87 protein-coding genes, 1 tRNA gene and 2 pseudogenes are annotated in these 103,352 nt (G+C 68.6%); 29 read left to right on the top strand and 61 right to left on the bottom strand.

Features of this window, described 5'->3' with window-relative positions:
• Positions 1–198 precede the first annotated feature (198 nt).
• Genes TFC3_RS01845 through TFC3_RS01835 form a run of 3 tightly spaced genes read left to right on the top strand, consistent with a single transcriptional unit; the run spans position 199 to position 2,777 of the window.
• Entirely contained in the window at positions 199–1,353 is a 1,155-nt protein-coding gene (locus tag TFC3_RS01845) for a TRM11 family methyltransferase (protein WP_067505743.1), read from the top strand.
• Complete coding sequence (locus tag TFC3_RS01840) at positions 1,350–1,556, top strand: AlpA family transcriptional regulator (protein ID WP_067494701.1); 207 nt, start codon at positions 1,350–1,352, stop codon at positions 1,554–1,556. Before TFC3_RS01845 ends, TFC3_RS01840 begins: the two co-directional genes overlap by 4 nt.
• A 3-nt stretch (positions 1,557–1,559) precedes the next feature.
• Entirely contained in the window at positions 1,560–2,777 is a 1,218-nt protein-coding gene (locus TFC3_RS01835; protein ID WP_067494698.1) for a site-specific integrase, read from the top strand.
• A 155-nt stretch (positions 2,778–2,932) separates the two neighbouring features.
• Here TFC3_RS01835 and TFC3_RS01830 read toward each other — a convergent pair.
• Positions 2,933–3,006, bottom strand: a tRNA-Thr gene (locus tag TFC3_RS01830).
• Between the two features lie 189 nt (positions 3,007–3,195).
• On the opposite strand from TFC3_RS01830, the gene TFC3_RS01825 reads away from it, so the two are divergent.
• Complete coding sequence (locus TFC3_RS01825) at positions 3,196–4,851, top strand: metallophosphoesterase (RefSeq protein ID WP_153040397.1); 1,656 nt, start codon at positions 3,196–3,198, stop codon at positions 4,849–4,851.
• Here the strand turns inward: TFC3_RS01825 and TFC3_RS01820 are convergent.
• Positions 4,848–5,684, bottom strand: a complete 837-nt coding sequence (locus TFC3_RS01820) for a regulatory iron-sulfur-containing complex subunit RicT (protein WP_067494696.1) — start codon at positions 5,682–5,684, stop codon at positions 4,848–4,850. The genes TFC3_RS01825 and TFC3_RS01820 overlap by 4 nt on opposite strands.
• Positions 5,685–7,395: 1,711 nt before the next feature.
• Between TFC3_RS01820 and TFC3_RS01815 the strand changes: the two genes are divergently transcribed.
• Positions 7,396–7,746 carry a hypothetical protein gene (locus TFC3_RS01815; protein WP_067494694.1) on the top strand — a complete coding sequence of 117 codons (351 nt, stop codon included), beginning with the start codon at positions 7,396–7,398 and terminating at the stop codon, positions 7,744–7,746.
• A gap of 501 nt (positions 7,747–8,247) precedes the next feature.
• On the opposite strand, the gene TFC3_RS01810 is transcribed toward TFC3_RS01815, so the two are convergent.
• The 5 genes from TFC3_RS01810 to tmk all read right to left on the bottom strand — a co-directional run bounded on the left by TFC3_RS01810 (position 8,248) and on the right by tmk (position 13,155).
• On the bottom strand, positions 8,248–8,850 hold the full coding sequence (locus TFC3_RS01810; RefSeq protein ID WP_067494691.1) for a hypothetical protein: 603 nt from the start codon (positions 8,848–8,850) through the stop codon (positions 8,248–8,250).
• Complete coding sequence (locus tag TFC3_RS01805) at positions 8,850–9,158, bottom strand: type VII secretion target (protein ID WP_067494689.1); 309 nt, start codon at positions 9,156–9,158, stop codon at positions 8,850–8,852. Before TFC3_RS01805 ends, TFC3_RS01810 begins: the two co-directional genes overlap by 1 nt.
• A complete protein-coding gene (locus TFC3_RS01800; RefSeq protein WP_067494686.1) occupies positions 9,158–9,484 on the bottom strand; it encodes a YbaB/EbfC family nucleoid-associated protein in 327 nt (108 codons plus the stop codon). The genes TFC3_RS01805 and TFC3_RS01800 overlap by 1 nt, the downstream gene beginning before the upstream one ends.
• Positions 9,485–9,605: 121 nt before the next feature.
• The gene (locus TFC3_RS01795) at positions 9,606–10,799 is read right to left on the bottom strand and encodes a DNA polymerase III subunit delta' (RefSeq protein WP_067494683.1); all 1,194 of its coding nucleotides are present in this window, start codon (positions 10,797–10,799) and stop codon (positions 9,606–9,608) included.
• A 4-nt stretch (positions 10,800–10,803) separates the two neighbouring features.
• The gene (gene tmk / locus TFC3_RS01790; protein ID WP_369819662.1) at positions 10,804–13,155 is read right to left on the bottom strand and encodes a dTMP kinase; all 2,352 of its coding nucleotides are present in this window, start codon (positions 13,153–13,155) and stop codon (positions 10,804–10,806) included.
• Positions 13,156–13,394: 239 nt separating this feature from the next.
• On the opposite strand from tmk, the gene TFC3_RS01785 reads away from it, so the two are divergent.
• Positions 13,395–14,600 (top strand): amino acid deaminase/aldolase, encoded by a 1,206-nt coding sequence (locus TFC3_RS01785; protein ID WP_067494680.1) that lies wholly within the window; start codon positions 13,395–13,397, stop codon positions 14,598–14,600.
• A gap of 10 nt (positions 14,601–14,610) precedes the next feature.
• Here the strand turns inward: TFC3_RS01785 and TFC3_RS01780 are convergent, their stop codons facing one another.
• Positions 14,611–15,240: a TetR family transcriptional regulator gene (locus TFC3_RS01780; RefSeq protein WP_067494677.1), complete on the bottom strand. Its 630-nt coding sequence runs from the start codon at positions 15,238–15,240 to the stop codon at positions 14,611–14,613.
• 155 nt (positions 15,241–15,395) lie between these two features.
• On the opposite strand from TFC3_RS01780, the gene TFC3_RS01775 reads away from it, so the two are divergent.
• Positions 15,396–16,685, top strand: coding sequence for a D-arabinono-1,4-lactone oxidase (locus TFC3_RS01775; protein ID WP_067494675.1), 1,290 nt, complete (start codon positions 15,396–15,398; stop codon positions 16,683–16,685).
• A gap of 23 nt (positions 16,686–16,708) precedes the next feature.
• On the opposite strand, the gene TFC3_RS36680 is transcribed toward TFC3_RS01775, so the two are convergent.
• From TFC3_RS36680 to TFC3_RS01740, 8 genes are all read right to left on the bottom strand, one after another.
• Positions 16,709–17,359: a hypothetical protein gene (locus TFC3_RS36680; RefSeq protein ID WP_153040061.1), complete on the bottom strand. Its 651-nt coding sequence runs from the start codon at positions 17,357–17,359 to the stop codon at positions 16,709–16,711.
• Between the two features lie 2 nt (positions 17,360–17,361).
• Complete coding sequence (locus TFC3_RS01770) at positions 17,362–18,063, bottom strand: Panacea domain-containing protein (RefSeq protein WP_082771810.1); 702 nt, start codon at positions 18,061–18,063, stop codon at positions 17,362–17,364.
• A gap of 121 nt (positions 18,064–18,184) precedes the next feature.
• Positions 18,185–21,004, bottom strand: a complete 2,820-nt coding sequence (gene topA, locus TFC3_RS01765; protein ID WP_067494669.1) for a type I DNA topoisomerase — start codon at positions 21,002–21,004, stop codon at positions 18,185–18,187.
• 199 nt (positions 21,005–21,203) lie between these two features.
• Positions 21,204–21,887, bottom strand: coding sequence for a hypothetical protein (locus TFC3_RS01760; RefSeq protein ID WP_236717936.1), 684 nt, complete (start codon positions 21,885–21,887; stop codon positions 21,204–21,206).
• Positions 21,888–21,976: 89 nt separating this feature from the next.
• Complete coding sequence (locus TFC3_RS01755; protein WP_067494666.1) at positions 21,977–22,507, bottom strand: hypothetical protein; 531 nt, start codon at positions 22,505–22,507, stop codon at positions 21,977–21,979.
• 74 nt (positions 22,508–22,581) lie between these two features.
• The gene (locus TFC3_RS01750) at positions 22,582–24,948 is read right to left on the bottom strand and encodes a sodium-translocating pyrophosphatase (protein ID WP_067494663.1); all 2,367 of its coding nucleotides are present in this window, start codon (positions 24,946–24,948) and stop codon (positions 22,582–22,584) included.
• Between the two features lie 349 nt (positions 24,949–25,297).
• Positions 25,298–25,738: an ATP-binding protein gene (locus TFC3_RS01745; protein WP_067494661.1), complete on the bottom strand. Its 441-nt coding sequence runs from the start codon at positions 25,736–25,738 to the stop codon at positions 25,298–25,300.
• Positions 25,735–26,097 carry an STAS domain-containing protein gene (locus TFC3_RS01740; protein WP_067494658.1) on the bottom strand — a complete coding sequence of 121 codons (363 nt, stop codon included), beginning with the start codon at positions 26,095–26,097 and terminating at the stop codon, positions 25,735–25,737. Before TFC3_RS01740 ends, TFC3_RS01745 begins: the two co-directional genes overlap by 4 nt.
• A gap of 129 nt (positions 26,098–26,226) precedes the next feature.
• Here TFC3_RS01740 and TFC3_RS01735 point away from each other — a divergent pair, with 129 nt between their 5' ends.
• Positions 26,227–28,560, top strand: coding sequence for a DEAD/DEAH box helicase (locus TFC3_RS01735; RefSeq protein WP_067505735.1), 2,334 nt, complete (start codon positions 26,227–26,229; stop codon positions 28,558–28,560).
• 18 nt (positions 28,561–28,578) lie between these two features.
• On the opposite strand, the gene TFC3_RS01730 is transcribed toward TFC3_RS01735, so the two are convergent.
• The 7 genes from TFC3_RS01730 to ssd all read right to left on the bottom strand — a co-directional run bounded on the left by TFC3_RS01730 (position 28,579) and on the right by ssd (position 33,287).
• A complete protein-coding gene (locus TFC3_RS01730) occupies positions 28,579–28,920 on the bottom strand; it encodes an Rv3654c family TadE-like protein (RefSeq protein WP_082771808.1) in 342 nt (113 codons plus the stop codon).
• Positions 28,917–29,285, bottom strand: a complete 369-nt coding sequence (locus TFC3_RS01725) for a TadE family type IV pilus minor pilin (protein ID WP_067494656.1) — start codon at positions 29,283–29,285, stop codon at positions 28,917–28,919. The genes TFC3_RS01730 and TFC3_RS01725 overlap by 4 nt, the downstream gene beginning before the upstream one ends.
• A complete protein-coding gene (locus TFC3_RS35230; RefSeq protein WP_236717935.1) occupies positions 29,285–29,461 on the bottom strand; it encodes a DUF4244 domain-containing protein in 177 nt (58 codons plus the stop codon). The genes TFC3_RS01725 and TFC3_RS35230 overlap by 1 nt, the downstream gene beginning before the upstream one ends.
• A 33-nt stretch (positions 29,462–29,494) precedes the next feature.
• Complete coding sequence (locus tag TFC3_RS01720; RefSeq protein WP_067494653.1) at positions 29,495–30,085, bottom strand: type II secretion system F family protein; 591 nt, start codon at positions 30,083–30,085, stop codon at positions 29,495–29,497.
• 172 nt (positions 30,086–30,257) lie between these two features.
• Positions 30,258–30,980, bottom strand: a complete 723-nt coding sequence (locus TFC3_RS01710) for a type II secretion system F family protein (protein ID WP_236717934.1) — start codon at positions 30,978–30,980, stop codon at positions 30,258–30,260.
• Positions 30,977–32,146: a TadA family conjugal transfer-associated ATPase gene (locus tag TFC3_RS01705; protein ID WP_067494644.1), complete on the bottom strand. Its 1,170-nt coding sequence runs from the start codon at positions 32,144–32,146 to the stop codon at positions 30,977–30,979. Before TFC3_RS01705 ends, TFC3_RS01710 begins: the two co-directional genes overlap by 4 nt.
• A gap of 46 nt (positions 32,147–32,192) precedes the next feature.
• Positions 32,193–33,287: a septum site-determining protein Ssd gene (gene ssd, locus TFC3_RS01700; RefSeq protein ID WP_067494641.1), complete on the bottom strand. Its 1,095-nt coding sequence runs from the start codon at positions 33,285–33,287 to the stop codon at positions 32,193–32,195.
• A 214-nt stretch (positions 33,288–33,501) separates the two neighbouring features.
• Here ssd and TFC3_RS01695 point away from each other — a divergent pair, with 214 nt between their 5' ends.
• Positions 33,502–33,867 carry an STAS domain-containing protein gene (locus TFC3_RS01695; RefSeq protein WP_067494638.1) on the top strand — a complete coding sequence of 122 codons (366 nt, stop codon included), beginning with the start codon at positions 33,502–33,504 and terminating at the stop codon, positions 33,865–33,867.
• Between the two features lie 295 nt (positions 33,868–34,162).
• The gene (locus tag TFC3_RS01690; protein WP_067494635.1) at positions 34,163–34,972 is read left to right on the top strand and encodes an HAD family phosphatase; all 810 of its coding nucleotides are present in this window, start codon (positions 34,163–34,165) and stop codon (positions 34,970–34,972) included.
• A 242-nt stretch (positions 34,973–35,214) separates the two neighbouring features.
• On the opposite strand, the gene TFC3_RS01685 is transcribed toward TFC3_RS01690, so the two are convergent.
• Positions 35,215–35,703: a PH domain-containing protein gene (locus tag TFC3_RS01685; RefSeq protein WP_067494632.1), complete on the bottom strand. Its 489-nt coding sequence runs from the start codon at positions 35,701–35,703 to the stop codon at positions 35,215–35,217.
• Between the two features lie 57 nt (positions 35,704–35,760).
• A complete protein-coding gene (locus TFC3_RS01680; RefSeq protein ID WP_067494629.1) occupies positions 35,761–36,504 on the bottom strand; it encodes an oxidoreductase in 744 nt (247 codons plus the stop codon).
• A 191-nt stretch (positions 36,505–36,695) separates the two neighbouring features.
• Between TFC3_RS01680 and acs the strand changes: the two genes are divergently transcribed.
• The 5 genes from acs to TFC3_RS01655 all read left to right on the top strand — a co-directional run bounded on the left by acs (position 36,696) and on the right by TFC3_RS01655 (position 45,342).
• A complete protein-coding gene (gene acs / locus TFC3_RS01675; protein WP_067494626.1) occupies positions 36,696–38,681 on the top strand; it encodes an acetate--CoA ligase in 1,986 nt (661 codons plus the stop codon).
• 192 nt (positions 38,682–38,873) lie between these two features.
• Positions 38,874–41,234 carry an immune inhibitor A domain-containing protein gene (locus TFC3_RS01670; RefSeq protein ID WP_173745356.1) on the top strand — a complete coding sequence of 787 codons (2,361 nt, stop codon included), beginning with the start codon at positions 38,874–38,876 and terminating at the stop codon, positions 41,232–41,234.
• Between the two features lie 212 nt (positions 41,235–41,446).
• The gene (locus TFC3_RS01665) at positions 41,447–43,813 is read left to right on the top strand and encodes an immune inhibitor A domain-containing protein (protein WP_369819661.1); all 2,367 of its coding nucleotides are present in this window, start codon (positions 41,447–41,449) and stop codon (positions 43,811–43,813) included.
• 292 nt (positions 43,814–44,105) lie between these two features.
• Positions 44,106–44,378 carry a hypothetical protein gene (locus tag TFC3_RS01660; protein WP_082771807.1) on the top strand — a complete coding sequence of 91 codons (273 nt, stop codon included), beginning with the start codon at positions 44,106–44,108 and terminating at the stop codon, positions 44,376–44,378.
• A gap of 43 nt (positions 44,379–44,421) precedes the next feature.
• Positions 44,422–45,342 (top strand): alpha/beta fold hydrolase, encoded by a 921-nt coding sequence (locus tag TFC3_RS01655; protein WP_067494617.1) that lies wholly within the window; start codon positions 44,422–44,424, stop codon positions 45,340–45,342.
• A gap of 41 nt (positions 45,343–45,383) precedes the next feature.
• Here TFC3_RS01655 and TFC3_RS01650 read toward each other — a convergent pair whose 3' ends face one another.
• The 4 genes from TFC3_RS01650 to TFC3_RS01635 form a co-directional block, all read right to left on the bottom strand.
• On the bottom strand, positions 45,384–45,746 hold the full coding sequence (locus TFC3_RS01650; RefSeq protein ID WP_067494614.1) for a hypothetical protein: 363 nt from the start codon (positions 45,744–45,746) through the stop codon (positions 45,384–45,386).
• Positions 45,739–48,618 (bottom strand): SseB family protein, encoded by a 2,880-nt coding sequence (locus TFC3_RS40300; protein WP_153040060.1) that lies wholly within the window; start codon positions 48,616–48,618, stop codon positions 45,739–45,741. Before TFC3_RS40300 ends, TFC3_RS01650 begins: the two co-directional genes overlap by 8 nt.
• Positions 48,619–48,954: 336 nt before the next feature.
• Positions 48,955–49,248, bottom strand: coding sequence for a WXG100 family type VII secretion target (locus TFC3_RS01640; protein WP_067494608.1), 294 nt, complete (start codon positions 49,246–49,248; stop codon positions 48,955–48,957).
• A 17-nt stretch (positions 49,249–49,265) separates the two neighbouring features.
• Complete coding sequence (locus tag TFC3_RS01635; protein ID WP_236717933.1) at positions 49,266–49,676, bottom strand: WXG100 family type VII secretion target; 411 nt, start codon at positions 49,674–49,676, stop codon at positions 49,266–49,268.
• Between the two features lie 244 nt (positions 49,677–49,920).
• Here TFC3_RS01635 and TFC3_RS01630 point away from each other — a divergent pair, with 244 nt between their 5' ends.
• The 3 genes from TFC3_RS01630 (at position 49,921) to rarD (ending at position 53,372) form a co-directional block, all read left to right on the top strand.
• Positions 49,921–51,783, top strand: coding sequence for a type VII secretion protein EccE (locus TFC3_RS01630; protein WP_236717932.1), 1,863 nt, complete (start codon positions 49,921–49,923; stop codon positions 51,781–51,783).
• A 166-nt stretch (positions 51,784–51,949) separates the two neighbouring features.
• Positions 51,950–52,333, top strand: a complete 384-nt coding sequence (locus TFC3_RS01625) for a phage holin family protein (protein ID WP_067494604.1) — start codon at positions 51,950–51,952, stop codon at positions 52,331–52,333.
• Between the two features lie 91 nt (positions 52,334–52,424).
• On the top strand, positions 52,425–53,372 hold the full coding sequence (gene rarD / locus TFC3_RS01620; protein ID WP_067494601.1) for an EamA family transporter RarD: 948 nt from the start codon (positions 52,425–52,427) through the stop codon (positions 53,370–53,372).
• Between the two features lie 16 nt (positions 53,373–53,388).
• On the opposite strand, the gene TFC3_RS01615 is transcribed toward rarD, so the two are convergent.
• The 3 genes from TFC3_RS01615 to TFC3_RS01605 form a co-directional block, all read right to left on the bottom strand.
• The gene (locus TFC3_RS01615) at positions 53,389–54,087 is read right to left on the bottom strand and encodes an anti-sigma factor (RefSeq protein WP_067494598.1); all 699 of its coding nucleotides are present in this window, start codon (positions 54,085–54,087) and stop codon (positions 53,389–53,391) included.
• The gene (locus TFC3_RS01610) at positions 54,084–54,599 is read right to left on the bottom strand and encodes a sigma-70 family RNA polymerase sigma factor (protein ID WP_067494595.1); all 516 of its coding nucleotides are present in this window, start codon (positions 54,597–54,599) and stop codon (positions 54,084–54,086) included. The genes TFC3_RS01615 and TFC3_RS01610 overlap by 4 nt, the downstream gene beginning before the upstream one ends.
• 86 nt (positions 54,600–54,685) lie before the next feature.
• Positions 54,686–55,480, bottom strand: a complete 795-nt coding sequence (locus TFC3_RS01605) for an IclR family transcriptional regulator (RefSeq protein ID WP_067494593.1) — start codon at positions 55,478–55,480, stop codon at positions 54,686–54,688.
• Between the two features lie 153 nt (positions 55,481–55,633).
• Between TFC3_RS01605 and TFC3_RS01600 the strand changes: the two genes are divergently transcribed.
• On the top strand, positions 55,634–56,815 hold the full coding sequence (locus TFC3_RS01600; RefSeq protein WP_067494590.1) for an MFS transporter: 1,182 nt from the start codon (positions 55,634–55,636) through the stop codon (positions 56,813–56,815).
• Here TFC3_RS01600 and TFC3_RS01595 read toward each other — a convergent pair.
• The 19 genes from TFC3_RS01595 to mqnC all read right to left on the bottom strand — a co-directional run bounded on the left by TFC3_RS01595 (position 56,808) and on the right by mqnC (position 78,254).
• Entirely contained in the window at positions 56,808–57,800 is a 993-nt protein-coding gene (locus tag TFC3_RS01595) for a polyprenyl synthetase family protein (protein WP_236718346.1), read from the bottom strand. The genes TFC3_RS01600 and TFC3_RS01595 overlap by 8 nt on opposite strands.
• 250 nt (positions 57,801–58,050) lie before the next feature.
• Positions 58,051–59,583, bottom strand: a complete 1,533-nt coding sequence (nuoN, locus tag TFC3_RS01590) for an NADH-quinone oxidoreductase subunit NuoN (RefSeq protein WP_067494589.1) — start codon at positions 59,581–59,583, stop codon at positions 58,051–58,053.
• 3 nt (positions 59,584–59,586) lie between these two features.
• Complete coding sequence (locus TFC3_RS01585) at positions 59,587–61,125, bottom strand: NADH-quinone oxidoreductase subunit M (RefSeq protein WP_067494587.1); 1,539 nt, start codon at positions 61,123–61,125, stop codon at positions 59,587–59,589.
• Complete coding sequence (gene nuoL, locus TFC3_RS01580) at positions 61,125–63,065, bottom strand: NADH-quinone oxidoreductase subunit L (protein WP_067494584.1); 1,941 nt, start codon at positions 63,063–63,065, stop codon at positions 61,125–61,127. Before nuoL ends, TFC3_RS01585 begins: the two co-directional genes overlap by 1 nt.
• A 12-nt stretch (positions 63,066–63,077) precedes the next feature.
• Complete coding sequence (gene nuoK / locus TFC3_RS01575) at positions 63,078–63,377, bottom strand: NADH-quinone oxidoreductase subunit NuoK (RefSeq protein ID WP_015618499.1); 300 nt, start codon at positions 63,375–63,377, stop codon at positions 63,078–63,080.
• On the bottom strand, positions 63,374–64,141 hold the full coding sequence (locus tag TFC3_RS01570; RefSeq protein WP_153040059.1) for an NADH-quinone oxidoreductase subunit J: 768 nt from the start codon (positions 64,139–64,141) through the stop codon (positions 63,374–63,376). The genes nuoK and TFC3_RS01570 overlap by 4 nt, the downstream gene beginning before the upstream one ends.
• The gene (nuoI, locus tag TFC3_RS01565) at positions 64,138–64,770 is read right to left on the bottom strand and encodes an NADH-quinone oxidoreductase subunit NuoI (protein WP_067494579.1); all 633 of its coding nucleotides are present in this window, start codon (positions 64,768–64,770) and stop codon (positions 64,138–64,140) included. The genes TFC3_RS01570 and nuoI overlap by 4 nt, the downstream gene beginning before the upstream one ends.
• 1 nt (position 64,771) lies before the next feature.
• Positions 64,772–66,142, bottom strand: a complete 1,371-nt coding sequence (gene nuoH / locus TFC3_RS01560) for an NADH-quinone oxidoreductase subunit NuoH (protein ID WP_369819660.1) — start codon at positions 66,140–66,142, stop codon at positions 64,772–64,774.
• Between the two features lie 5 nt (positions 66,143–66,147).
• Positions 66,148–68,619: an NADH-quinone oxidoreductase subunit G gene (locus TFC3_RS01555; protein ID WP_067494573.1), complete on the bottom strand. Its 2,472-nt coding sequence runs from the start codon at positions 68,617–68,619 to the stop codon at positions 66,148–66,150.
• Positions 68,619–69,935, bottom strand: coding sequence for an NADH-quinone oxidoreductase subunit NuoF (gene nuoF, locus TFC3_RS01550; RefSeq protein ID WP_067494571.1), 1,317 nt, complete (start codon positions 69,933–69,935; stop codon positions 68,619–68,621). The genes TFC3_RS01555 and nuoF overlap by 1 nt, the downstream gene beginning before the upstream one ends.
• A complete protein-coding gene (nuoE, locus tag TFC3_RS01545) occupies positions 69,932–71,131 on the bottom strand; it encodes an NADH-quinone oxidoreductase subunit NuoE (protein ID WP_067494569.1) in 1,200 nt (399 codons plus the stop codon). The genes nuoF and nuoE overlap by 4 nt, the downstream gene beginning before the upstream one ends.
• On the bottom strand, positions 71,132–72,457 hold the full coding sequence (locus TFC3_RS01540; RefSeq protein WP_067494566.1) for an NADH-quinone oxidoreductase subunit D: 1,326 nt from the start codon (positions 72,455–72,457) through the stop codon (positions 71,132–71,134).
• Complete coding sequence (locus tag TFC3_RS01535) at positions 72,454–73,173, bottom strand: NADH-quinone oxidoreductase subunit C (protein ID WP_067494563.1); 720 nt, start codon at positions 73,171–73,173, stop codon at positions 72,454–72,456. Before TFC3_RS01535 ends, TFC3_RS01540 begins: the two co-directional genes overlap by 4 nt.
• On the bottom strand, positions 73,170–73,841 hold the full coding sequence (locus TFC3_RS01530) for an NADH-quinone oxidoreductase subunit B family protein (protein WP_067494560.1): 672 nt from the start codon (positions 73,839–73,841) through the stop codon (positions 73,170–73,172). Before TFC3_RS01530 ends, TFC3_RS01535 begins: the two co-directional genes overlap by 4 nt.
• A 10-nt stretch (positions 73,842–73,851) precedes the next feature.
• Positions 73,852–74,217: an NADH-quinone oxidoreductase subunit A gene (locus TFC3_RS01525; RefSeq protein WP_067494557.1), complete on the bottom strand. Its 366-nt coding sequence runs from the start codon at positions 74,215–74,217 to the stop codon at positions 73,852–73,854.
• Positions 74,218–74,295: 78 nt separating this feature from the next.
• Positions 74,296–75,576, bottom strand: a complete 1,281-nt coding sequence (locus tag TFC3_RS01520; protein ID WP_067494555.1) for a geranylgeranyl reductase family protein — start codon at positions 75,574–75,576, stop codon at positions 74,296–74,298.
• Positions 75,577–75,744: 168 nt separating this feature from the next.
• Entirely contained in the window at positions 75,745–75,987 is a 243-nt protein-coding gene (locus TFC3_RS01515; RefSeq protein WP_067494552.1) for a hypothetical protein, read from the bottom strand.
• Positions 75,988–76,026: 39 nt separating this feature from the next.
• The gene (locus tag TFC3_RS01510; protein ID WP_067494549.1) at positions 76,027–76,722 is read right to left on the bottom strand and encodes a demethylmenaquinone methyltransferase; all 696 of its coding nucleotides are present in this window, start codon (positions 76,720–76,722) and stop codon (positions 76,027–76,029) included.
• 299 nt (positions 76,723–77,021) lie between these two features.
• A complete protein-coding gene (gene mqnC / locus TFC3_RS01505) occupies positions 77,022–78,254 on the bottom strand; it encodes a cyclic dehypoxanthinyl futalosine synthase (RefSeq protein WP_067494547.1) in 1,233 nt (410 codons plus the stop codon).
• Positions 78,255–78,355: 101 nt separating this feature from the next.
• On the opposite strand from mqnC, the gene TFC3_RS01500 reads away from it, so the two are divergent.
• The 6 genes from TFC3_RS01500 (at position 78,356) to TFC3_RS01475 (ending at position 87,985) form a co-directional block, all read left to right on the top strand.
• Positions 78,356–81,337, top strand: a complete 2,982-nt coding sequence (locus TFC3_RS01500) for a DEAD/DEAH box helicase (RefSeq protein ID WP_067494543.1) — start codon at positions 78,356–78,358, stop codon at positions 81,335–81,337.
• A 1-nt stretch (position 81,338) separates the two neighbouring features.
• Positions 81,339–82,160, top strand: a complete 822-nt coding sequence (locus TFC3_RS01495) for an SWIM zinc finger family protein (protein WP_067494540.1) — start codon at positions 81,339–81,341, stop codon at positions 82,158–82,160.
• A 323-nt stretch (positions 82,161–82,483) separates the two neighbouring features.
• Entirely contained in the window at positions 82,484–84,085 is a 1,602-nt protein-coding gene (locus TFC3_RS01490) for a beta-1,3-glucanase family protein (RefSeq protein WP_067494537.1), read from the top strand.
• Between the two features lie 56 nt (positions 84,086–84,141).
• Entirely contained in the window at positions 84,142–85,098 is a 957-nt protein-coding gene (locus TFC3_RS01485) for an aldo/keto reductase (protein ID WP_173745289.1), read from the top strand.
• Positions 85,099–85,326: 228 nt separating this feature from the next.
• Entirely contained in the window at positions 85,327–86,763 is a 1,437-nt protein-coding gene (locus tag TFC3_RS01480; RefSeq protein ID WP_236717931.1) for a hypothetical protein, read from the top strand.
• The gene (locus TFC3_RS01475) at positions 86,753–87,985 is read left to right on the top strand and encodes a glycosyltransferase family 2 protein (protein ID WP_067494532.1); all 1,233 of its coding nucleotides are present in this window, start codon (positions 86,753–86,755) and stop codon (positions 87,983–87,985) included. The genes TFC3_RS01480 and TFC3_RS01475 overlap by 11 nt, the downstream gene beginning before the upstream one ends.
• 119 nt (positions 87,986–88,104) lie before the next feature.
• On the opposite strand, the gene TFC3_RS01470 is transcribed toward TFC3_RS01475, so the two are convergent.
• The 4 genes from TFC3_RS01470 to TFC3_RS01455 form a co-directional block, all read right to left on the bottom strand.
• Entirely contained in the window at positions 88,105–89,553 is a 1,449-nt protein-coding gene (locus TFC3_RS01470; RefSeq protein ID WP_067494529.1) for a hypothetical protein, read from the bottom strand.
• Between the two features lie 123 nt (positions 89,554–89,676).
• The gene (locus TFC3_RS01465) at positions 89,677–90,528 is read right to left on the bottom strand and encodes a menaquinone biosynthetic enzyme MqnA/MqnD family protein (RefSeq protein WP_067494526.1); all 852 of its coding nucleotides are present in this window, start codon (positions 90,526–90,528) and stop codon (positions 89,677–89,679) included.
• Entirely contained in the window at positions 90,525–91,739 is a 1,215-nt protein-coding gene (locus TFC3_RS01460) for an MFS transporter (protein ID WP_067494523.1), read from the bottom strand. Before TFC3_RS01460 ends, TFC3_RS01465 begins: the two co-directional genes overlap by 4 nt.
• A gap of 40 nt (positions 91,740–91,779) precedes the next feature.
• Entirely contained in the window at positions 91,780–92,409 is a 630-nt protein-coding gene (locus TFC3_RS01455; protein WP_067494520.1) for a helix-turn-helix transcriptional regulator, read from the bottom strand.
• Positions 92,410–92,660: 251 nt separating this feature from the next.
• On the opposite strand from TFC3_RS01455, the gene TFC3_RS01450 reads away from it, so the two are divergent.
• Complete coding sequence (locus tag TFC3_RS01450) at positions 92,661–94,673, top strand: AAA family ATPase (protein WP_067494517.1); 2,013 nt, start codon at positions 92,661–92,663, stop codon at positions 94,671–94,673.
• Here TFC3_RS01450 and TFC3_RS01445 read toward each other — a convergent pair.
• Positions 94,670–95,092, bottom strand: a complete 423-nt coding sequence (locus TFC3_RS01445) for a GNAT family N-acetyltransferase (protein WP_067494514.1) — start codon at positions 95,090–95,092, stop codon at positions 94,670–94,672. The two genes, TFC3_RS01450 and TFC3_RS01445, sit on opposite strands and share 4 nt — an antisense overlap.
• A gap of 111 nt (positions 95,093–95,203) precedes the next feature.
• Here TFC3_RS01445 and TFC3_RS01440 point away from each other — a divergent pair, with 111 nt between their 5' ends.
• Positions 95,204–95,959: a VOC family protein gene (locus tag TFC3_RS01440; protein ID WP_067494511.1), complete on the top strand. Its 756-nt coding sequence runs from the start codon at positions 95,204–95,206 to the stop codon at positions 95,957–95,959.
• Here the strand turns inward: TFC3_RS01440 and TFC3_RS01435 are convergent.
• From TFC3_RS01435 to mqnE, 5 genes and pseudogenes are all read right to left on the bottom strand, one after another.
• Positions 95,956–96,510 carry a TetR/AcrR family transcriptional regulator gene (locus TFC3_RS01435; RefSeq protein WP_067505714.1) on the bottom strand — a complete coding sequence of 185 codons (555 nt, stop codon included), beginning with the start codon at positions 96,508–96,510 and terminating at the stop codon, positions 95,956–95,958. The genes TFC3_RS01440 and TFC3_RS01435 overlap by 4 nt on opposite strands.
• A gap of 59 nt (positions 96,511–96,569) precedes the next feature.
• Positions 96,570–97,847, bottom strand: a pseudogene (locus TFC3_RS01430) (M14 family metallopeptidase); the annotation flags it as partial.
• A gap of 100 nt (positions 97,848–97,947) precedes the next feature.
• Positions 97,948–98,250, bottom strand: coding sequence for a DUF4229 domain-containing protein (locus TFC3_RS01425; RefSeq protein WP_067494505.1), 303 nt, complete (start codon positions 98,248–98,250; stop codon positions 97,948–97,950).
• A gap of 12 nt (positions 98,251–98,262) precedes the next feature.
• Entirely contained in the window at positions 98,263–98,691 is a 429-nt protein-coding gene (locus tag TFC3_RS01420; protein WP_067494502.1) for a hypothetical protein, read from the bottom strand.
• Between the two features lie 32 nt (positions 98,692–98,723).
• The gene (gene mqnE, locus TFC3_RS01415) at positions 98,724–99,893 is read right to left on the bottom strand and encodes an aminofutalosine synthase MqnE (RefSeq protein ID WP_067494499.1); all 1,170 of its coding nucleotides are present in this window, start codon (positions 99,891–99,893) and stop codon (positions 98,724–98,726) included.
• 236 nt (positions 99,894–100,129) lie between these two features.
• On the opposite strand from mqnE, the gene TFC3_RS01410 reads away from it, so the two are divergent.
• Together TFC3_RS01410 and TFC3_RS37705 are read left to right on the top strand one after the other, a co-directional pair.
• Positions 100,130–101,899 (top strand): C40 family peptidase, encoded by a 1,770-nt coding sequence (locus tag TFC3_RS01410; RefSeq protein WP_236717930.1) that lies wholly within the window; start codon positions 100,130–100,132, stop codon positions 101,897–101,899.
• A 1,063-nt stretch (positions 101,900–102,962) separates the two neighbouring features.
• A pseudogene (locus TFC3_RS37705) lies at positions 102,963–103,352 on the top strand (hypothetical protein); the annotation flags it as partial.

The raw sequence follows: 103,352 nt of genomic DNA, 5'->3' as shown, positions 1-103,352 counted from the left end.
GCCTCCGCCGTCCCCAACCTCGGAGCCGTCCCCGCCGGCGACGCCGTCCCCACCTCTGAGATCCCGATCGCGATCGGGGACGCCTCGGTCGCTGGGTCCGTCCCCGTCCCCGGTGTCGTCGCCGTCCCCGGCTCCGTCCCCGCCAGCGGTCCCGGCCCGGCGGCCGTCCCCGTCCCCGTCTCCGGTTCCGCCGCCGCGTTGCTCGCCCAGGGATATCCGGGCTCGGTCTGGCTGACCGGGCAGCAGCAGTCCCGGGCGTTGCGTCAGGGCCGATACACGCCCGAGTCGATCACCCACCCCGGCAAGATGCTGCCCACCATCGCCCGGTACGCCATCAACACCTACACCGACCCCGGAGACCTCGTCCTTGACCCGATGGCCGGCATCGGCACCACCATGGTCGAAGCCATGCACCTGGATCGCCACGGCGTCGGCGTCGAATACGAAGACCGGTGGGCCGCCCTGGCCGCCGTCAACGTCGCCCTCGCCGAGAAGCAAGGCGCTTCCGGCACCGGGGTCATCTACACCGGCGACTCCCGGAACCTGCCGACGCTGCTGCCGCCGCAGATGCGCGGCACGGTCGCGCTCGTGATCACCTCACCGCCGTACGGGTCGTCCACCCACGGCCACGTCCGTACCCCCGGCGCTCGGCGCGGCAAAGTCCGCAAGATCCACCACAGCTACGGCGGCAGCGACAACCTCGCCTACCGCAACCACGACACCCTCGCCGCAGGGTTCGCCGACATCCTTGCCGGATGCCGGGCGGTCCTGCGGCCCGGCGGACACGTCGTCATCACCGCCCGGCCCTACCGGCGCCACGGCGAACTCATCGACATCCCCGGCATGGTCGTCGCAGCCGGACAGGCGGCGGGGCTCGAACTGGTCGAGGAGTGTGTCGCTCTGATGGCCGGCGTCCGCGACGGCGTACTCGTACCGAGGGCGTCGTTCTTCCAGCAGAAGAACGTCAGTGATGCCATCGCCGCTGGAGACCCGCAGTGGCTCTTGCAGCACGAAGACGTCATCGTCCTCAAATTGGCCGGGTCGCCGAACACCCTGCCCGGCTCCGGGCTGCGAACCACCGCGCACACCACCGACAGGCTTGATCCCTCTACCCCGACCCACATGGATCGACATCCGAACCCGGCGCGCCCCGCGAACACCGTGACCAGCGGCAGCGCCACCGACACCCGGCCCCATGCGGACCGGGCAGCCGAAAGGACAACCGATCCGTGTCCGCCCAACGCACGCTCCACCCCTGGGTCCGTTCTCCCCAGCCCCGCCCGGCGACGGCTCCCCGACCCCGGCGGGTCACACCCGCCGACCGGCTCATCCGCCACGGCAGGCCAGCCGTGACCGAACCGACCGCCCCGTGGCGACCTGACCCGCTTCTGACTGTCGATGACGTCATGGCCTGGCTGCGCAAGCCAAAGCACACCCTTTACGCCTGGCACAGCCGAGGCAAAGGACCACGCGCCATCCGCGTCGGCAACACCCTGCGCTACCGGCGCAGCGAGGTCGAACGCTGGCTCGACGCCAACACCGACCCGGAGAGCTGAGGCATGGGCCGACCTCCACTAGAAGTTGGTACCGGTGGCGATATCCGCATCAACAAGCTCGGGCCTGACCGGTACCGCGCCCGGGGCCGTTTTCGCGACTTCGACGGCAAGACCCGTGACGTCGAGGCAACCGGCGCTACCCGTTCCGCAGCCGAACGAGCGCTGAAGGCCAAGTTCCGTGACCGCGTCGCGCCCAACGATGACGAGGTCACCCGTGAAACCTACGTCCACACGCTGGCCGACCTCTGGCTCGAAGAGATTACCGCAGAGGAGCGCATCCTGCCGCAAACCATCAGCAGGTACGAGATCAGCGTGCGAGTCTCGATCAAACCGGCCGTAGGCAGCCTTCGCATCCGCGAGGCATCGGCAGGACGCCTCGACAAGTTCCTGCGCGACGTGGCCAAAGACCGGCCGTCGGCGGCCAGGAGCGCAAAGATCGCCCTCGGTCAGATGTTCGGCCTGGCGGTCCGGCGAGGCGCCCTCACCGCCAATCCGGTCCGGGACACCTCTCGCCTGCGTAACCCGCGCCGTAAGGTGACCGCCCTCGAAACCGATCAACTCGAACTCGTCCGTGCGGCCATCCGCCAATGGCAGGAACCCACACCCGGCAAGTCCGGGCCGCGACCGACCGGGGATCTCGGCGACATTGTTGATCTGATGCTCGCCACCGGCGCCCGCATCGGTGAGATCCTCGCCCTGCGATGGGAGGACATCGATCTCGCCGCGGAACACCCCTGCCTGACGATCTGCGGCACCATCGTGTACGTCAAAGGCAGAGGCTTCTTCCGGCAGGACTGGACGAAATCGGAGGCCGGGTTCCGCACCGTCATCCTGCCCCGGTTCGCAGTCGGCATGTTGCTGGCTCGCCAAGTCTCCGCGGTCGAGAACCCGATCGATGCAATCTTCGCCACCCGGAGAGGGACCTGGCTGTCACCTCAGAACGTGCGAAGGCAATGGCGCCAGGCCCGCGCGGAAACAGGCCTTGAATGGGTCACACCCCACACCTTCCGCAAGACCGTCGCCACCCTCATCGACAAGGAGGCTGACGCCGACAGCGCCGCCGCCCAACTCGGGCACGGGAGCAAGGAGATCACCAAGAAGCACTACATCGTCAAGCCGGCCCTCGCACCAGACAGCTCAGACATCCTCGAGCAGCTCGGTTCCGGCACCGCAAACTCCAACGAGCTGACCGGCCAGCGACGACCGCCCATGGCGGCTTAGGCGGCACACCCACACCGTCCGGCCACCACCGGTCCGGCGCGATGGGCACCGCCCGAACCTGATTGCCTGAACCCGTTAACGGGGGGTTTTCGGGGGGCGATTCAAAACCGAAAGAGGCCCTGACCAGCACCTTAGCTGGTCAGGGCCTCTTTTTGAGCCGCCTGACGGAATCGAACCGTCGACCTACGCATTACGAGTGCGTCGCTCTAGCCGACTGAGCTAAGGCGGCAACGGTTAGTGAGTGTACGGCATGCTGGCGCCCGCTCGTGTCACGGGTGGGGCGGGGCGCGCCGGACGGCTGGAAAACTTGTCGGGCCCCGGGGCTAAGGTCCCTTTCGTGAACGAACGCGAGTCAGCCCGGCGACCGGCAGGGCCGTCGGCCGAAGCCGAGCCGTCCCGGGCGCGCCGGCCCACCAGCATGGATCCGCGGCAGCTCGGTTTCACACCGCAGCGCCCGGTCGGCTGGCTCGCGCCATTGCTGCTGCTCAACACGGGTCTGCGGGCGCTGATGGCGATCCTGTTCGGCGCCTATCTGGACAAGCGGGAGCTGCAGAACGCCCTGTCCGCCGAGTCCTTCGAGCAGCCGGGCGTCGACGGTGAGCTGTGGTTCGACTACGTGGCCGACCTGGGCGACGGGTTCGACGCTACCTATTCGATTGCGTACCTGCTGGCCCGGCCCGAGCTGCAGATCGGTGACCGGCGGCTGCCGCGCGGGCAGGTCCTGCTCATGGGCGGTGACCAGGTCTATCCGCTGGCCAGCGGCGACGGCTATGAGAACCGGATGAAGGGCCCGTACCGCGCCGCGCTGCCCGAGCCGCCGACCGCCGGAGCGCAGCCCACCTTGTACGCGCTGCCCGGCAACCATGACTGGTATGACGGGCTCACCGCGTTCCTGCGGCTGTTCGCCCGGCGCCAGGACGGCCACATCGGCGGGTGGCGCACCGAGCAGCGCCGCTCCTACTTCGCGATCAAGCTGCCCTCGAACTGGCACGTGTACGCCATCGACGAGCAGTTCGGGGCGTACATCGATGATCCGCAGCTGCTCTATTTCGCCGACGCCGCACGGTCGCTCGGCCCGGACGACCGCGTGATCCTGATGACCCCGTCACCGACGTGGGTGAAGGCTGCCCAGCGCCCCGAGGCGTACGACGCGGTCGACTACTTCATCCGGACCATCCTCGCCCCGACCGGCGCCCACGTCCGCCTGCTCGTCTCCGGAGACCTTCATCACTACGCCCGCTACACCGGGGCCGACCGCGACCTGATCACCTGCGGCGGAGGCGGCGCCTACCTGGTGGCCACCCACAACCTGCCGGATCAGCTCAGCGTGCCGCCCCGCGAGACGCTGACCCGCAGCGCCAGCCGCAGCCGCGACTACCAACTCGTCACGACCTTTCCCACCAAGGCCGAATCCAAGCGGCTGAGCTGGGGCGTCTTCCGCAACGTGCCCACCCGCAACCCGGGTTTCGCCACGATGATCGGCATCATTCAGACGCTGACGATGCTGGCCATGTCCGGAGCGGCCAGCCAGAGCGGCATTTTCCAGCGCCTGTTCAGCATCCCGCTGGTCATCATGATGACGCTGATCCTGACCGGCGCGGTCCTGTTCGCCCAGCCCCCAAGCTCCGGCGAACCCGGCCACGCCCGCCACTGGATCCTGGGCATGCTGCACGGTTTCGCCCAGATCGCCTTGGCAGCCGGCGGCACCTGGCTCTGGCTGCGCCTGCCGTTCCACGACTGGTCCTGGCCAGGTCCCCTGGTGGTCGCGGCCGTGCTCTACGGGCCGGTGTTCGCGATCCTGGGCACCCAATTGCTGTCGCTATACCTGCTTGTCGCCGGCACCGTCGACGTCAACACGAACGAGCTGTTCGCAGGCCAGAGCATCGAGGACGCCAAGAGCTTCCTGCGCCTGCACATCGCACCGGACGGGACCCTGACGGTGTACGCGATCGGGGTGGACCGAATCTGTCGCCAATGGACGGCCCGACCCGAGGGAGATGCGGACGAGGCCTGGCTGGAACCCGCGGAAGAGCTGGTGGGGCGCTTGATCGAACCGCCGATCGTGGTGACCTAGTTGTAGTGCTCGTCGTGCGCCTGCCGGGGGCCGCACACCGAGGCCCGGCTGCACGAGCACCGCGAACCATCGGCGTCCAGCCGCACCACGACCGAGTCCTTGGGAACGCTGTGCCCGACCACCCGGCCATCACCCTCCGGAGTTGACACCCGACTACCCACGGCCGGCGCCGAGGCCTGGAACTTCTGGTACAGCGGGTGCTCGTACTTCAGGCAGCACATGAGCCGGCCGCAGGCGCCCGAAATGCGCAGCGGGTTGAGCGGCAGGTCCTGGTCCTTGGCCATGCGGATGGTGACCGGCTCGAAGTCGGTGAGGAAGGTCGCACAGCACAGATCACGCCCGCAGGAGCCGATGCCGCCCTGCACCCGGGCCGAGTCGCGGGCCGAGAGTTGGCGCAGCTCAACGCGGCAGTGCAGGGTCGCGCCCAGGTCGCGGACCAGCGAGCGGAAGTCGACCCGGTGGGGTGCCGTGAAGTAGATCGTGGTGCGAGCACCGCCGACGCCGCCCTGTTCCAGCACGTGGTCGACCGCCACCACCTTCATGGGCAGCTCATGGGCTTTGATCAGCTTTTTGGCCGCCACCTTGGCCTCGGCCTTGCGTTTTCTGAGCAGCTCGTCACGGCGCAGGTCGCGCTCGTCGGCCAGGCCGGCCACCTTGGGGAACCCGTCGGTTTCCTCGCTGACCCATTGCGCCGCCCAGACGCACTCCGCCACCTCGGGTCCGTCGTCGGTGGGGACCAGCACCCGGTCGCCCACCTGCGGCGAGAACTCGCCCGGATCGAGGTAGTAGAGGCGGCCGTACCGGTTGAAGCTGACCGCGCACAGCATGCCCATGCACCGAGCTTACGGCGACGCACCGGACGTGCGAAACACCGCAGATCCGATATGTCTGCGCAACCCCGCGCATTGAACCTCGTTGGGCAGTCCCGTAGACGCCGCTCACTGCGGCAATCCTTGGGGGAGGACTTTCATGACGCCTGCCGAGCCCAGCCGGGCCGATGATGCGTGGACCACCCAGACGGTACGAGCAGCAGGAAATCGGACATGCGGCCCGCCCGCGATCGTGGAGTTCTCCCGAGGCCGGCACAGCGCCGAACGTACCCTCGCAAGATCGTCCCCGTCGCCCTCCAATGACCTTGCCCGGCCTTCCGATGGCCTTGCCGGGCCTGATCTTGGGCAGGAAATTCGCTGGGCCGCGCGTCGCCGACGTGGTTTCGCCACGGTCGGAGCCCTCGGCGCGCTAGGCGTGCTCGCGGTCCCGTTCCCCGCCGATGCCGCCCCCGCCTCCTGCAAGCAAGCCGAACGCTACGCAGCCCAATCCGGCAGTCAAATACTACAAATCACCTCATCCGGTACGCCCAAAGCGCTCGGTGCATCCCCAGCCCCTGGCACTTCCCAAGCCTCCGGGTCACCGCACAGCTCCGTTGCGCCGCAAGCCTCCGGCACTTCCCAAGCCGCAGTTGCGCCGCAAGACTCTGGTGTATCCCAGGCTCACGTTGGCCAAGTCGAGTCGGCGCTGGTCGGCACCACCAAGGTCAACTCAGCCGCCGCGGCCCGCATGCTCGACACCGCCGCCGATCCCGGCCTGACCGCCACCTTGCTCCAACAAGCACCGCCAACCAACAAAACGCCGGCCAAGCGATCAACTCCCAGTGGAACATCCGGCCCCATTCGGCTGGGCCCCGGCACCCTGACTTCGCACGCCCAATGGCACCCAGGCATGGCCTGTGGTGTGACAGCCGGTGAGGTGACCCGGGCTACAGCTCACTTGAGTGACGCTTCGCTGGTAGCTGAGGGTGACCTGCCGATAGTGAGAGTACCCACAGTGGAGAGTACGAGCGTTACGGAGATGAACCGGGCGGCTTCGGTTGCTACGGCTGGCTTCTCGGCTCGGCGGGTGGAGTTGCTTGACGGTGCGGTGCAGGTGAAGTTTCTGAAGGCGCCGTCTTTGCGGGCGAGCATGTCTGGTGAGGACGGTGGGGAGGTTCGGTACCTGCCGGCTGTGGTGGAGGTTTCCGGGGCCGGGGTGGAGACGGCTCGCCTTGATACCGGCGGGGATCGGGTTGAGATCTCTCTGCCGGGTGGGTTGGTTGAGGGCGACGGGCCGGGTGGGTTGGTTGAGGACGACGGGCCGGGGGCGAGTTCTGCGGGTGCTTCCAAGGCTGGAGCCGTCGCTTCCTCGGACGGCCTTGATGGACATGCCGGGCGGACCGTTGGCGGGGTTGGCTCTGCGGTGGGTGGCGCGGGATCGAGCAACGGTGGGTCAGGGGAGGCTGGGGCGAGCAGTTCGGGGTCCGGTGACGCGGCGCCGGGTGACCCAGGGGCAGGCAGCTCAGAGGTAGGCAGTTCAGGGGCAGGCAGCTCAGAGACAGGCAGCTCGGGGGCCGGCGACGCGGGAAGTTCGGAGTCGGCGGCGGGTTTGCTGGGGCGGGTGCCGGCTGTCGGGGAAGTCATGGCTGATGGAGACGAGGCGTTGCTTCCGGTCGTACCGGATGCGCCTGAGGTTGCAGAGCCCCCGACGGAGAGCGCTCCGGCGGGTGCGACCATGACGATTGCGCTTGGTGACGTTCGGCAGGCGTCGCGCGATCACGCGATTGCGGCTCGGGCGACTGCGTTGTCGGTGACCATTGCGGAGGGTGAGAGCGGAACCCGTGGCAAGCCCGGTTACTCCCCCAGCCGAGTACTCAACTTCGACCTTGGTGTCATGGAAGCGGCCGCCGTGTCCCCGGAACCAGCCGGCAGCGCAACGCCGGGGGACGTTTCGGACGCGTCGGCGGGGGCGGGCGGCGGATTGCCGATCACCGGGCCGCGGCTGGACGTTCTGGCGCTGAGCGGGCTGGCCCTGCTCGTCGCCGGGGCCGCCGCCGTGTTCCTCGGACGCCGAAGCCGCTTCTGATGACCTCCGCCCACGCGCGCAAGAACGAGCGGACGCCCACGTCCGCGACAACGGGCAGGCACCCGCGTGAGCGAGAAAGAGCGGCCCGTCCCGGTGGTTTGAAGGGCCAGGCGGGCCGGGGGGCCAGCTAAGCAGGCTGTCCTGGTTCGACCGTGTGGCCCATTCCTGGCCGAAGACGGTGACAAGGCGCGGCTATGGGCATTGAGTACTAGCTATACCTGCGGGGGGGTGCAGGAGGTGGCGGCGCCGCAACTGGGACCGAGTTCCCGCGTGCGGCGCCGCAGCCACTTCCGGCCAGGCGTCGAGTTCGGCAAGCAGCGCTCAGTAGCTAGCAGCAACGCTCAGCGAAAGCCCCAGCGCCAGCGCCAGCGCCAGCGCCAGCGCCAGCGAAGCAGGCAGGGCTTTGGAGCGAGCAGCACCGCACATCACGCAGCACCGCCCATCACGCAGTAACCAGCGCCCTCACCAACCCCTCAAGCGCCGCCCCAGCCCAGCACCACCTCACGCAGCCACCCGCAGTTCCCGCGACGCGCGTACCAAATCGTCGGCCTGGTCGTAAGCGTCCCCCACCACCTGCAAGATCTGACTAGCGAGTTTTGCCGCTGCCTCGATCTCGTCGTCTGAGGCCAGGCTCGCCGCGTTCCCGGTCAGCGCCACTGCCTCCACCGAGGCAAGCGCCGCAACCAAAGTCATGGCCAGCTTGGCCTGGGTGTCCCGCATCCACGTGATCAGCGAATCAGCCAATCGCGCCGTGGCGTGCAGGCGCGAGCCGAGGCTGTCCGGGGTTCCGCTTACCTGATCGGCAACGGTCAGGCGTGTGCGGTCGTAGGCTTCGGCCGCCTCCCCTGCCCATTCGCCGGGGCCCGGTAGTGAGCCGGCCAGCGCCGTGCATGTGTCTGCGGCAGCTTGCAGGTCCGGCGGGGCTTCAGCGAGGTCGGCCGGGCGGAGGGCGGCTACGGCGTGCACCGCATCCCCCGGGAGTAGCCGGACGCGGCGGAGTTCGGTCCATACTGCGTGGTCGGGTGGCGCTCCGGTTGTGCGCAGGATGGTGTCCACGCGGCGGATGAGGGGGGTGGCCGTACCCAGTACGTCGTCGAGGGTCATCAATCGGCCCGGTTCAGGCGACGGATCCGGTGGGCGGTTTCGTCGTCGGTTTGGTCGTAGGTTTGCGCGGTTGTTTCTATTGCCGCGGTCAGTTCGGTCAGCCGGGTGGTCAGGGTGCTGGCTTCCTGCGAACGCGCCTCGAGAACCTCGGTCCATAAGTCGTGCAGCCGTTTGCCCAGCTTGCCTGGCACGCCGCCGTGGTGGTCCGCGCCAAAAGCGTGTGGCGACACCGCGTGACCCGGCAGCGTACGTTCCACTGTGATCAGCTGATCGGTAATGGTCTCCAGCGCCCGTACGACCTCGATCATCACAGCTCTCCCAAAGCCCGGAAGGCGCCGAAGATCTCTCCGTGCAATTTCTCGCGCGCCCAGCGGGCCGCGTCAGCCGCATCCACGATCACCGCCTGCACCTCCCTGGCCAGGTCAGATGGGCTCCGATGCTGCAGGGAGCCACGAATGTGTACGTCAGTGATGTCGCCGGCGGCGGTCACCAGCACCTCGACCGTGTCGTCCGGGGAGTGCACCGTCACGACGTGGGCCTTGACCGCTTGGTCGAACTCCGCGCGCAACGCGTCCAAGCGCCGGTAGCGCTCGATGGCCTCGTCGATCCACGCCTCGTCGATCTCGCGGGGCATCCGTCGGCTCCTTACCGCGCGTACCGCATTGATTGCGTTACGGCACCGAACCGTACCCGGTGCAAGGAGCGGGACGCATCCGTCTCGGCGTCCGATGTGGATTAAATCTGACAGTTGGCGTTCAGCCGCGCCACAGGCCGAGCATCATCGCTTCCACCGCGATCTTGGGCTTGACGTTCTGCTCGATGGCTTCACGGCAGGCCAGCACCGCTTCCAGGCGTCGCAGCGTGCTCTCGGGCGACCACTTTTCCGCCGCAGCAGCCGACTGGGCAGCGGTGTCGGTGTGCACGACGCCCACCGGTGCGCGCCATGAGGTAATCAAGACATCCCGGTAGAAGCCCGCGAGGTCGACCAGCGCCCGGTCGAGCGAGTCGCGCTGCGCCCGGGTCAGCCGGGACTTTTGCCGCTTCTCAAGGTCCTTGATCTGACCTGCGGCACCACGCATGGCACCGGTGGCACCCCGGCCGGTGCCGCCCGCGCCAAGAGCCTGTTCGAGGGCGGCCCGCTCAGCTCCATCGGACTCCACGGACGCCGCGCTGGCTTCCGCCTCGGCCGCCTCGATCAGGGCCGAGGCGGCCTCGAAGCACGCTCCCACCCCGGTGAGGCGGCGCGGCACGGCGAGCACCGCCTCACGACGGGTTCGAGCATCCGCATCTCCGGCCAGCCGCTTGGCCCGGCCGACATGGCCCTGGGCTGCCGCCGCTGCCCATGCTGCGGTGTCGGGGGCGACGCCGTCACGGCGTACCAGAACCTCGGCTACGGCCTGGGCCGGCGGCTGCCGCAACGCTACGACGCGACAGCGCGACCGGATGGTCACCGAGATGTCGTCCGGGTGCGTGGACGGCGTGCAGAGCAGGAACACCGTGCGGGGCGGGGGCTCCTCGATCGCCTTGAGCAGGGCGTTGCCAGCCGCCTCGGTGAGCCGGTCGGCGTCCTCGATCACCACGGCCTGCCAGCGACCGCCAGTGGGGGCGCTGCTGGCTCGCAGGACGAGCGCGCGCATCTCGTTGACGCTGATCGACAAGCCTTCGGGTGCCACGAACCGGATGTCGGCGTGAGTGCCGCCGAGCGCGGTGTGGCAGCCGTGGCACTCGCCGCAACCGATGCCGCCGCGCTGACACTGCAGAGCTGCGGCAAACGCGCGGGCGGCGACGGAGCGGCCGGAGCCGGGCGGGCCGGTGAAGATCCACGCGTGGGTCATCGCGCCGGTGCCCGCGCCGGTGTCTCCGGTGACGATGCGGGCCGCGGCCGCGGCGGCCCGGGTCAGCGTCTCGACGGCCTCGTCCTGCCCGACCAGGTCGGCGAACACACTCATGGCGTCAATTCTCGCTCGTTCCCCGCTTGTCGCCCAGCCCGCCCGGATCCTCGCCCGCCGGAAGCACCTGAGTGGCGTCAGGCCCAGGAGGGGGAGAAGCAGGGGAGGAGGGCAGGACTTGGGTACGGTCAGAAGCTGGCGCCCCAGCGGGCAAAATTACCGACGTCTCATCCGGCGAAGCCCCCGCCCGCACCACAACAGTCGGATCAGCATCCCCCGCGCGCACCACAACGGTTGGATCAGCAGCACCCGCCTGCATCGTCACAGTTGAATCGGCGGCAGAGGGACGCAGCACCATGGTCGGGTCGGCGGCGGACGTCATGAGGTCGGGTGCGTTCAGATCCACCCCGGGCGGGGTGTCCGTGACATCGGGGGCAGCATGATGCTCCTCCCCTGCGATCAGCGCAGTGATCCGGGTCGCCACCGCACTCGCGATCTCCTCGGCCGGGCGCGCCGCGTCCAGCACCAGATAACGCTTCGGGTCTGCGGAGGCCAGGTCCAGGAAGGCGTACCGCACGCGTTCGTGGAAGGCTCGGGATTCGCTTTCGAGCCGGTCCTGACCTGCCCCGCGGGAGTCCACCCGGCCCAGGCCGACGGTGGGGTCGACGTCGAGCAGCACCACGAGGTCGGGTTTGAGGCCGCCGGTCGCCCATGAGGACAGCCAGGAGATCTCCTGCACCGGCAGTGTCCGGCCGGCGCCCTGGTACGCCAGGGACGAGTCGACGTATCGGTCACTGATCACTACGGCGCCGCGGGCGAGCGCTGGACGTACCACTGTTGCCACGTGATGGGCCCGATCCGCGGCATACAGCAGGGCTTCTGCTCGGGGTGACGGCGCGTCAGCGTCGGTGTCTTTCGTGAGCACCAGGCTGCGGATGCGTGCGCCCACGTCGGTTGCGCCCGGCTCGCGGGTCACCACGACGTCCTCGCCCGCGGCGATCAGGGTTTCGGACAACCGGGTGACCTGCGTCGACTTGCCGGCTCCTTCGCCACCTTCGAAGACCACGAAGATTCCGGTACGAGCAAAGGGTTCCACCGGCGACAGCGGCCGCCCCCGGATCGCGCCCCACAGGTCGGCCAGGACCGGTACGCCGTGCTTGTCGTCCATCTGGCGGAAGGCGGTCACCCCGGACCAGATGCCGCCCAGCCCAGCGACCAGCAGCAGGACCCGGGTGGACGAGATGTCGAACGAGACACCGCCCAGGTGAACCGTGCGCGAGCTGCCCAGGCCGACGAGCAGGCCAGCCAGCGAGATGGCCAGCAGCAGGACCAGGCGGGCACCGATCTGGACAACCGCGAACACGCGGCCGCGTACCTCGTCGTTTACCTGGCCGCCCAGCAGCGTGACGCCGGCGAGGAACGCCATGCCCGCGCCAGCGCCGACGAAAAGCGCGCCGAACAAGGCCATGGACAGGTGGAACGCCACGGACAGGAAGGCCACCGCGCCGCTGGCGAGCACCAGGCTGATGCCGAACCAGCGCCGCCGGGAGAGTTCCTTGACGATGGCCGGGCCGGCGCCGATGCCGATCGCCAGGCCGATGAACAGGGTGGCGAAGAGCAGGTAGAACGCGGCGTCGCCGGCGCCCAGGGAGGCGGTGAAGAAGCGGGCCGTGCCGACCACGATGCCGGCCCCGGCGAAGGCTCCGAAGATGCCGAGGACCAGTCCCCGTACGAACGGAGTGGTCCCGATGTAACGCCAGCCCTCGACGAACTGCCGGAACATGCTCTGCTCGGCGTTTTTCTGCTGGCGTTCCTGGCGGCCCTCGCTGATCTCCTTGATGCCGAAGAACACCACAGCGGCGGTGGCGGCTCGTGACAGCGCATTGATGTACAGCGCGATCTGCACCGGGGAGGCCCAGGTGGGCAGGCCCCCAACGGGTCCGCGGACCACGCCGTCGAGCGCCGCGAGCACCAGAGCCGCGAGGATGGGTGTGACGCCGTACGTGGTGATCAAGGAAAGTTGGTTTGATGCCTCGAGCCTGCCCTTGGGGATCAGGTTCGGCACCGCGGCTTCCTTGGCCGGGATCCACATCAGCGTGATCGTCTCGCCGATGAAGGTGGCGATGACCGTCCACGTTACGGTGAGGCCGCCGGAGGTGCTGACCAGGGCGACCACGGGGATGGACCCGTACACGATGAAGCGCAGGATGTCGCAGATCACCATCGTGTAGCGCCGGTCGAAGCGGTCGGCCATCACGCCGGCGATCGGGCCGAGGATCAGCGCCGGCAGCAGGCGGATCGCGATCGTGCTGCTGAACGCGCTGCCCTGCGCGACGCTGCCGCTGACCTGCTGTGAGGCGAACAGGGCAGTGGCGAGGATGCCGATCCAGTCGCCGAACGAGGCCACGCTGAGCACGAGCCAGAGCCGGCGGAAGGGTCGGATGCGCAGTACGGAGCGCAGCGCGGCAACCCCGGACAGGTCAACCGGCCCGGCGTCGCGTGGCGTGCTCTTGTCCGTATCGATGACCCCAACCTCCCCGTTGTCCTGCCCGAAGCACTCTAACGGGCGCTCGCAGCTCACCGTGGCTGCGCCCGTCCGGGTAGCACATAAATGAATGTCTTTCGCGTTGCTTCTCGAGCCGATAGGTTGCAAAAGTGATCGCTGAACGCCTGGCATTACAGACGCGGCTGGACCGCGCAACGGCGACCCTGGAGACGCCGCTGGCCGCGGTCGACCTGGCCGCCTTCGACGCCAACGCCGCCGCACTGGCGCTGCGGTCGGCCGGAAAGCCGATCCGGGTGGCCAGCAAGTCGGTACGGGTCCGCGCGCTGCTGGAGCGCGTCCTGCAACGGCCCGAGTGGGCCGGCGTCATGGCGTACACGTTGAAAGAGGCCATCTGGCTGGTGCGCACCGGCGTGAGCGACGACGTGCTGGTCGGCTATCCGACCGTGGACCGCACCGCGATCGCCGAGCTCACCGGCGACCCGCAACTGGCCGCCGCGATCACCCTGATGGTGGACAGCACGGCCCACCTCGACGTGGTCGATGCGGTAACGCATCCGCGCCGGCGCCCCGACGTACGGATCTGCCTCGAACTCGACGCCTCGTGGCGCCCTTCCGGGCCGATGCACATCGGGGTCCGCCGCTCCCCCGTCCACTCCGCCGCGCAGGCCGGTGAGCTGGCCCGCCGCCTGGTCGCGCGGCCCGGCTTCCGGCTCGTCGGCATGATGGCGTACGAGGCCCACATCGCCGGTGTCGGCGACAAGCCACCCGGCCAGGCCCTGCGCGCCCGGGCGATCCGGGTGATGCAGCGCCGGGCACTGCCCGAGCTGCTCCGCCGTCGCATGGCCGCCGTCCGGGCGGTCCGGCAGCACGCCGACCTGGAGTTCGTCAACGGCGGCGGCACGGGCAGCCTCGCCCTCACCGCCGCGGACCCCTCGGTCACCGAGCTCACCGCTGGCTCCGGGCTGATGGGTCCCACTTTGTTCGACGCCTACCGGGCGTGGCAGCCCACCCCGGCGACCTTCTTCGGCCTGTCGGTGGTCCGCCGCCCGGCCCCGAGGATCGCCACGGTGCTCGGCGGCGGCTGGATTGCCTCCGGTCCCACCGGCCCGTCCCGCCAGCCCACTCCGTGGCTCCCGGCCGGCCTGCGCTTCCGCGCCGACGAGGGCGCCGGCGAGGTGCAGACCCCGCTGGTCGGTCCGGCCGCCGACGAGCTGCGTCCCGGCGACCGGGTGTGGTTCCGTCACGCCAAGGCCGGCGAGCCCTGCGAGCACGTCAATGAGGTGCACCTCATCGACGGCGACACGGCGGCGCCAGCCCCGACGTACCGGGGAGAGGGGTATGCGTTCCTCGGTTGACCGGCGTGGGTCAGGCCTGCACGTGACGGTGCAGGTATTCCCTGATCAGCGCCTTGGCCTCGATCAGCACGGCCTCGTCGCCGGTCACCTCACGCCGGAACGCGAGCTTGATCAGCGCGTCCGCCGACTCGACCGCGATCAGCAGCGCGAACCGCAGCCGAGCCCGGTCGATCAGCTGGAACTGCTCGACCAGCAGCTCGGCCAGCCGGTCACCGATGACGGCGTTGTTGTCCCGCTCGGCGTCGAGCAGGTGCAGGTCCACCACGTCGCCGAAGTGCAGCGTGCGGAAGCCGGGCACGCTGCGGTGCATGTGGATGTACGCATCGATCGCCGCGTCAACGCCGTCCCACCAGTGGGCGAACGTCTCGTTGGCGAAGCGCGCGGACAGGCTCTGCAGGTAAGCGTCCATGTTACGCATGGCCAGGGCCTGCACGATGGCCCGCTTGTCGGGGAAGAACTGGTAGACCGAGCCGATGGCTACTTCGGCGCGTTCGGCCAGCAGGGTGGTGGTCAGGCCCTCGTACCCGACCTCATCGACCAGCTCGGCGCAGGCATCGAGCATGCGCTGAACCCGGGCAACGCTTCTGCCCTGCACCGGTACGCGCCGCAGCGGTCCGGTGGTGACGGTTGGTGTCGACACGCGTCGCCACTCCCTCTCAGCAGTGATAATCGGAACGTTACTCGGATCAACGAGCGAGGGGCATCGACGGGACGCCAACGTCACCCGGCATTACCGGTTTTGTGCGACTGTCCGTTCATCCCCTCTCGCCCCCTCCCCCCGACAGGACCCCTCGCGTGACTGATCTGACCTGGCGCAACTGGGGCGGCAACCAGCATTCCCACGCCGCGAACGTTCTCACCCCCGGCACCGTGGACGAGGTATCGGCCCTGGTCAAGGAGGCAATGGCCACAGGCCGAAAGGTCAAAGCGATAGGAAGCGGCCACTCCTTCACCGCAATCGCGGTGGCCGACGACCAGCGCGTGGTGCTGAGCCGGCTCAACCGTTTGGTGTCGGTGGAGGGAAATCTGGTCACCGTCGAGGCGGGCATGCCGCTGCACCAGCTCAACGAGGTGCTGGCCAAGCTGGGGCTGGCCATGCCCAACCTGGGCGACATCGACCAGCAGACCATTGCCGGAGCCATTTCGACGGGTACGCACGGCGCTGGGGCCAAGCACTCCACGCTCGCCTCCGTGGTCGAGGCGGTCACCCTGGTCACCGGCACGGGCGAGGTGCTGCACATCGACTCGGCATCACCGCTGTTCCCGGCGGCCCGGCTCAGCCTTGGTGCGCTGGGCATCCTGGTCGAGGTGACGCTGCGCTGCGTACCGGCGTTCTACCTGCTGGCCGACGAGCGCCCGATGCCGCTGGCCGAGGTGCTGAGGGGCCTGCCGTCGGAGATCGAGAGCAACGAGCACCTCGAGTTCTACTGGTATCCGTACACCGACCGTGCGCAGCTCAAGCGCAACAACAAGGTCGAGGTGGCCGACCGCCCGCTGCCCGGCCTGCGCACCTGGCTGGACGAGGAGTTCCTGTCGAACACGGTCTTCGAGGGCGCGTGCCGCCTGGGCCAGAAGATCCCCGCAATGGTCCCGGCAATCAGCGCAGTCGCGGCCAGAGCACTGACCGCCCGTACGTACACAGCCCGCTCGGACCGGGTCTTCTGCACCACCCGCCGAGTTCGCTTCGTGGAGATGGAATACGAAATCCCCCGCGAACACCTCCCCGAAGTGCTGGCCACCCTGCCCCGCATCATCGAAACCCTGCCGTTCAAAATCCAGTTCCCCGTCGAGGTCCGCTTCACCGGCCCCGACGACATCTGGCTGTCCCACGGCTACGGCCGCGACTCCGCATATGTGGCGATCCACCAGTACTCGGGCACGCCCTACGAGCCTTACTTCCGCGCCTTCGAAGCGGTGTGCGAGCCGCTGGGAGGCCGGCCGCACTGGGGCAAAATGCACTATCGGAACGCGGAGTCCCTGCGTCGCGCCTACCCCAAATTCAACGACTTCCTAGCGGTACGAGACCAGCTCGACCCAGCCCGAGTCTTCACCAACGCCTACTTGCACCAGGTCCTCGGCGACTAGCTGCACTCGTTCAGCAGAACTCGTCACGACGGTCTAGGAAATCTGCGAATGGACGCCGTTGCTGAGGCATGCCGCAGATACGCCACGAAGGTCGCCGGCGACATCACTCGGCTGTGCTTTCGCAACCTCCCTTTACTGTAGAACTGCAAAAACTCCCGGTCGCGCGTCACGCAGTAGACTCGCGCCAAGCCGTCTATGCCTGTCAGGGTCTGGCAAGCTCCATAGATCAGGCCATCCTCATGATCGAGAGGCGGTTTACCGTCCGTATCTGTGCGGCCGAGAGTGCCGCCGCACTCGTCGGCAAGACCATGGATCAGGTCATCAACCAGGGCCTGACCAGATTTTTTGCTCCAGCCCAGACCACACTCCCCTGATACCGGGTCACGATCGGCGGACTGCACCGCTTTACCTCGCACCATCCTGTCGATATGGCTGGACGTCCAGACCTCGAGCGCCCCCTGTCCGGGGAAGCAGCCCGGCATGGTGACGGCAATCGCGCGCAAAGAATCGAATGCACCATCGATTGGATGCGGCAATGGGACTGCGTTCAGCCTCGCTGACATAGCGAGGAACTTCTCCCAGGTGAATGGTTCGCCCAGGACGCGCGCCACGTCGAGATACACGTTGCAGTCGAACACCACTTGGTGGCGTTGCCCCTCGTCGCTTAATCCCACGATCAGGCACCCGTATCGGCCGGGCGGCGCTCCTCCTCAGTACCCTCGCCGTCGTATCTCGGACCCGGGTCGAGATTCGAGCTGCCCCACGGGTGGTCTCCGGGGTCCGAAAACTCCGGGCCCAGCGATTCAATAAACGCGTCAATATCAGGCGGGACCATAAACCCCGACTCCCACACGTGAATACCGACAGTCGCCAGGAAGGCTGCATTCCTGCCATCAAGGCGACGATGCGAACGGAAGAACTGTGCCATCGACTGCTCACTGATGAGCTCCGCACCGCGAGCACCCTCGGGCAAATCGGCACGTGCTTCCTGCCACGGCAATTCAGTTTTGACGAGCGCTTCCAATTGATCTGCGGAGAGTGAGCCGTAGGTCCGCAGCACCAGCGTCAGCAAATTCGACGCTTCGTCGCTCAAGGCCACCTGTGCCGACTCTCGCAAAATTTGCTGACCGGCCCATCCACCCTGGCGGGCAAGAAGGACGGACGGCAGTACGGGTCCCTCTGGCCACGCTTCGAAGCATTCAGCGAATAGCGGCTCATCGGTGATCGCTAGCTTCCACGCTTGAGCGTAGAACAAGAGCTTCTGGACGCTCATAACGTCGATCCAAGGGCCAGACCGGGCGATGATCACAGCAGCCACGTCATCGGCCCGCAGCATGTGATCACCCCGCTCGATTGGTCGCACAGCTTCAACCAGCATGGCACACACTCCTCAGCTAGCCAGGACTGCCGGGAATCGGCAGCGCCCTACTTACCGAGCACAAGACTACTAGTCGCGCAACAAGTCGTCACGCCCTTCGATGTGCCAACTTGGCAGGCGACTACTCGGCCGAGGCGGCGGCCTTTGCCGGGGCAGCCTTTTTGGCAGCCGCCTTCTTGGCTGCGGGCGCCCCGTTCACAGCCTTGGCCGCCGTGGCTTTCTTGGCCGGCGCCTTCTTAGCCGTGGCCTTGGTTGCAGCCTTCTTGGCCGGCTCGGCTGTCTTCTTCGCCGCGGCCTTCTTGGTTGCCTTCTTCTTCGGCGCCGGACCCTTGGCTCGCTTCTCCGCCAGCATCTCGGAGGCCTGTTCGAGGGTCAGTTCCTCCGGCGTCTGCCCACGCCGCAGCGATGCGTTGTACTCGCCGTCGGTTACGTACGGGCCGAAGCGGCCGTCCTTGATCACCAGCGGGTTCTGGGTCGCCGGGTCGGGGCCCATCTCGCGCAGCGGCGGGGCTGCTGCTCGGCGCTGGCGGGTCTTGGGTGCCGCCAGCAGGGCCAGGGCCTCGTCGAGGGTGACCGTGAACAGCTTTTCTTCGCTGTCCAGCGAGCGGTAGTCGGTGCCGCGTTTGACGTACGGGCCGTAGCGGCCGTTGGCGGCGCTGATCTCGGCACCCTCGGGGTCGGTGCCGAGGATGCGGGGCAGGGTGAGGAGCTTGAGGGCTTCGTCGAGGGTCAGCGTGTCCGGGGTCTGGTTGCGGAACAGCGAGGACGTGCGCTCGCCGGCTTGGACGTACGGGCCGTAGCGGCCGGACTTGACCTGGACCTCGTCGCCGTTGGCCGGGTCCTGGCCGAGGATGCGCTCGCCACCACCGCCGAGGAAGAGCTCGTCGACCTTCTCCCGGGTGAGCTCGTCGGGAGCCACGCCCTCGGGGATCGAGACGCGGTCGTCGGCTGACTCCTCGGTGGCTTCCGGGAGCTGGCGCTGCAGGTAGGGGCCGTAGCGACCGACGCGGACGACGACGTTGCGTCCTTCGTCATCGGTGTAGAGCGGGATGGAGTTGACCGAGCGCGCGTCGATGGCGCTGAGGTTCTCGGTCACCATCTTCTTCAGGCCGCCGGCTCGGGCGATGGCGTCCTCGGCGCTGGCGGTCTCGCTACCGAAGTAGAAGGACGTGAGGAAGTCCAGCGACGCGTGGTCGCCACCGGCGATGTCGTCGAGCCTGCTTTCCATGGCGGCGGTGAAGTTGTAGTCGACCAGGCGCGGGTAGTGGCCTTCGAGTAGCCCGATGACCGCGAACGCCAGGAAGGACGGGATCAGCGCCTGACCGCGCTTTTCCACGTACCCCCGGTCCTGGATTGTTCGCATGATCGACTCGTAGGTCGACGGGCGGCCGATGCCCAGCTCCTCCAGCGCCTTGACCAGCGACGCCTCGGTGTAGCGGGCGGGCGGTGAGGTGTGGTGGCCGGCCGCGGCGAGTTCCTCGGCGGTCAGCGGCTGGTCCTTGACCAGGTTGGGAAGGCGACGCTCGGCGTCCTCGGCCTCGGCGTTCTCGTCGTCGGAGGACTCGACGTAGGCGCGCAGGAAGCCGGGGTCGGTGATCGTCTTACCGGTCGCCGCGAAGTCCGCCTCCTCCCCCGCGGTGGAGGTGGCGCGGATGCGGATGGAGACCGAGTTGCCGACCGCGTCGGTCATCTGGGAGGCGATCGTGCGGCGCCAGATCAGCTCGTACAGCCGGAACTCGTCGGTGGAGAGCTCATTGGCCACCTCGCCGGGGGTGCGGAAATTCTCCCCTGCGGGTCGGATCGCCTCGTGCGCTTCCTGGGCGTTCTTGGCCTTGCCGGTGTAGCGGCGGGGCTGGGTCGGCACGTTGCGCTCGCCGTAGAGCTCGGCGATCTGCCGGCGGGCCGCGGTCAGCGCCGTCTCGGAGAGGTTCACCGAGTCGGTTCGCATGTAGGTGATGTAACCGTTCTCGTACAGCCGCTGGGCCGTGCGCATGGTCTGCGACGAGGAATACCGCAGCTTACGCGCGGCCTCCTGCTGCAGGGTCGAGGTGATGAAGGGCGGGTAGGGCTTGCGCCGGTACGGCTTCTCCTCGACCCGGGTGACCGCGAACGGCCGGTCCTCGAGCCGGGCGGCCAGCCCGCGGGCGCCGTCGCCGTCCAAGTGCACCACCGAGGCGCCGGGGCGCACTTTGCCGGTGTTGGGTTCGAAGTCCTTGCCGGTGGCGATGCGGTCGCCGTCCAGCGCGATCAGTGTGGCGCTGAAGGTGCGGGGGCCCTCGACTTGGCCCTGCACGGCGAGTTGGGCGTTGATGTCCCAGTACTCGGCCGAGCGGAACGCCATGCGCTGCCGCTCGCGTTCGACCACGATGCGAGTGGCGACCGACTGGACCCGGCCCGCGGAGAGCCGGGGCATCACCTTCTTCCAGAGGACCGGGCTGACCTCGTACCCGTAAAGACGGTCGAGGATGCGCCGGGCCTCTTGCGCGTCGACCAGGTCTCGATCGATTTCGCGCGGGTTTGCGACGGCGGCCTGGATGGCCGGGCGGGTGATCTCGTGGAAGACCATCCGCTTGACCGGGACCTTGGGCTTGATCGTTTCGACCAGGTGCCAGGCGATTGCCTCGCCCTCGCGGTCCTCATCGGTGGCCAGCAGGATCTCGTCGACTTCCTTGGCGAGTTTCTGCAGCTTGGCGATCTGCGCCTTGCGGTCGGCGGAGACCACGTAGAGCGCCTGGAAGCCGTTGTCGACGTCGACTCCGAGCCGCGCCCACGACTCGCCCTTGTACTTGGCGGGGACGTCGGCGGCGTTCTTCGGCAGGTCGCGGACGTGGCCGAAGGAGGCCTCGACGACATAGTCGGGGCCCAGGTAGCCGGCGATGGTCTTGATCTTCGACGGGGACTCGACGATGACCAGACGGGTCGTCCTGGCATTGCTCGGCACGGCACTCCCAAACTTCGACTCATGCGCCCGGCCCGTCGCGGACGACGGGCACGCGGACGTTCAACGTAACGCGCCGGACGAGCTCCCATTCCCCGGGCAGGTCAAGAAGTCGGATGGTAACGGCCCGGCCACCGCACGCGTCCGACGGCGTCACCGTACACCGGGAACGTAGCCCCTTGCCGCACACAATCGGGGAAGATCATGCAGTCGCGCCGCCGGGCCACAGCCTCGCCGGGGCCGCATCCGGGCGTTCGCCGACCAGTTCCGCCAGCCGGGCGAGACGCCTGCGACCTGCGATCTCGTACGTCCGGGCGGGCTGAACGGTGCCCGCCAGCCCGACCCGGGTCAGCGCGGCATCGACCGCCTTGTCAAGCGAGGCGTCGGGATCCAGACCGAGGGTGTACCCGTGGCGGGTAGGCGTTCCGGCGGCGGCCACCCACAAGCGCAGCCGCGAGCCGTTGAGAAACAGCTTCCCGGACGGTGGCGGCCAGGCGGTGGCAAGGGCGTTCAACCTGCTGCTGTACGCCGTCCGTACCTCGAAAGCGACGGTCCTCTCGGCTTCCCGCACGGCCGGGTCGGCAGGGGTCGATGGATCTTCGTCGGATTCCTGATCCACGGGTACTGCCGTGAGTTCCGCCACCCGTTCCTCGGGCGGGTTCTCCAGAATCGGGTGCCAGTTGACCACCAGTCCCCGGCCGACAAGCTCCTGAACCAGCACGTGCACCCGCCACGCGGCATCCACGCGTACGGAAACCCGGCCGGTTCCTCCCATTCGTCCGAGCCGGCCGGGACCGGCGAGCAGCCCGGCCAGATCGGCGAGGGAGGGGTCGACCGCTTCGACGCCAAAAACGGACAACTGCTTGCCGCCGGGAGGGGCGGGCACGGCAGTGCGGGGACGGCGTGGATGGACCGGCTCAACCGGCGCGGGCAGGACCTCGCGCGGGATGAGAGGCCATCCGAGCTCCGCCATGGTCAGCGGCACTCGGGGGCTTCGTCGAACGCCTCCTTGAGCTCCACGGACGACAGGTTACTGGTGTCCAGCTCGCTGGCCTGGTATTCGGTGTTAAGCGTCTGCACAACCATGGCGACCTTGGCGTAGAAGTCCTTCGCCGGGCTGGTGGTGAGCGCTTCGATGCCCGAGCGGGCCTTGCCGTAGGCGTCACGCATGGCGCTGAGCGAGGTGGTGAAGCCGTCCGCCACCTTCTTACCGCCGTCGACGTCGGGCACGCCCGCGTCCGCGACGCCCTTGCGCGCCTTCTCGCTGGCGTCCTGCGCCCCGCCGAACAACCGCATCAGGTTTTCCTTGGCCTGACCGGGGGTGGTCGCCACGTTCATCTGCTGCTGGGTGCGGGTGGTCAGGTTGCCGATCTCGGTGCGCCACGGCGCCAGGACCTGACACACGGTAGCGGCCCACGCGCGCGGCGCCGGGCCGCTCGCACACGCACCCAGCGTCACGACGAGCGAGCAAACGAGGAGTAAGGAAAACGTGCGGGCCGTGCGCATGATGTGCAGCGTACGGCCAACGCGCGGCGGAGGGCACCCGGCGAGCGCCGGGTGCCCTCCGCGACCGCTTCCGGTCAGGCGCTGACCCGCTCCGACGGCGAGGCCGGAGACGGTGCCTCGTCGCCCATCGAGATCGGCTTGCGCTTGCTCCACACCACAGCGGCCACGATGATCAGCGCGGCCACGACCGCGATGCTCACCCGCAGCGCGGTGTTCTTGTCGGTGCCCACGCTCCACGCCACCACGGCCGGCGCAATCAGCAGCGAGACCAGGTTCATCACCTTGAGCAGCGGGTTGATGGCCGGGCCGGCGGTGTCCTTGAACGGATCGCCGACGGTGTCACCGATGACCGTGGCGGCGTGCGCGTCGGAGCCCTTGCCGCCGAACGCGCCGTCCTCGACCAGCTTCTTGGCGTTGTCCCACGACCCACCGGAGTTGGCCAGGAACACCGCCATCAGCGTGCCCGCCCCGATCGCCCCGGCCAGGTACGACGCCAGCGCCCCGGCGCCCAGTCCGAACCCGACAGCGATGGGCGCCATGATGGCCAGCAGACCCGGAGTGAGCAGTTCGCGCTGGGCGTCACGGGTGCAGATGTCCACAACTCGCCCGTATTCGGGGCGCTGCGTGCGGTCCATGATGCCCGGGAAGTCGCGGAACTGCCGCCGTACCTCCATCACGACCGCGCCGGCCGAGCGGGAAACCGCGTTGATGGCCAGACCGGAGAAGAGGAACACGACAGCGGCACCGACCAGCAGGCCCACCAGGTTGCGCGGGTTGGAGATGTTGAGCAGCCCGAGCACCTCGGCGCCGATCCGGTCGGCGGAGATGCCGGCGTCGGCAAGCGAGGACTGCAACGTGTTGGTGTACGAACCGAACAGCGCCGTGGCCGCGAGCACCGCCGTCGCGATCGCGATGCCCTTGGTGATCGCCTTCGTGGTGTTGCCGACCGCGTCGAGCTCGGTGAGGATCTGCGCGCCCCGCTCGTCGACCTCGCCGGACATCTCCGCGATGCCCTGCGCGTTGTCGGAGATCGGGCCGAAAGTGTCCATGGCCACGATCACGCCGACGGTGGTCAGCAGGCCGGTGCCGGCGAGCGCCACGGCGAACAGCGACAGCGTGATCGACGAGCCGCCGAGCAGGAACGCACCGTATACACCGGCGCCGATCAGCAACGCGGAGTAGACGGCCGACTCGAGGCCGACGCTGATGCCGGCGAGCACGACGGTGGCCGCGCCGGTCTGCGAGGACTTGCCGATGTCCTGCACAGGGCGCCGCTCGACCTCGGTGAAGTAGCCGGTCAGGGCCTGGATGGCGGCGGCCAGCACGATGCCGATGACCACCGCGCCGATGGCAACGAGCTGCGGATTGCGGCCGCTGGCGACAACTCCGGCGTCCAGCGAGGTGTCGTTGAATCCGGCGAAGGAGTCCGGCAGGTAGATGAAGCTGACGATCGCCACAATGATCGCACTCAGCACCGCGGAGATGTAGAACGCGCGGTTGATGGCGGTCAGTCCGTTGCGGTCGGACGCGCGCAGCCGGGTGATGAACACGCCGACGATCGCGATGACCACGCCGACAGTGGAGACGATCAGCGGGAAGATGAGCCCGTCCTGGCCGAACGCCGCCTGGCCGAGGATCAGCGCCGCGACCAGCGTGACCGCATACGACTCGAACAGGTCGGCGGCCATGCCGGCGCAGTCACCGACGTTGTCGCCCACGTTGTCGGCGATGGTGGCGGCGTTGCGCGGGTCGTCCTCGGGGATGCCCTGCTCGACCTTGCCCACCAGGTCGGCGCCGACGTCGGCGGCCTTGGTGAAGATGCCGCCGCCGACCCGCATGAACATGGCGAGCAGCGCGGCCCCGAAGCCGAAGCCCTCCAGCACCGTCGGGGCGTCCCCGCGGTAGATCAACACGACCAGCGCGCCGCCGAACAGCCCCAGGCCGACGGTGAGAAAGCCGACCACGCCGCCGGTGCGGAAGGCGATGCCCATCGCCTTCTCCCGCCCGCCCGACTCGCCGGCCGCCGCGGCCACCCGCAGGTTCGCCCGGGTGGCCAGCGCCATGCCGGCCCCGCCGATGAACGAGCTGAACAGGGCGCCCACGATGAAGAACAGCGACCGGCCGATCTTCACAGCGGTCTCGTTGTCGCTGTCGCCGTGCACGGGCAGCAGGAACAGCAGGATGACGGCGATCACGACGAAGATCGCCAGCGTCCGGAACTGCCTGATGAGGTACGCCGTAGCGCCCTCCTGCACGGCTCCGGCGATCTCTTGCATGCTCGTCGTGCCCCGGCCGGCCTTGAGCACCGACTGCACGAAGATGGCGGCAAAGGCGAGCGCTACCAGCGCGAACACGATCGCCACGATGATGAACGTGACGTTCGAACTGGACAAGGACCCCCCGCCGCTCTCCGCGGCGAGGGTTGTGGAGCTTCCGGACATCAATGTCCTCCTGTACACCGACCGCGCCGGGCAGCGGACGAGTCTGCCCGGTGCATCCCCGCGGGCGGGGAGACGACGAAACCGGGTCCCGCGGGCCGCGGAACCCAGGAGCAGTAGCTGATTACCGACGTACTGTAATGGGCGAACGTGGTGATGGTCACATACGGGTAGGCCGTATCGTGGTGATGTTCTTCGCTGTGTAAGCGGTTGGCAATCGCCCGGCGAAGGCCCTAAGCTTCGGCGCTCCCGGCGACTTTTCCCATGCGCTGCGCCCAGCGGCGTGATCTTTGCGCCAAACGGCAAACAGGCCGCCGCCCGAGGGGCGACGGCCTGGTGAAGTACGGTTACGTCAGCGGCGGCCGACCGGCCAGACCATCCTGACCTCGGTGCCGGCACCCTCGTCAACCGGGCGGACCTGCAGGTCGTCGACGAAGCCGGCGAGTAGCGCGAAACCCACGCCGGTGGTCAGCGCCTCGTCGGTGAGCGACTCGTCGGCCAGCTCGTCGGGCGGCAACTTGGTCAGGCCGATGCTCGCCTCGATCGGCGCGCGATCGATGACGCGAACCATGTACGAATCCGAGTCGGACATTTCCACCATGACCAGGTCCGGGATGCGGTACTGGTTGTGCAGGGCGACCGCGCGGGTGCAAGCCTCGCCGATGGCCAGGCGAACCTCGTCCAGCAGCTCCTCGGCGACCCCCGCGCGCCGAGCGACCGCAACGCCGACCAGGCGGGCCGTGCGGACATGCACGGGAGCCGGCGAGAAGGACAGCCGTACCGTGGCCATCACGCCGTCGGGGGGTTGTCGCCGGACGACGTCGAGGTGGCCGCTTCGATCGAGGGGTAGATCGGGAACACCTGGTCCAGTGCGGTGATCCGGAAAATCTTGAGCAGCGGCTCCTTGGCGCAGACCAGCCCGAACGTGCCACTCGCGGCGCGCAATCGCTTCAGCGCCCCGACCAGCACGCCGAGACCCGTGGAATCCAGGAAGTCGACGCGAGCCAGATCCACCACGACATGACGCGAACCACCGTCGACCAGCTCGACAAGTCGTTCCCGCAGTCGTGGCGCCGTATAGACGTCGACTTCACCGCCCACGTCGAGCACCGTGTGCTCGCCGACGGTCCGAGTCGTCAGCGACAGCTCCATCGGTCCTCCTCCCAGGCATGCCTGCGATCTCCCCAGCGAATCTAACCACCGCGCGTCACTGCCCGCCGCGTCGCACCCCGCCTCCTACCCGTTTGGGGTTCGAGCCATACCGGTGTCAGAGTGCAGGACGTGACCACGACTGTTCCCGGCATTCCGGCCGCGCGCAGCGGACTGGAGGCACTCGGACCAGCGGAACTACTGCACCGGTTAAGAGCCGGGCGGTCCTCGCCGGAGGAGTCCCCGGTCACCCACATCGAACGCATTGAAGCCCGCATCGGCCGTACGGTGACCTGGCCGCCCTGGGTTCCGCAGGTCCTCCGCGACGCGTACGGATTCGAGCCCTGGGAGCATCAAGCCACCGCCGCCGGGCACGCCCACGCCGGCAACCATGTCGTCATCGCCACCGGCACGGCGTCGGGCAAGTCGCTCGCCTACCAGATGCCGGCGCTGAGCCGGCTCGTGGACGATCCGCGCGCGACAGTGCTCTATCTCTCCCCCACCAAGGCGCTTGCGGCAGATCAACTGCGGACCCTGGTACGTCTGGGCGTCGGCGGTGTGCGGCCGGCCACTTACGACGGTGACACCCCGCGCGAGGAACGCGAGTGGATCCGCCAGCACTCGCGGTTCGTGCTCACCAACCCCGACATGCTGCATCACGCCCTGCTGCCGGCCCACGCCAAGTGGGCGATATTTCTGCGACGCCTGTCGTACGTAGTGATCGACGAATGCCACACCTACCGTGGCGTCTTCGGGTCGCACGTGGCCCACGTGCTGCGACGCCTGCGCCGGCTCGCGGCCCAGTACGGCGGCAACCCCACGTTCGTCCTCGCCTCGGCCACCTCGGGGGATCCGGCCGACGCCGCGGCCCGCCTGACCGGGTTGCCGGTCACCGCGGTCACCGAGGACGCCTCGCCGCGCGGAGCGGTGACGTTCGCGTTGTGGGAGCCGCCGCTGCTGCCCGGCGAGGAACCCGAGCTGCCGCCGACCCGGCGCTCGGCGCTCACCGAGACGGCCGATCTGCTGACGGACGCGGTGGTGGCGGGCACCCGGACGCTGGCCTTCGTCCGCTCCCGCCGCGGTGCCGAGGTGGTCGCCACGATGACCCACCGCTCGCTGGACGAGGTGGTGCCCGGGCTCGGCAAACGCGTCGCGGCGTACCGAGCGGGCTACCTCAAGGAGGACCGCCGGGCGATCGAGCGTGCGCTGCTGTCCGGCGAGCTGCTCGCGCTGGCCTCCACCAACGCCCTCGAACTCGGGGTGGACCTGGTGGGCCTGGACGCGGTGCTGATCTGCGGCTACCCGGGCACCCGGGCATCGCTCTGGCAGCAGGCGGGCCGGGCGGGCCGAGCCGGTGGTGAGGCGCTGGCCGTGCTGATCGCCCGCGACGACCCGCTCGACACGTACCTGGTCCATCATCCCGAGGCGGTGTTCGGCCGGCCCGTGGAAGCCACCGTGCTCGACCCCACCAACCCGTATGTCCTCGGTCCCCAGCTGTGCAGCGCCGCCGCCGAAGCACCGTTGCGGCCGGGCGACCTGGAGTTGTTCGGCGGTGAACCGGCCCGCCAGGCGGTCGAAGCGCTGGCCGCGTCCGGAGCGCTGCGCAAACGCCCGTCGGGCTGGTACTGGACGCACACCGGCCGCCCCGAGGTTGACCTGCGCGGCACCGGCGGCGCCCCGGTCGCGGTGGTGGAATCGGCCACCGGGCGGCTGCTGGGCACGGTCGACCAGGGCTCGTCGCACGCCATGTTGCACCCAGGCGCGGTGTATCTGCACCAGGGCGTGACCTATGTGGTGGACGAGCTCGACCTGGAGGACACGGTTGCGCTGGTGCACGCGGCCAACCCGGACTGGTCAACGCACGCCCGCGACGTCACGGACCTCTCGGTGGTATCCATCCGGAACCGCGTGGACGCCGGCCCGGTGAGCCTGTTCCTGGGCGAGGTCGACGTGACGAACCAGGTGGTGTCGTACCAGCGCCGCCGCATCGGCTCCAACGAAGTGATCGACACCCGGCCGCTGGACCTCCCGCCGCGGCAGCTTCGCACGGTGGCGGTCTGGTTCACGATCACGCCCGAAGCGCTGCTGCGAGCCAAGGTCGAGGCGCCGGACGTACCGGGCGCCCTGCACGCCGCCGAGCACGCCGCCATCGGTTTGCTTCCGCTGATGGCCACCTGCGACCGCTGGGACATCGGCGGCCTCTCAACGGCCAACCACCAGGACACCGAGAGCCCAGCAGTCTTCGTGTACGACGGGCACCCCGGCGGCGCCGGCTTCGCAGAGCGCGCGTACGCCACAGCAGCGGCCTGGCTCTCGGCCACCCGCGAAGCCATCGCAACCTGCACCTGCGAAACCGGCTGCCCCTCCTGCGTCCAATCCCCGAAATGCGGAAACGGCAACAACCCCCTCGACAAACACCGCGCCGTCAACGTGCTCGACGCAGTCCTCACCCACCTCCCCACCTGAGCTGTCACCGCGCCGCGCTTACCGGGCTGGGCCGGCGCGAGCGGTCGCGGAGGTGTCGCCCAGCACGAGCGACACCTTCGCGGCCACCACCACCTCAAGCCCTTCCACCCGGCACGCCTGCATCTCGGCGTCGTTGCGCGCCACGACCTCACCCGCCCGCGCGCAGGCCACCTCGGCACCTTCCACCGCCCGCATCGCTCCCGCGAGCGCGCCCAGGTCAGCCGCCGTGCGCGCCTCGTGACGCCCGGTTCGTACCGCTCCGACCTGCGCCCCGGCCATCCCCGCCAGCACCATCACCAGCCCAAGCGCCAGGATGAGCAGCGAAGCCGCACCCCGGTCACGCGCGTCAGTGGCGATCATGGGACCGCCCCTGGTTCGCGGGCGGCGGTGGCGTCGGCGTGCACCGACAGGGCGGGCAGGCGGGCGCCGAGGACCGCCACCCGCACCGTTACGCGAACCGTCACTGTGTCGGCGGGCAGCTCCCCCGAGGTGACCTCGACGACCGCGCCCGGGGCGATCTCGGCGGCCCGTTCGACCGCCGGGCCGCCTCGGGCTGCGAGCAGGGCGCCTTCGCGGGCGGCATCCTCGCAGCGGGCCCGGGCCGTTGCCGCGGTTACTGCGGTGAGACCGGTCAAGAGAAAGATCATGAGCACCGGCAGCCCGACCGCCAGCTCCGCCGTGAACGCCCCGCGGTCCCGTCCTGCGGCGAACCACCGGCGCGCCATCAGCCGAAGGCCCGCGCGATCACATCGTTCAGTTCGGTCTGGACGATGGGGCTCTGCACGACCTTGTACAGCACAGCCGCGAGCCCCGCGGCTGCGAGCGAACCCATGGCGTACTCGATGGTGCTCATGCCGTCGTCCTTGTTGGCCTGCGCCAGGCGCGTCAGCAGTCGATTCACGAAGTTCTCCTCTGATGAAACGGAACGGACATCTCAGAACACGTCGCCGAGCGCGGCGACAACGACCGGCACCAGGCCGGCGAGCATGAAGGCGGGCAGGAAGCACAAGCCGAGCGGGAGCACGATCAGCACGCCGGCGCGACGGGCCGCGGCTTCGGCGGCGATCGCCCGGTCGGCTCGCAGATCGTCGGCCAGGCGGGTCAGGGCACCGGAGAAGGCGGCGCCGCTGACACTTGACCGGACTGCCGCGGACACCAGCCGGGTGGTGCCGGGCACATCGATGAGGTGGGACCACGCCTCGGGCGGATCGGCGCCGAGATGCAGGGCCCGGGCGACCCGGTCGAGGCTTTCCCCCAGGGGACCCCGCAGGGCATCGGCCACCGCCGCCAGCCCGCGATCGACCGGCACGCCCGTGCGCAGGGCCGCCGCCAGCAGGTCGGCGGCCAGGGGAAGATCGGCTCCCGCTCGGTCGCGCCGGGCCCGCACGGCGGCGGGAACCTGCCGTTTCAAAATTCGATCGATCCCGTACGCCACCCCGCCCGCGATCGGCACACCCCACCATTGCCCGGCGTACCAGAGCACTGCCACGGCACAGATGAGCTCGACCATGATGCGCTGCCTCATGCGGCCTCCTTCACGTCGGCCAAGACGGGGCGGGTGGCGCTGCGGACGTACGGGCAGAGCGGTCTCTGATCGTGAATGGCTCTGAGCAGGGCAGCGATGCAGCAGGGTTGCAGCGGAACCCGAACCGGACCGCCGGGGCGCAGGACGGCTTCGGCGCCGCACAGCGGGATGGTCATGGCGCCGGCTCCGGGGTAAGACGTTCGGTCCACAGCACCCCGGCTATTTGCAGAAGAGCCGCAGTCAAGGCGCAACCGGCGCCCGCCGGGGTGTGCAGCAGGACGTCGAGTGGATCGGCGCCGATGCTGTAGCCGAGCCCGATGCCACCGAGCGGGAGCAACGCGAGCAGCAACGACGTGGCCCGAGTTCCGGCGGCTTCGGCCGTTGCCTTGGCCCGGATCCGATCGGCGGTACGGGCGTCGGCCTCGATGCGGTCGAGCAGGTCGGCCACCGGCGCGCCGATGCGATCGGCCAGTTGCCCCGCCGCGTTCGCCAGCTCCCCCAGACGCCCACCGATACTCACGGATTGCCCGGCCCCGGCGCGAAGGTCGGCGGCCTGCGCGGTCAAGTCCTCCAGATCGCGTTCCCGTTGCGCCGCCCGCCGCTGAGCTGTCCACTGCTTCGCCAGCAGGTGAGCGACCAAGACGGCATAAGCAGTGCAGAGAAGCGCCCCGACAACACCGCCGCCCAGGAAGCCGGGAAGCACCGCACTCGCGGCGGCCAGCACCATGAACCGCCGATGCGATCTCGCCGCGATCGCGCGCAGGTCCGGCATCGAAAAGCCAGGTGCCGCTGCCCTGCCACCGAGGCGTTCCAGGCCCACGGACACCGGCACGAGCACCAGCAGCGCCGCGACCAGCAGCAACGCCGCGGCCATCAGGTGAGCGGGCGGCATCATCGCTGCGATCCCAGGACTGGCGGCACCGCGACACCGCGTTCGCTCAGCAGCCGGGCCAGAGTCACCGAACCCGGCCCGGTGCCGCGGCCACGATGCCAGGCCGGTACGACGGTGGTCAGCCGCTGCTCCCCGCTCGGCAGCAGCACCCCGATCGAGTCGAGCACCCGCCCCCGCGGTAACCGGCGCAGGTGCAGCACCACCTGTAACGCGGCGTTGATCTGCGCATGCAGTGCCGCCCGGGGCAGCCCACCGAGCAGGCCCAGCGCCTCAAGCCGAGCCGGTACGTCGGCCGGGGCATTCGCGTGCAGCGTCCCCGCACCGCCGTCATGCCCGGTGTTGAGGGCGGTGAGCAAATCCGCGATCTCAGCGCCCCTGCACTCGCCGACCACCAGGCGGTCCGGGCGCATCCGCAGTGCCTGGCGGACGAGTTCGGTGAGGCTGACCGACCCGGCGCCTTCCACGTTGGACGTTCGAGCTTGCAACGCCACCACGTGCGGATGCACCGGCCGCAACTCGGCCGCATCCTCAACCAGCACGATGCGTTCGGTGACCGGTACGAGCCCGAGCAGCGTCGCCAGCAACGTCGTCTTGCCCGAGCCGGTGCCGCCGGTCACCAGATACGCCAGGCGCGCGGCCACCACCGCCTCGAGCACCTCGGCGAGGGCGGGCGGCACGGTTCCCTGCTCGACCAGGTCGGCGAGGGCGAACGGGCGCTGCCGGAAGGTTCGCAACGACAGGTAAGGCCCAGTCGTGGCCACCGGCGGCAGCACCGCGTGCAGGCGGGTGCCGTCGGGCAGGCGAGCATCGGCGTACGGAAGACCGTCGTCAAGGCGCCGCCCGCAAGCACCCGCAAGCCGCTGCGCCAGCCGCCGCACCTCCCCGGGCCCGCCCAGATCGATGGCCACCCGTTGCAGACCCCGCCCACGGTCCACCCAGACCTCCTGGCTGTTCACCAGGATGTCGGTAACCGCGGGATCATCGAGCAACGGCGCTAGCGGACCGGCACCTACCAGCTCGTCGCGCATCCGCCCGGCCATGCGCAACACCGTGGTGTCGCCCAGAACCGCGGCATCCGCCTCCTGACGCACCGCACCGACCAGCGCGGACGACGTCGCCTCAATACCTTCCTCAGCCATGTACCGCCGAACCCGCTCCGCCAGAGTCATGCCGCAGCCTCACCATCCGGGCCGGAGGACGAAAGCAGTGCGTGGCTCATGCCGCAGCCTCGCCGTTATGAGGGTCCAGCCAAGTGGCCAGCAGAGCCCGGCACAGCTCGGCCAGCGGCCCCTTACCCGATTGAGCTGGCGCCTCCCCGTGCTCCAACCCCTGCAGCAGGGCCTGTTCCGGACGCAGCGTGCCCGCCAGAGGCAGCTCCAGCGCCCTGGCCACCGTGCTGGGCTTCAACCGACCCGGTGCCGGCCCGCGAACCACCGCCTGCAGGTCTTTGCAGTGCAGCCGCGCGGTAGCCGCCACCCGGGAGGCCGCAGCCACGGCGCGCACCTCGGCCGGTACGACGATCAGCGCGCGGTCCGCCGCCTCCAAGGCGAGCACCGCCGCGTCGTCGAGGCGCCGTGGCACGTCGATCACGGTCAGGTCCCGCTGGTTGCGGGCGGCCGCCAGCGTCTGTTCCATGGTCGAACTGGGCACAACCAGCAGCTCGTCGCGGGCGAAGGAGAGCAGGACCAAGTCACCGAGTCGGGGCAGGGCACCGAACAGCGCCGGGCCCTCGATGTGGCCGCCCGCCTCGGCCAGGGCGGCCCAGCGCAGGCCGTCGAACTTCTCCCAGCCGAGGACGAGGTCGAGCCCACCGCCGAGCGGGTCGGCGTCGAGCAGCAGGGTACGCAGACCGCGCTGGACGGCCGTCATCGCGAGGCCGCCCGCGAGTGTGCTGGCGCCGGCCCCGCCGCGCCCGCCGAGCACCGCGATCGAGAGCCCGAGAACCGGCGGCTGGACCGACTGGACCAGGCTCTTGAACAGCCAAGGCTCGGCTTCGGGCAGGAGGGCCAGATGCTCGGCACCCAGCTCCTTGGCACGGTCCCAGGCTTCTTCGCGCTCCGTCATGCCCGAGGAGTAGCCGGCGACCACTACCCGGGATCGCCGGGGCATCCCGGCGAGCAGACAGCCGGACACGCGATCCGTGCCGACGATGACCACCGGGGCGAACGGGTAGCGCGGCCGGGCCGCCGCGGGATCAGGGGCGAGGTCGATCTCGGTGCCGGCCGCCGCGGCCAGGCGCACCAGATCGTCGATCAGGTCGGAGTCGCCGGTGACGACCAGCGGCAGGGGGCCTTTCCGGGAAGCGGACATCTCGTTCTCCAGGGGTCACGGGGGCAGTTGAGGCACCACCGTGGCGAATCCGGAACCGTTCGCTCAACCGGGATCAGCGAAACCTGTGGATAACCCCGCACTGTGGATAAGTCCGGCGCCGCTGCGTGTTTGTGGTACGGCGATCCCGCCCCTGAGCGGAGCAGGCCTACCCGTTCTTGGGTATGTTGGTGGTGACTCGACAACTGGAGTTGGCATGGAGAACCCGACAGGGAGCGCCCTCGGCGACAACGGCACACTGGTCGTCACCGTGCTCGGCGAGATCGACTTCTCCAACTCCGACGAGGTCGCGCAGGACATCCGCGACGCGGTCGCCAAGGCGAGCCCGCAGGCCCTGCACGTCGATTTGGCCGGCACCACCTTCATCGACTCGACGGGCGTGGGGGCGCTGATCGAGGGCTACCACGCCGCGACTCAGGCCGGCTGCCCGTTCAAGGTGACCAACCCGAGCGACGAGTTCCGGCGCGTGCTGGCCATCACCGGCCTCTCCGACCTTTTCGGGACAACCCAGCAAAGCGCCGAAGGGGAAGACGCGAACCTGAGCCAGGCCAGCGGCGCCTGAAAGGGAACGACCCCCGTCGGGGGTGACGGGGGCCGTCCGGGGATTCGGCTCCGGGGGGGTCGAGCCGAATCGGACCCGGTGATCGCGGGGGGCGCAACCACCGAGAATCCATGCGCTCGGCACATCAGTCGGCCAAACGCAGAGCAGGCCAGCGAAAACTGGGACAACGTGAATCTCAGTCGCACCACAAGCATGCCTCAGTACCGCTCAACCGTCGAGTACCCAGCGTCACCAGAAATGGCACGCGTGCGGCCTCGGCAATATTTGCGGGCGGCTGCGGCTACACTTTCGGCCCGTGGGCCAGAGCGCCGCATTCTTCGACCTCGACAAGACCGTCATCGCCAAGTCCAGCGCACTGGCCTTCGGACGGCCTTTCTATCGTGACGGCCTGATCAGCCGTCGGGACGTCGTCAAATCCGCCTACGCGCAGCTGATGTTCCGCCTCGGTGGCACCGATGAGCAGACGATGGCCCGCACCCGCGACTACCTGGCCGCGCTGTGCAAGGGGTGGAAGGTCGAGCAGGTCCAGCAGATTGTCGCGGAGACACTGCAAGAGCTGATCAACCCTTATGTGTACGCCGAAGCGGCCGCCCTCATCGCCGAGCATCAGGCTGCCGGGCGCGACGTCGTGCTCGTGTCCGCGTCGGGCGACGAGATGGTCCGGCCGATCGGCGCGCTGCTCGGGGTCACCGACATCATCGCTACCCGGATGGGCATCGTCGACGGGCGGTACAGCGGTGAGGTCGAGTTCTACGCCGCGGGGCCGAGCAAGGTCACCGGCGTGCAGGAGCTGGCCGACCGGCGCGGCTACAACCTCGCGGACTGTTACGCGTACTCCGATTCCAGCAGTGATCTTCCCTTGCTGGAAGCCGTCGGCCATCCGAGCGTGGTCAACCCCGATCGGGGGCTGCGCCGGGTCGCGGTGGAAAACCGGTGGCCCGTGCTGGAGTTCCGCTATCCCATCCCGCTCGGTCGCCGCCTGCGCGAACGTCCCGCGGTTCCGGTGGCGGCCGCCGCGCTGGGAGTCGGTGTGGGGGTAGCGGTCGGGATGGCGATCTACGGCAGGCATCGCCGCACCCGCGCCGGTTTGGCATCAAGCCGGTGAATGCCAAGCGTCTGACTAATTACGGTAAGTAGCATTTGCCCTGGTGATCTAGGAAGCCGGGGCGTAGAAAGAAGTGGCGGAACCGTTAGCTCGGAAACCGTGCACGGCCACCGGGAACCCACGCGCGATCAGCCACGGCAGGCGCGTTGCGGCGGGACCCACCGGACTTCCGGCGGGACTGCCGACAACAGACCCAAGGTGCACGCTTGATAGCCCGGTCGGACGCGCAAAGCGACGGCGCCTCACGACTGAGGCGCCGTCCTTACAAACGCCAGATGGCGGTCGCGCAGGTCGTGGTAGACCTCGCGGAACAGGTGCGGGCGGCGGTGGAAGTCGATCCCCTGGGCCCACAACTCGGTGTTCACCGTCGAGCCGTCGGGGCGCTCGATCAGCACCGTCATGCCGCCCTCGATCTCCCAGCGGCCGATCTTGTTGGCGTGCCGGTGCAGGCGGACGTGGGCGATCTCTTCCCAGCGCAGCGTGCGTGAGCGCAGCAGCCCTCGCACCCGCAGCCCGGCCGGGTGCACGTAGACACCCATCTCGAGGATGCGCCAGCCCGCCACCACCCAGACCGCGGCGATGACCATGGCCAGGATGTGCACGCCGATGCCGGTCAGGTCGAACAGCCCGATGCTGGCCCAGCCGAGCAAGCCGAACGCGACGGCCTCCCACCCGATGACCAGCCACCTGCCCGTTCCGGGCGAGTAGGGGCGTACCCAATCATCGTCCATGAGCAGAGTATGACAACGACAAGGCCCAGCAAGACGGACAATTGCCGCATCGACGCGTCAGCTGGCCGAAGGGGCGAGCACCTCATCGCCGATCCGGCGGATTTCCTCTGCGCCCACAGTGATGGCGGCGGCATAGTGGCGGAGCCAGGACCGCATGCCGTCCGGGGTGCCCGTGGCATAGGCGCCGGCAGAACCCACATATTCCGGCTCGCGCGCGAGGTGTCCTTCCTCGACAGCGACCAGCCCGCGGGCGTCGAAACCCCGCGACACCAGCGTCAGCCGGGCTGCGGCGCGCGCGACGACACCGGCCGGGCCGGCGAACGGGCGCAGCGTGAGCAGCTCGGCGTGCACGATGGCGGCCAGCACCAACGGCGGTGTCGTCTCGTTGCCGGCCACCAGGGTGGCGAGGGCGTCGATGCGGTCGGCGCCGGTGGTCAGCCGGCCCAGGTCCTCGGGCGCCACCGAGCCGCGGGCGGCCAGCATGTGCAGGCGGGCCAGCACTTGCCGGGGCGCGCGGGGCCACAGGTCGACCAGCCCACCAAGCGCTTCGGAGACCCGCAGGGCACCCTGGACGACCGGATCGGTGATCGTGCCTGCCCTGACCTCGGCGACGTCGTAGCGGTGCTCCTCCAGCGCGGCGCTGGCCACGGCGGCCCGCAGACCGACCTCTGCGGCCACCTCGCCACCCTTGCGCCGCAGCGCCCGGTGCCGCAAAGCGTCGTCAACATGCTCCCGGGCCTCGGTGAACGCGGCTTGCACACCGGTCAGGGCCAGCAGGGGCGCCAGGGGATCCAGAGTCACCGGACTACGGTAGCGGTGAAAAAAGCCCGTAACACGTGATGCGCGAAGTGGCTCGGAAGTGGCAAGATTCGCGCAGTACCGATCAGGATCTGCCCGGTCGGCGCGCACTGTCCGCCACTCAGCGCGCGGGACGAGCACGGGTGGCCGGGGCACAACTAGTGTGCACACAACAGAGCAGAGGAGCCGCCCTCATGAGTGAGACGCTGGAGAACCTGTATTCAGAGACGCGGCAGTTCCCGCCGCCTGCCGATCTCGCCGCGAACGCCAACGTCAAGGCCGAGGCCTATGACGTGGCCTCGCAGGACCGCCCGGCGTACTGGGAGCACCAGGCCAAGCGGCTCAGCTGGACCAAGCCGTGGGACACCGTGCTCGACTGGTCCAACCCGCCGTTCGCCAAGTGGTTCGTCGGTGGCGAGCTCAACGTCGCCTACAACTGCGTCGACCGCCACGTCGAGGCCGGGCTCGGTGACAAGGTCGCCATCCACTGGGAGGGCGAGCCCGGCGACACCCGCACGATCACGTACGCCGACCTGCTCAAGCTGGTCAGCCAGGCGGCCAACACGCTGACCGAGCTCGGCGTGGGCGCCGGTGACCGGGTCGCGATCTACCTGCCGATGATCCCCGAGGCTGCCGTCGCGATGCTGGCTTGCGCGCGGATCGGGGCCACGCACAGCGTTGTCTTCGGCGGGTTCTCGGTCGACGCGCTGAGCACGCGCATCCAGGACGCCGACGCGAAGCTGGTGATCACCGCCGACGGTGGCTACCGCCGCGGCAAGCCGTCCGCGCTCAAGCCGACCGTGGACGACGCCGTAGCCCAGTGCCCGAGCATCGAGCATGTGCTGGTTGTGCGCCGTACCGGGGAAGATGTCACCTGGGGTGAGAAGGACCTGTGGTGGCACGAGACCGTCGAACAGGCCAGCGACCAGCACCAGCCGCAGTCCTTCGACGCCGAGCACCCGCTGTTCATCCTGTACACCTCGGGGACGACCGGTAAACCCAAGGGCATCCTGCACACCACCGGCGGCTACCTGACCCAGACCTCCTACACGTACGACGCGGTGTTCGATCACAAGCCGGAGACCGACGTCTACTGGTGCACCGCCGACATCGGCTGGGTCACCGGGCACTCGTACATCGTCTACGGCCCGCTCTCCAACGGCGCCACCCAGGTCATGTACGAGGGCACCCCGGACACCCCGCACCGCGGCCGCTTCTGGGAGGTCGTCGACAAGTACAAGGTCACGATCCTTTACACCGCTCCCACGCTCATCCGCACGATGATGAAGTGGGGCGACGACATCCCGGCCAAATACGACCTGTCGTCGCTACGCATCCTGGGCAGCGTCGGCGAGCCGATCAACCCCGAGGCCTGGATGTGGTACCGCGCCAACGTGGGCCACGAGAACGCCCCGGTGGTCGACACTTGGTGGCAGACCGAGACCGGTTCCATCATGATTTCCCCCCTGCCCGGCGTGACCAGCACCAAGCCCGGTTCGGCGATGACCCCGCTGCCAGGCATCTCGGCGGACGTCGTGGACGACACAGCCACTTCGGTGCCCAACGGTGGCGGCGGCTTCCTGGTGTTGCGCGAGCCGTGGCCCTCGATGCTGCGCACGATCTGGGGTGACGACCAGCGCTTCATCGACACCTACTGGTCGCGCTTCGGCAAGGGTGCCGGCACCGGCGACGAGTGGATCTACTTCGCCGGCGATGGCGCGAAGAAGGACGAGGACGGCGCGATCTGGCTGCTCGGCCGGGTCGACGATGTCATGCTCATCTCCGGGCACAACATCTCGACCACCGAGGTGGAGTCGGCGCTGGTGTCGCACCCGTCGGTGGCCGAGGCCGCGGTGGTCGGCGCGACCGACCCGACGACCGGGCAGGCGATCGTGGCGTTCACGATCCCGCGCGGCAACGTCGACACCGAGGGCGAGGCCGGCGAGAAACTGATCCAGGACCTGCGCAACCACGTGGCCAAGAAGCTGGGCCCGATCGCCAAGCCCCGGCAGATCATGCTCGTACCGGAACTGCCGAAGACCCGGTCCGGCAAGATCATGCGGCGGCTGTTGCGTGACGTGGCCGAGCGGCGCTCGCTGGGAGACGTCACGACGCTGCAGGACTCCACGGTCATGGACCTGATCTCCAACGGGATGCAGTCGACCAAGTCCGAGGACTAGAACCACGGCAAAACGGCGACGGCGGTGGAGACAATTCCACCGCCGTCAATGTTATGGCGGTTCCATACTGGATAACGTTCCGCGAACGATCGGTCACCGCACTGCCACACCATCGGTATATCTGCATACGTTGCCTCTGAGTTCCGACTCGGGGACTGTGAGCAACGGAGGTATGCAGTGCGCAAGGTGGTCGTGGGACTGCTCGGCGCAGCGGTGGTGACCAGCGTCGGAATCATGATTCCGGCCGGGGCCAGCGCCGCACCGCCTGTCGAACCAACGCCGGCCGCGAACCCGGCTCCGGTGGACGATCTTCCCAACCCGCTCAACGAGAAGGCCCGCGTACTGCGCGCGCAGGCCGTTGCCGATGTCATCAAGGGCCGGGCGAAGCCCTTCGAGCGCAACGGCAGCACGGTGGTCAAGGTCGGCGAGACCCAGGGATTCGCCGCGAAGGGCGCGAAGAGCGCGGCCGCTAGCGACGGCGTCGACCAGTACGTCGAACTGAGCCGCGAGCAGACCGACCGGATCTTCGTCATCCTCGCCGAGTTCGGCAACGAGCGGCACCCCAGCTACCCCGACGTGGACAGCAACCCGGCGACCCCGGGCCCGACCACGTTCGAGGGCCCGCTGCACAACTCGATCCCCGAGCCGAACCGGGCGGTGGACAACTCCACCATCTGGCGCTCGGACTACAGCTCCGACTACTACCGGAACCTGTACTTCGGTGAGGCTCCGGGCGTCGAGTCGCTCAAGACGTACATGCAGGCGCAGTCCTCCGGGCGTTACAGCGTCGACGGCGAGGTCACCGACTGGGTCAAGGTCCAGTACAACGAGGCCCGCTACGGCCGTGACCTGTGCGGCAGCAACGTCTGCAGCAACGTGCAGCAGCTCGTGCGCGACGCCGCCAACAAGTGGGTCGCCGACCAGCGCGCGGCCGGGCGCACCGAGGCCGAGATCGTCGCCGACCTCAAGTCGTTCGACCAGCACGACCGGTACGACTACGACCACGACGGCGACTTCAACGAGCCCGACGGCTACCTCGACCACTTCCAGATCGTGCACGCCGGCGGCGACCAGGCCGACGGCGATCCGCAGCAGGGCGAGGACGCGATCTGGAGCCACCGCTCGTACGTGAGCCAGGGCGACATCGGCCACACCGGCCCGGCCTACAACCAGTACGGCGGCACCCAGATCGGCGACACCGGCCTGTGGATCGGTGACTACACGATGCAGCCGGAGAACGGTGGCCTCAGCGTCTTCGCGCACGAGTACACCCACGACCTGACGCTGCCCGACGACTACGACACCACCGGGCGCGGCGACAACCCGAACGAGTACTGGACGCTGATGGCCCAGAACCGGCTCAGCGCGGCCGGTGACCAGGGCATCGGCACCCACCCGGGCGACATGGGCGCCTGGAACAAGCTGCAGCTCGGCTGGCTGGACTACGAGACCCTGGTCGCGAGGCAGAAGAAGACGCTCGATCTGGGCCCGGAGGAGTACAACTCGGCGAAGGCGCAGGCCGCGGTTGTCGTGCTGCCCGACAAGCAGGTGACCACGCAGCTCGGAGCGCCGTTCGCCGGCTCGAAGCAGTTCTTCTCGGGCAACGCCGATGACCTCGACACGTCGATGACCAAGACGATCGACCTCACCGGCAAGACCAGCGCCGCAGTCACCCTCAAGGGCCGCTACGCGATCGAGCAGGACTACGACTACCTCTACTTCGAGGCGTCGCAGGACGGTGGCACGACCTGGACCCGGCTCAACGGCACGGTGAACGGTGCCCCCTTCCCGACCGACGGCAGCGGCACCCCGGCCCTGACCGGCAGCAGCAACGGTGCCTGGACGGACATCGCCGTGCCGCTGAACGCGTACGCCGGTAAGAAGATCTCCTTCCGCCTGCACTACCGCACCGACGGCGGCGTCTCCGAGGGCGGCTTCTTCGGCGACGACATCACCATCACCGCTGACGGCGCGGCTCTGTCGACCGACGGCGCCGAGGCGGCCAGCACGTGGACGCTCGACGGCTTCTCGATCGTGGGCTCGTCGGTGACCGCGGCGTATGACAACTTCTACATCGTCGGCGCCCGCAACTACACCTGGTACGACCAGTACCTCAAGACCGGCCCGTACTTCTTCGGCTACCCGGCCAAGCCGGACTTTGTGGATCACTTCCCGTACCAGACCGGCGTGCTGATCTCGTACTGGGACACCTCGGTGCCGGACAACAACGTCAGCACGCACCCCGGCACGGGCCGCAACCTCTACATCGACGCGCACCCCGAGCCGTTCTACAACGTGGAGGGTCTGCCGTGGCGTCCCCGGGTGCAGATCTACGACGCACCGTTCGGGCTGAAGAAGGCCGACTCGTTCACCCTGCACATCAACGGCAAGGCCAGCTACGTCCGGGGCCAGGCCGCGCAGCCGCTGTTCGACGACACCCAGAAGTACTTCTATGACGAGCTGCCCAGTGCCGGCGTGAAGCTGCCGGCCGTCGGCGTCAAGATCAAGGTGCTGGAGCAGACCGGGACTTCTGCCAAGATCGCGCTCAACTGACGTACCCCCAGCAAGGGGCGGTGCCGGGTTTATCTCGGTGCCGCCCTTTTCACAAGGGTAAAGATCTTGGTTAATTTGCCTGCACTACTTCCCAAGCATCGTTTCTTTTACATACGTTCACCTAGGTTCCGAACACGGGACTCTGCATGCCGAACCGCTGTACCCCAGCGCTTCGGGCACGTCGACGGAGGTACGTAGTGCGCAAAGTAGTCGTGGGACTACTCAGCGCCGCCATGGTCAGCGCAGTCGGGATCTCGCTCCCGACCGTGGCCCAGGCGGCGCCTCCGGTGGAGCCGGCTCCGGTCGCCAGCAAGGCGCCGAAGAAGGACGACCTACCCAACCCCCTTGAAGACAAGCGCCGCGAGCTGCGCCAGGAAGCCGTTCAGGGTGTCCTGAAGGGCAAGTTCAAGACGCAGCAGCGGAACGGCAGCACCGTTGCGAAGGTCGGCAACACCAAGGGCGGCGGCTTCGCGGCCCGCACGGTGAAGGCGGCCGGGCAGGACCAGTACGTCGAGCTCGACAACGAGCGCACCGACAAGATCTTCGTGATCCTGGCGGAGTTCGGCAACGAGCGGCACCCGGACTACCCGGACGTCGACAGCGACCCGGCCACGCCCGGTCCGACCACGTTCGAGGGTCCGCTGCACAACAACATCCCCCAGCCTGACCGCAGCAAGGACAACACCACGGTCTGGCAGGCGGACTACAACAAGGCACACTTCGAGCAGCTGTACTTCGGCAAGGGCGACGGTGCCGAGTCGCTCAAGACCTACTACGAGACCCAGTCGTCCGGGCGCTACAGCGTCGAGGGTGAGGTCTCGGACTGGGTCAAGGTGCCGTACAACGAGGCTCGTTACGGCCGGGACTGCGACATCCACGGCGTCTGCACCGACCAGAACACCTGGGCGCTGATCACCGACGCGGTGAACAAGTGGGTGGCCGAGCGCAAGGCGGCCGGCCGCACCGACGCGCAGATCGCCGAAGAGGTCAAGCAGTACGACCAGTGGGACCGCAACGACTACGACGGCGACGGCAACTTCAACGAGCCGGACGGCTACATCGACCACTTCCAGATCGTCCACGCCGGCGGCGACCAGTCCGACGGTGACCCGCAGCAGGGTGAGGACGCCATCTGGGCGCACCGCTGGAACGCGTACCTGACCGACGTCGGCGTCACCGGCCCGGCCTACAACCAGTACGGCGGCCAGCAGATCGGCAACACCGGCGTCTGGATCTCCGACTACACCATCCAGCCCGAGAACGGTGGCCTGAGCGTCTTCGCTCACGAGTACGGCCACGACCTCGGCCTGCCGGATGACTACGACACCAGCGGCGGCACCAACGCCAACCCCGAGTACTGGACCCTGATGGCGCAGAGCCGCCTCTCGGGTGCCGGTGAGGCCCTCGGCACGCGCCCAGGCGACCTCGGTGCGTGGCAGAAGCTGCAGCTCGGCTGGCTCGACTACGAGACCGTGGTCGCGGGTCAGAAGAAGACCCTTGAGCTTGGCCCGCAGGAGTACAACACCGCCAAGGCGCAGGGTGCGGTTGTCGTGCTGCCCGACAAGGAGGTCACCAGTGACCTCGGGGCGCCGTTCGCCGGTACGAAGCAGTGGTTCTCCGGCAACGACGACAACCTGAACACCACGCTGACCAAGTCGGTCGACCTGACCGGTAAGACCTCGGCGGCGCTCGACCTCAAGGGCCGCTACAACATCGAAGAGGGTTACGACTACCTCTACTTCGAGGGCTCGGCTGACAACGGCACCACGTGGACCCCGCTCAACGGCACGGTCAACGGCGCGCCGCTCGGCACCGACGGTGGCAACCCGGGACGCCCGGCGCTCGGCGGTTCGAGCAACGGTGCCTGGCAGGACATCCACATCCCGCTGGACCAGTACGCCGGCAAGAACGTGCAGGTCCGCCTGCACTACCTGACCGACGGTGGCCTGTCCGCGGGTGGCTTCTTCGGCGACAACCTCACCATCACCACGAACGGCGTTGCCGGTCCGGTGGATGGCGCCGAGGGCACCCCGACGTGGACCGCCAAGGGCTTCAGCATCGTGGGCTCCTCGGTCACGCAGGACTACGACAACTTCTACATCGCCGGCAACCGCAGCTACGTGTCGTATGACAAGTACCTGAAGACCGGCCCGTACAACTTCGGTTTCCCGGCCAAGCCGGACTGGGCCGAGCACTTCTCGTACCAGCAGGGTCTGTTGATCTCCTACTGGGACACCTCCCAGGCCAACAACAACATCAACCAGCACCCGGGTCAGGGCCTCAACCTGATCATCGACTCGCACCCCGAGCCGATGTACAACCTCGAGGGCCTGCCGTGGCGCAACCGCATCCAGATGTACGACGCGCCGTTCAGCCGCGAGAAGGCTGACTCGTTCACGCTGCACATCAACGGCAAGGCCAGCTACATCCGCGGCCAGGCCGGCAACAAGACGTTCGACGACACCGACAAGTACTTCTACGAAGAGGTTCCGTGGGCGGGCGTCAAGCTCCCGGCCGTCGGCGTCAAGATCAAGGTTGCCGACCAGGACGGCACCTCGATGAAGATCAAGATTTCCTGAACCACGCACCCCAGCAACGCCCGGAGGCCGCTCAGCCTCCGGGCGTTGCCCTTTCCCACGGAACCATCGGCGCCAGCCGGGAGTCTGAACCAGCATGAGATTTACCGGTACGTTCACAGCAGTCGTCCTGCTCACGGCGGCTGTCTCTGGCTGCGCGTCGCAGCCGTCCGCAGCGCCTGCCTCCTCGTCCCCCGCACAGGCCTCGTCCTTGCCCTCCGCACTGCCCACCTCGCCGCCCTCGTCAGCGCCTGCTTCCCCGGCTGCACCTCCGCTCGCGGCCTCATCCCGGCCGGTGGATCCGCAGGTGCCGAGCCGGCCGCCGAAGACGCCGACGGACATCATCCACAGCCCGGGCTGGACCGAGGGCTACATCGTGCGCGGCGGCAGCGGGCCCTGCTACGGGCTGCTCGACATGGATGGCTTCCCGTACGCCATGTACTCCACCACCGGCACCACGCTGGCCAAGGGCGACCACGTCCGCGTCCGGGTCACCCCGAGCAAGCTGCGCATCGACTGCGGCGAGGGCACCCAGGTGGAGATGCAAGCCGTCGAACACGTCTCGTAACCGTAATGTCGGTCAGCAGCGCGGTGCCCGTACGCTGTTTCGCATGAGTTCGCAGGTGGACGAGTCAGCCGTGCTGACGGAGGGCCCCTGGACCCACCGTTTCGTCGGCGCCAACGGCAGCCGGTTCCACGTCGTCGAAGCCGGCACCGGTCCACTGGTGCTCCTGCTGCACGGCTTCCCCGAGTTCTGGTGGGCCTGGCACGACATGCTGCCCCGGCTGGCCGACGCAGGCTTCCGAGCGGTGGCGATGGACCTGCGCGGCTACGGCGCGAGCGACAAGCCACCGCGCGGCTACGACGGTTACACCATGGCCGCCGACGTCACCGGCCTGATCCGGGCGCTGGGCGAACGCTCGGCCATGATCGTGGGCGCCGGCGCGGGCGGCATGATCGGCTGGGCCGCCGCGGCATTCCACCCCAAGATGGTCAGCCGCCTGGTCGTGCTCGGCGCCGCCCACCCGTTGCGGCTGCGCACGGCGTTGTTCGCCGACCCCCGCGGCCAACTCTCGGCCAGCGCCTCAATCCTCAAATTCCAGGTCCCCCGGTACGAACACGTGCTCACCAAGGACGACGCCGCGATGATCGGCGAGCTCATAACCCGGTGGAGCAGCCCCGAGTGGGCCCAGACCGCCGAGCACGCCGACTATGTGGCCCGGTGCCGAGAGGCGATGCAGATTCCCCAGGCGGCGTTTTGCGCGCTGGAGGCGTACCGCTGGGTCTTCCGCTCGGCCCTTCGCCTGCAGGGTTATCGCTTTGTGAAGCTGATGCAGAAGCCGTTGATCACCCCGACGCTGCAGATGCACGGCGCTCTGGACACCGCAACGCTGCCGCGCACGGCGCAGGGGTCGGGCCGCTACGTCATCGCCCCCTACGAGTGGCGGCTGATCGACAACGCGGGCCATTTCCTGCACCAGGAGGCCACCGACGTGGTGACCGGGGAGATCCTGCGCTGGCTGAAGAGCTAGCCAGGGTCTGTTCCGCAGGGGATGGCCGGGCTGCGGCGGCCCTAAACCCGGTGTTCGTAGAGCTCGGTGACCTCGTTCGCGGGCGCCCAGCCCTGGTACACCCCGAAGTCGAACTCTTCGAGCCCGAGCGCTTCGGCAACGGGAGCGCGGCCGCCGGTGTACTCGACCCGCAGCCAGGCGTCGGCCTCGGCCAGCACGACGAACGGCTGACCACGCCAGGTGCAGGTGGTGCGCACGTACGTCAGGTCGCTGAATTCGTCGGGGCCCAGCACTTTGACGTAGCGGCCGGGTCGCACCTGCTCGAAGCCGTCCCCGGCCTCCGGCGCGTAGATGCGCACGTTCTCCCCGTCGGGCGAGGCGTCGTATTCACGCCCGCGCCAGGTAACGACGTACCCGTCACGCATTCTGCTCACCCACCCTCCGCCACGCCGGGGCATCGCTGTCGAACAAAGCCACGATTCGCTCGTCCCCGTCGGCGTCGATGCGCCACAACTGAGCCCCGCTTGGCAGCCGCACGCTGTCCACCTTGAACTCGGCGATCACGTCACGCCCTTCACCCGGCGCGAACCCGTTGCCCCGGAACGGCGGCCGCTCGATGACCCAGCCGTCCATGGCTCGCAACGCCTGCTCGCTCTGCCCGCCGTACGGGATGCGGTACAGGCTGGGGCGGAAGGCCGACCACCGCAGCAGGAAGGCTTCCTTGGCGTCCTCCTGGTACGGAGACCCGTCGTGGACCAGCCCCAACGCGGCAAAAAGCTCACCCGGTGTACGCAGATGCTCAACCTCGGCGCACCGGTGCACGAACCCGGCCACCCGGTCGTACCCCCGGTCAAGATAGAAGTCGACCTGATGCGGCGGCACGGTCTTCTGCATCATCGTCGGCAACGCGTCAAGCTCGCCGTCGATCTCCGGCGCCACGTCGTCGAGGGGCAGCTCATCGCCGTCGCCGCCCAGCCCGGCCTCAACCGCCCAGCTGGCCAGCGCCACAACCTGCTGCCCGGGATACTTGGCCCCCACCACAGACCCGGGGTTCACGGCGAACGCCCAAGCCGGGTCGGGCCAGTTCCGGATCAGCTCAACGAACCGCGCGCTGACTGTGCGTACCGGCTCATCAAAGTGATCCCCCAACCGCTCCCGGCTGGTGAACACCACCAGGAACCGCTCCCCGCCGATCTCCTCGGTGCGGAAAGCAAAACCGGGTTCGCCGGGCGAGCTGCCCGGCCGCGACTGGTCAGCCACCGGCACGAGAACGTTGGCCAACAGCAACGTGGACAGGTAGGTGTCGGTGCTGTGCTCCAGCGAGGCGTGGTACAGATCCCGCTCAACGTCGTTAGCCGGCAAGAACTCGGCCGCCTGCGGCGCCGGATTCGGGCCCGTCTGCGCCGCCGGATTCGCGCCGGCCGTGCCCGGAATGACTGGCGGTACGACGGCCGGACCGGGTGCCGGCTGAGCAGGCCGAGGCGCCGGCGTTTGCACGGTCGCCGGCCCCGGCAACGTCAGCCGAGAGGTGACGGCCGGATCAGCAGCGGTCGGCGGCACCTCCGGCGAGGCCCCAGCCTCCCCCTTAGCCGCAAGAGCCTGAGCCGCAGCGGCCATCGAAGAGGGCCGCTCGGACGGCGGGGTGACCTGGCGCCGGGGCAGGCCGCTGCTGGTCTCGGAGCTGGTCGGGCCGGTGTCGCTGGCTGGGTCGGGCGTCGGGATGTGGCTCGGTACCGGAGGAGTCTGAGCCATCGGGGTACGCGTAGGCAGCGGCCCGTCCAACGGCTGCAACGGCGGCAGCGGTTCGGCGGGGCGGGGCGCGCTACGGCTGCCGAGAGCATCGAGAGCGCTCGGGCCGGACGCGGGTGCGGTGGTGCCGGAGCGGCTGGCGAGGGCATCGAGCGCGCTGCCGCTGGCGATCGAGCTGCTGAAGCTGCCTGCTCCGGCGCGGGTGGCTGGAGCTTGGGCTGCTAGTGGCGTTACCCGCGGCTGATCGTCCTGGCTGTTCTGCGGGGCTGCGGCCGGCTGCTGCTCTCGCTGAGCCCGCTGTCCGGTCTGGGGTTGCTGGTCGCCTTGGCCCTGCTCCCAGTTCTGGGTTTGCTGCCGGTTCTGCGTCTGGCGGCTGTCCCAGGCCGGCTGGCCGAGATCATCGCTGCCACTGTCGTCACGCTCGTCCGGGCGCCGCGTCTCATCCTGCCGGTCGGTGCCTCGGCCCGGCTCCGCGCTCGGCCCGCCGTCGCTGGGCCGCGAACCGGTCGGCGTGAACCCGCTGAAGGAGGTGGTCGGTCCGCTGCCGCCCATCCCCGGCGGAGTGGAGGGCACGCGCGAGGGAAGCCCGCTGGGCAGGACCGCTCCGGGCGTACGCAAGGGAAGGCCGCCAGGTCCCACCGGAGCTTGCGTCTCACCGCCTTGGCCTTGCGCGTAGTTGTCCTGCCGGTAGCCCCGCGCCCCACCGGCGCCGAACCCACGATCCTCGGCCCCACCGGCGCCGAACCCACGATCCGCAATCCCGCCGGCCTGCCCGTGTGCGTCAGCGCCACCACTGGTCTGCCCAGGTGCGCCGGCACCGCTGCCAGCCTGCGCCCCTACGGCTTCCAACCGCGGCGCCGTTTCGGCCGCCGAAAGCCCAGCCCCCGAAGGCCTCGTCTCTGGGTGCCCAGCTCCCGGAGGCCCACCCGCTGGAGTTCCCGCTGCGGCGATACCGGCCGCTGAGGACTCCGCTGGGGAAGGTCCGTTCGCCGCGAATCCGGCGGCGGAAGGCGCTGCTACCGCAGGCGCCGCCACCTGGACCGGTCCCCCGGAGCCCGGGTTCGCATAATCCTGAGCCGCCGCCGCGCTGGCCGCCATGGCTGCGGCCTGCAGGTCCGGGATGCGGCTGTCGGTGGCGTCGCGGCCTGGGCCTCGGGTTGGCAGGCGCAGGTCACCTCGGCTGAGCTGGGCGACGAACCAGGCCGGCAGGTAGCCCTCGATGGGCAGGCCGGGGTTGACGGCTAGCCACCACTCGAGGTTGGGCCAGGTTTCGGCGAGTTCCTGGTATGCGACGCGGCGGGCCGAGCCGGTGTAGTCGGCCAGGCAACCCTGCAGCGCGGCAGGTGAGGTAAAGGCAAGCACGTGCGTTCGCCCGCCGGTGCTCCACGTTCCCCAGCCCAGCGGCTCAAGGCCGGCCAGGGCATCCGCGGTAACGGGTAACAGCAGGTCGACGCCGGCGAGAATGCGGAAATAGGACTCCTGATCGTCCGCGCGCAGAGCATTGCGCATGGCGACTTCGGCGTCCGTAGCCGGTTCCCACTCGGTCACGTCCACCTCTCCCTTCGCGGCGAACGGGCCTCCTCAACGCGTACAACCTACAAGGTCAGAGCCCGATCACAATGGGCGGCTGGACGCGTACACCAAACCGAACCCGGATCTTGCTCATTCGTGGCGCAGCGATACCGTTTGATGACTTTGTGTAGCCGCATTTCCGGAGGGATCGCGTCAGAATCGACGATCGGCATCAGCATCCCACAACGGCTACCTGCACCCAAAGGGCCGGACAACACCCAGCGCACCCGACTGCGGCCGGGTCACCCCGAAGGATGTCCCGGCCGCGTCCGTCAGATCTCTGCTGGCCCTGGTGCCGGACCGTTCGCAAGATCAGGAGAAGCGCTTCGCCGCGTTCGCCTCGGTCGTCGCGTAGTCCTGCGCCGCCTGGTCGACCGCAACCTTGATGTTGTGAAGAATGTTCTTCAGGTCGGTGGAAGCGGTGGTCCACTTCAGCTGACGGGCCGCGTAAGCGCTCTGCGCGTCACCCGACCACGTGTCGACCAGCGGCTTCGCGAAGCTGTCGAGATCGGCGAGCTTCTGCTCCATCTCACTAACGGCCCGCTGGATATCGGCGCCGGCTGTCGCCAGCGTGCCGAAGTTGACTTTGAGCAGTCCATCGGTCATCGCGCGCTCCCCTGCCTTCAGTTCTCGAGCGGCAGGTAGCCGCCGCCACCGCCACCACCGGCGTTGGTCAACGAACTCGCGGCCGACTCGTCGGTGTTCTGGTAGCTGACACCCGAGGTCTTGATCGCCTCAGCCGTCTCCGCCAGCGCCTGGTTGATCTTGGTCAGATCCGCCTCGTACTGCGCCCGGACGGTCTCGAACGCCTTCGCACCCCGCCCGGCCCAGGCCGTCTGAAGCACGGAGAGCCGCGTCATGAGCTGGCTCAGCATGGTCGTCAGGTCCTGGTTGACCTGCTCGAACTTTCCGGCGGCCTGAGCCATCACCGGAGATTGAGCTTCGGTTCCGGACATCCCGGACGTCACCCCGCTTCCCTTGTCGTCCCGCGCCGTGTCCGGAATGGACTTGGTCGTACTGAGCTTTCCGACCATCGACGTATTGACGTATGCATCAGGTTAACCCTTCCCCGCACACGATGGGGGGCACTCCTGACCTGGACTAAGTCCCCGTTCATGGCTGACCGTAGTTGTCCAGACGCGCTAACGGTAACGTCGCCGGTCAAGCTGTGGATATCGATGCCTGGCAAGCCTGCCATCCACAGGCCGCCCCCCGCCGACGTCGCCCACCTCATACGATGAGCCGGCAGGAAAGCCCCCAAACGAAGGACGGCGCGCGGTGACGGCACAGGTGGCAACCGGACGCAGCTTCCCGGAGCTGAGCGGTGCCGGCCAGCAACTGCCCAAACTCCCGCGCCAGCGTGTCCGACATGGACGAGTTTTCGGCATTCGCACCGGACAGCTCGTCAGCACCCAAATCGCCCTGGCCGTCGCGCTCATCGGTGCCATCAACGGACCCATCGCGCTCGGAGCAGGCGCGTTCGTCGCGCTCATCATCCTCGTCGTCACCTGGCTACACCTGCGCGGCCGCTGGGCGTTCGAGTGGTTCGGCACGGCCCTGCGTTACTCCCGGCGCAATCACCTCGTCTCGGTGGACAGCGCTCCCACCGCGCTGCTGGGATTCGTCGCGCCCGGCTCCCGCGTCGAGCAGACCGAGCTGGCCGGCGATCCTGCCGCGATCATCGTGGACGGCCAGGGCTACACAGCGGTTCTTGAGCTGGGCGACCCGACCGGTCTGCTCGCCGAGGACATCACCACCATCCCCTCCCCCGCGAGCCTGCTCCCGCCGACCGCCACCGAGCACCCGCCGTGCCGCATCCAGATCCTGCTGACCGGCGCTCCGGCCCCATCATTACGTGCTGGTGGTGGCACGCCCGCCAACTCCTATCGTCAGCTTTCCGAGGGCCGCCTGCTCGGCTACAGCCGCGCCTTCCTCGCTGTCCGCGTGCTGCGCGGCGAAGGCTGGTCCGAGGACGACCTGCGCCGCGCCCTGTCCGGCCTGGTCCGCAAGCTGCTCCGCCGCCTCACCCCCACCCCCGCGCGCCCCCTCGGCGAGACGGCAGCACTGCGGGTCATCGCCGAACTCGCCCATGACGACGGCGTCGGCGCCGCGCAAGAAAGCTGGCCGGGCCTGCAGGTGGGCGGCATGACGCAGGCCACGTTCCGCCTCAACCGCTGGCCCGACCTGCGCATCGAGACCTCCCGCAGGCTGATCGCCCGCATGCTGGGACTGCCCGCGGCAGCGACAACGGTTGCGCTCGGAGCAGGACCACGAGCCTCCTCCGGTACGTCCACAGCAGTCGACCTGACCGTCCGGCTAGCCGCCCCCGACGCCACCACCCTGTCCACAGCCACGCAGGCCCTCCGCAAACTGCTCGCCAACGAACGAGCCACCGCCCGCCGCCTCGACGGCGAGCACCTGGAGGGCCTGACCGCAACGCTGCCGCTCGGCATCCCGGCAACCGCAGCCATCCCGGGCCGCGCCGGCGAGACAGGGGTCCACGAGAGCGACCTGAACGATCTGTACCTCCCGATCGGCAATGCCGGCCTCATGGTTGGCCAGAACAGGCACAAGGAACCGGTGATCGCCCGCCTGTTCCGTCCCGAGCAGACCCGGGCCCTGCTGGTCGGCGGAGTTCGCTGCGCCCAACTACTGGCCCTGCGCGCCATGGCCTTGGGTGCGCGCGTGGTCGTACAAACGGCTCGGCCTCAAGCCTGGGAACCCTTCGTCCGCGGCGCCGCAGTCCCCGGCGAATCCATCGCGGTGATCCCCCCGGGCCGCGCGGTCGAAATCCCGCCCGGCTCAGCCCTGCACCCCCTGCTCGTCATCGTCGACATCGGCCCGGTAGGAGCCGACAACCGCCCCGGCGCAGGCTGGCAAGCCACCATGGTCGTCCGCGACGACTTCACCCCCGCCGACGCCGACGTAGCCTCCCGCGCCGACCTCCTCCTGGTCCAACCCCTACGCCCCGAAGAAGCCCAACTAGTAGGCGCAGCCCTGGGCCTAGGCGAAACAGCAGACTGGCTGACCCGGATCCGAGCCGACATGCTCGCCGTCATCAACCGCCGCGCCGTCCGCTGGGCAGTCCTCTCCCAGACCTCCATAGAAGCCCAGTTGATCGGCACCCCGGTACGCGGCTGATCAGCGGCCTGGGCGGTTGAGGCCCGGCGTGGCCCTCGAAACGCACCCGCCAGCAAGCCAAACCCAGCGCCCGCACCCGGACCATGAGCCAGCTTTGTCGATCTCCTGGGCCCGCCCGTGGTGTGTCGCCGCGTGGGGTGGCTCGGGCGTGGCACCATCGCGTGACATGGGCATCATCATCCGGCTTGTGAGTACTGCCGTTTCGTTGTGGATTGCCACCGTGGTTGTGGGGGGCATCGAGCTGCGGACTGACTCGTTCGGCGGCAAGGTCGGGACGCTGCTGGCGGTTGCGATCATTTTCGGGATTGTCAACGCTGTGCTGCGGCCGATCATCAAGACCATCGGGTGCGGCCTGTACGTTCTGACGCTCGGCTTGATCTCGCTGGTCATCAACGGTCTGCTCTTCCTGCTCACAAGCTGGATCGCCGGGCAGTTCGATCTGCCCTTCCACGTTGACCATTTCTGGCCGAGCGCGGTCCTGGGGGCCCTGATTGTGGGCATCGTCAGCTGGATCCTCAACATGCTCGTCCCGGACGGGGACGACGACTGACCGGATCGAGCCATCCGACGCCAGCCCGCAACGGCCGTGAGCTTCGACATATGCAAGGACCCGATCATCGTTCGACCCTTACGGTAAGGCCATGGGTGAGGAGCGTCGCGGGTATCTGTACGGGCTGATTGCGTACGCGCTGTGGGGCTTCTTTCCGATCTATTTCAAGCTGCTTGAGCCTTCCCCGCCGCTCGAAATTCTGGCCCACCGCGTTGTCTGGTCCGTGGTGTTCATCAGCGTGCTTCTCGGGGTGGCCCGGAATTGGCGGTTTCTTCCGCGGCTGGTCAAGGATGGGCGGCTGCTCGGGGGCGTCACGCTCGCCGCAGTTCTCATCGGAGTGAACTGGGCCACGTACATTTACGGCGTCAATTCCGATCGCGTGGTGGAAACGGCGCTGGGGTATTTCATCACCCCGCTGGTGGTCGTGCTGCTCGGCGTCACCGTGCAGCGGGAACGACTCAGCATCTGGCAGTGGACTGCCGTTGGGGTGGGCGCGATCGCGGTAGCCGTGCTGACCGTTGACTACGGGCACCTGCCGTACATCGCGTTGACGCTGGCCGCGAGCTTTGGGTCGTACAGCTTGATCAAGAAGAGGTTGAAGTTGCCGCCGGCCGAGGGGCTTTTTGTCGAATCGGCTGTGCTGGCGCTGCCTGCGCTGGGCTATCTTGCCTGGCTGAATGCCAGCCACAGGGCCGAGTTCGGGCACGTTTCGGGTGGGCACACGACGCTCATGGTGCTGTCGGGTGTGGCCACGGCCGTACCGTTGCTGCTTTTTGCTGCTGCCGCCAACCGGGTGCCGCTCGTGGGAATCGGGATTTTGCAGTACGTCGCGCCGATTTTGCAGTTGGCTTGTGGGGTTCTGCTGTTCCATGAGCCGCTTCCGGGGGCGCGGCTGGCCGGGTTCGCGCTGGTGTGGGTCGCCTTGATCATCTTCACGGTCGACGGGATCCGGACCGCGCGCACCAGCAGCAAGAGAAGGGCAGTGGCCGACCCCGCGGCCGCCACCGCGGAGCCGGCCACCACCCTTCCGCCCGCTTGATCTCGCCGGAGCCAGATCAGGGGACGTCGTACGCCAGCAGCATCCGCCCGTCGTTGCGCACCAGCGCCAACCGGGACAGCACCCCGTCGGTGAAGTGTGTGAAGCCGGACATGCTGACCTCTTTGCCGGGCGAGGCGGTCCACGAGCCCAACTGCTCGCTCTCCTCGTCCGGCCCGTAAGCCATGAGCCTTATCGTGTAGGGCTCGGACTGCTCGTTGCCCCGGTCGTACGCGCAAACCAGCGTGACCTTGGTCCCGCCTTGCGCCCCCGCGAGATTGATCTGCGCCGTCACCTGCACCCGCTCGTTCACCGGGGTCATGGCGACCGCCGGACCGCTCGGCCCGGACGTCATAGCCCCGCGGCCCATCCAGAACACCGCGCCGATGCCAACCACCAGGGCCAGGCAGGCCGCCGCCAGCGCGGTGCCCATCACCCGCCACCGGATCCGCTTGCGCTCCTGACGCCGGGTCGTCTGCACCGCCGTGACCAGGTCCGGCGTGGTGGCCCGGCGCCGCGGGATGGGCGGGGGGTCGAGGAGCCGTTCGAAGTCCGCCGGGTCGAGGCGGCCGAGCAGGCCCGGCAGCACGGCGATGTCGGCCACCGCCTCGCGGCAGAACGAGCAGGTCGCGAGGTGACGCTCGTACGCGGTGCGCTCGGCCGGGGAGAGGGCGCCCAGGACGTACGCGCCGTCGTCGTGCTCGTGATCGCATCTCATCCTGTCACCCCCATCTCATCCAGGACCATGCGCAGCGAGCGCAAGGCGTAGTGCGTGCGTGACTTGACCGTGCCGGGTGGCACGCCCAGGCGGGACGCTGTTTCAGCGACCGAGCGCCCCTGGTAGAAGCATTCGATCAAGACTTCGCGGTGCATGTCGGAGAGCCGGGCCAGCGCCTCAGCGACCGTCCAGGCCTCGACGGCCCGGTCCGCCTCGTCCGCGCTGGGCGGAGGCTCGGGAATCATGTCCGTGACCACCTCGCCGACCCGCACCGACCGGCGTCTCCAGGCATCGATCGCCAGGTTGCGCGCGGTGGTGAACAGCCATGACCGCACCGTGCCCCGCGCGGGGTCCAGCGATTCCGGATATCGCCAGGCCCTCAGCAGGGTCTCCTGAACAAGGTCCTCGGCGCGCTGCCGATCCCCGCCGGAAAGGCGGACGGCGTGCGCGTAGAGGGCTTCCCCGTGCTCGTCCTGTAACGCGCGCAGCAGCTCGGCGTCCTGATCTTCCAAGCCTGCCGACCTCCCTCGCGCGTCACCCGTTCATACGGATGAGGCCGCGAGGAAGTTCAACGGCGTTCACGCAGCGGGTCTGAGGCCTAGGCCGTCGCCGCGTCCCCGGTTGACAGCGCCTCGGCGACACTGCGCGCCGCAGCGGTCAGCTTGGCCCGGACCACCCGAGCCGAGGTCAGCATCTCGGCGGCCGGCAACGCGCAGGCGAGCACCAGCCGGCGTTCCATGTCGCGGTCGGTGATCACGTTGACCGCGGCGCAGGCGAGCCCCTGACGGAACTGGCCCATCTCCAGCTGCATGCCCCGGCGCTCACCGGCGGCCAGGTCGGCCTCCAGCGCCTCGGGCGTGGTCAGGGTGGCCGGCGTGAACGCTCGCATGCCCCAGTCGCGCAGATAACGGGCCCGCTGGTCGGGGGTAAGCGTGGCCAGCAGCGCCTTGCCCAGCGCGGTGGCATGCCCGCCCTCGTCGAAGCCGGGGGCGATGTCGTCCATGAACGGCGAGCGGGCGCCTTCGGCCGAGGCGGTCACGGCGATCCGACCGCCGACGAATCGGCCGAGGAAGTGGCTGTAGCCGGTGTCGACAGCGGCCCGGCGCAGCGCCTCGCCGACGGTGGGCGGGCCGCGGAACGCCGAGACGAGTTCGCGATAACGATCGGCGATCTCGAGGCCGACGATGTAGGTGCCGTCCTCACGGCGGATCACGTAGCCCTCGTACGCCAAGGTGCGCACAAGGTGGTACGTCGTCGCGACGGTCAATTCGCATCGTCGCGCGATCTGTTTCACGGTGAGACCGCGCGGAGCACGCCCAACCGACTCGAGCACACGCAAAGCGCGTGACACGCTCCGGATGAGATCTGACGGCTCCGCCAGGGGGTCGCGCACAGCTACCTCCGACGCCGGGGACTTACACCATATGAATAATCTTCCTCGGTGGGAATGCCTATTGCGTGTCGACCATGACGAATCTTTACGCGTCGTGTGGTTATTGACACTCACCGTCCAGCAATCGGCAGCCCCGGCCTAGGCTCGAAGATCATGAAGGACTCGTCCGGCACCGCCGCGAGCAGCGGGAACGCCATCGGGCCGTGGAGAGCGGCGGGCAGCGCACTTACCACGACGATCGCTTGCTCCGTTCCGGTGTTCCTGGTCGGCGGATTGGCGGTGCAGATCGGCGAGGAGTTGCACTTCTCGCCGGCCGGGCTGGGACTGGCCGTCTCGGCGTACTTCGGGGCGAGCGCGCTGGCTTCGGTACCGGCGGGGGCGCTGGTCGAGCGGTACGGATCGACGAGGATTGCCCGCGCCGGGATTGCCCTTGCGGTGGTGTCGCTGCTCGCGGTCGCGGTGGCGGCGCGTTCACTGTGGAGCCTCATCGCGATTCTCGCGCTCGGGGCGGGCGCCAACGCGATGGGTCAGCTGGCGAGCAACACCAGCCTTTCCCGGCATGTTCCGGTACGTCGCCAGGGCCTTTCCTTCGGCGTGAAGCAGGCAGCCATCCCGGTCAGTACGTTGATCGCCGGGGCTGCGGTGCCCATTGTGGCGTTGACCGTGGGCTGGCGCTGGGCGTTTGTGGCGGCTGCGGTGGGGGCGGCGGGCGCGCTTTGGCTCGTACCGGTGGAAGGGGATGACCCTCGCAAGTCGTCGGCCGACCGCGAGGAGCGCGCCACTGCGGCCTTGGTCGTGATCGGGATCGCGGCGACTCTTGCCGCCGGGTCGGCAAATGCTTTGGGTACGTTCCTGGTGGACGCCGCCGTGGCGCGAGGCATCTCCCCCGGCCCAGCCGGCCTGTCGCTCACGTTGGGCAGCGCGGTGTGCGTGGCGGCGCGCGTGAGCGGCGGCTGGCAGGCAGACCTCTTCCCGGCGCGGCAAGTGGCCGTCATTGCTGCGCTGCTGGCCGCCGGAGCGGTCGGCCTGGCCCTGCTGGCAGCACCGGGCCTGCCCGCGCTGATTGTGGGCGTGGTGCTCGGCTTCGGGTTGGGCTGGTCGTGGCCCGGGCTGATGAACTTCGCAGTGGTCCGCCTGCACCCCCAGGCGCCTGCCGCGGCCACCTCGATCACGCAGACCGGCGTGTACGCGGGCGGCTGCATCGGACCGCTCGGACTGGGCGCCGTCGCGTCGGGCGCCGACTATCCGGCAATGTGGACGGTGGCGGCGGTGGCGATGCTGGGCGCGGCCGCCCTCATGGTGGTGGGCAGCCGCATGCTCCGCAAACTCAGCTAGTGCGGTCGGCGATGAAGTCGCAGAGGGCTTCCATCGCCCGGCGTGGCGTGCCGTCGGGCAGCGGCGCGAGGCAGGCTCGGGCCTCCTCGGCGTAGCTGCGGACCGTCTCGCGCGCCCGCTTCATCGCCGCGGACTCGCGCAGCAGCCCCAGCGCCTCGGCGTGCAGCGCGTCATCAACCAGCGGACCTGAACTGAGCAGCTCGCGCAGGCGCACGGCGGAGGCGTCGGTGTCGTCGCCGGCCAGCGCGTAGAGCACGGGCAGGGTCGGCACGCCCTCGCGCAGGTCGGTGCCGGGCGTCTTGCCGGACTGCACCGACTCCGAAGCGATGTCGAGCAGGTCGTCGGAGAGCTGGAAGGCGACGCCGATGATCTCGCCATAGCCGGCCAGTGCCTCGATGTGCTCGGGCTTGGCCCCGGAGAACATGCCGCCGTAGCGCACCGAGGTGGACATCAGCGAGGCTGTCTTCTCGGCGATGACATGCAGGTAGTGCTCGATCGGGTCGGTGCCACGCGGGCCCGCGGTCTCGGCGATCTGCCCGTGCACGAGCCGGGAGAACGTCTGGGCCTGCAGCCGGACCGCCTCGACGCCCAGCGTGGCGGCGATGTCGGCGGCACGGGCGAACAGGAAGTCGCCGACCAGGATGGCCACGGCGTTGCCCCAGCGGGCGTTGGCGCTGGGCGCACCGCGGCGCACGGCAGCCTCGTCCATGACGTCGTCGTGGTAGAGCGTCGCGAGGTGGGTCAGCTCGACCACGAGGGCCGCCGGCACGATGCCGGCCGCCTGCGGGTCCCCGAACTGCGCCCCGAGCGCCACCAGCAGCGGCCGGAACCGCTTGCCGCCGGCATCCATCAGGTGCCGCGCCGCATCCGCGATCAGCGGATCAGCACTGACCACGTTGTCGCGCAGCGCTTCCTCCACCACGGCCAGCGTCGCCGAGACCGACGCGTCGACCTTGGGGTCGATGTCGATTCCGAGCGACGTCAGCGCTGTGTCACCGGTGCTCACCACGGTTTCACGATGCCATACGAACCTGATACCCAGGGTGTCAGGGTCTTGAAGATCAAAAACCTGCTCCGGTACGACCAAAGCGCGCCCAACCAGCACGCGAGCCGCTTCCCACCCTCACCCCCCGGCCGGCCCGTCCGCTCGGTCAAGCCGTCAAGCGCGCATGACGGAAGATTGACACCAATGAAAAAGCCCCGGCCACCATGAGCCGGGGCTGTTTCACGGTGAGCTATCTGACGAATTGCGCGGCGTCGTTGGTGAGGTCGAGCAGCGGCGCCGGCACCACGCCCAGCGCGAACGTCGCGATGACCCCGATCGCCAGGGCCGCAGAGGTCAGGAAGCCCGGGATCGACACCGCCGGGGTGGTCTCGCCCGGCTCGGACAGCCACATCAGCACGACGACCCGCAGGTACGGGAAGGCGAGCAGCATGCTGGTGATCACGCCGAAGATGACCAGCCAGGTCTGCCCGCCGTCGATCGCCGCCCCGAACACCGCGAACTTGCTGGTGAAGCCGCTGGTGAGCGGGATGCCGGCAAACGCCAGCAGGATGAACGAGAAGATCGCGGCGAACACCGGGCTCTTGCGACCCAGCCCGGCCCAGCGGGACAGGTGGGTGGCCTCGCCCTCGGAGTCACGCACCAGCGAGACGATGCCAAACGCGGCCAGCACCGAGAAGCCGTACGCGACCAGGTAGAACATCGTGCTGGACAAGCCCTCCTTGTTGAGCGCCAGCACCCCCACCAGCAGGTAGCCCGCGTTGGCGATGGAGGAGTAGGCCAGCAGCCGCTTCATCTCCGTCTGCGTGACCGCCAGCACCGCGCCGACCAGCATCGTCAGCACCGCGATGACCCCGAGCACCGGCTGGAAGTCCCAGCGCACCCCGTCGAAGGCCACGTACAGCACCCGCAGCAGGGCGCCGAACGCGGCAACCTTGGTGCAGGCTGCCATCAGCGCGGTCACCGGGGTCGGAGCGCCCTGGTAGACGTCCGGCGTCCACACGTGGAAGGGCACCGCAGCGCTCTTGAACAGCAGCCCGATCGACACCAGGGCCAGCCCGCCGAACAGCAGCACCTCACTGCGCGACGGGTCGGCGACCGCAGCGTGGATGGACGCCAGGTCGACGCCCCCGCTGAAGCCGTAGATCAGGGCCACACCGAACAGGAAGAAGGCCGACGCGTACGAGCCCAGCAGGAAGTACTTCAACGCTGCCTCCTGGCTCAGCAGGCGGCGGCGCCGGGCCAGCGCGCAGAGCAGGTAGAGCGGCAGCGAGAAGACTTCGAGCGCGACGAACATCGTCAGCAGGTCGTTCGCCGCGACGAACAGCAGCATGCCGCCCAGCGCAAAGATCGTCAGCGGGTACACCTCGGTGGCCCCGGGCTGCCCGCCGACCTGCTTGAGGTCCTTCTGCGAGCCGACCGTCACCGCGGCCTGCGATACGAACGAGCCACCCGGCTCGATCGCGCGCTCGCCGATCAGCATCAGAGACACGATGCCGAGCAGCAGGATCGAGCCCTGCAGGAACAGCGTCGGGCCGTCCACCGCCACCGCACCGCCGATGGTGACAATCCGGGTGTCGCGCACCAGGATCACCGTGACCAGCGCGGCGACCAGCGCTACCAGCGCCAGGGCCAGCTGCACGACGTGCCGCCGGGCCCGGGGCACCAACGCCTCGAAGAGCACGCCAAGGCAGGCCGCGCCGAACAGGATCAGCATCGGCGCCAACGCGGCGTAGTTGATGTCGGGAAGTTTCAGGTCGTCCATGGCTTACCGCGCCACCCTTCCGTTCGCGACCGCTGGGGGCACCGGGTCGGTCTTTCCGACGTCCTGCATGGTCGCCTGCACCGCGGGGTTGATCACATCGGTGACCGGCTTCGGGTAGAAGCCGAGGAGCAGCAGCAGAAGGACAAGCGGCGCGACGACGACCTTCTCGCGCAACGTGATGTCCTTGTGCATGGCCGGGGTTTGCTCGACGGCCGGGTTGAGCGTGCCCTGCGTGGTGCGCTGCACCATCCAGAGCACGTAGGCCGCGGCGAGGATGATGCCGGCGGTGGCGATGACCGCGTACACCTTGTGGGTGGTGAAGGTGCCGATCAGCACCAGGAACTCGCTGACGAACGGCGCGGTTCCGGGCAGCGCCAGCGACGCCAGACCGGCGAAGAACAGCAGCCCGGCCAGCACCGGCACCAGCTTGCCGGCCCCGCCGAAGTCGCTGACCAGCGACGAGCCGCGGCGGGCCACGAACATGCCGACGACCAGGAACAGCAGGCCGGTGGCGAGACCGTGGTTGACCATGTACAGCACCGAGCCGGTGCCCGCCTGGGTGGTGAAGGCGAAGATGCCGATGCCGATGAACCCGAAGTGGGCGATCGAGGTGTACGACACCAGGCGCTTGAGGTCGTGCTGGCCGATCGCGAGCAGGGCGGCGTACAGGATGCCGATGACGCCCAGGATCAGCGCCGCCGGGGCGAACCAGCGCGACGCCTCCGGGAAGATCGGCAGGCAGTAACGCAGGATGCCGAACGTTCCCACCTTGTCCAGCACGCCCACGAGCAGCGCGGCCGCGGGTGCCGGAGCGGCCCCACCGGCGTCGGGCAGCCAGGTGTGGAACGGGAAGAACGGCGCCTTGACCGCAAACGCGATGAAGAAGCCCAGGAACAGCCAGCGCGCGGTGCCGGTGTTGAACGAGCTCGACGCGTCGGTCAGCGCCTGCCAGTCGAACGTGTGACCGCCGACCACCCACAGGCCGATCACCGCAGCCAGCATGAACAGACCGCCGACCAGCGAGTAGAGGAAGAACTTCACCGCGGCGTACTGCCGGCGCTGGCCGCCGAACGAGCCGATGATGAAGTACATCGGCACGAGCATGACCTCGAAGAACACGTAGAACAGGAAGACGTCGGCGGCCGCGAAGACGCCGATCATCGTGCACTCCAGCGCCAGCAGCAGCGCGAAGTACGTGGGCACCGAGCGCTCGTTCTCGTCGACGTCGTGCCAGGAGGCCAGCATCACCAGCGGCACCAGCAGCGCGATGAGCACTAGCATGACCAGCGCGATGCCGTCGGTGGCGAAGGTGAAGCGGGCGTTCCAGGTGGGGATCCACTGGTACGACTCACGGAACTGGAACCGGTCGCCGCCGGCCTCGAACGCGACCCACATGACGATGCTCAGCGCGAGCACCACCACCGACCAAGCCAGCGCGACGGTCTTGGCGAGTTTCGCCTTGCCGCGCGGGATGAAGGCCACCACCGCCGCGCCTACCAGGGGCAGGAGCGTCAGGATGGACAGGAACGGGAAGTCCTTCATTACGCCAACCACCCCAGCTGGATCGCGAGGAACGCGCCGACGACCAGCACGGCGCCGGTGAGCATGGACAACGCGTACGACCGCACGAACCCGGTCTGCAGCCGGCGCAACCGCCCGGAGCCGCCACCGACCGCCGCCGCAAGCCCGTTGACCGCCCCGTCGATCCCCCGGTTGTCGAGGTAGACCAGGGCGCGGGTGAGGTAGATGCCGGGCCGCTCGAACACCGCTTCGTTGATCGCGTCGGTGTAGAGGTTGCGGCGGGCGGCCGTGACCACCACACCGGCCGGCTCCGGCGCGAGCGCAGTGCCCTTGCGGAACAGCGCCCAGGCCAGGCCCGCGCCCACCAGCGTCACGACGATGCTCAGCGTGGTCAGCAACCAGTGCGCGAGCACCGGCGTGGCCTCGGCTTCCTCCTGGCCGAAGACCGGCTCCAGCCAGTCGGGCACCGAGGTCGACATCAGGTAACCGGCCCCGATCGAGCCGAGCGCCAGCAGCATCAGCGGCACCGTCATGATGAACGGCGACTCGTGCGGATGCTTGTTGTCCTCGGTGTAGCGCTCCGGACCGTGGAAGGTGAGCACGAACAGCCGGGTCATGTAGAACGCGGTGAGCCCGGCGCCGAGCAGCGCGGCCAGGCCGTACAGCCAAGCGGTCCAGCCCTCGCGTTCGAAGGCCGCCACGATGATCGGCTCCTTGGAGAAGAAGCCGGACAGCGGCGGGATGCCGATGATGGCCAGCCAGCCCATCATGAACGTCAGCCAGGTCCACTTCATGTACTTGCGCAGCCCGCCGAAGCGGCGGATGTCGACCTGGTCGTGCATGCCGTGCATGACCGAGCCGGCGCCGAGGAACATGTTGGCCTTGAAGAAGCCGTGCGCGAGCAGGTGGATGATGGCCAGCGCGTACGCCGCCCCGCCGAGCCCGACGCCAAGGAACATGTAACCGATCTGGCTGACCGTGGACCAGGCGAGCACCCGCTTGATGTCGTCCTTGGCCGCGCCGATGATGCAGCCCATCAGCAGCGTGAGCGCGCCGACGCTGACCACGATCGTCTGCAGCGTGGCGTTCGCGGTGAAGATGGCGTGCGAGCGGGCGATCAGGTAGACGCCCGCGGTGACCATCGTGGCCGCGTGGATCAGGGCCGAGACCGGGGTCGGGCCCTCCATCGCGTCAGGCAGCCAGGCGTGCAGCGGGAACTGACCGGACTTACCGGCCGCTCCGAGCAGCAGCAACAGACCCATGACGAGCACTGTCGCGCCGGACAGGGCCGAGACGCCGTTGAAGACCTCGTCGTACTGGGTGGTGCCGAGCGTGGCGAACATCGTGAAGATGCCGATGGCCAGGCCGGCGTCGCCGATCCTGTTCATCAGGAACGCCTTCTTACCGGCGGTGGCCGCGGACGGCCGGTTGTACCAGAACGAGATCAGCAGGTACGACGCGAGACCCACGCCCTCCCAGCCGAAGTACAGCATCACGTAGTTGTTGCCGAGCACCAGCAGCAGCATGGCCGCGACGAACAGGTTGAAGTACGCGAAGAACCTGCGCCGTCCCGGGTCGTGCTCCATGTAACCCACCGCGTACAGGTGGATCAGCGAGCCGACGCCGGTGATCAGCAGCACGAAGATGCCGGACAACGGGTCGAACAGCAGCCCGAAGTCGACGTGCAGGCCGCCGGCACCCTGGGTGCCGACGACGATGAAGTCCCACAGGCTCTGCTGAGCCGACCGGTGCGCCTCGTCGAGCGAGCCGAGCTTGATGAACATCGTCAGGCCCAGCACGAACGTTGCCGCTACGGCCAGGACACCGAGCCAGTGCCCCCACTTGTCGGACCGCTTGCCGAGCAGCAGCAGAATCGCCGCGCTGGCCAGCGGGATAGCGACAAGTAACCATATACCGGACAGAAGGCCCGTGGCGTGGCCATAGTCCACTGTCTGTTCCACGTGACGGCCCCTTTAGTACTTGAGGAGGTTGGCGTCGTCGACGCTTGCCGAGCGCCGGGTCCGGAAGATCGACATGATGATCGCGAGCCCGACCACGACCTCGGCCGCCGCGACGACCATCACGAAGAACGAGATGATCTGACCGTCGAGGCTGCCGTTGATCCGGCTGAACGTGACCAGCGCGAGGTTCGCCGCGTTCAGCATCAGCTCGATGCACATGAACAGCACGATCGCGTTGCGGCGAACCAGCACCCCGGCAGCGCCGATGGTGAACAAGATGGCCGCCAGTACGAGGTAATAGTCAGGAGTCACTTCTCTGTCCTCTTGGGTGCGGCCTCGGTGGCAGTCAGCTCGCGGACGGGAAGGATCGGCGACAGGCTGCGTTCGGACTCGTTGCCATCGGGCAGGCGAGCCGGCGCGGCTACCGACATGGTGTTGGCGTACACGCCCGGGCCAGCCTTGGGACCGGGGTAGTTGCCGGGCCGGAAACGCTCCTTCATGCGCGTGACCTGGTCCGCGATGTCCGCCTTGGCCCGCTCCACGTGGGCGAGCACCATCGCACCAACCGCCGCCGTGATGAGCAGCGCGGACGTGACCTCGAAGGCGAACACGTACTTGGTGAACAGCAGCCGGGCGATGCCCTGCACGTTGCCGGCCGCGTTGGCGTCGGCCAGCCCGGCCACGTCGGCGTCGCCCAGCGAGCGGGCCAGCCCGGTCGCGACCAGCACCCCGAAACCGACCCCGAGCAGGATCGCCGCGACCCGCTGGCCCCGCAGCGTCTCGATCAGCGAGTCGGAGGCATCCCGGCCCACCAGCATCAGGACGAACAGGAACAGCATCATGATCGCGCCGGTGTAGACGATGATCTGCACCGCGCCCAGGAACGGCGCGGAGTTGACCACATACAGGAAGCCGAGGCAGAGCATCGTCACGACGAGCCACAGGGCGGAGTGCACAGCGTTGCGCGCGAGCACCATGCCCAGGCCGCCGATGACCGCCAGGCTGCCGAGGATCCAGAACCCCCAGGCCTCACCCGTGGACACCTGGGCGGCGGCGTCGGCCGCGTAGTACATCATCGCGCGCCTTCCTTCCGCACGGTGCCCGCCGTCTCCGGGCGCCCGGCCGGGTCCACAGCGGTCGCGGCGTCATCCGCGCCGGTCTGAGCCCAGGGAGCCCGCTCGGCGCCGGCCGAGGTGCCCGGGTTGGTCAGCGCGCCGACGTAGTAGTCCTTGTCGGTTTCGCCGAGCCGCATCGGGTGCGGCGGCTGCTCCATGCCCGGCAGCAGCGGGGCCAGCAGTTCCTTCTTGGTGAAGATGAGGTCCTGGCGGCTGTCGCGGGCCAGCTCGTACTCGTTGCTCATGGTCAGCGAACGGGTCGGGCAGGCCTCGATGCACAGTCCGCAGAAGATGCACCGCGCGTAGTTGATCTGATAGATGCTCGCGTAGCGCTCACCGGGCGAGAAGCGCTGCTCGTCGGTGTTGTTGCCACCCTCGACGTAGATCGCGTCGGCCGGGCAGGCCCACGCGCACAGCTCGCAGCCGATGCACTTCTCCAGGCCGTCCGGGTGCCGGTTGAGGATGTGCCGCCCGTGGTAGCGCGGCGCCGGCTTCGGCGGTGAGAACGGATAGTCGGTGGTGATGACCTTGCGGAACATGTGCGCGAAGGTCACCCCGAAGCCCTTGAAGGAGCCGGTGAACGTACCCACGTCACACCTCCTTCTCTTCGTCGTCCGGCGCGGGGATGCCGCCGGCCGTGGCGGGCTGGCGCTCGGCCACCGCGCGGCGGGCCCGGGGGCTGGGGGGAACCTGCAGATCCATCGGCGGCACCGGGAAGCTGCCCGGCGGCCGCGCGGCCAATTGCTCCTCGATGGAGTAGCTGCGTTGCTTCTTGCTGGCCGGCCAGAGCAGCGCGATGCCGAGCACGATCACCGCCGCAACGAAGTAGACCAGCCAGCGCTGGCCGCCGTCGATCCGGTCGTTGGTGACCCGCACACCTGCCAGGAACAGGATCCAGACCAGGTTGATCGGGATCAGCACCTTCCAGCCGAAGCGCATGAACTGGTCGTAGCGCATCCGGGGCAGGGTGGCCCGCAGCCAGATGAAGCCGAACAGCAGGATCAGCACCTTCACCAGCCACCAGACCAGCGGCCACCAGCCGGAGTTGGCCCCGGCCCAGAAGCTGGTGATCGGAGCCGGAGCCCGCCAGCCGCCGAGGAACAGCGTGGTGGCGAACGCCGAGACGGTGATCATGTTGATGTACTCGGCCAGGAAGAACAGCGCGAACTTGAACGACGAGTACTCGGTGTGGAATCCGCCGACCAGCTCGGACTCCGCCTCGGGCAGGTCGAACGGCGCGCGGTTGGTCTCACCGACGGCCGCGATGCAGTAGATGATGAAGCTGGGCAGCAGCAGGACCGCATACCAGCTGGGGGCGGTCGGGTTCCAGCCCAGGATGTCGAAGCCCGCCTCGCCGTTGCCGGCCTGCGCCTTGACGATCTGCGAGGTGGACATCGACCCCGCCGTCATGAAGACCGCGACGATCGACAGACCCATGGCGACCTCGTACGAGATCATCTGCGCACTCGACCGCAGGCCACCGAGCAGCGGGTACGTCGACCCGGACGCCCAACCGGCCAGCACCACGCCGTACACGCTCATGGACGAGCAAGCGAGCAACACCAGAACCGATACCGGCACGTCGGTGAGCTGCAGCGCGGTGTGGTGGCCGAAGATCGACACCACCGGGCCGAACGGGATCACCGAGAACGCGGTGAATGCACAGGTCGCCGAGATGACCGGGGCGATGAAGTAGACCACCTTGTCGGCGGTCTTGGGGATGATCTCCTCCTTGAACGGCAGCTTGATGCCGTCGGTGAGGCTCTGCAGCCAGCCCTTGGGGCCGACCTGGTTGGGGCCCGGCCGCACGGCCATCCGGGCCACGACCTTGCGCTCGTAGTTGATCGTGAAAAGCGTCAGCAGCAGCAGGATCACGAACACGCCGAACAGCTTGATCAGCGTGATCCACCAGACGTCGTCCTCGAACGTCTGCAGCGTCGGATCCTGCGCGGCGGCGAGGATGTTCATCAGTTGTCCCCCTGAGCGAGGATCGGCCCCGGCTTACCGGCGGTCAGCCGCACCACGGCCCCGGACGTGACGCCCAGGCTGCGCCGCAGCGTCGATCCGGGCGAGTTCGTCGGCACCCACACCACCTGCGGCGCGAGCTCCGTGATGGCGGCCGGCAGGGTGATTGCCCCCCGGTCGGTGCCGACCGTGACCGCGTCACCGTCGGCGATGCCCAGCGACTCGGCGAGGTCCTTGCCGAGCCGCACGACCGGCGGCCGGGCCGTGCCGGCCAGCACCTCGTCGCCGTCGAGCAGCGTGCCGTTGTCGAGCAGCTGGTGCCAGGACGCCAGCACCGCCTCGCCCGCACCGGGCTTGGGCAGGCTGCCCGCGGCCACCCCGGGCAGCGCCGGGCGTGCCGACGCGCTGGCCGGCATCGCACCCAGCTCGCGGCGGATCGCGCCGACGTCCCCGGTGCCCAGCACCACGTCCAACAGCGCGGCGATGGCTTCGAGCACCCGCCCGTCGGTCATGGCACCGGTCGGCAGGACGGCCTCGAAGGTGCGCAGCCGGCCCTCCCAGTCCATGAACGTGCCCGACTTCTCGGCGGCCGGGGCGATCGGCAGCACCACGTCGGCGTGCCGGGTCACGGCGCTGTGCCGCAGCTCCACGCTGACCAGGAACGGCACCGCGGTCAGGGCTTGCTCAGCCCGGCGCGGGTCGGCCAGGTCGTTCGGGTCCACACCGGCGACCAGCAGGGCGGCGAGCGTGCCGTCGGCCGCGGCCGCCACGATCGCGTCGGTGTCGCGGCCCACCCCGGCCGGCAGCGCGTCCGCGGCGACGTCCCAGGCACGGGCAAGCTCCGCGCGAGCGCCGGCGTCAGCGACCGGACGGCCCCCGGGCAGCAGGTTGGGCAGGCAGCCGGCGTCGACCGCACCGCGGTCCCCGGCCCGCCGCGGCACCCAGGCGATCCGGGCACCGGTGCGGGCGGCCAGCGCGGCTGCGGCGGACAGCCCACCGGGCACACCGGCCAGCCGCTCACCGACGATCAGCAGCGAACCGGGGGCGGCCAGCGCGGCGGCCACGGCCGGGTCGGTGCCGAGCAGCCGGGCCTCGTCGCCGGGCACCGCTGCGACCAGCGCCGCACCCAGCTTCTCCAAGCCCCGGCTCAGGAACGGCGCCACCGCCGTGACCTGCAGCTTCTTCTTGTTGTGTCCCTTGCGCAGGCGCAGGAACAGGATCGGGCACTCCTCCTCGGGCTCCAACCCGACGATGACCGCCGATGGCGCGTTCTCGACGTCCTCGTAGGTGACGTCGCTGACCCCGGCCACCGAGGCGGCCAGGAAGTCGGCCTCCTCCGTGGACAGCGGGCGCGCCCGGAAGTCGATGTCGTTGGTGCCGAGCGCGACCCTGGCGAACTTCGCGTACGCGTACGCGTCCTCCACCGTCAGCCGTCCGCCGGTGAGCACGCCCACTCCCCGGCCCTTGGCCGCAGCCAGCCCCTCGGCCGCCGCGAGCAGCGCCTCGGACCAGGAAGCCTCGCGCAGCTCACCGCTGCCGGCGTCGCGGATGAGCGGGGTGGTGATGCGGTCGTAGCCGGTGGTGTAGCGGAAGCCCCACCGGCCCTTGTCGCAGTTCCACTCCTCGTTGACCGCGGGGTCGTCACCGGCCAGCCGGCGCAGCACCTTGCCGCGCCGGTGGTCGGCTCGCATCGCGCAGCCGGCCGCGCAGTGCTCGCAGGCCGTCGGCGTGGAGACCAGGTCGAACGGGCGGGCCCGGAACCGGTACTGCTCGCCGGTCAGCGCGCCGACCGGGCAGATCTGGATCGTGTTGCCGGAGAAGTAGGAGTTGAACGGGACATCGCCGGCACCCTCGCCGACCTGCCCGTCGCCGGTCCCCTCGCCACCGAAGAAGTCGTCGCGGTAGACGTTGATCTGCTCGCCGGAGGAGCGGTCCATCAGGTCGATGAACTTGTCCCCGGCGATCTCCTCGGAGAAGCGGGTGCAGCGCTGGCACAGGATGCAGCGTTCGCGGTCGAGCAGGACCTGGCTGCTGATGTGGATCGGCTTCTCATACTCGCGCTTGTGCTCGTGGAAGCGCGAGTCGGTGCGCCCGTTGGTCATCGCCTGGTTCTGCAGCGGGCACTCGCCGCCCTTGTCGCAGGTCGGGCAGTCCAGCGGGTGGTTGGCCAGCAGCAGCTCCATCACGCCGCCCTGCGCCTTCTGCGCGACCGGCGAGCTGAGCTGGGTCTTGACCACCATGCCCTCGGCCACCGTCTGGGTGCAGGAGGCCACCGGCTTGCGCTGGCCCTCCACCTCCACCAGGCACTGGCGGCAGGCGCCGGCCGGGGCCAGCAGCGGGTGGTCGCAGAACCGCGGGATCGCGATGCCCATCCGCTCGGCGACCCGGATGACCAGCTCACCCTTGGCGGCGGTCACCTCGACGCCGTCGATGGTGAGCGTGACCTCATCGGTCTTCTTGGCGACGTCGGTCATCAGTGCGCTCCTACCAGGGTCTTCGCGGACAGCCGCGGAGCCGTCCGGCCCTCGATGTAGTCGAGGTAGTCCTGCCGGAAGAACTTCAGCGTGGAGACGACCGGGGTCGCCGCGCCATCGCCCAGACCGCAGAACGACCGTCCGAAGATGTTGTCGGCGGTGTCCTGCAGGGTGTCGAGGTCCTGGTAGGTGCCTTCGCCCGAGAGAATCCGGCGGTACGTCCGCACCATCCAGTAGTTGCCCTCGCGGCAGGGGGTGCACTTGCCGCAGGACTCGTGGTGGTAGAACTCCAGCCAGCGCCAGGTCGCGTACACCGGGCAGTCCTGGTCGGAGAAGATCTGCATCGCGGTGGTGCCCAGGATCGAGCCGGCCGCCGAGACGCCCTCGAAGTCCATCGCGGTGTCGATGTGCTCGGCCGTGAGCAGCGGGGTGGACGAACCACCGGGTGTCCAGAACTTGAGGGTGTGTCCCGGCTTCATCCCGCCCGCCAGCTCGATCAGCTCGCGCAGCGTGATGCCCAGGCCGCACTCGTACTGCCCGGGGTTGGCGACCCGGCCGGACAGCGAGTAGATCATCGGTCCGGACGACTTCTCCGTGCCCATGCTCTTCCACCAGTCGGCGCCGCCCAGCACGATGTAGGGCACCGAGGCGATCGTCCCGACATTGTTGACCACCGTCGGGCTGGCGTAGAGACCGGCGACCGCGGGGAACGGCGGGCGCAGCCGGGGCTGACCGCGGAAGCCTTCCAGCGAGTCCAGCAGCGCGGTTTCCTCGCCGCAGATGTACGCCCCGGCTCCGCTGTGCACCACCAGGTCCAGGTCGAACCCGGAACCGAGGATGTTCTGCCCGAGGTAGCCCTTGGCATAGGCCTCCTTGACGGCATGGCGCAGCCGCCGCGCCGCGTGCACCGCCTCGCCGCGGATGTAGATGAACGCCCGGCTGGCCCGGATCGCGTACGACGCGATGATCGCGCCCTCCACGAGCGAGTGCGGGTCGTACGTCATCAGCGGCACGTCCTTGCAGGTCCCCGGCTCGCCCTCGTCGGCGTTGATGACCAGGTAGTGCGGCTTGCCGTCGCCCTGCGGGATGAAACCCCACTTGAGGCCGGTGGGGAACCCGGCGCCGCCGCGGCCGCGCAGCCCCGAGTCCTTGATCAGCTGGATCAGGTCGTCGGGGTGCACGTCGAGCGCCTTACGCACGGCGGCGTACCCGTCGAGCCGCTCGTACGTCTCGATCTTCCAGGCGTCCGGCGACAGCCAGCGCTTGGTGAGGACGGGGGTGAGTTTCTGGAGCACCTCACGCCGGGGCTGAGTCACTTGGTCTCCTCACTACCGCGCTGAGCGTTCTGCCACCCGGGGTTGTCCTTACCGGTGGACTGCTCGTTCGACCGGTGGGCGGCATTGGTGTCGCTCACGATGCTTTCGCCGCGCTCGCTGTCGCCGGCGGGCTTGCCGTCCCCCGCCGCCGCGTTGTCGCCGGTGGCCGTGGCCTCGGCCGCATTCGATGGGACGGGGCCGGACTGCGGCCGGGTGCCCGCACTGGCCGCGCCCGATCCCGGGGTGGCGGCGTCGGGGTTGCGGGCCTCGGCCGCGCGCACCTCGGGGTCCTTGACGTCGCCGGCCTTGACCGGCTCGCCGGAGTGGCGGTGCTCGACCTTCTCCACTACCGCCTTGACCGCGCCGGCCGCCTTGCGGGCAACGCTGGCGAGCTTGCTCTCGTGGTGCGGCTCGGCCGGGGCGGCGCTGGGCCGTACGGCATCCTTCACCGCCTTGGCCGACTCGTCGCGAGCCGGCTTGGTGGTGGGGATCGGGGTGTCGATGGTGAAGTTCGCCACCGCCACACCGTGTTCCTGGGCCAGGCTGACGCCGCGCAGCGACGGAGCACCGGCCCGGCCGTCCGCGACAGCGCCCTCGCGCTCGTCGGCGAACCCGGCGAGCTGGAACTGCATCTCCTTGAGCGAGCAGATCCGCGAGCCGCGGCTGGGCACCGGGCGCTCGCCGCGGCGCAACTGCTCGGCCAGGTCCACCGCCGCCTGCGGGGTGGCCTCGTCGATCGCGTAGTCGTAGTTGACCGTCACGACCGGCGCGTAATCGCAGGCCGCCAGGCACTCGGCATGTTCCAGGGTGATCGCGCCGTCGGCGGTGGTCTGGTCGTGGCCCACGCCCAGGTGCTCGACCAGGCCGTCGTAGACCTCCTGGCCGCCGAGCACGTTGCACAGGGTGTTCGTGCACACGCTGATCAGGTAGTCACCGGTCGGCTTGCGCTTGTACATCGTGTAGAACGTGGCCACCGCGCCGACCTGCGCCTTGTTGATGCGCAGGATCTCGGCGCAAAACGCGACGCCGGCCGGGCTGACGTAGCCCTCCTCGGTCTGCACCAGGTGCAGCAGCGGCAGGAGCGCGGAACGTTCGCGGCCCGCGGGGTAGCGGTCCAGAATTTCCAGGGCCGGAGCAAGCAGCTTCTCCGCCAGCGGCGCTGCGGCGGGAGTGAACTCCACTGTGGTCTCGGACATCTATCGGTCACACCCACCCATCACGGGGTCCAGGGAGGCGCCGCCGGCGATCACGTCGGCCAGCAGCGCACCTTCGGCCATTGCGGGAATGGCCTGCAGGTTCACGAAGCTCGGGTCGCGGTAGTGCACCCGGTAGGGGTGCGTGCCGCCGTCGGACACCGCGTGCACGCCGAGTTCGCCGCGCGGGTGCTCGATGCCCACGTACACCTGGCCCGGCGGGACCCGGAAGCCCTCGGTGACAAGCTTGAAGTGGTGGATCAGCGACTCCATCGACTGACCCATGATCTTGGCGACGTGCTCCAGCGAGTTGCCGAGCCCGTCCACGCCCAGCGCGAGCTGCGACGGCCAGGCGATCTTCTTGTCCTCGACGTAGATCGGCCCGGGACGCAGCCGGTCGAGCGCCTGCTCGACAATCTTCAGCGACTCGCGGATCTCGGCCACCCGCACCAGGTAGCGGCCCCACACGTCGGCTGTCTGGGCGGTCGGCACGTCGAACTCGTACGTCTCGTACCCGCAGTACGGCATCGTCTTGCGCAGGTCCCAGGCCAGGCCGGAAGCGCGCAGCACCGGGCCGGTGATGCCCAGCGACAGACAGCCGGTCACGTCGAGCACGGCGACGCCCTGGGTGCGCTCCTGCCAGATCACCTGGCCGGAGAGCATGGCTTCGTACTCCTTGAGCTTCTTCGGCATGTACGTCAGGAACTCGCGGATCTTCTTGATCGCGGATTCCGGCACGTCCTGCGACAGCCCGCCCGGACGGATGTAGCCGTTGTTCATCCGCAGCCCGGAGGTCTCCTCGAAAATGTCGAGGATGTACTCGCGCTCGCGGAAGCCGTACAGCATCATCGAGATCGCGCCGAGCTCCATGCCGGTGGTCGCCAGCCACACCAGGTGCGAAGCGATCCGCTGCAGCTCCATGAACATGACCCGGATCGTGTTCGTCCGCTCGGTGATCTGGTCGGTGATGCCGAGCAGCTTCTCCACCGCGAGGCAGTAACCCGCCTCGTTGAACATGTTGGACAGGTAGTCCATCCGGGTCACGAAGGTGACGCCCTGGGTCCAGTTGCGGTATTCGAGGTTCTTCTCGATGCCGGTGTGCAGGTATCCGATGACCGGCCGGACCTCGGTGACCGTCTCACCCTCGAGTTCGAGCACGAGCCGCAGCACGCCGTGCGTCGACGGGTGCTGCGGGCCCATGTTGACGACGATCTTCTCGTTGCTGAGCGGGTCGACGCTGCTGGTGACCGTGTCCCAGTCGCCACCGGTGACCGTGAAGACGCGGCCCTCGGTGGTTTCGCGTTCGGTGGCGTATCCGGACTGTGTCATTGGTAGACCCTCCGCTGGTCAGGAGGCGGAATTTCGGCGCCTTTGTACTCGACGGGCACGCCGCCGAGCGGGTAGTCCTTGCGCTGGGGGTGGCCATCCCAGTCGTCCGGCATGAGGATCCGGGTGAGGTTGGGGTGACCTTCGAAGACGACGCCGAACATGTCGTACGCCTCCCGCTCCTGCCAGTCGGCGGTCGGGTAGATCCCGGTCACGCTCGGCACCGGGGTGCCTGCGGCGACCGCGATCTCCAGGCGCACCCGGCGGCGGTACGTCATGGAGGTCAGCTGGTAGGTCACGTGCAGCCGGCGGTTGTCCGAGCCCAGGTAGTCGACGCCGTCCACCGAGGAGCAGAGTTCGAACCGCAGAGATTCGTCGTCTCTCATGATTCGGCAAACCTCGGCGATCTTCTCCGGCACAATGTGAAGAGTGAGTTCGCCACGATCGACGACCACCTTCTCGATCGCGTCGGAGAAGCCGGGATACGCCTCCTCCAGCGCGTCGTAGACCTCGTCGAAGTAGCCGCCGAAGGGCCGCTGGCTGTCCGCGGTGGTCGGCCGCTTGCGGGCCAGGCCACCGAAGCCGGAGACGTCACCGGTGCCCTTGACGCCGAACATGCCCTTGAGCGGGCTCGGCGGGATCTGGGCCGGGGCGTCGACGTTGGCGCCGACCGGCTGGGCGGCCGGTACGCCGCCGTCGGATTCGGAATGCGTTGTCACTTGCCACCCTCCCGCAGGTGCGGCTGGAGCTTCATCCAGTTCTCGATGCGCAACTGCTCCTCGCGGCCCTCCTTGACGGCCTGGGTCCACTCGGCCCGGCGGACCTTGTCCACCCGGTACGACGAGGGCATCGCGCCCGGCGCCACGACCGGCACGTCACCGCGCTCACGACGGGCCTCGAGCATCTTGCGGCCGTTGGGGCCCAGCGGGGTGGCCATGACCTTCTCGCGCATCTTGAGGATCGCGTCGATGAGCATCTCCGGGCGCGGCGGGCAGCCCGGCAGGTAGATGTCGACCGGGACGATGTGGTCGACGCCCTGCACGATCGCGTAGTTGTTGAACATGCCGCCGGACGAGGCGCACACGCCCATCGAGATGACCGAACGCGGCTCGGGCATCTGGTCATAGATCTGGCGTACGACCGGAGCCATCTTCTGGCTCACCCGGCCGGCCACGATCATCAGGTCGGCCTGGCGGGGCGAGGCGCGGAACACCTCCATGCCCCACCGGCCCAGGTCGTAGTGGGGTCCACCGGCGGCCATCATCTCGATGGCGCAGCAGGCCAGGCCGAAGGTCGCGCCCCAGAAGGACGACTTACGGGCCCAGTTGGACAGCTTCTCCACCGACGTCAGCAGGATGCCGCTCGGGAGTTTCTCTTCGATTCCCATAGGTTGCGCCTCAGTCCCAGTTGAGTCCGCCGCGCCGCCACACATAGGTGTAGGCGATGAAGACGGTGACGATGAAGAGGACCATCTCAACGAACCCGAACAGGCCCAGCGCCTCGAAGTTGACGGCCCACGGGTAGAGGAAAATCGTCTCGATGTCGAAGACGATGAAAAGCATCGCGGTCAGGTAGAACTTCACCGGGAAACGGCCGCCGCCAATAGGCTGCGGGGCCGGCTCGATGCCGCACTCGTACGCCTCGAGTTTCGCCCGGTTGTAGCGCTTCGGACCGACGATCGGGGCGATCGACACCGAGAAAAGGGCGAAGAGCGCGCCGAGAATCAGCAGTCCGACGATCGGTACGTAGGGATTGAGCGTCATGCCGTCTCCTGCTCGACTGTTAGCCGCTTCACACTATTTGTGTGCTTTTGCCTGTTGTCGACCGGGGTGCCCGAATTACTACACCGCCGGTGCCACCTTCGTGAGGGCATTGATGACCCGGTCCATGGCGTCGCCGTCCCGGGGATCGGTGAGGTTCGCGAGCAGCTTCAGCACGAAGCGCATCAGCGTCGGGTGCGGCATGCCGTGCTTGGTGGCGATGCGCATGATCTGCGGGTTGCCGATCAGCTTCACGAAGATGCCGCCGACCCGGTAGTAGCCACCGAAGCGGCTCTTGAGCTCGGCCGGATAAGCCTGCAGAGCCCGCTCGCGATCGGCGCCCGCGGCCCGGGCCAGCGCCTGCACCGCGACCTCGGCGGCCAGCTCGCCGGATTCCATGGCGTAGGCGATGCCCTCGCCGTTCATCGGGTTGACCATGCCGCCGGAGTCGCCGACCAGCAGCATTCCCCGGGTGTAGTGCGGCACCCGGTTGAAGCCCATCGGCAGCGCGGCCCCCAGGGTCGGGCCCTCGGCGTTGGCCTCGTCGCGCATCCCCCAGTCCTCGGGGGTGGTGGCGAGCCAGTCGGTGAGCAGCGCCCGGTAATTGGTCTTGCCGAAGGCGCTTGAGGAATTGAGGATGCCGAGCCCCACGTTGACCCGGCCCTCGCCGAGCCCGAAGATCCAGCCGTAGCCGGGCAGCAGCCGGTCGGGGTCCGAGGCGCTGCGCAACTCAAGCCAGGACTCGAGGTAGTCGTCACCGCTCCAGCCAGGGGCGTGGAAGTAGCGCCGGACGGCCACGCCGAGCGGGCGGTCGTCACGCTTGGCCAGGCCCATGGCGAGCGGGAGCTTGCCGGACACCCCGTCCGCCGCCACAACCAAAGGTGCGCGATACTGAACGGGCTCCTTACCCGGCCCGGCCTTGGCCTCGACCCCGATGGCCCGGCCGTCGGCGTCCAGCACCGGGCCGGTGACGTTCACACCGGTGCGCAGCAGCACGCCGGCTTCCACCGCGCGCCTGGCCAGCATGTCGTCGAAATCGAGGCGGGTACGAACGAGTCCGTAATTGGGGAAGCTCGCCAGGTCGGGCCAGTCCAGTTCCAGCCGGACCCCGCCGCCGATGACCCGCAGGCCGCGGTTCTGCAGCCAGCCGGCCTTCTCAGAGGTGTCGACGCCCATCCGGACGAGCTGGCGTACAGCCCGCGGAGTGAGTCCGTCGCCACAAACTTTCTCCCTGGGAAACTCCGTCTTTTCCAGCAGAAGTACTCTCAGACCGTGCCTGGCCATGTGGTAGGCCGCGGCGGATCCACCGGGCCCTGCCCCAACCACGATCACGTCTGCCTCGTCGGCGACGGTCTCGTTCACGGCATACCTCCGTATCGCGCTGGGCTAGATCAGCAATGCTGCTGAAAGCGGTGCTAGTGAAACAGTTCACAAGCTAGCCCAGTCCGGAGTCTAAGACCGGCATCGAGGCGGATCAGGGTTAGGGAACCCTAAGTGTTTCGGGCGTGTGAATTGCCCGCAATGCGAGGATTACTGTGTGTGCGCCCCGAGGCCGCGGTTGACCGCCTCGACATAGTCGCGGAATTTGCCGTCGGTGGCCTGGTCCAGCGATTCGACGAGTTCATCCAGGAGCACCTGGGCATACGCGGGGTTGTGTACCGCGACTCTGCGTAGTAAATCCGCCAGCTTCAATGCCCGGCGCTCTCCCTCATCGCGGTCGTCGATGGGGACGTCGATGTCCGCGTCGTCGACAAGCAGATCGGTAGTCGTCATACATCGAGCTAACACCCGAATAGCCGACGAAACGGGCTTTTAGCCCTTAATTGCTCGATGGAGGGCGACCACGCCGCCGGTCAAATTGCGCCAGCCCACCCGGCGCCAGGCGAGCGACCCGGCGATGCGAGCGGCCAGCGCCTGCTGGTCCGGCCAGGCGCGGATCGACTCGGCGAGATAGACGTACGCGTCCGGGTTGCTGGACACGCTGCGGGCCACCACTGGCAGACTGCGCATCAGGTACTGCATGTAGACCGTGCGGAAGGCCGGCATCGTGGGCGTGCTGAACTCGCACACCACCAGCCGCCCGCCGGGCCGGGTGACCCGGGCCAGCTCGTGCAGCGCGGCCTCGGTGTCAACGACGTTGCGCAGCGCGAAGGAGATCGTCACCGCGTCGAACGACTCGTCGGCGAACGGCAGCTTCAACGCGTCCCCGGCCACCAACGGCACCGTACGACCACTGGACCGCCCGGCCCGCAACATCCCGGTCGACAGGTCGGCCCCGACCGCGAAGGCCTCCGAGCGCTCCAGCTCCTCGGTCGACACCCCGGTGCCCGCGCCCACGTCGAGAACCCGCTCGCCGGGTCGCAGCCCGAGCGCGGAGCGGGTCGCCCGCCGCCAACCGCGGTCCTGCCCGCAGGCGAGCACGGTGTTGGTCAGGTCGTACCGCTTCGCCACGCCGTCGAACATCTCGGCGACCTCATGCGGCTGCTTGTCCAGGTCTGCGCGCGTCACGCCACGAATACTGCCACCCGGGGCAAACAGAACGGGCGGGATGGTGACCCATCCCGCCCGTTCCTTGTGCGTTATATATACGACCGCCATCGGTCGGGTCCGAACCCACCGCCGGCGGTCAGCTGCCTCGGCGACGCTTCAGGTACTGCTTGTTACGAAGGCAACGTAACCAGCGGGAACACGCCGTACCAGAGCGACACGGACCTCGTTACCGAGGAGCAATCAGCCCCTCCCCGGTCCACCGAGCAGCACCTGACCGATCGGCTTGACCGACCGGTCGTAAGGCGGAGCCGGACCCCTCAGCTTGCCTCGACCAGCGGTAGGTTCTTGCGGCCGCCGCCGGCGATCGCGATCGAGGAGAAGTGCGACATGACCCGCTCGTCGGTGGGGTCGTCGGCCTCGGTGCGGTGCACCGCCAGGTGGCGGTAGAGCGTGTCGCGCTGCGCCGGGATGCGGTCGGCCGTGCGGATCATCGAGATCAGCTCAAGCAGGTTGGAACGGTGCTTGGCGCCGGCCGAGGAGATGACGTTCTCCTCCAGCATGATCGAGCCGAGGTCGTCGACGCCCATGTGCAGCGACAGCTGACCGACGTCCTTGCCCGTGGTCAGCCAGGACGCCTGCAGGTGGGCGACGTTGTCGAAGAAGAGCCGGGACATCGCCACGAAGCGCAGGTATTCCATGTTCGTGGCCTGGGTGCGGCCCTTGAGGTGGTTGTTCTCCGGCTGGTAGGTCCACGGGATGAACGAGCGGAACCCGCCGGTGCCCTCGGCCTCGACCGGGGTGTCCTGGTAGCCGTTGGCCACCGCGAGGTCCTGCACGTCGCGGATCATCCGGATGTGCTCGATGCGCTCGGCGTTGGTCTCGCCGGTGCCCATCATCATGGTCGCGGTGCTGCTCAGCCCGTTGCGGTGGGCGATGGCCATGACCTCCAGCCAGCGCGCGCCGGACTCCTTCAGCGGAGCGATCGCCTTGCGCGGGCGCTCGGGCAGCATCTCGGCACCGGCTCCGGCGATCGAGTCGAGCCCGGCCGCCTTGATCCGCAGGACGGCCTCCTCGATGGAGGTGCCCGACACCTTGGCCATGTGCAGGATCTCGCTGGGCCCGATGGAATGGATGACCAGCTCCGGGTACGCCTGCTTGACCGAGGAGAACAGGTTCTCGTAGTACTCGATGCCGTAGTCGGGGTGGTGCCCGCCCTGCAGCATGACCTGGGTGGCACCGAGGTCGACGGCCTCGCCGCAGCGGTGGAGGATCTCCTCCATCGGGTGCGACCAGCCCTCCTTGTGCTTCGGGGCCCGGAAGAACGCACAGAACTTGCACGCCGTCACGCACACGTTCGTGTAGTTGATGTTGCGGTCGATCAGGTAGGTGACGATGCCGTCGGGGTAGCGGCGGCGGCGTACCGCATCGGCCGCCTCGCCCAGAGCGTGGAAGGGCGCGTCGGTGTAGAGCAGCAGCGCTTCCTCGGGCGTGATCCGCCCGCCGTCGGCCGCCCGCTGCAGGATGCTGTCGATCTCCGCGTTCACCGTCACGTTCTGAAGAGTACGTCTCCCGCGTACGAGTGGTCAGCGGTGCGGGTCACTGCCTGCCCGGGTCGCTAATCTCGACGAGGTTGAGCGTGAGGGGGGTCGCGGTGCTGGTGGTGCACGGCGGGTGGGGCACTGGCCGGCTGGTGCTCTGGGCGGAGGATCCGGAGCTTCCGCCAACTTCGGCTTCCCGGGCGCGGCGCCGCGCGCACCCGTTCGCGGCGCCGGCGAGTGCGCTGGCCGGGGTGCTCAGCGACGTCGAGGGCGACGAGCTCGTGCTGTCGCTGCAGTTGCCCAGCACCGGGAAGGGTCCGCTGGCTTCGAGCAGTGAACCGCCCACCCGCGGGCTCCGGCTCGGCGCTTGGGACGTACCCGTGCTGGCCGTTGACGGTGCCGACGCCCTGGCGACCCTCGCGTCCCTGGCCGGCCCCGGCCCCGGCGGCCCGTGGCTGGCCGCACCCTCCCTGCGCTACCTCTCGCTGCTCGCCGGGGGGGCCTGCGACCTGGCCAAACGCGGGCGCATGCTGCCCCAGCTCGTCACCGAGGCCGGCACACCCACCGCCCGCTGGCGCCCGGTGCTCACCGGTGCCGACGCCGTGATGTTCCGTGACTTCGCCACCGGCATGCCCCCGGTCGCCCGGGTCAGCGGCGCCGCGGCCGGCGCCACCCTGCGCGACGCGCTCGGCGCGATGACCGACTCGGCCGCCCGTCAGGCCATGCCCGAACGCCTGCTGCTGGGTATGCGACCCGGCACCCGGGCCGAGCTCACCGACCGGTGGGTGTCCGCGCTGACCGCCACCGATCCGACCCTGCCCGGGGCCGACCCGGCGGAGGTGGCCAAGCTGAGCATCGCGCTCGAGGCCTGGCTGCGGGCTGCGCACGACGCGAACGGGCCGATCCGGGTGAGCTTCCGGCTGGTCGAGCCCGAGCCCGGCGAGGACGAATGGCTTCTCGGCTTCGCGTTGCAGTCCGCCGACGACCTCGGCCTGTACCTGCCAGCCGAAGGCGTCTGGGACGGCGACCGGCTGCCGGGGCTGACCGGGCGCGCCGACGAGACCTTGCTGGCCGGGCTGGGCCGGGCCGTGCGTCTCTTCCCCGCTCTGCACGGCGCGCTGCTGGAGGCGCAGCCGTCGGGCATGGTGCTGAGCACGGCCGAGGCGCACGAGTTCCTCAGCCAGGCCGCGCCGCTGCTGCAGGCGGCCGGGTTCGGCGTCCAGTTGCCGGCCTGGGCCGGGCGCAAGGCGGTCGGGCTCAAGCTCACCACCCGGAGCAAGGGCATGGCGCCCTCGGGTAAGGCCGCCGCCGGCTCCGGGTTCGGGTTGGAGGAGCTGGTCGCGTTCCGGTTGGACCTGGTGATCGGGGACAGTGCGATCAGCGCCGGCGAACTGGCCGAGCTGGCCCGGTTGAAGGTGCCGCTGGTCCGGGTGCGCGGGCAGTGGGTTGAGCTGGATGACCGGCAGCTCAAGGCGGCCCTGCGGGCGGTGGGACAGCGCCGTGATGGCGAGATCACCGTTGGTGAGGTGCTGCAGCAGGTAGCCGATGGCGGCGAGGAGGATCTGCCGCTGGTCGAGGTGGATGCCGACGGGCGGCTCGGTGACCTGCTGTCCGGGGAGGCCGACCAGCGACTCGAACCGATGGCTACTCCCGACGGGTTTCAGGGGGTGCTGCGGCCGTACCAGGAAAGGGGTCTGTCGTGGTTGCATTTCCTGGCGCGGCTGGGGCTCGGTGGCATTCTGGCGGACGACATGGGGTTGGGAAAGACCGCGCAGACGCTTTCGCTGTTGCTGACCGAACGGGCGGGCGGTGCGCAACTGGCACCCACACTTCTCATCTGTCCCATGTCACTGGTGAGCAATTGGCAGAAGGAAGCAGCGCGTTTTGCACCGGATCTGCGCGTGCACGTTCACCATGGCGGCGCTCGTAAACGCGATACCGAGTTCCAGACCATGACGGTTGAGTCCGATGTGGTCATCACGACCTACGGAACCGCCTTGCGCGACTTGGCCGTATTGCAGGAAATCCGCTGGGGCCGCGTGGTTTGTGATGAAGCGCAGGCAATCAAGAACAGCGGAACCAGGCAGGCTCAAGCGGTACGTTCCATCCCGGCCCGGACACGATTGGCTCTGACCGGTACGCCCGTGGAGAACCATCTCGCCGAACTGTGGTCCATCATGGAGTTCACCAATCCTGGGCTGCTCGGTTCGGCAAAACGTTTCCGTAAGCGTTTCCAAGAACCCATCGAGGTGCGCGGCGACACCGATGCGGCCACCGCCCTCAAGCGCGCTACCGGCCCGTTTGTCCTGCGCCGCCTCAAAACCGACAAGTCGATCATCTCCGACCTGCCGGAGAAGAACGAGATGAAGGTGTGGTGCCCACTGACCCCCGAACAGGCCACTTTGTACCAAGCGGTGGTCGAGGACATGCTCGCGGTGATCGAAGGCAGCGAAGGCATCCAGCGCCGCGGCAACGTGATCGCCGCAATGACGAAACTCAAGCAGGTCTGCAACCACCCGGCGCACCTGCTCAAGGACGGCTCGCGGCTGCCGGGCCGGTCGGGAAAGCTGGCCCGGCTTGAGGAGTTGGCCCAGGAAATCATCGAGGACGGCGACAAGGCGCTGATCTTCACGCAATATTCGGAATTCGGTTCGATGTTGCAGCCATATCTCGCCGCCCATCTCGAACGCCCCGTGCTGTGGCTCCATGGTGGACTCCCCAAGTCCAGACGCGACGAGATGGTTGAGCGTTTCCAGAACGAGCCCGAGCCGATGCTGTTCCTGCTCTCCCTGAAAGCGGCGGGCACCGGCCTCAACCTCACCGCCGCCAACCACGTCATCCATTACGACCGCTGGTGGAATCCCGCGGTCGAGGATCAGGCCACCGACCGCGCATTCCGCATCGGACAGTCGCGCAACGTGCAGGTGCGCAAGTTCATCTGCACCGGCACGCTGGAGGAGAAGATCGACGCGATGATCGAGCGTAAGAAGGCTCTGGCATCCACAGTGGTCGGGACCGGCGAGGAATGGGTCACCGACCTCACCACCGATGAGCTGCGTGACCTGTTCTCACTTCAAGCCGCGGCGGTGCGCTGACATGCCGGTGGATCCCGACGGACGCTGGTTCGACAACAACGGGCCGATCCGCGTGGACGGCGGCATCGCGGTGCGCGCGCAACGCGGGAAAATCGGCGAACAATGGTGGTCGCGGCGCTTCGTTGACCTGCTGGAAAATATCTGCCAACCCGGCCGCTTGGGGCGCGGGCGCAGCTACGCGCGCAAAGGGCAGGTCATCGACTTCGAGCTCACCCCCGGGCGCGTGTTCGGCCGGGTGCAAGGCTCCCGGCCGGCGCCCTACGAGATCACGATCACCATTCCGGCGTACGACGAAGCACAGTGGACGCAGATCCTGACCGTGCTCGGCGCCCAAGCTCTGTACCGCGCCGCCCTGCTGGCCGGGGACATGCCGCACGAGATTGTCGACGTGTTCGCCGGCCTCGGCTTGCCGCTCTTCCCGTCCAACCTGGACATGCGCTGCACCTGCCCGGACTGGGGTGTGCCGTGCAAGCATGCCTCGGCGGTGCTGTACGTGCTCGCCGAGGCGTTCGACAACGACCCGTTCCTGGTGCTCGCGTGGCGTGGCCGGGACCGCGACGGGGTTCTGTCGGCTTTGCGCGGGCTGCCCGAGCCGGTCGAGGAGGTGGACCCGCTCGCCATCGACAAGCAGGACCTGGAGTCCCGGCTCACCGATTACTACGCACCGGCCATCTCCCTGGGCCGGCTACGCGAACGCCCGGCGCGCACGACCGTACCCCCGGAATTGTTGCTCCGGGTCCTCGACGCCCCACCGATCAAGGTGCGGCACATCCCGCTGACCGACGTGCTGCGCCCGGCCTACCGGGACCTGGCCGCTGACTAGTTGATCTCCGACCCCGGTGGCCTGCGCCAACCGCGCGGCGAGGCAGCGGTGTACCTGGCGCCGAGTTGTCGCTGCATGCGATGAGTGCCGCTGCGGTCATTGCCGACAAAACGACGGCGGCCGGGAGGAGTACCGGGAAGGACCGGCCTGCGCGCCGAGGATGCCGGGGCTTGAGGCCGTCTGCAAGTTACATCAAATGTTGTCTATTGACACAGGCTGTTCATGCTTCGATGCTGTGAGAGCGCTCTCTAGGCCCCTCCCCTCGGCGGTCCCCGTCGCGGGGCCTTGTCGGCGCGCAGTCCCTCTATCCCCGAGGAGTCTCTGTGCGTACCAGAAGAAGGCTTCTACAGACGCTCGCCGCGTTGGCGATGAGCGTTCCCGCCGCGGTCGCCGCCGTCGCGTCCCCCGCGCAAGCGGTCGGCCCGGCCGTGCTTCCCGTAACCATCACCAACAACACCGGCCGCGGCGAAGCGGTCTACGTGTACGTCATCGGTGTCAACCTCAACACCGGCCGGCTCGGCTACGTCAACAACGCCGGCACCTTCTCCAACTGGCCGGCCGGCTCGAACCCGCCCTCGGCGGCTCCCGACGTGTCGCAGGGGGGACCCGGCAACGGCGGCTCCACCACGGTCCGGTTCCCGCTCGGCTTCTCCGGCCGCGTCTACTTCTCTCTCGGCGAGAAGATCAAGTTCTTCCTCACCCCCGATGGTCTCGTTCAGCCGGCTCCGTGGGCGACCGGCGACCCGAACTACAACATCCTGTTCGACTGGAGCGAGTTCACCTACAACAACGACGGCCTGTGGCTGAACAGCTCGCAGGTCGACATGTTCTCGGTACCGCACGCGGTCGCCGTCACCGGGGCCAACGGCGTTACCTCGCGCACCGGTGACCTGGTCAGCGACGGGCGCAACAAGGTCCTGAACGGCATCAAGGCGCAGCCGGGCTGGGGCAACACGGTCGTGTCGCGCTCGGACGGCACCGTGCTGCGAGCCCTGTCGCCGGGCAAGGCGGCCGGGGCCGGGTTGCTGGCCTCCAACTACTACGACTCGTACATCAACTCGGCGTGGAACGCGTACACCAGCAAGACGCTGACCGTGACGCCGTTCCTGGACCAGCCGAACGTCAAGTACTTCGGTCGTACGTCGGGCAACGTCATGAACTTCACCAACACCTCCGGGCAGACGGTGACCTCGTTCAACAAGCCGTCCTCGGCCTCGGTGTGGGGCTGTGACGGCGACCTGCCCGCCCCCAACGACCAGGTGCGCGGCCCGATCTCCCGGACGCTGTGCGCCGCGCTCAACCGTGGCACGCTGGGCACCATCGACACCCAGCCGTCGACAAACGCGGCGCAGTTCTACCAGAACAACCCGGCCAACCAGTACGCCAAGATCATTCACCAGAACATGGTCGACGGTAAGGCCTACGCGTTCGCGTTCGACGATGTGGCGAACTTCGAGTCGCTGGTGCACGACGGCGACCCGCGTTCAGCCGCGCTGATCCTGACCCCGTTCGGCGCCGGTGGCACCACTCCGCCGCCTTCCAGCAGCGGCGTGCCGATCATCAATGACTGGAACGGAAAGTGCATCGACGTGCCGAACGGCAGCTTCGTCGACAGCGCGCCGCTGCAGATGTGGTCGTGCAACGGCTCGGCCGCCCAGAAGTGGACGTTCAACGGCAACACCGTGACGGCCGGCGGCAAGTGCATGGACGTGTCGGCCGGCGCTACCGCCAACGGCTCGGCCATCCAGCTCTACACCTGCAACGGCACCGGGGCTCAGCAGTTCGTCCTGTCCGGCGCCGGCGACCTGGTCAACGTGGCCGCGAACCGGTGCATCGACATCAAGGACTGGAACGCCAACGACGGTGGCCGGCTGCAGTTGTGGGACTGCGCGGGCACCACGAACCAGAAGTTTCACAAGGGCTGACGGGTAACCGGCCGGTGCCGGGGCAGACCGCCCCGGCACCGGCATAGGGTCGGTTCATGAGTGACATGAGCTACCGCCGTCTCGGCGCTTCTGGCCTGGTCGTGAGCGCGGTCGGGATCGGCTGCAACAACTTCGGGCGCAAGCTCGACCTGGACGGCACCCGTGAGGTGGTCGACGCGGCCTTCGATGCCGGGATCACCCTGTTCGACACGGCGGACATCTACGGCACGCCGCACGGCAGCTCCGAGGAGCTGCTCGGCGAGGCGCTCAAGGGCCGCCGCGACGAGATCGTGCTGGCCACCAAGTTCGGCATGGACATGGAAGGCCTCAACGGCGCCGACCGCGGAGCCCGGGGCGCCCGCGGGTACATCATCCGCGCGGTGGAGGCCTCACTGCGCCGGCTCGGCACCGATTATCTCGACCTGTACCAGATCCACCAGCCCGACGAGGCCACCCCGATCGACGAGACCCTCGCGGCGCTCGACGACCTGGTCCGCTCGGGCAAGGTGCGCTACCTGGGCAACTCGAACTTCGCCGGCTGGCAGATCGCCGATGCCGACTGGACCGCGCGGGCCGACGGGCGCACCCCGTTCATCAGCGCCCAGAACCAGTACAGCCTGCTGCACCGCGAGGTCGAAGCCGAAGTGGTGCCGGCCTGCGAGCGCTTCGGGCTGGGGCTGCTGCCGTTCTTCCCGCTCGACAGCGGGCTGCTCAGCGGCAAATACCAGCGCGGCCAGCAGGCCCCAGCGGGCAGCCGGCTCTCGCAGGAGCGCTATCGGCGATGGCTCGAAGGCGCTGACTGGGATCTGATCGAGGCGCTCACGGCGTACGGGAAGGAACGGGGTCATTCGTTGCTGGAGGTGGCAATCGCCGGACTGGCCGCACGCCCCGCAGTGACCAGTGTGATCGCTGGGGCGACGAGCGCGGAGCAGGTCAAGGCGAATGCAACAGCAGGTGGCTGGCAGTTGACGGCCGACGATGTGGCCGCGCTGGACCGGATTCTCGACGCCTGACCTGCGCAAGGGGGCGGTCGGGGCGACCGTCCCCTGTGGATTGTTGTGAGTCAGGTCACGCCCAGTTGTGCAGTTGTCATCAATACTCGACTTTTCGGGGCGTCGCCGACTGGCGCGTGGGTGCCATAGTGATACACCGCTTTGCTGTCTAGAAACTGTGGATTCACTTTGACGCCCCTTGCCGGATCCTTAAGCTCCGACATCGACACGCGCAACGGTGTCCTGAATGTGGCTTTCGCGGGATTACGCCGACACCTTTTCCTGCTGCCCGTACTCGCCGTCGCGATCACCCTGCGTGTGCTCATGGTGCACGCCTACCCCTATGCGTTCTACTTCTCGGACAGTCGGCCGTACGTCGCGGGGGCGTACAGCAACATTCCGTACCAGATCCGCCCCTTCGGTTATTCGATCCTGCTCAAGCCGTTCGTCCCCGGCCCCCTCGAACCGGTGGCGATCGCGCAGCACGTCCTGGCCATCGCGCTGATCATCGCGGCCTACGCGTTTCTGATCCGGCGTGGCACCCGGCCCTGGCTGGCCGCGCTGGCCGTGGTGCCGATCGCGGTGGACGCCCGCGAGCTGACCATCGAGCATTTCGTGCTGGCCGAGACGACGTACGTGGCGATCACGGCTGCGGCGCTGTTCCTGCTGGCGTGGCGGGAAAAGGTCGGCTGGGTGGCCGCCCCGATCGCCGGGCTGCTGCTCGGCTTCGCGGCGATCACCCGTACCGTCGGGCTGCCGGTGATCGGGCTGGTGGCCGTGTATCTGATCGTCCGGCGCGCGGGCTGGCTACGGATCCTGGCGTTCGTGGCGCCGGCCGGGCTGGTGCTGGGCGGCTACATGGTCTGGTACCACATGACGTACCAGGTCTATGCGATGGGCCAATATCAGGGCCGCTTCCTGTACGCCCGCGTGATGACCATCGCCGACTGCCCCAAGCTGGACCTGACCGCCAAGCAGCGCACCCTCTGCGTGGAGAACCCGCCGCCGGAGTGGAAGCAACGTCCGGACGCCTACATCTGGAACCCGCAGAGCCCGGTGAACCGGCTGTACAAGGGCGTGGAGAACGACAAGTTCTTCAACGAGTTCGCCACCACGGTCATCAAGCAGCAACCCCTGGACTTCGTCGGCATGGTCGCCGAGGAGACGTCGTGGCACCTGCGCTGGCGGGCTCCCCTGAACCCGTCCAACCAATGCGCGATGGATCGCTGGCTCCCCCCGGCGATCCCCGGTGAGCGGTGCAACGCCGTGTATTACCTGGACACCTCGTCCCCGCTGGCCATCCCCTCGGCCACCATCAAGGTGCCAAACCATGAGGGCGCTCGGCTGCGCAAGTACGCCCAGTGGGTGACTACGCCGGGGCCGTTCTACGCGGTGGCCGTGCTGCTCGCCCTGTTCGCCGCGGTGTTCCGTCCCCGCCGGGTGCCGTGGCGTGATGCCGCGGACGCCCTGCTGTTCGTGGGGGCCGGATTCGGGCTGCTCGTCGCGTCCGTGGCCACGAGCATCTTCGACTACCGCTACGCCATCCCCGCTGTGCTTCTCATTCCCGTCGGGACGGCGCTGGCCGTCCAGCGGGTGGTCGCCGCGTCGCGCCGCCCGCCGTCTGCCCCCTCCGCTGGAACATCCGTCGAGACGACTACGAAAGCAGCCGCCGAACATGTCCACTGACCTCGAGGTCACAGTCCTGTTGCCCTGCCTCAACGAGGCGGAGACGCTGGAAGTATGCGTCCGCAAAGCCCTGCGCTCGCTCGCCGAACTCGGCGTGGACGGCGAGGTGCTGGTGAGCGACAACGGTTCCACAGACGGCTCCCAGGAGATCGCCACCGCCGCCGGCGCCCGCGTGGTGCATGCCCCGCAGCGCGGTTACGGCGCCGCCCTGATCAACGGCATCAACGAAGCCCGCGGCCGCTACGTGATCATGGCCGACGCCGACGATTCGTACGACCTGTCGAACCTGGGCCCGTTCATCGAGAAGCTGCGCGAGGGCCACGACGTGGTCATGGGCAACCGGTTCCGCGGCGGCATCGCTCCCGGTGCCATGCCGCCCCTGCACCGCTACCTGGGCAACCCGGTGCTGTCCTGGCTGGGCCGGGCACTGTTCAAGCTCAAGGGCATCGGCGATTTCCACTGCGGCATCCGGGGCTTCAACCGCGACCGGATCCGCGATCTCGACCTGCGCATGCCGGGCATGGAGTTCGCGTCCGAGCTCGTCGTACGGGCCTCGCTCAGCAATTACGACATGGTCGAGGTGCCCACCACGTTGCAGCCCGATGGCCGCAGCCGCCCGCCGCACCTGCGCACCTGGCGCGACGGCTGGCGGCATCTGCGCTTCCTGCTGGTCTTCGCGCCCCGCCGTACGCTGGTGTGGCCCGGTTTCCTGCTGCTGCTGCTCGGCCTGGCCAGCACGGTGACCCTGGCCACCGGCCCGCGCACCATCGCCGGGGTCGAGTTCAGCATCAACGCCCTGGTCTACTCCTGCATCGCCGTGCTGGTCGGCGCCCAGTTGACCTTGTTCGGCGGCTTCGCGGAGATCTACGGCCGCTTCGAGGGCCTGGTCCGCAACGACAAGCCGGACGCCTGGGCCCGCTGGCTGACCTTCGAGCGCTGCATCATGATCGGCCTGGCCCTGATGGCGCTCGGCCTGGCCGGCACGATCGTCGCGGTGGCCGGCTGGGGTCAGGCCGACTTCGGCCCGCTCGACCCGCGCGGCACGATCCGCTTGGTGCTGCCGTCGGCCACGGCCATCGCGCTCGGTGTCATCGGCGTGTTCTCCGGCCTGTTCTCCAGCCTGCTGACGCTGCGGGGCATCCGGTGGACGCCGTCGCAGCGCCCGGCGGTCATCCCGCGCCAGTCCCGCGGTGAGCGGGTCACCGTCGCGGAGAAGCACTGATCTCGGACGCGGCCCTGGTGGTGGCTGCGGCTTCGGCCGGAGCCACCACGGCCCGTACCCATGACGGCACCGCACTGCAGCGCATCGACAAGGGCGCCAGCAGCAGGACGCGCCGACTTCTATTCGGCCAGCGTGATGATGCGGCGGCGACGGGCTGTCCACAGGGCAATCGCGCCCGCGAGCAGCAGCGCTGAGCCGCCACCCACGATCCAGCCGCCCGGGGCGCCGGTGACGGGCAGGCCACCGCCGCCGCCCTCGCCACCGGTCTCCAGCTCCACGGCGAGTTCCGCGGTGTCGTTTGACGCCTGGGGATCCTGCTTGCCACCGTTCACCTTGACCGAACCGGGGTCGCTGGCGCCGACGATGGTCGCGGTGAACGAGAACAGCGCCCTCTCACCCTTGCGTACGTTCTGCACTGACACGCACACGTACTTACGGTCACCGTCGGCCTCGCAGTAGGGGTCGACCTTGGTTACCTTGACGCCCTTGGGGACTGTGACATCCACCAGCGTGACCCAGCCCTGAAGCGGACCGTTTGTCGCCGCCGGGCCGTCGTTGCGCAGGCCCACTTTGACGGTACGGGTGGCGCCGGACGGGCCTGTGAACGTACCCCCGATGGCGACGTTGTCTGCGGGGTTGTCCGGCACTTTGACGACGAAGGTGCGGGCGTTGTCCCAGTCGTTGAGCTCCTTCGGCGCCACGCCCTGGGCCTGCATGACCGGCTCCAGGCTGAGCTGGCCCGCCTGGTCCGCGGCCGGAGCGTCCAGATCAAGGTCGTCGAGTGAGCCCGCGTACGCCCCGGCGAAGTAATCGGCTGGCCCGGGCGCATCCGCCGCCACCTTGATCTTCAGCGGCGTCCGGTCCGCGAGCGTGAAGGTCTGACCCGCCGCGATGGTGTCGTTGAACATGCACACGATGCCGAAAAGATCGTCCACCTTGGAGCAGTTCGAGTACTTGGCCGGGAACTCCAGGAACGGCGAACCGGCCAGCACCACACCGACGCCCTTCGCGACCTCGGTGCCCGAGTTGTGGATGACAACAGGCACGGTGGCACTCTTGCCGGGCGCCACCTCGAGGTCGTCGATCTTCTTCATCTCAAGGTCGACGCCGGACTTCGCGGAGATCACCGTGACGTGCGTGCGATCCAACTGCACCCCGGCCGCGTCCTGCACGCTGACCTCGAAGGTCTCCCCCAGCTTGGGCAACGCGGCGGTCGGGCTGACCGTGAACGACAGCTTCGCCTCCTCGCTGACCTCGAGCGGGCACCCGGTGTCCGTGCAGCTCTTCGGCAGGGTGAGCCCGACGCTGGCGGGCACCGGGTGGGTGGCGCTGCCGAACTTGACGCTCAGGCCCTCGGCCGGCTTGGCCCCGAAGGAGAACACCGAAAACTCGATCGTCTTCGACTTGCCTCCCACCGCGACCACGCGATCGGGCAGGACAAGCATCGCCTCGGGCTGCGCCGGCAGGTCCCCCGGGCCGGCATGCGCGGGCAGGGCCGCCCCGGTGGTAGCCAGGGCAGTGAGGACGACCGGCAACGCGACCCGTCCCAGCAGAGTGTGCAGACGCATGGCGGCAACGTAGGGGACGGGACCGTATCGGCGCTACCCCGCTTTGCTCAGACTTCTGCTTCTGATCGTCTTTCTCTTGCGCTTCCGCCTTCCGCGGCCTGCGCTTTCGCCTCGCAGCTTGCTTCACACCTGGGCGAATTGGGGACCGTTTTCGCCCAGCGCGGGCACTTCGCCACGCGCCGCCGCACGCCGGGCGAATTCCCGCAGGCCGGCGATCTGCCGCTCACCCAGGGAAAAGTCCAGGGCGCGGAAGTACGTGGCCAGCGTCGCCGCGTCGAACGGCTCCCACCGGGCCGCGGACTCGGCAACCGAGTCGAGTTCGTTGAGGCAGAGGTCACGGCTGCGCTGGAACGCCTCGTGCACGTCCTTGACCACGCCGGGGCTGGTGGAAGCGAAGTCCTTGCGCACCGCCCAGACGGCGAAGACCATCGGGAGCCCGGTCCACTGCTTCCACGCCTCGCCGAGGTCGGTGACCGTGAGGCCGGCTTTGGGTGCCTCGTACATGGCGCGCAGGGCCGGGTCGCCGATCAGCACGCCGGCGTCCGCCTCCAGCAGCATCTGGTTGAGCTCCGGTGGGCAGCGGAAATACTCCGGCTCGGCACCGTACTGCTCGGTGAGCAGCATCTGGGCCAGCAGCACACCGGTGCGCGAGGTGGAGCCGAGGGCCACCGGACGCCCATCCAGCTCGGCCAGCGGCCGGGTGGACACGATGTTGACCGACAGCACCGGGCCGTCGCTGCCCACCGCGAGGTTGGGCAGCAGCACCAACTCGTCGGCGTGCCTCAGGTATTCGACAAGCGTGATCGGGCCGATGTCCAAGTCACCAGCGACGAGCGCGGCGCTCAACTGGTCGGGGGTGTCCTTGTGCAGATCAACGTCGAGCAGCGCGCCGGAGCGCATCAAGCCCCAGTAGATCGGAAGACAGTTGAGGAACTGGATGTGCCCGACCCGGGGGCGCTGGACTGCGTCGCTCATGCTCCGACGCTATCTCCGACCTTGGCGCTGGCCGGGCCGGAGGGAGCAAACTCACGTACCGGCGCGAAACAGATCGCCACGGCAACCAGCCCGGCGAGACCCGCTGCCGCAACCAACGGCCGCGGCGCAAAGAGCTCGAGCAACGGGCCGCCGACCAGGAAGCCGACCATGCCACCGGCCTGCACTGCCGCACTCATCGCGGCGAAGGCCCGCCCCCGCACCGCATCCGGCACGCGTTCGGCGATCACAACCGCGCTGTACACGTTGAGCCCGCCGTTGCAGAACCCGCCGACGATCCAGAACGGCACGATGAGCCAGGCGTTCGGCACGGTAGCGGCGCCCAGCACGACCACACAGCACCCGGCGGCGCACAGCAGCACCATGCGGACCAGTTTCGCGGGGTCGTTCCAGCGCCGCCCCAACCGTCCGAAGATCGGCGCCCCGAGCAGCACCCCCGCCGTCCACGCCGCGCTGACCAGCCCAAAGATCGTGGTCGAGGCGTGCAGCGTCTCCCGGATGAAGAACACCTCGATCACGTTGATCGCCCCGACCCCCGCCACCGTCACAGCCAGCGCCACGATCATCACCGCAACCAGCCTGTCGCTGCGCAAGGTCCAGCTTCCGGTGGCTCGTTGTGCCGATCCCCTTCTGGTACGCAGAAGCACACCGGCCGCGACCAGCGCCGCATAGCTCACCGCATCGATCAGCAGCGGAACCCGCGCCCCGAACTGCCCGGCCAGCACGCCGGCCAGCGCGGGAGCGACAAGCATGCCGACGCTCGACGCGGTCTGGGTGATGCCGCCGGCCCGGCTCATGTCCTCGCGCCGGACCATCGCCGGGACCAGGGCCGCCAGCGTGGGCTGGGTGACGGCCAGGCCGCTGGCCAGCACGGCGACCAGCGCGATGATCAGCCACGGCTCGCTGACAAAGGCTAGGACCGAGCAGATCACGGACTGCGCCGAGCCGACGGTGACCAGGATGGCCCGGCTGTCGGCCCGATCCGCGAGCCGGCCGCCGATCGGGGCGAGCAGCGCGATGGGCGCGATCGCGGCCAGCATCAGCGCGGATACGAGGAAGCCTCCGGCCCCGGCCTGCTGCAACGCCAGCGCCAGCGCGGTAGCGGCCAGGAAGTCGCCACAAACCGACAAGCCACGCGCCGCGGCGGCGATATACACATCACGCCAGCACGAAGCATCAGATGCGAAGGACATACTTCGAAAATAATCCTTCACATATGGTGGAAGCAAGGTTTCAACTCGGCAGCTCTGCTCTCCCCGGCTCGTCGCTTCCCTGCTCGCCGCGTTCGGCTTCGTCACGGGGCACGGCGGCGTATTGCAGAGTGACTGGGCGGGCCCCTTCGGGAGCTTTGCCGATGCGGTTGCGCCGCCGGTACGGTTCCACCAGCGCGGTGACCTTGGCGTTGAGCTCGACCAGTTCCTCGGCGGTGAGCAGGAGAATCGGCACCATCAACGTCGCCGCTTCCTGCCACTCCTTCGGCTCGCCATGCCGGCGTGCCCACCACTGCTGCACCTGCGCGGTGTTGCGCGCGGTCCACACCTCGACCAGCGCCTGCTCAGCGGCCCGGGTCTCCGGCTCAGCCGTGTCGCCATCGACGCTCAAGCCGGCCGACGTGCTGCGCCACACCCGCTCGCGGCCGTCCCCACGGCTCGGCGCCTGCTCGACCAGGCCCACCTTGGCCAGCTCCCGCAGGTGGTAGCTGGTTGCACTCGGCGACAACCCGACCAGCTCGGCACACTGCGTAGCGGTAGCAACGCCACCCGTACTGTCCAGGTGCTCAAGAATGGCAATCCGAGCCGGATGCGCCAGCGCCCGCATGACCCGAGGCTCGGTGATCTTCGTCGAGGTGCGCTGCTCAGCCATCCCTTGATGATCCCGCGCCACCCCAGCCGGCCCGCGCCCGGCTCAAGCCACTGCCGGCGCGCAGACGCAGATCCGCCAGGCGCCAGGCTGGTAAATGGGTCGCTGAGGGGCGGGGGCGGGCGTACGCTGGTGCGCTCGCCCGCGCTCTGTGCTGCGGGTTCAGCCGGGCACTGCCGACACCGCCTCTTGACGGAGCGCCGGGCGGCCCAGGTCAGCCGAACCATCGATACCGACGCCGAAAGGTTTCTCGGATGACGCTGCCTGCCCACACCGACCTTGATGATGAATTAGCGGCCGAGCGCCGGCATCTTGCAGATTCGCGTGCTGCTCTGGGGCGGATGCGGGATCGAGCCGAGAGCCTGTTTTCCGCTTCCGCCGATGTAGCCGGGGATCCGTTCGCGGCCGAGACGCTCGGGCGAACGTTGTCGCGCCGGGTTGCCGAACTGGCTGATGATCCGGGCACCGCGCTGTTCTTCGGCAAGCTTGCTGTTTCCGAGGCGGCGTACCACATCGGGCGCCGGCATGTGACCGATGATGCCGGGGAACCGATGGTGCTCGACTGGCGGGCACCGCTGTCCCAGTCCTTTTACCAAGCCAGCGTCCGCGATCCCCGGGGTGTGCTGATCCGGCGCCGGTTCGGGTTCGTCAAGGGCGAGCTGACCAGCTTCGAAGACGAGCACCTGGATCGCGGCGAGGAGTTGGGCACCAGCAGCCGCATTCTGACCGCGGAAATCGAGCGGCCGCGGGTGGGGCCGATGCGCGACATTGTTGCCACCATTCAGCCCGAACAGGACGAACTGGTCCGCGCCGAGCTCGAAGATTCGATCTGCGTGCAGGGCGCGCCGGGAACGGGAAAGACGGCTGTGGGACTCCACCGGGCCGCATTCCTGCTGTACGCCCACCGAGAGCGCTTACGCCGTACCGGTGTCCTGATCGTTGGCCCTAACACCGCGTTCCTGTCCTACATCTCTGCTGTGCTGCCCGCGTTGGGCGAGGTCGAGGTGCAGCAGTCCACGGTGGAAGCCCTCATTTCGCGCGTACCGGTTAAGGGTGAGGACAGCCCGGAAGCGGAATTTCTCAAGCATGACCCGCGGATGGCCGAAATTTTGCGGCGGGCGTTGTGGAACCGGCTGGGCAAGCCGACCGAGCCCATCATGGTGTCGGATGGTTCGTATAGGTGGCGCATTGACACGGAGCCGTTGCGGCGCATTGTTGACGAGGCGCGACGGGAAGGGCTTCCCTATTCAGTAGGCCGGGAACGGGTGCGCGCCCGGGTTGTCGGGTTGTTGCAGCGGCAATCGGAGTATCGGACGGGGAACTCGCCGAGCGAAACGTGGCTGAAGAAGATGGCAAAGGTGGCGCCGGTCAAGGAGTTCCTTGCTGCCGCCTGGCCGGCGATGACCCCGGAGGCGCTGGTGGTGGCGCTGCTGACCGATCCGGAATTGCTGGCTGCGGGTGACATTCTGACTGCCGAGGAACAGGCGGCATTGCTGTGGGCCAAGGCTCCGAAAACGCCTAAGTCTGCCAAGTTCAGCGCCGCGGATCTGTTGTTGCTGGACGAGGCGGCCGGGTTGCTCGAACGGGAGAGCAGCTTCGGGCACGTGGTCGTGGATGAGGCGCAAGATTTGTCGCCGATGCAGGCGCGGGCCATTGCGCGGCGCAGCGAGCACGGGTCAATCACTCTGCTCGGGGATCTTGCGCAGGGCACCGCGCCGTGGGCGGCCGCGCGGTGGCAGGACACGCTGGGTCATCTCGGCAAGGCGGGGGCGGCCGTGGTGCCGCTGACCGTCGGGTTCCGGGTGCCGGCGTCCGTGGTGGCGCTGGCCAACAAGTTGCTGCCGGCGCTGGCTGTGGACGTACCGGAAGCGATTTCTCTTCGTCGTGACGGCGACCTGGCCATCGTGCCGGTCCACGACGCGGCCGAGGTTGCTGCCGCGACCCTGGTCGAGGTGACGGCGGCGCTGGAGCATGAGGGTTCGGTTGCGGTGATTGCCGCGGACGCTGCAGTGGATCGGCTGCGCACCCATCTCACGCGCACCGGCCTGCCGGTCGCGACGCCCGACGAGGTCGATTCCGAGGCGCGAGTCACTGTCGTGCCGGCCACGATCGTCAAGGGATTGGAGTACGACCACGTCATCGTCGTCGAACCCGCCCAGATCGTGGCAGCCGAACCCCGCGGTCTGCACCGGCTCTACGTCGTCCTGACGCGCGCGGTTTCCCGGCTGTCCGTGGTGCACGCCGAGCCGCTGCCGCAGCCTCTTTAGAGCGTTTTCACCCAGCGCGACCATTCCGGCTGGCGGCGATAGCCGCTGGCCGCCCAGATCGCGTGGGCACCCTCGTTGTCGTCCAGGACCATGGCGTCGGCGCGGGTGCCCCCGAGCGCCCGGAAGCGCTGCTCAGCCGCCGCGATCAGCGTGCGTCCGATGCCCGACCGGCGCCGGGCCGGGTCCACCGCCAGCCGGTAGAGATGACACCGCCAGCCGTCCCAGCCCGCGACGACCGTGCCGGCGATGCCAGCGCCGTCGACGGCCAGGATCAGCGCGTCCGGATCGCGCAGGTGCAGGGCGGCGAGGGCGGCGTGGCTGTCCGGGGGACGGTTGGCATTTTCGGCTGCGGCGGACCAGAAGCGCAGGACCGCGCCGAGATCCTGCGCGTCAGCCGTGCGCACGGTCAGATTCTCCACAGCATCGAATCCTATGGTCCTAACAGTTGGACTTCCGACTGACAGGCGCCGCTTGGTGCATCGTGGTGCGACGATTGACCGTCGTTGGCGATCGTCTTGAAGGGGCGGGGTATGACCCATCCGATGCCCGGGGTGCCGAACTGGGTAGATCTGGGCACCGCCGACCTGGACGACGCCATCCGGTTCTACAGCCGGCTGTTCGGCTGGGAAGCCGAGATCTCCGGCGAGGAGTACGGCGGCTACACCACGTTCCGCATCGACGGGCGGGCCACCGCGGGCGCGGGTCCGCTGTTCGGCGAGGGCCAGCCGACGGCGTGGAGCACCTACATCGCCACCGACGACGCCGACGCGGTGACGGGCCGGGTCGAGGCGGCCGGGGGCAAGGTGCTGGTGCCGCCGTTCGACGTGATGTACCAGGGGAGGATGGCCGCGTTCCTCGACCAGGCGGGTGCGCCGTTCAGCGTGTGGCAGGCCGGCACGATGAAAGGCGCCGACGTGTTCGACGTGCCCGGCGCGCTGACCTGGAACGAGCTGGCCACCCGCGACGTGGAGGGGTCGGCCGCGTTCTACGGCGAGGTATTCGGCTGGCTGGCCCGCGAGAGCGACGTGGAGGGGCGGCCGTACATCGTGTGGGAGCACCAGGGCGAGGCCATCGCCGGCATGCAGCCCATGGACGACGGCTGGCCGCACGACCTCCCGCCACACTGGATGATCTACTTCGCGGTCCTCGACTGCACGGACTCGACGGCCTACGCCCAGTCGCTCGGCGGCCGGGTGCTGCAGCCACCAACGCTGCTGCCGGTCGGGCCCTCGGCGATTCTGCAGGACCCGCAGGGCGGCACCTTCGCCATCCTGCAGACCGCTTAGAGGCTGGCCGTCACCATCGCGATGACGCCCTCGTACGACTCGTCGATGTCCTCGGCCAGCCCGAAGCCGCCGTTGGCCTCCAGCGAGGCGAAGCCGTGCACCGCTGCCCGCAGCCGCCGCATGGCGTGGATCGCTTGCGACTCGGTGAGGCCGTAGCCGCGCAGGACGGCGTAGAAGACCTGCAGGAACTCGCTGCCCGCGTCGGCCATGGCGGCCGAGCCCTGGTTGATCGGGTCGAGCGGCGCCAGCGCGTACCAGCCGGGGTGTTGCACGACGAACGCGCGGAAGTGCCGCATGAGCGCGGCGACCGCTTCGTCGCGGCTGAGCCCGAGCACCGCTGCCGTGCTGCCGCGCACCATGTCCTGCATAATTTTGACAGCCATGAGATTACGCAGGTCAGGAAGCCCGCCGACGTGCTTGTAGAGCGACGGCGCAGCGACTCCGGCCCGTTCCGCGAGCGCCGCGAGGCTGAGCGCGTCGAGGCCCTTCTCGTCGACCAGGGCCAGCGCCAGGTCGACAACGGCGTCGCGGTTGAGTCCCGCCTTAGGCATCGAGGCCACCTGTCATAGCCAGAAAGCTACGACAGGTAGCCAGCGATCGCAAACGGTCAGCAGTATGTGGCCTGCTTGCCGATCACCTTGTAGGGACAGTCGGCCGCCTCGGCCAGCAGAAGCGCGGCTTCCTTATTGCGCGCGGTCTCGCGCGTGATCACGCTGCCGGGCGGGTAGAAGCCGCCGGCCGACGAGCTGGTGGGGTACATCTCGAAGGTGTAGGCGAAGATCTTGTGCGTACCCCAGAGGTAGTCGAGCAGGTCGCCGTCGGTGATGTAGAGGGCGCTGGACTGCTCCGGCGTGTAGTTGTTGGTGGCGGCCATCTGCCGCCCCAGCGTCGCGAAGGTGCGGTTCTGGTCGGCGGTCATACCGGTCGTGGTGGTTGCGGTGGTGTGACCGAAGGGCCAGAGGACCAGTTCGGAGTACGTGTGGAAGTCCATCGCCGCCTTGATCTGCTGGACACCGCCGACGACCCGGCTCAGCACGAAGTCGCGGACGACCTTGGTCTCGGGGGCCGAGAACGCCGACGGGCCCCGGTAGGTCTCCGACGAGGTGCTGCCCGACGAGCCGCCGCAGCAACCCCACTTGTAGCCGTAGTTGCGGTTCAGGTCGGTGCCGACGTACGAGGAACCGCTGTTGGGCTGCCGGTTCTTACGCCATGAGCGGTAGCTGCCGGTGGCGATGTCGTACTCGGCGCCGTCCGGGTTGACCGACGGGATGATCCAGATCTCGCGGCTGTCGACGATGCTCTTGACCCGGCTGTCGCTGGCGTAGCTGCTGGTGTAGAGCTTGAGCAGGTAGAGGGCCATCTCCACGGTCAGATGCTCGCGCGCATGATGGTTGGCGTCGTAGAGCACCTCGGGCTCGTTCTCGTCGGTGCCGACGTTGTCCGAGATCTTGATGGCGACGATGTCCCGGCCCTCATAGGTCTTGCCGAGCACCCGCTTGCTGGCAATCGCCGGGTACGCGGCCACAGCGGCGTTGACCTCGCTGATCGTCTCCGCATAGTTGTGATAAGCGGCGTCGCGTGACGGGAAGTCCAGCGTGGACACGGGGTCGACCTTCTTGACGGTGAACCCCAGCGCCTTGAGCGAGCGGACTTCCTGCGCAGTGGCGGTCACCTCCACCACAGCGTGCTCAACCGCGTCGATGGAGACGCCGGTGCTGGCGATCAGGTTGCGCTGCGCGAGCGTGCGCACATCGTAGATTTCGTACGCGGCGGAGCTGTCGGCGCTCGCGGTGGGCTGCGCGGACGCGGGTGGAGCGGCGATAGCTGCGGCGATCAGGGCAAAGCCGGCCGCGGCGGCAGCGGCCAGACCGGTGACGCGTCGTCTCATGAACGACCTCCGGGGGTGAGTTCGTGTCTGCTCACCCCACCACCGACATCGATGTCTGGCAATATGCCAATGTGCCCCGTATACCGGTGCGATGGGGGCGCTAGCGAGCCTCTTTGCCGGCGGGGGGTTCGGCGGCGCGGTCGCCGGCGGCTGCTGCGGCTTCGTCGCCGGCCAGGGCCGCGCGCAGGCGTTCCTTTTCGGCCGCTCGGCGTTCGGCGGCGCCGCCGAGTTGCTCGGCCATCTCGTTGCGCCACTTGGCCAGCAGGAAGTAGGAGAACCCGGCCGAGGCGATCAGCGCGAGCATCGCCTTGACCAGGAAGTTCAGCGGGACCGGCAGCAGCAGCACGAAGACCACGATGAACAAGCCGAGGCGGCCGAGCGTGTACTTGACGGCGGGACTCATAGCAAACTCCTGTCAGCCGGCCCGATGGCTGAGCCATCGCAGACCGTAGAACCAGACCACGCTGTAGACCACTGTCAGCCCGAGCGCACCCATGCCGCCGCTGACCAGGTCGGGGAAGAGCGGCGACACCAGCCCGGCCAGGGTCATCCCGATCGCCACCCCGAAGCCCGCGGCCAGCGCGGCGACGATGATCCGGTAAGCACCGTAGTCGGCGGCCCGGAACTCCTCGGTGAACAGCCACACCGGCAGCACGATGGCAATCCAGCCGCTGGCGTCGCCGAACTCGGAGGCGCGCACGAGCGACATGGCGCCCTCGAAGATCAACAGGATGACCAAGCCGGACACCAGCCCGGCCAGCGCAACCCCGAGCAGGTCCTGGATGGTCGCCAAGCGTCCGTCCGCGTCGCGGCGCGGACGGCGCACACTCTCAGTTTCGGCCATGACAAGACACAGGGTACGCCGGGGCCCCGCGCCTAGGCCCAGACCCGTTGCGGCTCGCTGCGGCGCTCGGCCAGCGAGGTGGGCCTGTCGTATTCGCGCACGACCTCGTAGCGGGTGTTGCGCTCCACCGGCTGGAAGCCCGCGTCCCAGATCAGGTCGAGCAGGTCGGTGCGGTGCATGGTGTGCGGCGTGCCGTACGAGTCGGCGTCGTGGGTGATCTTGTATTCGACCACCGAGCCGTCGAGGTCGTCGGCGCCGAAGTTGAGCGAGAGCTGGGCCACCGACAGGCCGTGCATGACCCAGAAGCACTTGACGTGCGGCACGTTGTCGAACATCAGCCGGGACACCGCGAACGTCTTGAGCGACTCGGCCGGCGCGGCCATCGTGGTCCGGGCCTGGATGCGGTTGCGGATCTTGCCGTCCGCCGAGTCGACGAAGTCGTGCTGGTAACGCAGGGGAATGAAGACTGCGAACCCGCCAGTCTCATCCTGCAGCTCCCGGAGCCGCATGACGTGGTCGACGCGGTGCCGGGGCTCCTCGATGTGGCCGTACAGCATGGTCGCCGGGGTTTTCATGCCCTTCTCATGCGCCAGCCGGTGGATCCGCGACCAGTCCTCCCAGTGGGTGTTGTGATCCACGATGTGCTGGCGGATCTCCCAGTCGAAGATCTCCGCGCCGCCCCCGGTCAGCGACTCGAGCCCGGCATCCATCAGCTCGTCGAGGATCTCGCTGGCGGGCAGGCCGCTGATCTTTTCGAACCACTGCACCTCGGTCGCGGTGAAGCACTTGAGCTTGACGTTGGGCAGCGCGGCCTTGAGCTCGCGCAGCACCTTGGGGTAATAGCGCCAGGGCAGCGTCGGGTGCAGGCCGTTGACGATGTGCAACTCGGTGAGCTGCTCATCCTCCATCTCCTTGGCCTTGCGCACGGCCTCGTCGATGCGCATCGTGTACGCGTCTTTCTCGCCCGGCTTGCGCTGGAACGAGCAGTAGGCGCAACTGGCGGAGCAGACGTTCGTCAAGTTGAGGTGCCGGTTGACGTTGAACATCACCCGGTCGCCGTTCAGCTCGGTGCGCTTGTGGTGCGCCAGGCGCCCCAGCCAGGCCAGGTCATCGGATTCGTACAGGGCGATGCCGTCCTCGCGGCTCAGCCGCTCACCGGCGTACACCTTCGCCTCGAGTTCGCGCTTGCGTCCGACGTCCACCTGTTCCGCCCTTCACCGGTATTCGTGCAGAGCCTACGTCGGCCCTCTGACAGAACATCGCCGGCGCAGGGGAACGGGCGGCACAGGTCACGAATCAGGCTTACGATTCACAGGGTCCTTTCAACTTGAATCAATCGACACCGGTACTGCTTCTGGGGTATGACCTTTAGGGGACCGGCGTGCGACCGGGTCCGGGGCAGGAGCGCATGTCCATGAGGTGGCAGGGCAGACGTGGCGTGGCTCTACGGGCACGCCCGTGGTGGCGACCGCTGGCGCTGACCGCGGTGACCGCGGCGGCTATCGCGTCGCTGTTCAATCCCCTGCCCGCCATGGCCGCACCCGCCGCCCCTGGGATTCCCGGCGCGATCCCCGACACCGGCTCCGCGCCGTACGTGCCGGGCAACGGTGCCATCACGATGCCGGGTCAGCAGGCCGGCACCAGCACCACCCCGGCTGCCTCGACCCCGATCACCTCGCTTCCGGTGACCACGAGCCCGGTGGCGACCAACCCGGTCATGCAGAAGATCGAGGCCGGGCGCACCGCGATCAACAAGAAGGGCGAGGAACTCACCAAGGTCGACGAGGACCTCGCGCTTTCCTCGCAACAGCTGCAGACCGCGACCACCAAGGTGACGCAGACCCAGGCCGCGGTGACGGTGGCCCAGCAAGAGGTCGAGGCGGCGGCTGCTTTGGCCGTACGGGATGCAGCCGCTCTTCCGCCCGGCAGCTTCGGCACCGGATTGCAGGACCTGGACTCCCTCGCTCGCCTGCAACGGGGTGATTCGGCGAGCCAGGAAGCGGCGGCGCGCCAACTGACCATCGTGCAGGCGGCTTACGCTGCGGCGCTGGCCGAGCAGCAGACGCTCACCGCGCAGGTTAAGACGCTCACCGACGACCGGACGGCGAAGCAGGCCGACCTCACCAAGGCGAACACCGCCCAGCAGAAGCTGGAGCAGGCGAACTCCGACGTGGTGAACGCCGCGGACGCCGCCGAGGCGGCCCAGGACGCGGCGGTCGGCAAGGGCATCCTGGCCGGTGAGAACCAGGGCCGCGGCGCCGACCCGCGCGCCGTGGCGGCCCTGACGATCGCCCTGGCTCAACGCGGCGACCCGTACGTCTGGTCGGAGGAAGGCCCGGACCAGTTCGACTGCTCGGGGCTGATGTATTACTCCTACCGCTCGACCGCGGCCGGCAGCTTCCCGCTCGTCCGGGTGTCGCGCGACCAGTACTACCAGACCCGCAACAAGACCGTTGACCGTTACTCACTGCTCCCCGGTGACCTGCTGTTCTTCAGCTCATCAAGCAGCTGGACGGACATCCACCACGTGGCCATGTACGCCGGCAACGGCATGATGGTCGAGGCCCCGCGCACCGGCCTGGACGTCCGGCTCACCCCGGTGCGCTGGACCCGCCTGTTCGCGGCGACCCGGGTGTACGGCTCGGTCGAGGGCACGGTCGAGGGCCCGAAGCTTGGCTCGCCTGACCCGGAGAAGCCGAGCAACCACTCGCCGGCCACCAGCAAGCCAGCCCCGTCGCCGTCGAAGACCTCGAAGCCGGGACCGTCGCCGTCGGCGTCCACGAGCAAGCCGGGACCGTCGCCATCCGCGTCGACCAGCAACCCTGGCCCGTCGCCCTCGGTCTCCACGAGCAAGCCGGGACCGTCGCCGTCCGCGTCCACCAGCAAGCCGGGCCCGTCGCCGTCAACGTCAACCTCGACCAGTAAGCCCAACCCGACTCCGGACCCGAGCAAGAGCACGCCGGCTGCGGACCCGAAGCCGTCCGAGACCACCAAGTCGCCGGCGGCGTCTGTTCCTACCTCCGCTGCTACGTCCTCCGCGGCTACACCATCCTCGGCCAAGCCGGCTTCGTCGGCCCCTGCGGCTTCCAAGTCCGCTCCGTCCTCGAAGTCAGCTTCGTCCTCGAAGTCAGCTTCGTCCTCGAAGTCAGCTTCGTCCTCGAAGTTGGCTTCGGCTGCCGCGTCGGCCGAGGCGAAACAATCCGGTTGATCGCAGCGGACGGCCGGACCGCTGGTCAACGCTGACCTGACACCTGATCTTTATGCGGGGACCGGCTGACGCCGGGTGCGCTAATGAGCGCGAGTGTGGCACGGTAGTGACGAGCGCCCGGCATCCGGCTTGCCCGGCGTCCGATTGATGACGTCGGCACGCTCGGTGGCGACGTTCGGGAGGACCCATGGACGAGCAGCAGGCGAAACCGGGCAGCGACGGCACGATGCCGCCCGCTGCAGGGTCGCGGCCGCAGACCGATCAGGGGTACGAACTCCCGCCACCCCCCGCCCCGGGAGCGTTGTGGGCCTCTGCCGGGTCGGCTGCGCCGGTTTCGGGTTCCGCGCCGGTCCCCGGATCTGCGGCAGCGCCGGTTTCTGGGTCTGCGGCTGTGCCGGTGTCTTCGGTGCCCGGCTTGGGTGGGCCGGCTTCGGGGTCCGGGTCGTCATCGGGCGCTTCGTCGGCGCGGCCTGCCGCTGCGGCCGGGTCTGTCTTCCGGTCCGGGACTGTTCCGGGGTCTGGGCCAGCTGGGCCGGGTGCGGCTTCGGGCTCGGTTCCTGGGGCGCCTAGTTCCGCGCCGGTTTCGAGGGCTGTTTATGGCTCGCCGGCTGGCCGGGAGTCGTCGGATCGGACCGAGTTCTTCCCGGAGGCATCGCCGAACGGGTCGGCCGGCCGCTCGCCGACCAAGGACTCCGGCTCATCGAGTTCGGGTCGGGCAATTGGGCACGGCACTACCTATGGCTCTGCTGGTGCCGGTGACGCCGCCGTTTCCGAGCGGACCACCACCTATGGCGGTGGCTCGCATTCTGACCGGACCGCTATCAACGGCCCGGACTCGGACTCTGACCGGACCGGTATTTACGGCGGCGGCTCGGGCTCCGACCGCGCCACTACCAACAGTGGCGGCTCCGGCTCGGGCTCTGGCCGAGCCACTACCTACGGTGGCGGCTCCGGCTCGGGCGTTGAAGCTGGTGGCGTCTCCGGTTCGAGTGAAAACTCCAATGCCGGCGGCCGGACCAGCGCCGGGAATTCCCGCTCCGGGCGGCCGACCAGCCTGGCCAGCATGAGCAAACCCGGCAGCAAGACCGCTAAGCCAACACCGGTCGGCGGCGCGGTCTACGGCTCCCGCCCCATCACCGACAAGTCCGATAATTCCGGACAGTCACCGTTGGCGGAGTCGCAAGTGCCTGAGCCGTCGACTTCCGAATCGCACTGGCCGACCGGCTCGCAGCCCGACTCGACCGGCCCCACATCGGTCCTGCTCGAGCCCACGAAGCCGCAGTCGGCCGAGCCCGAGTCGACCAAGCTGGAGTCGGCCAACCCCGAGTCGACCACGCCGGAATCGACCAAGCCCGCGTCGATCGATCCGGGAACGACCGTGTTGGAGACGTCCGAGCCAGCACCGGCGAGCCCCGAGCCGGCCCAGCCCGAGCCCACCCGCCCGGATCCCGGT

The sequence above is a fragment of the Actinoplanes sp. TFC3 genome, assembly GCF_001553785.1.
In the GTDB taxonomy this organism is placed as follows: Bacteria; Actinomycetota; Actinomycetes; order Mycobacteriales; family Micromonosporaceae; genus Actinoplanes.
Note: the sequence above shows the minus strand (reverse complement) of the source record. Positions and strands in the feature narration are given on the sequence as shown.

What these genes read in the sequence shown, in the direction of transcription:
- TFC3_RS01835 (WP_067494698.1), top strand. Translation starts at nt 1,560, where the DNA reads ATGGGCCGACCTCCACTAGAAGTTGGTACCGGTGGCGATATCCGCATC.
- TFC3_RS01825 (WP_153040397.1), top strand. Translation starts at nt 3,196, where the DNA reads ATGGATCCGCGGCAGCTCGGTTTCACACCGCAGCGCCCGGTCGGCTGG.
- TFC3_RS01820 (WP_067494696.1), bottom strand. Translation starts at nt 5,684, where the DNA reads ATGGGCATGCTGTGCGCGGTCAGCTTCAACCGGTACGGCCGCCTCTAC.
- TFC3_RS01815 (WP_067494694.1), top strand. Translation starts at nt 7,396, where the DNA reads ATGACGATTGCGCTTGGTGACGTTCGGCAGGCGTCGCGCGATCACGCG.
- TFC3_RS01810 (WP_067494691.1), bottom strand. Translation starts at nt 8,850, where the DNA reads ATGACCCTCGACGACGTACTGGGTACGGCCACCCCCCTCATCCGCCGC.
- TFC3_RS01805 (WP_067494689.1), bottom strand. Translation starts at nt 9,158, where the DNA reads ATGATCGAGGTCGTACGGGCGCTGGAGACCATTACCGATCAGCTGATC.
- TFC3_RS01800 (WP_067494686.1), bottom strand. Translation starts at nt 9,484, where the DNA reads ATGCCCCGCGAGATCGACGAGGCGTGGATCGACGAGGCCATCGAGCGC.
- TFC3_RS01795 (WP_067494683.1), bottom strand. Translation starts at nt 10,799, where the DNA reads ATGAGTGTGTTCGCCGACCTGGTCGGGCAGGACGAGGCCGTCGAGACG.
- TFC3_RS01770 (WP_082771810.1), bottom strand. Translation starts at nt 18,063, where the DNA reads ATGCTGGTTGAAGCTGTGCGACCAATCGAGCGGGGTGATCACATGCTG.
- TFC3_RS01755 (WP_067494666.1), bottom strand. Translation starts at nt 22,507, where the DNA reads ATGCGCACGGCCCGCACGTTTTCCTTACTCCTCGTTTGCTCGCTCGTC.
- TFC3_RS01750 (WP_067494663.1), bottom strand. Translation starts at nt 24,948, where the DNA reads ATGTCCGGAAGCTCCACAACCCTCGCCGCGGAGAGCGGCGGGGGGTCC.
- TFC3_RS01740 (WP_067494658.1), bottom strand. Translation starts at nt 26,097, where the DNA reads ATGGAGCTGTCGCTGACGACTCGGACCGTCGGCGAGCACACGGTGCTC.
- TFC3_RS01730 (WP_082771808.1), bottom strand. Translation starts at nt 28,920, where the DNA reads ATGATCGCCACTGACGCGCGTGACCGGGGTGCGGCTTCGCTGCTCATC.
- TFC3_RS01725 (WP_067494656.1), bottom strand. Translation starts at nt 29,285, where the DNA reads ATGGCGCGCCGGTGGTTCGCCGCAGGACGGGACCGCGGGGCGTTCACG.
- TFC3_RS01720 (WP_067494653.1), bottom strand. Translation starts at nt 30,085, where the DNA reads ATGAGGCAGCGCATCATGGTCGAGCTCATCTGTGCCGTGGCAGTGCTC.
- TFC3_RS01710 (WP_236717934.1), bottom strand. Translation starts at nt 30,980, where the DNA reads ATGATGCCGCCCGCTCACCTGATGGCCGCGGCGTTGCTGCTGGTCGCG.
- TFC3_RS01705 (WP_067494644.1), bottom strand. Translation starts at nt 32,146, where the DNA reads ATGACTCTGGCGGAGCGGGTTCGGCGGTACATGGCTGAGGAAGGTATT.
- ssd (WP_067494641.1), bottom strand. Translation starts at nt 33,287, where the DNA reads ATGTCCGCTTCCCGGAAAGGCCCCCTGCCGCTGGTCGTCACCGGCGAC.
- TFC3_RS01695 (WP_067494638.1), top strand. Translation starts at nt 33,502, where the DNA reads ATGGAGAACCCGACAGGGAGCGCCCTCGGCGACAACGGCACACTGGTC.
- TFC3_RS01685 (WP_067494632.1), bottom strand. Translation starts at nt 35,703, where the DNA reads ATGGACGATGATTGGGTACGCCCCTACTCGCCCGGAACGGGCAGGTGG.
- acs (WP_067494626.1), top strand. Translation starts at nt 36,696, where the DNA reads ATGAGTGAGACGCTGGAGAACCTGTATTCAGAGACGCGGCAGTTCCCG.
- TFC3_RS01655 (WP_067494617.1), top strand. Translation starts at nt 44,422, where the DNA reads ATGAGTTCGCAGGTGGACGAGTCAGCCGTGCTGACGGAGGGCCCCTGG.
- TFC3_RS01650 (WP_067494614.1), bottom strand. Translation starts at nt 45,746, where the DNA reads ATGCGTGACGGGTACGTCGTTACCTGGCGCGGGCGTGAATACGACGCC.
- TFC3_RS01640 (WP_067494608.1), bottom strand. Translation starts at nt 49,248, where the DNA reads ATGACCGATGGACTGCTCAAAGTCAACTTCGGCACGCTGGCGACAGCC.
- TFC3_RS01635 (WP_236717933.1), bottom strand. Translation starts at nt 49,676, where the DNA reads ATGGTCGGAAAGCTCAGTACGACCAAGTCCATTCCGGACACGGCGCGG.
- TFC3_RS01625 (WP_067494604.1), top strand. Translation starts at nt 51,950, where the DNA reads ATGGGCATCATCATCCGGCTTGTGAGTACTGCCGTTTCGTTGTGGATT.
- rarD (WP_067494601.1), top strand. Translation starts at nt 52,425, where the DNA reads ATGGGTGAGGAGCGTCGCGGGTATCTGTACGGGCTGATTGCGTACGCG.
- TFC3_RS01615 (WP_067494598.1), bottom strand. Translation starts at nt 54,087, where the DNA reads ATGAGATGCGATCACGAGCACGACGACGGCGCGTACGTCCTGGGCGCC.
- TFC3_RS01600 (WP_067494590.1), top strand. Translation starts at nt 55,634, where the DNA reads ATGAAGGACTCGTCCGGCACCGCCGCGAGCAGCGGGAACGCCATCGGG.
- nuoN (WP_067494589.1), bottom strand. Translation starts at nt 59,583, where the DNA reads ATGGACGACCTGAAACTTCCCGACATCAACTACGCCGCGTTGGCGCCG.
- TFC3_RS01585 (WP_067494587.1), bottom strand. Translation starts at nt 61,125, where the DNA reads ATGAAGGACTTCCCGTTCCTGTCCATCCTGACGCTCCTGCCCCTGGTA.
- TFC3_RS01570 (WP_153040059.1), bottom strand. Translation starts at nt 64,141, where the DNA reads ATGATGTACTACGCGGCCGACGCCGCCGCCCAGGTGTCCACGGGTGAG.
- TFC3_RS01555 (WP_067494573.1), bottom strand. Translation starts at nt 68,619, where the DNA reads ATGACCGACGTCGCCAAGAAGACCGATGAGGTCACGCTCACCATCGAC.
- nuoE (WP_067494569.1), bottom strand. Translation starts at nt 71,131, where the DNA reads ATGTCCGAGACCACAGTGGAGTTCACTCCCGCCGCAGCGCCGCTGGCG.
- TFC3_RS01540 (WP_067494566.1), bottom strand. Translation starts at nt 72,457, where the DNA reads ATGACACAGTCCGGATACGCCACCGAACGCGAAACCACCGAGGGCCGC.
- TFC3_RS01530 (WP_067494560.1), bottom strand. Translation starts at nt 73,841, where the DNA reads ATGGGAATCGAAGAGAAACTCCCGAGCGGCATCCTGCTGACGTCGGTG.
- TFC3_RS01525 (WP_067494557.1), bottom strand. Translation starts at nt 74,217, where the DNA reads ATGACGCTCAATCCCTACGTACCGATCGTCGGACTGCTGATTCTCGGC.
- TFC3_RS01515 (WP_067494552.1), bottom strand. Translation starts at nt 75,987, where the DNA reads ATGACGACTACCGATCTGCTTGTCGACGACGCGGACATCGACGTCCCC.
- TFC3_RS01495 (WP_067494540.1), top strand. Translation starts at nt 81,339, where the DNA reads ATGCCGGTGGATCCCGACGGACGCTGGTTCGACAACAACGGGCCGATC.
- TFC3_RS01485 (WP_173745289.1), top strand. Translation starts at nt 84,142, where the DNA reads ATGAGTGACATGAGCTACCGCCGTCTCGGCGCTTCTGGCCTGGTCGTG.
- TFC3_RS01475 (WP_067494532.1), top strand. Translation starts at nt 86,753, where the DNA reads ATGTCCACTGACCTCGAGGTCACAGTCCTGTTGCCCTGCCTCAACGAG.
- TFC3_RS01470 (WP_067494529.1), bottom strand. Translation starts at nt 89,553, where the DNA reads ATGCGTCTGCACACTCTGCTGGGACGGGTCGCGTTGCCGGTCGTCCTC.
- TFC3_RS01465 (WP_067494526.1), bottom strand. Translation starts at nt 90,528, where the DNA reads ATGAGCGACGCAGTCCAGCGCCCCCGGGTCGGGCACATCCAGTTCCTC.
- TFC3_RS01460 (WP_067494523.1), bottom strand. Translation starts at nt 91,739, where the DNA reads ATGTCCTTCGCATCTGATGCTTCGTGCTGGCGTGATGTGTATATCGCC.
- TFC3_RS01455 (WP_067494520.1), bottom strand. Translation starts at nt 92,409, where the DNA reads ATGGCTGAGCAGCGCACCTCGACGAAGATCACCGAGCCTCGGGTCATG.
- TFC3_RS01450 (WP_067494517.1), top strand. Translation starts at nt 92,661, where the DNA reads ATGACGCTGCCTGCCCACACCGACCTTGATGATGAATTAGCGGCCGAG.
- TFC3_RS01440 (WP_067494511.1), top strand. Translation starts at nt 95,204, where the DNA reads ATGACCCATCCGATGCCCGGGGTGCCGAACTGGGTAGATCTGGGCACC.
- TFC3_RS01435 (WP_067505714.1), bottom strand. Translation starts at nt 96,510, where the DNA reads ATGCCTAAGGCGGGACTCAACCGCGACGCCGTTGTCGACCTGGCGCTG.
- TFC3_RS01425 (WP_067494505.1), bottom strand. Translation starts at nt 98,250, where the DNA reads ATGAGTCCCGCCGTCAAGTACACGCTCGGCCGCCTCGGCTTGTTCATC.
- TFC3_RS01420 (WP_067494502.1), bottom strand. Translation starts at nt 98,691, where the DNA reads ATGGCCGAAACTGAGAGTGTGCGCCGTCCGCGCCGCGACGCGGACGGA.